Annotated in this window: 104 protein-coding genes and 3 tRNA genes (2 of these 107 cut by a window edge); 39 read left to right on the plus strand and 68 right to left on the minus strand. The window is 54.5% G+C overall.

Annotated elements, in window-relative coordinates; translation table 11 throughout:
* From M2418_RS16035 to M2418_RS16085, 11 genes are all read right to left on the minus strand, one after another.
* Positions 1-189: the 5' portion of a PLP-dependent transferase gene (locus M2418_RS16035; protein WP_250983395.1), read on the minus strand. The gene continues 978 nt to the left of window position 1, outside the view; only the first 189 of its 1,167 coding nucleotides appear in the window; it begins with the start codon at positions 187-189; the stop codon falls past the left edge of the window.
* Positions 186-905, minus strand: coding sequence for a FadR/GntR family transcriptional regulator (locus M2418_RS16040; protein WP_250983394.1), 720 nt, complete (start codon positions 903-905; stop codon positions 186-188). The genes M2418_RS16035 and M2418_RS16040 overlap by 4 nt, the downstream gene beginning before the upstream one ends.
* Positions 906-1,163: 258 nt before the next feature.
* The gene (locus M2418_RS16045; protein ID WP_192486767.1) at positions 1,164-2,147 is read right to left on the minus strand and encodes a type II secretion system F family protein; all 984 of its coding nucleotides are present in this window, start codon (positions 2,145-2,147) and stop codon (positions 1,164-1,166) included.
* Positions 2,148-2,159: 12 nt separating this feature from the next.
* A complete protein-coding gene (locus tag M2418_RS16050; protein ID WP_192486766.1) occupies positions 2,160-3,173 on the minus strand; it encodes a type II secretion system F family protein in 1,014 nt (337 codons plus the stop codon).
* 14 nt (positions 3,174-3,187) lie between these two features.
* On the minus strand, positions 3,188-4,672 hold the full coding sequence (locus M2418_RS16055) for a CpaF family protein (RefSeq protein WP_259147787.1): 1,485 nt from the start codon (positions 4,670-4,672) through the stop codon (positions 3,188-3,190).
* 30 nt (positions 4,673-4,702) lie between these two features.
* The gene (locus M2418_RS16060) at positions 4,703-5,992 is read right to left on the minus strand and encodes a CpaE family protein (protein WP_259147789.1); all 1,290 of its coding nucleotides are present in this window, start codon (positions 5,990-5,992) and stop codon (positions 4,703-4,705) included.
* Between the two features lie 35 nt (positions 5,993-6,027).
* On the minus strand, positions 6,028-6,762 hold the full coding sequence (locus tag M2418_RS16065; RefSeq protein ID WP_259147790.1) for a CpaD family pilus assembly protein: 735 nt from the start codon (positions 6,760-6,762) through the stop codon (positions 6,028-6,030).
* Positions 6,763-6,776: 14 nt separating this feature from the next.
* Positions 6,777-8,372, minus strand: a complete 1,596-nt coding sequence (locus tag M2418_RS16070; protein WP_259147791.1) for a type II and III secretion system protein family protein — start codon at positions 8,370-8,372, stop codon at positions 6,777-6,779.
* Complete coding sequence (cpaB, locus tag M2418_RS16075; RefSeq protein ID WP_259147792.1) at positions 8,369-9,181, minus strand: Flp pilus assembly protein CpaB; 813 nt, start codon at positions 9,179-9,181, stop codon at positions 8,369-8,371. Before cpaB ends, M2418_RS16070 begins: the two co-directional genes overlap by 4 nt.
* A gap of 142 nt (positions 9,182-9,323) precedes the next feature.
* Positions 9,324-9,836, minus strand: a complete 513-nt coding sequence (locus M2418_RS16080; RefSeq protein ID WP_259147793.1) for a prepilin peptidase — start codon at positions 9,834-9,836, stop codon at positions 9,324-9,326.
* Positions 9,837-9,949: 113 nt separating this feature from the next.
* Positions 9,950-10,132, minus strand: coding sequence for a Flp family type IVb pilin (locus tag M2418_RS16085; protein WP_192486760.1), 183 nt, complete (start codon positions 10,130-10,132; stop codon positions 9,950-9,952).
* Positions 10,133-10,599: 467 nt separating this feature from the next.
* On the opposite strand from M2418_RS16085, the gene M2418_RS16090 reads away from it, so the two are divergent.
* Positions 10,600-10,956 (plus strand): pilus assembly protein N-terminal domain-containing protein, encoded by a 357-nt coding sequence (locus M2418_RS16090; protein WP_405049446.1) that lies wholly within the window; start codon positions 10,600-10,602, stop codon positions 10,954-10,956.
* Between the two features lie 70 nt (positions 10,957-11,026).
* Here the strand turns inward: M2418_RS16090 and dnaA are convergent, their stop codons facing one another.
* From dnaA to mutM, 4 genes are all read right to left on the minus strand, one after another.
* Entirely contained in the window at positions 11,027-12,595 is a 1,569-nt protein-coding gene (gene dnaA / locus M2418_RS16095; protein WP_192486759.1) for a chromosomal replication initiator protein DnaA, read from the minus strand.
* Positions 12,596-13,367: 772 nt separating this feature from the next.
* On the minus strand, positions 13,368-13,634 hold the full coding sequence (rpsT, locus tag M2418_RS16100; RefSeq protein ID WP_259147795.1) for a 30S ribosomal protein S20: 267 nt from the start codon (positions 13,632-13,634) through the stop codon (positions 13,368-13,370).
* A 204-nt stretch (positions 13,635-13,838) separates the two neighbouring features.
* Positions 13,839-14,612 carry an enoyl-CoA hydratase gene (locus M2418_RS16105; protein ID WP_192486757.1) on the minus strand — a complete coding sequence of 258 codons (774 nt, stop codon included), beginning with the start codon at positions 14,610-14,612 and terminating at the stop codon, positions 13,839-13,841.
* Positions 14,613-14,635: 23 nt separating this feature from the next.
* Complete coding sequence (gene mutM / locus M2418_RS16110; RefSeq protein WP_259147798.1) at positions 14,636-15,544, minus strand: bifunctional DNA-formamidopyrimidine glycosylase/DNA-(apurinic or apyrimidinic site) lyase; 909 nt, start codon at positions 15,542-15,544, stop codon at positions 14,636-14,638.
* 143 nt (positions 15,545-15,687) lie between these two features.
* On the opposite strand from mutM, the gene ubiE reads away from it, so the two are divergent.
* Positions 15,688-16,464 carry a bifunctional demethylmenaquinone methyltransferase/2-methoxy-6-polyprenyl-1,4-benzoquinol methylase UbiE gene (ubiE, locus tag M2418_RS16115; protein ID WP_192486755.1) on the plus strand — a complete coding sequence of 259 codons (777 nt, stop codon included), beginning with the start codon at positions 15,688-15,690 and terminating at the stop codon, positions 16,462-16,464.
* A 36-nt stretch (positions 16,465-16,500) separates the two neighbouring features.
* Positions 16,501-18,075, plus strand: coding sequence for a 2-polyprenylphenol 6-hydroxylase (ubiB, locus tag M2418_RS16120; protein WP_259147799.1), 1,575 nt, complete (start codon positions 16,501-16,503; stop codon positions 18,073-18,075).
* Here ubiB and M2418_RS16125 read toward each other — a convergent pair.
* From M2418_RS16125 to M2418_RS16135, 3 genes are all read right to left on the minus strand, one after another.
* Entirely contained in the window at positions 18,068-18,427 is a 360-nt protein-coding gene (locus M2418_RS16125) for an MmcQ/YjbR family DNA-binding protein (protein ID WP_250983386.1), read from the minus strand. The two genes, ubiB and M2418_RS16125, sit on opposite strands and share 8 nt — an antisense overlap.
* Positions 18,424-19,629: a bifunctional phosphopantothenoylcysteine decarboxylase/phosphopantothenate--cysteine ligase CoaBC gene (gene coaBC / locus M2418_RS16130; RefSeq protein ID WP_250983385.1), complete on the minus strand. Its 1,206-nt coding sequence runs from the start codon at positions 19,627-19,629 to the stop codon at positions 18,424-18,426. Before coaBC ends, M2418_RS16125 begins: the two co-directional genes overlap by 4 nt.
* 165 nt (positions 19,630-19,794) lie before the next feature.
* On the minus strand, positions 19,795-21,378 hold the full coding sequence (locus tag M2418_RS16135; protein ID WP_250983384.1) for a peptide chain release factor 3: 1,584 nt from the start codon (positions 21,376-21,378) through the stop codon (positions 19,795-19,797).
* A 90-nt stretch (positions 21,379-21,468) separates the two neighbouring features.
* Between M2418_RS16135 and dut the strand changes: the two genes are divergently transcribed.
* The 3 genes from dut to cysK all read left to right on the plus strand — a co-directional run bounded on the left by dut (position 21,469) and on the right by cysK (position 23,786).
* A complete protein-coding gene (gene dut / locus M2418_RS16140) occupies positions 21,469-21,942 on the plus strand; it encodes a dUTP diphosphatase (protein ID WP_250983383.1) in 474 nt (157 codons plus the stop codon).
* A 113-nt stretch (positions 21,943-22,055) separates the two neighbouring features.
* Positions 22,056-22,673, plus strand: a complete 618-nt coding sequence (locus tag M2418_RS16145) for a LysE family translocator (protein WP_250983382.1) — start codon at positions 22,056-22,058, stop codon at positions 22,671-22,673.
* Positions 22,674-22,817: 144 nt separating this feature from the next.
* Positions 22,818-23,786 (plus strand): cysteine synthase A, encoded by a 969-nt coding sequence (gene cysK / locus M2418_RS16150; protein ID WP_250983381.1) that lies wholly within the window; start codon positions 22,818-22,820, stop codon positions 23,784-23,786.
* 65 nt (positions 23,787-23,851) lie between these two features.
* Here cysK and M2418_RS16155 read toward each other — a convergent pair whose 3' ends face one another.
* The 9 genes from M2418_RS16155 to rsmI form a co-directional block, all read right to left on the minus strand.
* The gene (locus tag M2418_RS16155; RefSeq protein ID WP_259147802.1) at positions 23,852-25,384 is read right to left on the minus strand and encodes a YifB family Mg chelatase-like AAA ATPase; all 1,533 of its coding nucleotides are present in this window, start codon (positions 25,382-25,384) and stop codon (positions 23,852-23,854) included.
* 244 nt (positions 25,385-25,628) lie between these two features.
* Complete coding sequence (gene gshB / locus M2418_RS16160) at positions 25,629-26,585, minus strand: glutathione synthase (RefSeq protein WP_259147804.1); 957 nt, start codon at positions 26,583-26,585, stop codon at positions 25,629-25,631.
* 96 nt (positions 26,586-26,681) lie between these two features.
* Complete coding sequence (locus M2418_RS16165; protein WP_259147806.1) at positions 26,682-27,194, minus strand: cupin domain-containing protein; 513 nt, start codon at positions 27,192-27,194, stop codon at positions 26,682-26,684.
* A 107-nt stretch (positions 27,195-27,301) separates the two neighbouring features.
* The gene (locus M2418_RS16170) at positions 27,302-28,414 is read right to left on the minus strand and encodes a sn-glycerol-3-phosphate import ATP-binding protein UgpC (RefSeq protein ID WP_259147808.1); all 1,113 of its coding nucleotides are present in this window, start codon (positions 28,412-28,414) and stop codon (positions 27,302-27,304) included.
* A 12-nt stretch (positions 28,415-28,426) separates the two neighbouring features.
* Positions 28,427-29,269, minus strand: a complete 843-nt coding sequence (gene ugpE / locus M2418_RS16175) for a sn-glycerol-3-phosphate ABC transporter permease UgpE (protein WP_259147810.1) — start codon at positions 29,267-29,269, stop codon at positions 28,427-28,429.
* Positions 29,270-29,282: 13 nt separating this feature from the next.
* Positions 29,283-30,260, minus strand: a complete 978-nt coding sequence (locus tag M2418_RS16180) for an ABC transporter permease subunit (RefSeq protein WP_250983375.1) — start codon at positions 30,258-30,260, stop codon at positions 29,283-29,285.
* A 143-nt stretch (positions 30,261-30,403) separates the two neighbouring features.
* On the minus strand, positions 30,404-31,702 hold the full coding sequence (locus M2418_RS16185) for an extracellular solute-binding protein (protein WP_259147812.1): 1,299 nt from the start codon (positions 31,700-31,702) through the stop codon (positions 30,404-30,406).
* Between the two features lie 281 nt (positions 31,703-31,983).
* Positions 31,984-32,352: a YraN family protein gene (locus M2418_RS16190; protein WP_250983373.1), complete on the minus strand. Its 369-nt coding sequence runs from the start codon at positions 32,350-32,352 to the stop codon at positions 31,984-31,986.
* A complete protein-coding gene (gene rsmI, locus M2418_RS16195) occupies positions 32,342-33,229 on the minus strand; it encodes a 16S rRNA (cytidine(1402)-2'-O)-methyltransferase (RefSeq protein WP_259148032.1) in 888 nt (295 codons plus the stop codon). Before rsmI ends, M2418_RS16190 begins: the two co-directional genes overlap by 11 nt.
* Before the next feature lie 295 nt (positions 33,230-33,524).
* Between rsmI and dnaN the strand changes: the two genes are divergently transcribed.
* The 5 genes from dnaN (at position 33,525) to M2418_RS16220 (ending at position 37,834) form a co-directional block, all read left to right on the plus strand.
* On the plus strand, positions 33,525-34,643 hold the full coding sequence (gene dnaN / locus M2418_RS16200; protein WP_192486741.1) for a DNA polymerase III subunit beta: 1,119 nt from the start codon (positions 33,525-33,527) through the stop codon (positions 34,641-34,643).
* 297 nt (positions 34,644-34,940) lie between these two features.
* A complete protein-coding gene (gene pmtA, locus M2418_RS16205; RefSeq protein WP_259147815.1) occupies positions 34,941-35,534 on the plus strand; it encodes a phospholipid N-methyltransferase PmtA in 594 nt (197 codons plus the stop codon).
* A 195-nt stretch (positions 35,535-35,729) separates the two neighbouring features.
* Positions 35,730-36,422, plus strand: a complete 693-nt coding sequence (pyrF, locus tag M2418_RS16210; protein ID WP_259147817.1) for an orotidine-5'-phosphate decarboxylase — start codon at positions 35,730-35,732, stop codon at positions 36,420-36,422.
* Positions 36,423-36,435: 13 nt separating this feature from the next.
* Positions 36,436-36,723, plus strand: coding sequence for a DUF1330 domain-containing protein (locus M2418_RS16215; RefSeq protein WP_250983370.1), 288 nt, complete (start codon positions 36,436-36,438; stop codon positions 36,721-36,723).
* A 130-nt stretch (positions 36,724-36,853) separates the two neighbouring features.
* The gene (locus tag M2418_RS16220; RefSeq protein ID WP_250983369.1) at positions 36,854-37,834 is read left to right on the plus strand and encodes a complex I NDUFA9 subunit family protein; all 981 of its coding nucleotides are present in this window, start codon (positions 36,854-36,856) and stop codon (positions 37,832-37,834) included.
* A 562-nt stretch (positions 37,835-38,396) separates the two neighbouring features.
* Here M2418_RS16220 and M2418_RS16225 read toward each other — a convergent pair.
* Positions 38,397-39,203 (minus strand): undecaprenyl-diphosphate phosphatase, encoded by an 807-nt coding sequence (locus M2418_RS16225; RefSeq protein WP_259147819.1) that lies wholly within the window; start codon positions 39,201-39,203, stop codon positions 38,397-38,399.
* Between the two features lie 161 nt (positions 39,204-39,364).
* Between M2418_RS16225 and M2418_RS16230 the strand changes: the two genes are divergently transcribed.
* The 9 genes from M2418_RS16230 (at position 39,365) to M2418_RS16270 (ending at position 49,486) form a co-directional block, all read left to right on the plus strand.
* Positions 39,365-40,057: a glutathione S-transferase family protein gene (locus tag M2418_RS16230; RefSeq protein ID WP_259147821.1), complete on the plus strand. Its 693-nt coding sequence runs from the start codon at positions 39,365-39,367 to the stop codon at positions 40,055-40,057.
* Positions 40,038-41,219: a tRNA epoxyqueuosine(34) reductase QueG gene (gene queG / locus M2418_RS16235; RefSeq protein WP_259148033.1), complete on the plus strand. Its 1,182-nt coding sequence runs from the start codon at positions 40,038-40,040 to the stop codon at positions 41,217-41,219. Before M2418_RS16230 ends, queG begins: the two co-directional genes overlap by 20 nt.
* A gap of 7 nt (positions 41,220-41,226) precedes the next feature.
* Complete coding sequence (locus M2418_RS16240) at positions 41,227-42,114, plus strand: SDR family oxidoreductase (RefSeq protein ID WP_259147823.1); 888 nt, start codon at positions 41,227-41,229, stop codon at positions 42,112-42,114.
* Positions 42,115-42,499: 385 nt separating this feature from the next.
* Entirely contained in the window at positions 42,500-42,859 is a 360-nt protein-coding gene (locus M2418_RS16245; RefSeq protein ID WP_192487804.1) for a septal ring lytic transglycosylase RlpA family protein, read from the plus strand.
* 107 nt (positions 42,860-42,966) lie between these two features.
* A complete protein-coding gene (locus M2418_RS16250) occupies positions 42,967-44,256 on the plus strand; it encodes an RsmB/NOP family class I SAM-dependent RNA methyltransferase (RefSeq protein WP_259147826.1) in 1,290 nt (429 codons plus the stop codon).
* 154 nt (positions 44,257-44,410) lie between these two features.
* Positions 44,411-45,688: an imelysin family protein gene (locus M2418_RS16255; RefSeq protein WP_259147827.1), complete on the plus strand. Its 1,278-nt coding sequence runs from the start codon at positions 44,411-44,413 to the stop codon at positions 45,686-45,688.
* Positions 45,689-45,731: 43 nt separating this feature from the next.
* The gene (locus tag M2418_RS16260) at positions 45,732-47,261 is read left to right on the plus strand and encodes a di-heme oxidoredictase family protein (protein WP_259147829.1); all 1,530 of its coding nucleotides are present in this window, start codon (positions 45,732-45,734) and stop codon (positions 47,259-47,261) included.
* The gene (locus tag M2418_RS16265; protein WP_259147831.1) at positions 47,261-48,382 is read left to right on the plus strand and encodes an imelysin family protein; all 1,122 of its coding nucleotides are present in this window, start codon (positions 47,261-47,263) and stop codon (positions 48,380-48,382) included. The genes M2418_RS16260 and M2418_RS16265 overlap by 1 nt, the downstream gene beginning before the upstream one ends.
* A 9-nt stretch (positions 48,383-48,391) precedes the next feature.
* The gene (locus tag M2418_RS16270) at positions 48,392-49,486 is read left to right on the plus strand and encodes a DUF1513 domain-containing protein (RefSeq protein ID WP_259147833.1); all 1,095 of its coding nucleotides are present in this window, start codon (positions 48,392-48,394) and stop codon (positions 49,484-49,486) included.
* 11 nt (positions 49,487-49,497) lie between these two features.
* Here M2418_RS16270 and M2418_RS16275 read toward each other — a convergent pair whose 3' ends face one another.
* The 8 genes from M2418_RS16275 to M2418_RS16310 form a co-directional block, all read right to left on the minus strand.
* A complete protein-coding gene (locus M2418_RS16275; RefSeq protein ID WP_259147835.1) occupies positions 49,498-50,280 on the minus strand; it encodes an aspartate/glutamate racemase family protein in 783 nt (260 codons plus the stop codon).
* Between the two features lie 2 nt (positions 50,281-50,282).
* Positions 50,283-50,984: a class I SAM-dependent methyltransferase gene (locus M2418_RS16280; RefSeq protein ID WP_259147837.1), complete on the minus strand. Its 702-nt coding sequence runs from the start codon at positions 50,982-50,984 to the stop codon at positions 50,283-50,285.
* A 12-nt stretch (positions 50,985-50,996) separates the two neighbouring features.
* Positions 50,997-52,250, minus strand: coding sequence for a DUF711 family protein (locus M2418_RS16285; RefSeq protein ID WP_250983359.1), 1,254 nt, complete (start codon positions 52,248-52,250; stop codon positions 50,997-50,999).
* On the minus strand, positions 52,247-52,918 hold the full coding sequence (locus M2418_RS16290) for an NTP transferase domain-containing protein (protein ID WP_250983358.1): 672 nt from the start codon (positions 52,916-52,918) through the stop codon (positions 52,247-52,249). The genes M2418_RS16285 and M2418_RS16290 overlap by 4 nt, the downstream gene beginning before the upstream one ends.
* Complete coding sequence (locus M2418_RS16295) at positions 52,915-53,298, minus strand: hypothetical protein (protein WP_192486724.1); 384 nt, start codon at positions 53,296-53,298, stop codon at positions 52,915-52,917. The genes M2418_RS16290 and M2418_RS16295 overlap by 4 nt, the downstream gene beginning before the upstream one ends.
* Before the next feature lies 1 nt (position 53,299).
* Positions 53,300-54,052, minus strand: coding sequence for an NTP transferase domain-containing protein (locus tag M2418_RS16300; protein WP_259147839.1), 753 nt, complete (start codon positions 54,050-54,052; stop codon positions 53,300-53,302).
* Between the two features lie 103 nt (positions 54,053-54,155).
* Positions 54,156-55,736, minus strand: coding sequence for a hypothetical protein (locus M2418_RS16305; RefSeq protein WP_259147840.1), 1,581 nt, complete (start codon positions 55,734-55,736; stop codon positions 54,156-54,158).
* Positions 55,737-55,868: 132 nt separating this feature from the next.
* Positions 55,869-55,945 (minus strand) — tRNA-Arg (locus M2418_RS16310).
* A gap of 409 nt (positions 55,946-56,354) precedes the next feature.
* Here M2418_RS16310 and kdpF point away from each other — a divergent pair.
* From kdpF to M2418_RS16335, 6 genes are read left to right on the plus strand one after another with little or no spacing between them, the layout of a single operon-like run.
* On the plus strand, positions 56,355-56,441 hold the full coding sequence (kdpF, locus tag M2418_RS25800) for a K(+)-transporting ATPase subunit F (protein ID WP_352230564.1): 87 nt from the start codon (positions 56,355-56,357) through the stop codon (positions 56,439-56,441).
* A gap of 17 nt (positions 56,442-56,458) precedes the next feature.
* Positions 56,459-58,168, plus strand: a complete 1,710-nt coding sequence (gene kdpA / locus M2418_RS16315) for a potassium-transporting ATPase subunit KdpA (RefSeq protein WP_259147841.1) — start codon at positions 56,459-56,461, stop codon at positions 58,166-58,168.
* 11 nt (positions 58,169-58,179) lie between these two features.
* Positions 58,180-60,216 carry a potassium-transporting ATPase subunit KdpB gene (gene kdpB, locus M2418_RS16320; protein ID WP_259147842.1) on the plus strand — a complete coding sequence of 679 codons (2,037 nt, stop codon included), beginning with the start codon at positions 58,180-58,182 and terminating at the stop codon, positions 60,214-60,216.
* 2 nt (positions 60,217-60,218) lie between these two features.
* A complete protein-coding gene (kdpC, locus tag M2418_RS16325; RefSeq protein WP_259147843.1) occupies positions 60,219-60,788 on the plus strand; it encodes a potassium-transporting ATPase subunit KdpC in 570 nt (189 codons plus the stop codon).
* An 8-nt stretch (positions 60,789-60,796) separates the two neighbouring features.
* The gene (locus M2418_RS16330) at positions 60,797-63,481 is read left to right on the plus strand and encodes a sensor histidine kinase KdpD (protein ID WP_259147844.1); all 2,685 of its coding nucleotides are present in this window, start codon (positions 60,797-60,799) and stop codon (positions 63,479-63,481) included.
* An 11-nt stretch (positions 63,482-63,492) separates the two neighbouring features.
* Positions 63,493-64,188, plus strand: coding sequence for a response regulator (locus M2418_RS16335; RefSeq protein WP_259147845.1), 696 nt, complete (start codon positions 63,493-63,495; stop codon positions 64,186-64,188).
* 117 nt (positions 64,189-64,305) lie between these two features.
* Here M2418_RS16335 and M2418_RS16340 read toward each other — a convergent pair whose 3' ends face one another.
* The 3 genes from M2418_RS16340 to M2418_RS16350 all read right to left on the minus strand — a co-directional run bounded on the left by M2418_RS16340 (position 64,306) and on the right by M2418_RS16350 (position 67,095).
* Positions 64,306-64,791: a heme-binding protein gene (locus tag M2418_RS16340; protein ID WP_259147847.1), complete on the minus strand. Its 486-nt coding sequence runs from the start codon at positions 64,789-64,791 to the stop codon at positions 64,306-64,308.
* A 112-nt stretch (positions 64,792-64,903) separates the two neighbouring features.
* Positions 64,904-65,500 carry a response regulator transcription factor gene (locus M2418_RS16345; protein WP_259147849.1) on the minus strand — a complete coding sequence of 199 codons (597 nt, stop codon included), beginning with the start codon at positions 65,498-65,500 and terminating at the stop codon, positions 64,904-64,906.
* A complete protein-coding gene (locus M2418_RS16350) occupies positions 65,497-67,095 on the minus strand; it encodes a sensor histidine kinase (protein WP_259147850.1) in 1,599 nt (532 codons plus the stop codon). Before M2418_RS16350 ends, M2418_RS16345 begins: the two co-directional genes overlap by 4 nt.
* A gap of 225 nt (positions 67,096-67,320) precedes the next feature.
* Between M2418_RS16350 and M2418_RS16355 the strand changes: the two genes are divergently transcribed.
* Entirely contained in the window at positions 67,321-67,956 is a 636-nt protein-coding gene (locus tag M2418_RS16355) for an ankyrin repeat domain-containing protein (protein WP_405049438.1), read from the plus strand.
* 76 nt (positions 67,957-68,032) lie between these two features.
* Here M2418_RS16355 and prfH read toward each other — a convergent pair whose 3' ends face one another.
* The 3 genes from prfH to fdhA form a co-directional block, all read right to left on the minus strand.
* Entirely contained in the window at positions 68,033-68,644 is a 612-nt protein-coding gene (gene prfH, locus M2418_RS16360; protein ID WP_250983347.1) for a peptide chain release factor H, read from the minus strand.
* Positions 68,631-69,869: an RNA ligase RtcB family protein gene (locus M2418_RS16365; protein ID WP_259147855.1), complete on the minus strand. Its 1,239-nt coding sequence runs from the start codon at positions 69,867-69,869 to the stop codon at positions 68,631-68,633. The genes prfH and M2418_RS16365 overlap by 14 nt, the downstream gene beginning before the upstream one ends.
* 420 nt (positions 69,870-70,289) lie before the next feature.
* A complete protein-coding gene (gene fdhA / locus M2418_RS16370) occupies positions 70,290-71,480 on the minus strand; it encodes a formaldehyde dehydrogenase, glutathione-independent (RefSeq protein WP_259147856.1) in 1,191 nt (396 codons plus the stop codon).
* 910 nt (positions 71,481-72,390) lie between these two features.
* On the opposite strand from fdhA, the gene M2418_RS16375 reads away from it, so the two are divergent.
* Together M2418_RS16375 and M2418_RS16380 are read left to right on the plus strand one after the other, a co-directional pair.
* Positions 72,391-73,890, plus strand: a complete 1,500-nt coding sequence (locus tag M2418_RS16375; protein ID WP_259147860.1) for a reverse transcriptase domain-containing protein — start codon at positions 72,391-72,393, stop codon at positions 73,888-73,890.
* The gene (locus M2418_RS16380) at positions 73,887-74,507 is read left to right on the plus strand and encodes an SLATT domain-containing protein (protein ID WP_259147862.1); all 621 of its coding nucleotides are present in this window, start codon (positions 73,887-73,889) and stop codon (positions 74,505-74,507) included. Before M2418_RS16375 ends, M2418_RS16380 begins: the two co-directional genes overlap by 4 nt.
* Here M2418_RS16380 and M2418_RS16385 read toward each other — a convergent pair.
* The 3 genes from M2418_RS16385 to M2418_RS16395 all read right to left on the minus strand — a co-directional run bounded on the left by M2418_RS16385 (position 74,502) and on the right by M2418_RS16395 (position 76,256).
* Positions 74,502-75,389: a 3'-5' exonuclease gene (locus tag M2418_RS16385; RefSeq protein ID WP_259147864.1), complete on the minus strand. Its 888-nt coding sequence runs from the start codon at positions 75,387-75,389 to the stop codon at positions 74,502-74,504. The two genes, M2418_RS16380 and M2418_RS16385, sit on opposite strands and share 6 nt — an antisense overlap.
* A gap of 109 nt (positions 75,390-75,498) precedes the next feature.
* Entirely contained in the window at positions 75,499-75,975 is a 477-nt protein-coding gene (locus M2418_RS16390) for a hypothetical protein (protein ID WP_259147866.1), read from the minus strand.
* 98 nt (positions 75,976-76,073) lie between these two features.
* Positions 76,074-76,256, minus strand: coding sequence for a hypothetical protein (locus tag M2418_RS16395; protein WP_259147867.1), 183 nt, complete (start codon positions 76,254-76,256; stop codon positions 76,074-76,076).
* Between the two features lie 479 nt (positions 76,257-76,735).
* Between M2418_RS16395 and M2418_RS16400 the strand changes: the two genes are divergently transcribed.
* The 3 genes from M2418_RS16400 (at position 76,736) to M2418_RS16410 (ending at position 79,418) form a co-directional block, all read left to right on the plus strand.
* Positions 76,736-77,488 (plus strand): hypothetical protein, encoded by a 753-nt coding sequence (locus M2418_RS16400; RefSeq protein WP_259147868.1) that lies wholly within the window; start codon positions 76,736-76,738, stop codon positions 77,486-77,488.
* Between the two features lie 96 nt (positions 77,489-77,584).
* A complete protein-coding gene (locus M2418_RS16405; protein ID WP_259147870.1) occupies positions 77,585-78,238 on the plus strand; it encodes a hypothetical protein in 654 nt (217 codons plus the stop codon).
* A complete protein-coding gene (locus tag M2418_RS16410; RefSeq protein ID WP_259147872.1) occupies positions 78,228-79,418 on the plus strand; it encodes an XRE family transcriptional regulator in 1,191 nt (396 codons plus the stop codon). Before M2418_RS16405 ends, M2418_RS16410 begins: the two co-directional genes overlap by 11 nt.
* A 40-nt stretch (positions 79,419-79,458) precedes the next feature.
* Here the strand turns inward: M2418_RS16410 and M2418_RS16415 are convergent, their stop codons facing one another.
* From M2418_RS16415 to M2418_RS16470, 12 genes are all read right to left on the minus strand, one after another.
* Positions 79,459-84,330, minus strand: coding sequence for a type ISP restriction/modification enzyme (locus M2418_RS16415; protein ID WP_259147874.1), 4,872 nt, complete (start codon positions 84,328-84,330; stop codon positions 79,459-79,461).
* An 86-nt stretch (positions 84,331-84,416) separates the two neighbouring features.
* Positions 84,417-85,682 (minus strand): plasmid recombination protein, encoded by a 1,266-nt coding sequence (locus M2418_RS16420; RefSeq protein ID WP_259147875.1) that lies wholly within the window; start codon positions 85,680-85,682, stop codon positions 84,417-84,419.
* Between the two features lie 414 nt (positions 85,683-86,096).
* The gene (locus M2418_RS16425) at positions 86,097-87,740 is read right to left on the minus strand and encodes a hypothetical protein (RefSeq protein ID WP_259147877.1); all 1,644 of its coding nucleotides are present in this window, start codon (positions 87,738-87,740) and stop codon (positions 86,097-86,099) included.
* Between the two features lie 364 nt (positions 87,741-88,104).
* A tRNA-Ser gene (locus M2418_RS16430) sits at positions 88,105-88,194 on the minus strand.
* Positions 88,195-88,449: 255 nt separating this feature from the next.
* Positions 88,450-89,619, minus strand: coding sequence for an amidohydrolase (locus M2418_RS16435; protein WP_259147878.1), 1,170 nt, complete (start codon positions 89,617-89,619; stop codon positions 88,450-88,452).
* A gap of 30 nt (positions 89,620-89,649) precedes the next feature.
* On the minus strand, positions 89,650-90,291 hold the full coding sequence (locus tag M2418_RS16440) for a class I SAM-dependent methyltransferase (RefSeq protein ID WP_259147880.1): 642 nt from the start codon (positions 90,289-90,291) through the stop codon (positions 89,650-89,652).
* 9 nt (positions 90,292-90,300) lie between these two features.
* Positions 90,301-90,969, minus strand: coding sequence for a pseudouridine synthase (locus M2418_RS16445; protein ID WP_259147881.1), 669 nt, complete (start codon positions 90,967-90,969; stop codon positions 90,301-90,303).
* A 90-nt stretch (positions 90,970-91,059) separates the two neighbouring features.
* Positions 91,060-91,920 (minus strand): dipeptide ABC transporter ATP-binding protein, encoded by an 861-nt coding sequence (locus M2418_RS16450; RefSeq protein WP_250983341.1) that lies wholly within the window; start codon positions 91,918-91,920, stop codon positions 91,060-91,062.
* Positions 91,917-92,771: an ABC transporter ATP-binding protein gene (locus M2418_RS16455; RefSeq protein ID WP_192486696.1), complete on the minus strand. Its 855-nt coding sequence runs from the start codon at positions 92,769-92,771 to the stop codon at positions 91,917-91,919. The genes M2418_RS16450 and M2418_RS16455 overlap by 4 nt, the downstream gene beginning before the upstream one ends.
* A gap of 1 nt (position 92,772) precedes the next feature.
* Positions 92,773-93,690, minus strand: a complete 918-nt coding sequence (locus M2418_RS16460; protein WP_192486695.1) for an ABC transporter permease subunit — start codon at positions 93,688-93,690, stop codon at positions 92,773-92,775.
* A gap of 15 nt (positions 93,691-93,705) precedes the next feature.
* Entirely contained in the window at positions 93,706-94,710 is a 1,005-nt protein-coding gene (locus tag M2418_RS16465; protein ID WP_250983340.1) for an ABC transporter permease subunit, read from the minus strand.
* A gap of 143 nt (positions 94,711-94,853) precedes the next feature.
* Positions 94,854-96,452, minus strand: coding sequence for an ABC transporter substrate-binding protein (locus M2418_RS16470; RefSeq protein WP_259147885.1), 1,599 nt, complete (start codon positions 96,450-96,452; stop codon positions 94,854-94,856).
* A gap of 545 nt (positions 96,453-96,997) precedes the next feature.
* Here M2418_RS16470 and M2418_RS16475 point away from each other — a divergent pair.
* A tRNA-Leu gene (locus tag M2418_RS16475) sits at positions 96,998-97,084 on the plus strand.
* Between the two features lie 331 nt (positions 97,085-97,415).
* Here M2418_RS16475 and phoB read toward each other — a convergent pair.
* The 7 genes from phoB to phoR all read right to left on the minus strand — a co-directional run bounded on the left by phoB (position 97,416) and on the right by phoR (position 105,270).
* Positions 97,416-98,099 (minus strand): phosphate regulon transcriptional regulator PhoB, encoded by a 684-nt coding sequence (phoB, locus tag M2418_RS16480; RefSeq protein WP_192486692.1) that lies wholly within the window; start codon positions 98,097-98,099, stop codon positions 97,416-97,418.
* A gap of 30 nt (positions 98,100-98,129) precedes the next feature.
* A complete protein-coding gene (gene phoU, locus M2418_RS16485; RefSeq protein ID WP_192486691.1) occupies positions 98,130-98,849 on the minus strand; it encodes a phosphate signaling complex protein PhoU in 720 nt (239 codons plus the stop codon).
* Positions 98,850-98,951: 102 nt separating this feature from the next.
* The gene (pstB, locus tag M2418_RS16490; RefSeq protein WP_192486690.1) at positions 98,952-99,767 is read right to left on the minus strand and encodes a phosphate ABC transporter ATP-binding protein PstB; all 816 of its coding nucleotides are present in this window, start codon (positions 99,765-99,767) and stop codon (positions 98,952-98,954) included.
* 16 nt (positions 99,768-99,783) lie between these two features.
* Positions 99,784-101,109, minus strand: a complete 1,326-nt coding sequence (gene pstA, locus M2418_RS16495; RefSeq protein WP_250983339.1) for a phosphate ABC transporter permease PstA — start codon at positions 101,107-101,109, stop codon at positions 99,784-99,786.
* The gene (gene pstC, locus M2418_RS16500; protein ID WP_250983338.1) at positions 101,106-102,590 is read right to left on the minus strand and encodes a phosphate ABC transporter permease subunit PstC; all 1,485 of its coding nucleotides are present in this window, start codon (positions 102,588-102,590) and stop codon (positions 101,106-101,108) included. Before pstC ends, pstA begins: the two co-directional genes overlap by 4 nt.
* A gap of 182 nt (positions 102,591-102,772) precedes the next feature.
* Entirely contained in the window at positions 102,773-103,807 is a 1,035-nt protein-coding gene (locus M2418_RS16505; protein WP_259147888.1) for a substrate-binding domain-containing protein, read from the minus strand.
* Positions 103,808-103,998: 191 nt separating this feature from the next.
* Positions 103,999-105,270: a phosphate regulon sensor histidine kinase PhoR gene (gene phoR, locus M2418_RS16510; protein WP_405049439.1), complete on the minus strand. Its 1,272-nt coding sequence runs from the start codon at positions 105,268-105,270 to the stop codon at positions 103,999-104,001.
* 276 nt (positions 105,271-105,546) lie between these two features.
* On the opposite strand from phoR, the gene ppk2 reads away from it, so the two are divergent.
* Positions 105,547-106,428, plus strand: a complete 882-nt coding sequence (gene ppk2 / locus M2418_RS16515) for a polyphosphate kinase 2 (RefSeq protein WP_259147890.1) — start codon at positions 105,547-105,549, stop codon at positions 106,426-106,428.
* Between the two features lie 25 nt (positions 106,429-106,453).
* Here the strand turns inward: ppk2 and M2418_RS16520 are convergent, their stop codons facing one another.
* Together M2418_RS16520 and M2418_RS16525 are read right to left on the minus strand one after the other, a co-directional pair.
* Positions 106,454-107,881 carry a HAMP domain-containing sensor histidine kinase gene (locus M2418_RS16520; RefSeq protein ID WP_259148035.1) on the minus strand — a complete coding sequence of 476 codons (1,428 nt, stop codon included), beginning with the start codon at positions 107,879-107,881 and terminating at the stop codon, positions 106,454-106,456.
* Between the two features lie 245 nt (positions 107,882-108,126).
* Positions 108,127-110,145: a methyl-accepting chemotaxis protein gene (locus M2418_RS16525; protein ID WP_259147892.1), complete on the minus strand. Its 2,019-nt coding sequence runs from the start codon at positions 110,143-110,145 to the stop codon at positions 108,127-108,129.
* 373 nt (positions 110,146-110,518) lie between these two features.
* On the opposite strand from M2418_RS16525, the gene rpmH reads away from it, so the two are divergent.
* From rpmH to yihA, 4 genes are read left to right on the plus strand one after another with little or no spacing between them, the layout of a single operon-like run.
* Complete coding sequence (rpmH, locus tag M2418_RS16530) at positions 110,519-110,656, plus strand: 50S ribosomal protein L34 (RefSeq protein WP_111839965.1); 138 nt, start codon at positions 110,519-110,521, stop codon at positions 110,654-110,656.
* A 33-nt stretch (positions 110,657-110,689) separates the two neighbouring features.
* Positions 110,690-111,073, plus strand: a complete 384-nt coding sequence (gene rnpA, locus M2418_RS16535) for a ribonuclease P protein component (protein ID WP_259147894.1) — start codon at positions 110,690-110,692, stop codon at positions 111,071-111,073.
* Entirely contained in the window at positions 111,073-112,875 is a 1,803-nt protein-coding gene (gene yidC, locus M2418_RS16540; RefSeq protein ID WP_192486683.1) for a membrane protein insertase YidC, read from the plus strand. Before rnpA ends, yidC begins: the two co-directional genes overlap by 1 nt.
* A complete protein-coding gene (gene yihA / locus M2418_RS16545) occupies positions 112,872-113,525 on the plus strand; it encodes a ribosome biogenesis GTP-binding protein YihA/YsxC (RefSeq protein ID WP_259147895.1) in 654 nt (217 codons plus the stop codon). The genes yidC and yihA overlap by 4 nt, the downstream gene beginning before the upstream one ends.
* Positions 113,526-113,542: 17 nt before the next feature.
* Here yihA and M2418_RS16550 read toward each other — a convergent pair whose 3' ends face one another.
* Positions 113,543-113,914 carry a hypothetical protein gene (locus M2418_RS16550; protein ID WP_259147896.1) on the minus strand — a complete coding sequence of 124 codons (372 nt, stop codon included), beginning with the start codon at positions 113,912-113,914 and terminating at the stop codon, positions 113,543-113,545.
* A gap of 231 nt (positions 113,915-114,145) precedes the next feature.
* Between M2418_RS16550 and argB the strand changes: the two genes are divergently transcribed.
* Positions 114,146-115,030, plus strand: coding sequence for an acetylglutamate kinase (gene argB, locus M2418_RS16555; RefSeq protein ID WP_192486680.1), 885 nt, complete (start codon positions 114,146-114,148; stop codon positions 115,028-115,030).
* Between the two features lie 69 nt (positions 115,031-115,099).
* On the opposite strand, the gene M2418_RS16560 is transcribed toward argB, so the two are convergent.
* Positions 115,100-115,343 carry the 3' end of a DMT family transporter gene (locus M2418_RS16560; RefSeq protein WP_259148037.1) on the minus strand. The gene runs 659 nt beyond the window's last position, so 244 of the gene's 903 nt are visible here — the last part of the coding sequence; its start codon lies beyond the right edge, outside the window; it ends in the stop codon at positions 115,100-115,102.

Genomic DNA, 115,343 nt, shown 5'->3' on the forward strand with positions numbered 1-115,343 from the left:
CGGGTTCAGACCACGGGTATAGACCGGACGGGATTTTTCGCCGCGATAGGTCGAAACCATCTCGTCATAGCTGGAGAAGGTGAACAGCGACGTCTGCACGATCGGCGGCACAACGGCTTCAAAAGCATTTGTTTCGTCATGGGCCACGATCTGTGATGCAAGATCGAACGTGCCGGCTACATCATTCATTTGGACATTTCCTTGATATCTTCCTCGACGATGTCGAGAATCTTGAGTGTTTCGCGCCGTGCCGCCTCGGTATCCTGGGCGGCGATGGCGTTAAATAGCGTGCGATGGAATGGGAATGAGCGCCTTGCGAAGTCTGGGCGATCGAACGGCTGATCCCAAAACTGCTCGAAAGCCTCCCGCATCTGTTCCAGCAACTGGCGGAAAAGCGGGTTGTGGGTGGCATCATAGATGGCCAGATGAAACTCGAGATCCTGGCGACCGGAGGTGCCTTTTTCGATATGCACCCGCTCCATTTCATTAAGTTTTTGTTCGATGTTGGCGACATCTTCAGCGGTACGACGGCGGGCTGCTACCATGCTGGCCTCGACCTCTATGCCGCGCCGCACTTCGAGCGTCTGCAGCAGGATGTCGCGCAGATTTACCGTCTCAAGGGATAGCGGCATATGAATCGTTGCGGTGGTGACGGGCTTTAACAGATAGGTACCGCTGCCTTTACGGGTTTCCATCACGCCGAGCGCCTGAAAATGCCGGATCATTTCGCGGATCGTCGAGCGGCCAACCGCGAGAGCTGCCATCAGCTCGCGTTCGGCAGGTAAACGGTCACCTGTCTTGAGGCTGGCTCTATCGATATAGTCCGACAATGCACTGGTAACCTGTGCCACACGATCGATCGGTGGCAGTGGCGCGATTGGCGGCCTCTCCTGTTTCAGCTTCACTCTTTCTTCCCCGACGACCTATTAATTGGTCTGACATCTTAGCATTATGCCGCATTGGCAATCTGTCAAGGCCGAGGTTGAGCGACTTTGTTCTGTTTTTAAGGTTTTGGAAAATGGCTGGAAGGCGCCGACAGCTGTATAAGACGACGCAAAAAATCAAACAATAACAATGAAAAAATACTATAGCGCACTATGGAACACGCGAACCAACCGCCACTCTCACGCAATTGAATTGCAGTGCTTGATCGGTAAAACCAATTAGAAGCGATCGGCGACCTGAATGCCTGCAGGCCCGAGAATAACCGCGATAAGCACTGGCAGAAAAAACAAGATCATCGGCACGGTGAGCTTTGGCGGCAAAGCGGCAGCCTTTTTTTCTGCCTCGTTCATACGCTCGTCTCGACCTTCCTGTGCCAAGACACGCAGTGCCTGCGCCAGCGGCGTACCATAGCGTTCTGCCTGAATTAGGGCTTGCGTAACGCTCTTGACGATATCGAGCTGTGTACGGATGCCAAGGTTTTCAAGCGCAGTGCGGCGATCCTGAAGAAACGACAATTCAGCCGTTGTCAGCACCATTTCTTCCGCAAGTTCCGGTGACTGGTCTGCCATTTCTTCCGCCACACGCCGCATGGCTGCTTCCATCGAAATACCAGATTCAACGCAGATCAACATCAGATCGAGTGCGTCTGGCCAAGCACGTTTGATGGAATGCTGACGCTTTTTCATTTGGTTGGAGATGTAGATGTTTGGCGCGTAGAAACCGATATACGCCACAACGATCACCACCAGAATACGTATCGGCATCGCTTTTTCTGCCAGGTTCCCAAGTCCAAAAACCCAGAGGATAGCAAGGACCAGAAATACGAATGGCAGAATAAAACGGGCAGCAAGGAACGTGTTGAGCGCATTCTGTGAGCGATAACCTGCCGCCCGCAGCTTGTTCATGGTGTTTTCATCAACAAGGGCTTCGCGAAGGTTGAAGCGTTCCACGATCTTGCGCGCTGACTTGTTGTTGGAGGTGCGTAGTGAGCCCTTGTTGCTTAGCTCCGCTTGCATGCGCTCACGTTCACGGCTGCGAATCTGATCGCGTTCCGTGGACACAGCCTTCATGCGCTTGTTGAGATCACCCTTTTCAAAATAGGGAATGACAAGCGTGTAGAAAGTTGCAAATACGGCCAGCGCAACAAGCAGCGCGATGATCATCGTCGGATTGGTCAGGCTTTTTGCGAGTTCCTCAGACATGCGCTGCCACCCTCAAATATCGAAATTGATCATGTTGCGCATCACAAGGATGCCAATTGACATCCAAACACCAGACACGCCGAGGATGATGTGACCTCGAGGATCGGTAAACAAGTGCATGATGTAGTCGGGCGAGGTCATGTAGACGAGAAAGGCCACAATGAACGGCAAAGCGCCAATGATGACAGCGGAGGCTTTTGCTTCCATCGACAACGCACTGACCTTAGCCTTCATTTTTTTACGCTCACGCAGCACCTTTGCAAGGTTGGACAGCGCCTCTGAAAGGTTACCACCGGCCTGCGCCTGAATGGTGATGACCGTGGCAAAAAAGTTCACTTCGGAAAGTGGCATGGTCAGCGTCATGCGGGTCGCCGCTTCGGGAATACTCAGCCCAACTTGCTGCGCATCAAGAATGCGCTGGAACTCGGTTTTCACCGGTTCCTGTCCATCGGCAGCAATCAAACGAACAGCGTCATTCAGCGGCAGACCGGATTTGATGGATCGGCACATCACATCAAGCGAGTTTGGAAATTCATCCAGAAACTTGCGTTGCCGGCGTCCGACAAGAAAACCCAATATCCAGCGCGGCAACCCTAGGCCGCCGACGAAAGAAATGGCCAGAACGATCAAAAACGGCAAGCCCGAGATAAGAGTGAGCAAAAAGATAACCAAACCGAGCACAGCGCTCAGCATGTAAAATTTGCCAATGGTAATGGTTAAGCCGGCCTGCGTGATCTTGCCCTTCAGGGTGACATCACGGTTCTTTTTGGTTTTTTCCTGCTGTCGCTTTTCGAGGTCCTTCAGGTTGTCCTGAACGGATTTTCTCCGTTTGCTCAGTTCCTGAACCCTATCACGGGCAGCCTTGATTTTAACGCGGTCCGTTTCAGCCGATTTGACGCGGTTAACACGGGTTGCGGTCTTGTTTTCAACCTCGATGCGCTGGAAAAGAAACGCATAGGCAAGGGCGGCGGCAGAGATGCCGACCAGCGCAACAAGCATAAATATCGTTAGCCCATTTCCAGCCATTTATCGCTCAAATCCTATTGCGATTTCTTTTCCATCTCATCAAGGGCCGCCGCCAAACGGCGTTCCTCGTTATAGTAGCGCGCACGGTCCCAGAAATGCGGCTTGCCGATGCCGGTCGAGACATGGCGACCAATCAGCCTACCTTGCGCATCTTCGCCTTCGATTTCGTATCGCACGAGATCCTGGGTGATGATCACATCGCCTTCCATGCCGATCACTTCGGTGATGTGGGTGATACGGCGCGAACCATCCCGGAGGCGGGTCGCCTGAATGACAATATCAACGGAGCCAGCGATGATTTCACGCACCGTTTTGGCAGGTAAAGTAAATCCGCCCATGGCAATCATTGATTCCATACGGCTCAGGCACTCGCGTGGTGAGTTGGAGTGGATCGTTCCCATGGAACCGTCGTGACCGGTGTTCATGGCCTGCAACAGGTCGAAAACCTCTGGACCGCGCACTTCGCCGACGATGATACGTTCTGGACGCATACGAAGGCAGTTCTTGACCAGATCGCGCATGGTGATCTCGCCTTCGCCTTCAATGTTTGGTGGACGAGTTTCCAATCTCACCACATGCGGCTGCTGCAATTGCAGTTCCGCGGTATCCTCGCAAGTAATCACCCGCTCATGTTTGTCGATGTAGCTGGTCAGGCAGTTGAGCAGTGTCGTTTTACCCGAACCCGTACCACCTGATATAACCACGTTACAGCGCACCCGACCGATGATCTGCAAAACTGCGGCACCTTCTGGGGTGATCGCACCAAACCGCACCAGTTGGTCAAGCGTAAGCTTGTCCTTCTTGAACTTACGGATGGTGAGCGCGGGTCCATCAATCGCCAGAGGCGGAGCAATAACGTTGACACGCGAACCGTCAGGCAGACGGGCATCGCATATCGGGCTTGCTTCATCGACACGACGGCCAACCTGGCTCACGATACGCTGGCAAATGGAGAGAAGCTGCGTGTTATCGCGGAAGCGCACTTCCGATTCAATGGTTTTACCATCCACTTCGATAAATGTCTGACCGGAACCGTTGACCATGATATCGGCGATATCATCACGTGCCAGAAGGGGCTCCAGTGGACCATAACCGAGAACGTCGTTGCAGATATCCTCAAGCAGTTCTTCCTGCTCGGAAATCGACATGGCGAAATTTTTGATGGTGATGATATCGTTGACGATATCGCGAATTTCGTCGCGGGCGCTTTCATTATCCAGCTTAGAAAGCTGCGAAAGATCGATCGTGTCGATAAGGGCGGAGAACACCTGCCCTTTGGTCTTATAGTACTCTTCGGTGCGCGCCATTTTTTTGCGCTGAGGCGGTTGAGAGTTCGCCTGGAGTGGTGGCGTCGGAACCTGCTGACGGGAGATTACCGGCTCGAGCGTTTCGATTTTTTCGGGTTTCGGCATGACAGGCGCAAGAATTGGCGCAGGCGCACTCACCTGCCCGATGCCACTACCCCTTCCAGCGTCTTCGTTTCCGCGTTTTCCAAACATGCCAGTTTTCCAGTTTCATCGAGCAGCGGTTTATTTCCGCTTTAGCAATTCCATAATCTTACCTAGCCCCGGTTTCTTTGCCTTCTTGGCGCTCGCACGCCCGGTCACGAGGTGGGCAATCTGCGAAAATGTCTCCGCAATAGGTGATTTCGCATCAATCTCGCTGATCATACGACCGCTATTGGCCGCATTGCCAAACAACTGGACATCAAATGGAATGATGGCAATCGGAGAGATTTCCAGCGGCTCGAAGAAATCGGCGGGCGCAATCTCCGGGCGTTTCGCCATGCCGACTTGGTTGAGGACCAGATGTGGCGGCTTGTCGTTCGGGCGCATTTTTTTCAGGGAATCCAGCATATTCTTGGTGTTGCGCAGGTTGGCGAGGTCAGGAACGGCGGTGATCACCACCTCGTCTGCCTCTGCTAGAACGCTGCGTGTCCACTCACACCAGCCATGTGGAATATCCAGTACCGCGACAGGCGCGGTTCGCTGCAACAGTTCCATCACCGGCTGGAATGCGGCGCGATCAAAATCATAGGCACGATCAAGCATGGACGGCGCTGCCAGCAGCGAAAGATGTTCGGAACATTTCGTCAAAAGGCGATCGAGAAACATCTCATCCAAACGTTCCGGCGAAAACACGGCTTCGGCAATGCCCTGCGCCGGATCCTGATCGAAGTCGATATTGGCAGTCCCGAATGGAAGGTCAAAATCAGCAAGAATGGTTTCTGTCGAAAAAAGGTTTGAGATGCCAAAGGCGCAGTTATGCGCAATAGTCGACGATCCAACCCCACCCTTCGCTCCGATGAAGGCGATATTGCGTCCCAAAGGTTCAGCCTCTGGATCGACAAAGATGGCCGAAATAGACGAGAGGAGATCCGACATCTTGACCGGAGCAACGAGATATTCGGATATGCCGTTGCGGATAAGGTCCCGGTAGAGTGAGATGTCATTGTAATGACCAACAATGACGACACGCGTGGAGGGATCACAGACTTCGGCCAGCGGGGACAACTCATCCATCAGCTTTGATGGATCACATTTCGTTTCGAGAATGATCAGGTTGGGTGTCGGTGACGATGAAAACATGCCTGCAGCGGCTGCAATATCACCATTGGTAATACGCAGGCTGACTTTACCCATACGCCGGTCACTGCCCAGACGCTCCATGACGCGCAGCATAACTTCGCTTTCGCAAAAGCTATGAATGGAAATCCGCGGCAAGGGCCGCAGATTATCCATGTCGGAAGGCTTGTGCAGGTCCTCGAAGTTCACTTCGTCGTCACCACTGCCTTTAATCTCGTATTCTATCGCGCTCATGTTTCACCTGTCAGGAAATGGAGTACCGGCCTGCATTAGTCAGCGGAGGCGGTATTATCTCCGTTGCGGTACCCATCAATGACAACAGACCGGCGTTCAGCATCAATTGGCGTCATGCCACGGGGGGCTACAAGGTCCATCGGATTGGCGATCTGGGCCGCGAGGTTATTTTGCGTCGCGCAACCGAAATTATGCCAGTTGCGATTTTTGGACGTGTTACTGGTTAGATCTTCCGGCCACTCGCCGCACTGCCCTGTCATGGCCGTCACCGCGACATAGCTGAGACGGATTGGCGCAGCATCACCCTGTGGGCCAGCAGCGTAAACTGTTTCAACGATCTTGCCGGCAGGGACACCCGAGCCCGTCAAGATCGTGCGGATCTGCTTGCCCATGCGTGACGCGGCTGCTGAATTGGGCGAGCCAGATGGCAATTGTATCTGCACGATACCGGTCGACGTTCCCTTGTAGCTGGAAACGAACCCCCTGATATTATCGGCCGCCGGCGTGGTCAAACGGCTGTCCCCTGAAGAGACCGGAATATCGATCGTGTGTTCTGCTTCATTCAGCGTGATTGGGTGGCGCGTACGGTAATCATCCGGGATAGCGCCAGTATTCATGCCATCCCGCGTGCCGCAGGCCTGCAGCAAGCCGGCCATCGCAGTCACGGCAAGCGCAAAGGATACCCTGCGAAGCGGCGAAGCGTAAACTGTTGTCTGTGTTGCCAGCATGGTGGCCCCCCTCGTGCCGGGAGCAGCGGCATACGGTTTCATCTGAAGCTCCATCGTCATTTGTAGATAAACCCAACAGTGCCCTGGTACGGTGCGGCTGGAGCCTTCTCCTTGCGGCCGTACACCTTGTTGACGCGGTTCATGAAATACATGGCGGCATCGTTTTCCGGGTTAAAGTTGTCATCCGGGCGAGCAATCTGATTACGCGCCACCGGGCGAACGAGATACGGCGTGGCAATGATGACCAGTTCCGTTTCGTTGCGGATGAAGTCCTTGCTGCGGAAAAGCGTGCCGAAAATCGGCACCTTGGAGATACCAGGCAGACCGGACATGGCCTGGCGAATGTTATCCTGCACCAGACCGGCAATCACAATCGAACCACCTGACGGCAGCTCTACAGTGGTTGACGCCTCACGTTTGCGAATGGACATATAGGTCGCGCCTGGCGTGCTGCGCATAGTGCTGCCGGTGACGACGCTACCTTCATAGGTCGGTTCGGACACGTTGGTTTCAATTTTCAAGCTGATGCGGCCAGGAGAGAGCACAACAGGGCGGAAGTTGAGCTCGATACCGTAATCAACAGTATTCGTCTGGCGTGTCAGAACCGAGCGTTCCCCGCCGGTCACTGGATTTTCCTCAGTGGAAATTTCCTGCGTGCCTTGCATGCGGAATTCACCACCAACATAGAACTTGGCCTGCTCACCGGAAATAGCGGTCAGGCTCGGTTCTGCCAATGTCCGCATGACACCAGCCTGTTCCATGGCGTTGATATATGACGAAAAGCGCATCGACCCCGACCCGATCGAGCCGGTAATCGCGCCCGAGGACGGATTGACGGCAGCGCCCAGATTGGCCGGGTTTGCAAATGAGAAGCCATTGCCACTGCTCGTGCTGCCAATGGAACCACTGAAACCAAGTTGCTTCAGCACCTGCCTGCTGACCTCGGCCACCGTAACCTTCAGCGTGACCTGATCCTCACCTTCAATCGTCAGCATATTAACGATCTGTGATGTCTGGCGCTGTTCGGCGAAAATTGCCGCGTCGCCACCATTATCGCCGCCTGTCAATGTTACATTGCGGGTGGTAGCTTCACCGCCTTTGAGGAAGGCTTCAGCGAGTTGGACCGCACGTGCTGAATCCTGTGGTGTCCGCACTGTGCCCGTCAGAACAATGTTGTCCGAAACGATCTCAACCTTGATATCGGAATCGGTGATGAAGCGGCGCAGATTGGCTTCAAGACCATTGATGTCACGCTCGACCTCGAGATCGAGGCTGACGATTTCCTCACCATGGGCACCGAAAATGAAGATGTTTGTCTGGCCGACAGATTTGCCAAACAGGTAGATGCGCCGGGATGTGCGTGTGACAGCGTCTGCCATGCTTGGATCTGCAACGAGAATATCATGCGCATCCTGTGGCAGGTCGACAACCAGCGCCTTGTTCAAGCCAAGCTTGAGACGCTTACGTGTGCCCTTGCCACTTTCGGTAATACGAATGATGCTTTCAGACGCGGCTTGCGCTTCAGCTTGCTGGAAGCCGCGAGGTGTAAAGTCACCCGGAATACCGGAAAAAGCCAGGCAGAATGCCAGGCTTGCCGTGACGGAGGAACGGAGTGTCCGTTTGATGTTTCTCACGTTACCTCTCCCGCTCATTGTGATGCACCTTGCTGTTGGCCGTTCTTGACGATCGAGCCGGATTTAATGACCTGAATTTCAGGTTGGCCAGTGCCGCCGCTCAGCAGGTAATCCGCCGAAACAGTGTCACTTTCCTGGGCGTCTGATACGGAACGCAGCGACAGGGTCAGCCGATCAGCCATCTGCTGCGCAACAGTAATGATGCGGGCCTGATCCGGTGTCAGTTCCAGCGTCGCGGTTGCACCGACAACGGATGACACACCATCTTCGCCCTCACGGATTTGCTGGTCGATTGCCAGAACCCGCACGTTGTTGAGAACATTTTCCGTCTGGAAAGAGCCTTCATCGCCCTTGCGAACCATGATGACATCCACCCGGTCGTTGGGCAGGACAAAACCACCCGCGCCGGTGGCGACCGATATTTCCGTTGCAACAGCGCGTTTGCCGGCTGGCAACAGGGCAGACATGATGCGGCTGCTGGAATCGACAACTTTTTCGGGACGTACGGGTTCGCCTTCAAACATTGGCAAACGCACGATAGCACCAGTCAACTCTGTCAGAGCTTCTGGGCGATTGTCCTGCGTGACATATCCTTCAACGACGCTGCCTTGCGGCCATGGCACCCAACGGACTGAATCAGGATTCAATCGGCTGCCAACCGGCAGGTTGACCGACGATACAAGCACGTTGACCGTTGGCTCTTTCTGTATGATTGCTTCTGCCTTCTCCACGACCTGTGGAGTGCTGGCAAGGTTCATTGCAATCATCCCGGCGAGACCGGCAGCAACGACTGCGACGGACAGAATGATGATGCGTGCGGGTTTCATGACCAATCCTGAGGCTTTGAATTCGCCTTTTAGGATGGCCCGCAATTCGTGTAATTATGGTTAACGCACCACTTACATTCGTGGTTAACAAGAGATTTCCGGAAAATATTGTTGTAAACGGTCTATTTACTGACTGATAATCTCAGGAAAGGCTGGCAATCGCCGCTTTGACGATAGGCGCTTCGGCGTAGGTAATCAGGCCGGCGGCACCAATAGCGATGCCATATGGCACCTTATTCGCTGTCAGAAGCGAATTGGGAATTGGTAACCCAGTTGCAAGCAATGTCACCGCCTGCGAACGCATCAGCAGGATCAGCAGTGTCAAAACACCACCTGCATAACCGACAGCTGTCAGAAACAGAAAAAGTGATTGATCAAATCCAAACCACACTGCAGCAGCCGTCAGGAGTTTTGCGTCACCGCCGCCCATAACATTCATGGCAAATAGGCAGAAACAGATTGCAAATACGGCAAATCCAGCCAGCAGGCTCATGCCAATTGCCGACCATTCCATGCCCGTAAAGGGTGCTACCACAAGGAATGCACCGAACAGGATCAACGAAACCCTATTGGGTATGGTCATAGTGAAAAGATCAGTGAATGCCGCTAGCGTGAGGCATAAAGGCAGGATCAGAAAAATCGCAGCAATAACCATGATTATCTCTCCTTTATGTCTTTGGATACGCGAGTTCAAAAGTTCATCTGAACAATGTGAATAAAACAGTACTGCCCCGAATAAACGGGGCAGCGTTCAACATATATATTGAATTATGGAGCCTTCGCGCCAACTGTCAGGTATGTGGACAAATTGTTGAACTGAGTGTTCAGCTTGTTGCCCAGGGCAGTGGCACCGGTGATGAGCGCGACGGAAATCAGCGCTGCAATCAGGCCGTATTCGATAGCGGTTGCGCCGGATTCGTCCTTGACGAAACGTGCGAAAATCTTGGTCATGGAAACTCTCCTGGTCTGTTGTTTGTTGTTCAGCACACCGACAACTGTTTCCGTTGTTCGGTTGGACAAAACCTACACAGAAGCGATTGCCATCCCCTTAAGAAATCGCCTTAACAAAGTGTGAACGCATTTCTAATTTTGGGATGGTAAATAACTTACTCAATACGTTGAAAAACCGCCTCTATTCTGAAAATTACACAATTTCATAAGTATTCGGACTGGCAATCAACCTCGGATATGCTTCATTTCGAGATTCACCCGCGCACCAAAATGAAACGCAGGCGTCCAGAATGCCGACAGCAGTGTTTAATGTGACCCATATTAAAATGGTTAAACCGACTTTCGCCTTAACGCTTCATTAACCAAACCTGAGCATTATCTCTCGAATAGGAAATATTGTTCCGGCGTAAAAAAGGCATTTGATGGCAATGGCACTCCGTTCGCTGGCAAAAATCACAATTGCTGCCATGGCAATCCTGTTGCCAATGGCTGGCATTGCCACGTCTGACGACGACATGCTGCGGGTGTCAATGAACCATGCGCGGGTTCTGCGGCTGGATCGTCCCGTCAGCAAAGTGATTGTCGGAAACGCCAAGGTGGCGGACGCGACGGTTTCAGACGCGCATACAATTGTGCTGACTGGCCGCAGCTATGGGACAACCAATCTTGTGCTGCTGGATGCCGACGGCAACGCCATTGTCGATGAACGCATTCTGGTGTCGATTGACGAAGGCAACACGGTGCGCGTGTTCCGTCAAACTGAACGGACGGTGTTGTCCTGTACACCGAACTGTGAGCAGCACTCACAAAATGAAGGGCCTTAACACATCCCTTCATCAGAAAAAAGAAAAGCGGCCCGAAGACCGCTTCTCTTGAAAATATGGACTGGAAAAATCAGGCGTTATTCTCGTTGATCAAACGCTTTAGAAGTTCAACCTCATGGCCGAGCTTGGTATCTGCGCCAATCAGTTCCTCGATCTTGCGCACGGCATGCAGAACAGTGGTGTGATCGCGGCCACCAAAACGACGTCCGATTTCCGGAAAGGAACGCGGGGTCAGCATTTTTGACAGGTACATGGCGACCTGACGTGGTTTGACGATAACGCGTGTGCGACGGTTCGAGACAAGCTCCTGTCGAGACACGTTATAATGACGGGCCACAATACGCTGGATGTCTTCGATACGAACCCGCTTTGCTTCCCCGGCCCCTACCAGATGCGACAGAAGCTCGTCGACGCGTTCAACCGACAATAATGGCTCGAATGAACGACGGAAAATGAGCTGGTTGAAAGCACCTTCCAGTTCACGACCACTTGCCGTTACGCTGCGCGCAACATGGGTGAGAATTTCCTCGGGAATTTCCAGAGCCGGATCATCCTGTCTGGCAGTGCCGAGACGACGGTTCAGCATTTCATAACGCATGTCGTAGTCGGGGCCTTCGATTTCGACGGCCATACCGCCCTGAAGACGCGAACGAACACGCGGATCGAGCGATTCCAGTTCCCATGGAGCACGGTCAGCGGCCACAACAACCTGCTTTGCACTATCAAGCAACATATTCAGCAGATGGCAGAACTCGTGTTGGATCATCTTGCCCTGCAGGAACTGCATGTCATCAATGACCAGAAGGTCGATGTTACGCAATGTATCCTTGAGGGTCAGGGCATCGTTGTCGCGGATCGCGGTCGCGAAACGCCACATGAAATATTCAGCTGTCAGGTAGACCACGCGCGAATTGCGCGGGCTGTCGATTGCAGCATTGGCAATGGCCTGAAGAAGGTGGGTTTTACCCAAACCAACACCTGCATGGATAAACAGCGGGTTGAAGCGCACAGCACCTGCACCAGCTTCAGCAATCGTCTTGGCCGCCGCCAGCGCAACACGGTTGGAAGAACCTTCAACGAAGGTATCAAAGGTAAAACGGCTGTCGAGCGGCGAACCGAACAGCGGTCCACCCGATGTCTGGCGTGCAGGCTGAGCCTGGCTTGCGGCTGCTGGTACAGACATACCAATCGGCTGGGCTGCTGCAGTTTTGCTGCGGGCAGCGACCGGTGCCATGGTCTCGGTTGCCGGTTCGGCGCGTTCAGCAGTCTGCGGAACGCGAACATTTGTACGGGTTGCCGAACGGACGAGAATCTCGACCTTCAGAACCTCAGGATCCTCACTCTGCACAAGGCTGGTGATCAGATCAATATAACGGTTGTTGATCCAGGACTTCAAAAACGTCGTTGGAACTGTGAAACGAACGACACTCTTGGAAACCGAATGAAGTTTAAGCCGCGCAAACCAGCTTGCGTAAACTTCAGGACCGACCTGCGCCTTCAAGCGTGCACTGAAGCGTTCAAACAGTGCATCTTGAGTCATCTTCGATTTGTCCCCTACCGGTTCAGAGCAAACGTCATCACATGCCTGCGATGCGCGGTCCCCGTTTACCGCCGCACCCATCACCAAATTCATTTGCATATTGCCGCCTTTCAAATTGCCAATCATAGCCTGACGAAAATACCCCGCCAGGGAAAACCTTCTCGTTATTGCCTTGAGCTACCCCCTCGTTAAGAATCGCTCAAAGTTCGTTTATTGCTCGCGAGCCGGTTGTCCCATTTCCCTCTTCATCATGGAGAGGCCTGCGATGCACTTGTCGGTGCTCCTTTCGTTTCAACTTCAGATCACTTTTTTCAAGACAAAGAAATTCCGCTCTACAACCATCACAGTTGCAGCCTGCATCGTGTCGATATCTGAAAAAACGGGATGAAAAACATCCCGCCGCAAGGAACTATCGAACCTTCGAATTCAATACTCGAAACAGTTGATGGATTGTAATCCGTGCCCCCTGACGAGGTGCATTTAGGCAGGATCGTAGGTTGAGATCAATGGTCATTTTTCTGCAAAGCCGAAGATCAGCCATTGACTCTGACTAACCATTTTGCATCACGCCGGGCCTATTTTGGAGAATCGCTTATGAATCAATGAGATTCAAATTTCTAGGCTTTCGCGAGGCTATCCAAATAAAAAAATTAAAAAAAAACTTGACTCGAAACCTCTGCCACCTTTCGCAGAGAAAGATAGGCTACTTGATAAAGACCTCTCGCAAGCATTTGATTTTAAATGATTTTTTGTGTCATCAGCTTGACTTGGGATTGTCATGTTAAATGCCGAGACGTTAATAAACGGTTACAAGCACAAAAAGCCCGGTCCGAAGACCAGGCTTTTAAAATTATATTCCAAAAGGATTATATTAGGCTGCGAGAGCCTTAACGCGCTGTGCCAAACGGGACACCTTGCGGGATGCGGTGTTGCCGTGAAGAACACCCTTGGTGACTGCGCGCTGGATTTCCGGCTGAGCGGCCTTCAGAGCTTCGGTTGCAACAGCGAGATCGCCAGTTGCAATCGCTTCTTCAACCTTACGGATGAAGCCACGAACGCGCGAACGACGAGCCTTGTTGACTGCAGTGCGGCGAGCGATCTTGCGGGTCGCCTTTTTCGCCGAAGTTGTATTGGCCATGTATGCCTCTCTTCGAATTCGATTTAATTTCCACAACCACAGGACAGAGTCTTTCAAAGACCTCACGTTCCAGAATTGCGGGAGTTATTTGGACAAGCCTGACGGGCTATCCTTTACCGTGGGCGGGCATATAGCTCGAATGCGCGCGCCCGTCAACGCGCATTTTCAACGAAACCAGAGATTCCGACTCCATTGCGCGAAATATCAGCGATTGCGAAACGCCGGTTTCCGCTTCTCCACGAATGCAGCCATACCTTCCTTCTGGTCCTGTGTTGCAAAGAGCGAGTGGAACATACGCCGCTCAAACCGCAGACCTTCTGCAAGCGGCAGTTCAAAGGCGCGGTTGACGCTTTCCTTGGCCATAAGAACGGAGGCACGCGACAGGGAGGCTATACGTGTGGCGGCTTCCACAGCCTCGTCCAGCAGCTTCTCTGGCGCGACAATGCGGGACACAAGGCCAGCACGCTCAGCCTCGACAGCGTCCATCATACGGCCCGTCAAAATGAGATCCATAGCCTTGGCCTTGCCTACGGCGCGGGTTAACCGCTGCGAGCCACCCATGCCGGGTATAATGCCCAGTGTAATTTCGGGCTGGCCAAACTTTGCCGTATCCGATGCGATGATGAAATCGCAGATCATTGCAAGCTCGCAACCACCACCCAGTGCGAAACCGGATACGGCGGCAATGACCGGCTTACGGGTAGCCGCAACATCGTCCCAGCCACCGATAAAGTCGCCCAGATAGGCGTCGACAAAATCGAGCGTCTGCATTTCCTTGATGTCGGCACCAGCCGCAAATGCCTTTTCCGATCCGGTGATGACAATGGCGCCGATGGAATCGTCTGTCGTGAACGACTGCATAATGTGGCGCATCTCTTTCATGACCGTCGAGTTCAGCGCGTTCAGAGCCTTGGGACGATTGAGGGTGATGACACCAACCTCATCGCGCTTTTCCACCAGCAACGTTTCATAATCCATGGCCGTTCTCCCTAGGGCTCGTGTCAGGTCTGGCAAACCGCGCAATAGAAAGTAGAGCGACCTGCCTGCGTGATGCGTGTCACCGTACCCGCGCAACCGGGTGTGCGGCAAGCGTACCCTTCCCGGTCGTAGACGGAAAAGGAGTGCTGGAAATAACCGAGCGTACCATCCGTCTGGATATGGTCTTTCAGTGACGATCCTCCTGCGGCGATGGCATCGGCAATCACGTCACGAATTTTCTGGGTCAGCAGAACCAGTCGGTCACTCGCCTCACCCGCTTTGGTCACCAGCGTACCGGCTGCCCGCTGCGGCGACAGGCCCGACCGCCACAGGGCCTCACAGACGTAGATATTGCCGAGACCTGCGATGATCTTCTGGTCAAGCAACACTGTCTTCAAGGGCTGCTTACGGCCCGCAAAACGGCTGGCAAGATAATCGGCACTCAAGCTGTTACCTGTGGGTTCCGGGCCAAGGCTTTCAAATGCCGGATAGCGATCGATATGGCGCCGATTGATCAGATGCATGAAACCAAACCGGCGCGGGTCATTATAGATCACGCGCTGCGGCCCACTTTCCGTTTGTAAATGAAAGATCACATGATCGTGCTTTTCATCCTTTGAACGTGGGTGATGGAACTCACCCGGCGTCTCAGGTTCACCCTTGCCACTGCTAACGCCCCCCGCCTCGATACGGAACGATCCGGACATACCAAGATGGGCAACGACCGTGCGGTCTTCCTCCAGATCAATCAGCAGATATTTGGCGCGGCGGCCAAGCGACAGAATCTTGCGACCGGCAAGATCAGGACCAAAACCTTCCGAGAACGGAAACCGAAGATCAGCCCGACGCAATTCCACCGCATCAACCAGCGCGCCTTCCATGGTGGGCGCCAGACCGCGCCTGACTGTTTCTACCTCTGGCAATTCGGGCATGGCATTCATCCAGTTGTTTATCGATGCGACTTTATGCTCTATAGACCACCTGCACATATCGCGGCCATTTGATACCGTCACAGATAGCGTCGCGAAAGCGTTTCCGCTATGGTCCGCCGCGCAATAAAGAATGGAGACAGACAATGACCGAGGCCCGCACCACCGCAGATGGCGGCATGGAAACGTCTTACGGCTTTCACAAGGTCGAAGAAGGCCAGAAGCAGGGCATGGTCAACGAGGTCTTCCATAAGGTCGCCAAGAAATATGACATCATGAATGATGTGATGTCTGCCGGTCTGCACCGCCTATGGAAAGATGCGATGGTATCCTCGCTCAATCCGCGCAAGGATCCGACCTACAAGGTGCTGGATGTTGCGGGCGGCACGGGCGACGTTGCGTTTCGTATCGTCGAGGCGTCGAACCGGCTGGCGCATGCCACGGTTCTCGACATTAATGGCTCCATGCTGGGTGTCGGTCAGGAACGGGCTGCCAAGAAAGGTCTTTCCGAAAATTTGACGTTTGTTGAGGCCAATGCCGAAGAGCTGCCACTGGAAAGCAACAGCTTTGATGCATACACGATTGCATTTGGCATTCGTAACGTACCGCGTATCGATTTCGCCCTGAAAGAAGCCCACCGCGTTCTGAAACGTGGCGGCCGTCTGCTGGTGTTGGAATTTTCCGAAGTGGAAATGCCGCTGCTCGACCGGGTCTATGATCTGTGGTCGTTCAATGCCATTCCGCAGTTCGGCAAGATGATTACCGGTGATGCCGAGCCCTATCAGTATCTGGTCGAATCCATCCGCAAATTTCCCAAGCAGGAAGATTTCGCGACGATGATCCGCACCGCCGGTTTCTCGCGCGTCAGCTACACAAATTATACCGGCGGCATCGCTGCACTGCATTCCGGCTGGAAACTGTAATCCAATGACTTTCTACCGTCAGAACAGAGCATTTGCATGAGCTTACCGGGTGCATATTTCCGGCTGGCACGGGTCGGCTGGGTTCTCGTGCGTGAGGGCGTGTTTCTGGCACTGCCGTCCGATGATCTGCCCGCATCGGCAAAATTTGCCAAAGCGCTGCTGAAACCCTTTGCGCGCAACCGTGCCAAAAGTCGCGAGCGTAGCGACAGGCTGGCGCGTGCGGTGGAACGGCTCGGGCCGTCCTATGTCAAGATGGGCCAGTTTCTGGCGACCCGCCCTGATGTGGTGGGTGCCGAATTTGCCGATGACCTGGCTGGTCTTCAGGACCGTATGGCATTTTTCCCGATCAGCGCGGCAAAGGCCAATATCGAGGGATCGCTCGGCCGTCCGGTGACCGAGCTTTACCGCGAGTTTGGCGATCCGATTGCCGCCGCTTCAATTGCGCAGGTGCATCCGGCCATCGTGGATACGCCACAGGGACCGCGCAAGGTTGCCGTCAAGGTCATCCGCCCCGGTGTGCGACAGCGCTTCCAGAACGATCTGGAAGCAATGTATCTGATTGCCGACCTGCAGCAGCGTTTCGTTCGTTCTGCCCGGCGCCTGCGTCCGGTTGAAGTTACCCGCGCGCTGGAGCAGACGACCAAGATCGAGATGGACCTGCGCCTTGAGGCTGCAGCCCTTTCAGAGATTGCCGAAAACACCAAAAACGACCCCGGTTTCCGCGTGCCTGACGTGGACTGGGAACGGACCGGCCGTGATGTCGTGACCATGGAGTGGATCGACGGCATCAAGATGTCTGACGTGGAGGCGCTGAAAGTGGCGGGCCACGATCTCGACAAGCTGGCCGATACGCTGATCCAGTCATTCCTGCGCCACACCCTGCGTGATGGCTTTTTCCACGCCGATATGCATCCCGGCAATCTGTTTGTCGATGCCAAGGGCATGATCGTTGCCGTCGACATGGGCATTGCCGGCCGTTTGGGGAAAAAGGAACGCCGATTCCTCGCCGAAATTCTCTATGGCTTCATTACCCGCGATTACATGCGCGTCGCCGAGGTGCATTTTGAGGCGGGTTATGTGCCCGGCCATCATGATATTGCGAGCTTTGCGCAGGCCATCCGCGCCATTGGCGAGCCGATCCACGGTCAACCAGCCGAAACCATTTCAATGGGCAAGTTGCTGACGCTGCTGTTTGAGGTTACCGAGCTTTTCGACATGGAAACCCGGCCTGAGCTGGTGATGCTGCAAAAAACGATGGTGGTAGTGGAAGGCGTTTCGCGCATTCTCAACCCACGCTTCAACATGTGGAAGGCTGCCGATCCGGTGGTTGGCAGCTGGATACGCGACAATCTCGGTCCCAAGCGCATCGTCACTGACTTGAAGGACGGCATGAAGGCGGCTGTAAAGCTGGCCGAGGCCATTCCGGAAATTGCCGCCAAGACCGAAAAACTGCATGGCGAACTGGTCTATATGAGCGAAAACGGCGTGCGTTTCGATCCGCAGACCGCAAAAGCCATCGGCAAGGCAGAAGCGCGTCACACCCGATGGGGCCGTATCGCGCTTTGGATCATTGCTTTGGTGCTGGTTTACATCGCAATACGGATCAGCTGATAGCGATCCCCAGCTCCGTGCGCAGCTTCTTGGTTAGCCCAGATGCTACCATGTCATAGGAGCGGCGCACATAATGCTCGAGTTCCTCGCGCTTCAGCGGGGAATGTTCTGCGATCGATATCCATTTGCGTTTGGCGAAATAGGGCGCCTGACCTATGCCTTCGAGCGAGGTGAGGATTTCAAAACTTTCCTCGGAGCACTTCACGACAAGACGCCAGTTATCGCTGTTGCCGAGAACGGCAAAAACCTTACCCCCGACTTTGGCAACGTGCGAATCCCACTGGTCGACAAAGGTTACACCCGGCCACTTCGACAACAGGTCATCAAAACCATTGCGGTCAAAAATGCTCATGCCAGTTTCTCCGCAATCATCGCTGCGAGACGGTCGGCAACTTCATCCTTGCCCATATCCGGCCAAGCCTCGACGCCATCTTTCGAAATCAGCTTTACCTGATTGCGCAGTCCGCCCATCACACCGGTTTCTGGGGATACGTCATTGGCGATGATCATGTCGGCGCCCTTGCGTTCCAGCTTGGCGCGGCCATTATTTTCGACGTCCTGTGTTTCCGCAGCAAAACCGATGACCAAAGTCGGACGTTTTTCATGATGACCGACGGTTTTCAGGATATCGGGGTTCTCTGTCAGCATGAGTGCCGGTGGTGCATCACCCGGCTGTTTCTTGATCTTCTGATCGGACGCAGTGGCCACCCGCCAGTCCGCAACCGCTGCCACAAAGACGGCAATGTCGGCTGGCAGACGCTCAATCACCGCATCACGCATTTCCTCGGCCCGCTCGACATGCACGGTGCTGACACCAGCGGGATCGGCAATGGTGACAGGGCCAGAGACCAGGGTCACTTTGGCACCCAGGCGTGCAAGGGCGGCAGCTATGGCGTGGCCCTGCCGGCCAGAGGACCGGTTGGCGATATAACGTACGGGATCAATCGGTTCATGGGTCGGACCTGAGGTCACAATCGCCGTTTTACCGGCCAGTGGTTTGGGCGCAGTATCAAAAAGTCCCGCGACGGCCTCAACGATCTGCAGCGGCTCGGCCATACGGCCCGTGCCGCCCTCGCCTTTCTCGGCCATTTCACCAGCCATCGGGCCAATGAAATGAATACCGTCGTTTTTCAATGTCACGATGTTGCGCTGTGTTGCACTGGCCGACCACATTTTCGGGTTCATGGCCGGAGCGATCAAAATTGGCTTGTCGGTGGCCAACAGCACGGTTGAAGCCAAATCATCGGCCAGACCATGTGTCATCTTGGCCATCAGATTTGCAGTAGCTGGGGCAACCAGAACAAGATCGCAATCGCGCGCCAGCCGGATATGGCCGACATCCTGCTCATCCTGCCGTGAAAAAAGCTCGGTAAAGACGTGGGTGGCTGACAGTGCACCAACCGCGAGCGGCGTGACAAATTCCTGCGCACCTGCGGTCATCACGGGCGTTACCTTTGCGCCACGCTCTTTCAGGCGGCGAATAAGATCAAGGCTCTTATAAGCCGCGATCCCGCCAGAAATGACCAGAAGAATGTGTTTGCCTGAAAGTGTCATGCGCGAAGTAACCGATTGATGTTTCAACCGACCCTAGCGCATCGCCACAAAAATCGGAATCGATTTTCGCAAGGTGCAAAACATCCCTCAAAAGCATGAAAGCGCCGTTCATCTTTGACACACGGCGCTCTCGGCATTGATCCCGGGGATGCTTTTGATCGGCTATCACGCCGCCTTGGCAGCGTGATATTCCTTGATGGCAACCATCTTGATAGCCGGATAACGCTCAGATTCGTAGCGCAGCGAAAATGCATCCTGTGCTAGGAATACCGGATCGCCGTCCAGATCGCGGGCGATGTCGCCACGCTTGACGTTGAGGAACTTGTCCATTTCCGCAGGCTGGTCCGAGGAAATCCAGCGGCAAACCGAAAAGCGCGACATTTCAAACGACACCGGCAGGCCATATTCGCCCATCAGACGCTCTTTCAAAACGTCCAACTGCAGCGCACCGACCACACCGACGATCGCAGGGGAGCCGTCCTCTGGCGAGAACAGCTGCACAACGCCCTCTTCCGCCATCTGTTGTAGTGCTTCTTTCAGCTTCTTGGCCTTCATCGCATCTTCCAGTCGCACGCGACGCAGAATTTCTGGCGAGAAGTTCGGAACGCCTTGGAACACAAGGTTTTCACCCTCGGTCAGCGTATCGCCGATACGAAGTGTGCCGTGGTTGGGAATGCCCACCACGTCACCGGCAAAGGCCGTATCAGCCAATTGGCGCTGCGAGGCAAAGAAGAACTGCGGCGCCGTTAGACCCATCTGCTTGCCGGTACGTGCCAGACGCGCCTTCATGCCGCGCTCCAGCTTGCCGGAGCAGATGCGGGCAAACGCGATACGGTCGCGGTGGTTCGGGTCCATATTGGCCTGAATCTTGAACACGAAAGCCGTCATCTTGTCTTCCGCCGCATGAACGGTGCGAGTGTCTGCCACCTGGTCACGCGGTGGTGGCGCAAAATCGCCCAGCGCGTTGATGAGATCACGAACACCAAAGTTGCGCAGTGCCGAACCAAAGAACACGGGGGTCATGTGGCCTTCGAGAAAAGCCTGACGATCAAATGGGCGGCAAGCTTCTCTCGCCAGTTCCGTTTCTTCGATAAAGGCTTCACGCTCATTTTCTGGCAGACGGTCAGCAACTGCTCTTGGGCCATCAACCGGCAAAGATTCAACCTGCGTATCGACACCACGGAACGTGTTGTTGGCCAGATTATATGCACCGGAGAATGTCTTGGCGCGGCCAACTGGCCAGGTTACAGGCGCGGTGTCCAGCGCCAGTTTTTCTTCCACCTCATCCAGAATTTCAAATGGGTCGCGGCTTTCACGGTCCATCTTGTTGATGAAGGTGATAATCGGGATGTCGCGCATACGGCAGACTTCAAACAGCTTCAGCGTCCGCGGCTCGATACCCTTGGCGGCATCGATAACCATGATCGCGGCATCCACTGCCGTCAGCGTGCGATAGGTATCGTCCGCAAAGTCTTCGTGGCCCGGTGTATCGAGAATGTTGAACACCCGGTCATTATATTCAAAGGTCATAACAGAGGTGACGACCGAGATGCCGCGCTCGCGCTCTATCTTCATCCAGTCCGAACGGGTCTGGATACGGTCCTTCTTCGCCTTCACTTCACCGGCCAGCTGGATAGCTCCGCCGAACAGCAGCAGTTTTTCGGTCAGCGTCGTCTTACCGGCATCCGGGTGCGCAATAATCGCGAATGTGCGACGGCGGGATACCGCCTCGGCGAGTGTTTCAGCCATTGAGAAATTCCTGTTGATTGGCGCCGTCTTTACAGTTTCAAGCCGCGATATGCAATTGACCTGCGCCACCGTGACAAAGCAAATGGCACCATGCCTTATGATATGTCCTCATCTCCGCAGCTTAAACTAATCCGTCTTGCCAATGGCAAGGGGGTGGAACTGCCATCTTACGAAACCAGCGGCGCTGCTGGCATGGACCTGCGCGCTGCCGTGGATGCCGATTCTCCGGTTATCCTGAAGTCCGGTCAGCGCATGCTTGTGCCGACAGGTTTCATCTTCGAAGTGCCCGTTGGCTTTGAAGCGCAAATTCGCCCTCGTTCCGGTCTTGCGATCAAGAACGGTATCACCTGCCTCAATTCACCAGGCACTGTGGACAGCGATTATCGCGGTGAAGTCAAAGTCATTCTCGCCAATCTCGGGCAGGAAGACTTCGTCATCGAACGCGGCATGCGCATCGCACAGATGGTGATTGCACCTGTGACGCAGGTTGTTGTGACCGAGGTCAGTGAGACCTCCGAGACCAGCCGTGGAACGGGCGGCTTCGGTTCAACTGGGACTGCCTGAGGGGTCTTAAAACGCATCGGTTTGCGCGCGTCTGCATCGCCCGAATTGTCATGATTGAAAAGTTCATGCCAGTTGGATACACCGCACAGCAGAATGTGTTTTCGGAGCCTTCCATGACAATCGGCACCCTGCTTGCCTACGCCACAGCCCTGTTCATTGCCGCTGCCATTCCCGGCCCCGGCATGACTGCCATTGTGGCGCGTGCTTTGGGCTCCGGTTTTCGCGAAACCTTCTTCATGGGGCTTGGGCTTGTTCTGGGAGATATGGTCTATCTGACAGCCGTTATTCTTGGACTGGCCTTTGTCGCGCAGACCTTCCACGAAGCGTTTCTGGTGCTGAAATTCGCGGGCGCTGCCTACCTCATCTATATTGCATGGAAGCTTTGGACGGCGGGGCTTTTGTCGACCGACCTGAAAGCGCGTAAATCCACCAGCATCGGCATGTCATTCATGTCAGGTCTTCTGATCACGCTCGGCAACCCCAAAACTATGCTGTTTTACGTGGCACTTGTTCCAACGTTAATTGATATTCGTGTTATCGGTATCACGGAATATCTGACGCTGATTGCCGTTACATTCGTGGTTTTGTTGGCAGTGCTTCTGCCCTACATCCTGCTTGCCACCAAGGCGCGCACTCTGCTGAAGAAACCCCTCGCATTGCAAATTCTCAACCGCACAGCCGCCGGTATTCTGGCGGGAACAGCGGCAATGATTGCCACCCGCGCCAGTTGAAATATTTGTTCGACTAAAGTGGAGATTTCACGAGAATTTTCCAAGTAACGGCTCGCATAAGAACAAACGTTCGCTAGCCTGAAACCGTGATTGCTCCTATTCTGCGCGGTAATTTCTGCCGGTTGCATGTTAAAGGAGACTATCATGTCAGAAGCCCGAAAGCCCGGACGCGGACGTATCTATTCGTCGATCACCGAGACGATTGGTGATACGCCGATCGTACGCCTCGACAAGCTGGCCAAGGAAAAAGGCGTCAAGGCCAACCTTCTGGCAAAGCTCGAATTCTTTAACCCGATCTCCTCGGTCAAGGACCGTATTGGCGTAGCGCTGATCGAAAGCCTTGAAGCACAGGGCAAGATCACCCCCGGCAAGACAACGCTTGTTGAGCCGACATCCGGCAATACCGGCATCGCGCTCGCCTTCGCGGCCGCTTCCAAGGGTTACAAGCTTATTCTGACCATGCCGGAAACCATGTCGGTCGAGCGTCGCAAGATGCTGGTGCTGTTGGGTGCCGAGCTTGTGTTGACCGAAGGCCCGAAGGGTATGAAGGGCGCCATTGCAAAGGCGCAGGAACTGGCAGAAACACTGCCTGACGCCGTTATTCCGCAACAGTTTGAAAACCCAGCCAACCCTGAGATTCATCGCAAGACAACTGCCGAAGAAATCTGGAACGATACCAACGGTTCTGCCGACATTCTCGTGTCCGGTATTGGCACCGGCGGCACCATTACCGGTGTTGGCCAAGTATTGAAGGCACGTAAACCAGGCTTTAAGGTGGTTGCGGTTGAGCCTGCTGACAGCCCCGTTCTGTCCGGAGGCAACCCCGGCCCACACAAGATCCAGGGCATCGGCGCAGGTTTTGCTCCCGCCGTTCTCGACACAACCATCTATGATGAAATCGTCACCGTCACCAATGACGAGGCGTTTGAAACGGCACGCCTCGTTGCGCGCCTTGAAGGTGTTCCGGTTGGCATTTCCTCCGGCGCTGCGCTTGCAGCCGCCATCAAGGTGGGCAGCCGCGAAGAAAACGCTGGCAAGAACATCGTCGTGATCATTCCGTCCTTTGCGGAACGTTATCTTTCGACAGCATTGTTTGAAGGTCTCGGTCTCTAACACAAAAAAAGGCCCGCCATGCTGTCGCGCACGGCGGGCCAATTCTACACCCAAGTTTTTAAGCCTCACGCCGCAGCGGTGAGCCTTTCTCCAGCAATACGATAGGAAATGGCTTCAGCCAGATGGATGCGGCTGACGATGTCGTGCCCCTCAAGGTCGGCAAGTGTCCGCGCCACCTTGAGAATACGGTGATAACCGCGCGCTGAGAATTTCAGGCGTTCTGCGGCATCACGCAGAAGCTGCAAGCCACCGGCGTCCGGTTCTGCAAAACGTTCAATAAGGGCGGTGGAGCAACGGGCATTGGTCCTGATCTCGGCAAAACCGGCACTGGCATACCGTTCCTGCTGACGTTCACGGGCACGCGCTACACGCCTTGCAACATCCACGCTGCTTTCAGCCGCCATTGGGCGGATGAGGTCTGCCGCCGAAACAGCGGGAACATCGACGCGGATATCGATACGGTCCATCAGTGGACCGGAAATCCGGGCCTGATAATCGGAAACGCAGCGTGGTCCTCTGGCGCAGGTGAAGCCAGGTTCGCCTGCCATACCGCATTTGCAGGGGTTCATCGCTGCAACCAGCTGAATTTGCGCCGGATAGCTCACGCGATGATTGGCACGCGCTATGATACATTCGCCGGTTTCCAACGGCTGGCGCAAAGCATCCAGCACCTGCGGTGAAAACTCCGGGAACTCATCCAAAAACAATACGCCATTATGGGCCAGCGATGCCTCACCCGGCTTGGCACGCAAACCGCCGCCGACAAGGGCTGCCATGGTGGCAGAGTGATGCGGCGTCCGAAACGGCCTGCTATCGGACAGTTTTCCGCCAGAAAGCTGGCCTGCAATGGAATGCACCATCGAGACCTCCAGCAATTCTGCTGCCGACAGGGGCGGCAAGATAGACGGCAGTCGGGAAGCCAGCATCGACTTACCAGATCCCGGAGGTCCAACCATCAGCATGTTATGACCGCCGGCGGCAACAACTTCGAGCGCCCGTTTGGCGCTCTCCTGCCCCTTTATGTCGGCAAGGTCAGGCATGTTGGCGGGTGTCGCACGGATGGCGGGTTGCGGGCGCGACAAAAGCTGCGTACCGCGAAAATGATTGGCCAGCGCAATCAGGCTGCGCGGTGCCAGAATATCAATATCCGCGCCGGCCCATGCGGCTTCCGGGCCGCTGTCCGCCGGGCAGATGAGGCCTCTACCCATCGAATTGGCACCGATGGCAGCCGGCAGTGCGCCAGCCACGGCACCAATCGTTCCATCAAGGTTTAGTTCTCCCAAAACAACGTAACCGGCCAGCGCTTCCGCAGGTATTGCCCCGAGCGCCGCCATGAGGGCAAGCGCAATGGGCAAGTCAAAATGACTGCCCTCTTTTGGCAAATCTGCCGGGGCAAGATTGACGGTGACCTTCTTTGGGGGGAGAGCAAGTCCGGACGCATGCAAGGCGGCCTGGACGCGTTCACGGCTTTCAGCAACGGCTTTATCCGGCAGTCCGACGATCTGTATGCCGACGCGGCCCGGCGCAACCATGACCTGAACTTCAACGGGCACACCTTCGATGCCCTGAAATGCAACCGTATTGACCCGAGCCACCATGGCCTGCTCCTGTAAACCGCATCCGCTGGTCCGGCGCCTCATGGCAAGAGACCGGCGGAAGACCTGATTATAGCGGCCATCACCAGACATGATCTGCCCGTTGTCCGGCCGCCTCAAACAGCCTGACACAAGAGACGGTGCAAAACAAGAACGTTACGTGAACAATTTCACGTATATGATGTGTTGGAGTTGTAATGGACGCAAAGGAATGGCTATTCCTTCACATCCGGGCAGGCAGGACCAATCAGCCCTGCGCTTCGCGCTTGCGCTCAATGGCGTCCCACAACAGGCTTGCCACGTCGGCACCACCGAACTTTTTCACTTCGCGAATGCCGGTCGGCGACGTCACGTTGATCTCGGTCATGTAGTCACCGATCACATCGATCCCAACGAACAGGAAACCGCGCTCACGCAGTGCAGGACCAATCCGCTCGCAGATTTCCTTTTCACGCGCGGTCAGTTCTGTCGGCTCGGGGCGACCACCCGCATGCATGTTGGAGCGGGCATCATTTTCAGCCGGCACACGATTGATGGCACCAACCGGCTCGCCATCCACCAGCAGGATACGCTTGTCGCCCTTGCGGACGTCAGGTAGGTACTGCTGGGCGATATAGGGCTCGCGGAACATCTGGCCGAACATTTCCAGAAGCGACGAAAAGTTGCGGTCGTCACGGGTCGAATGGAATACGCCAGCGCCACCATTGCCGTAGAGCGGCTTCAGGATAATATCGCCCATTTCCTGACGGAAGCGGGCAATCTCGGTTACGTCCTTGGTGATCAGCGTTGCCGGCATCAGGTCTGCAAATTCGGTGACGAAGATCTTCTCAGGCGAGTTGCGTACCCAGGCCGGATCATTGACGACCAATGTCTTGGGGTGAATGCGCTCCAGCAGATGCGTGGAGGTAATATAGGCCATGTCGAAGGGCGGATCCTGGCGCAGATGAATGACATCCATCGTCGACAGATCAACGCGCTCCGGTTCTGACAGGGAATAGTGATCGCCATTGATGTCGCGCAGTTCCATCTGCTCGACAGTGGCGTAAATCTTGCCGTCACGCATGCTGAGACGGTCCGGTGTGTAATGAAACAGCCGGTAGCCTCTGGCCTGCGCTTCAAGGCTCATGGCAAAGGTCGAATCCCCGGCAATATTGATGCCGGCTACATGATCCATCTGGATCGCAACGTTCTTGATTTTTGCCATGCGCAGTCCCTTTTCTCAAAGCCCGACAGATTTAGGATAGAGGGGCTTTAAAGGCAACTGCTGCAACATGCGGCATCTATGAGTTTTATTGATACTCTACCTGGCAAGGTTGTAGGAGCGAGCCGAGAAAATCTTGTTCCAAACACGATAGGCCAGAGCCAGCATTGTCGGAAATGGACGGCGCATAAAAGCCACTTTGCGCACGTAGTTGTCCACGCGCCATGTCGCCCATGTTCCGGCGCGGAAATAAGCGACGTCACCGCTGCGCAACACACTCACCACACCGTTTTCAGCCGTGACATGCACTTCACCTTCCAGGATATAAACGGTCTCATCCCAACCGAAAAACCAGCGAAATTCACCGGCTGTGCAGTCCCACATTGCAGTGCTGGAGGCGCGATCACGACTTCTGGAATGGTCTGCGGCACGCGCATGTGGCGTGCCTGACAAAATCCAGTCCGGATTGATTGGCGCGTCCTTCATATCCATGCCATGGCTTGAAGCGGCAACGACGGCGTCCAGATTGCCGCGACGAGACGTCAAGGGAATAAGCGGCACGCTACGAATTGCCATAGCCAACGAACTTGCCAACATGATCTTGATCGACATACGCTTTCCCCAACCGGTTTTGTCGATTGGGGTTTAGCGCAAACAAATAACGATACCGTTCATTCAGTCCGTTCAATTTTATCGATCTGGCCTCAAATGCAGAGGTTTCAGCCCGCAAATGAAGGGATAGCAGCGGCCTGTTGTTCCGAATTGAAACGCGCATGTTGCTGCTCAATCCGCTTTCCTGTTTCAACAGAGAAGAAGTGCAGCTTCTCCGGCGCGATGGTGAGCGAGAACTCCAGCGGTACTGGCAGATCCGGCGGGAAGGCAGCCGTCATTGCCTGATCGCCGACAAAACCATGTACGAGGCGCTGCGAACCCAGCTCTTCCACATAATCGACGCGGAATGCCAGACCCTTTTCCTCTGGTCCGGCGATGCGGAAATCTTCGGCTCGCATGCCAACCGTGACGGCACCGGATGCCGGCGCAAAGCTCTTCAGTGTCATGATTTCAGGGCCGATGGCGAGACGATCGCCATGTAATTCACCGGCAACGAGGTTCATGGCCGGCGAGCCGATGAAGCTTGCGACAAATGTCGAGGCTGGCGTGTGATAAACATCCAGAGGTGCGCCAATCTGCTCGATACGGCCACCGTTCAGTACAACCAGACGGTCGGCCAGTGTCATCGCTTCCAGCTGGTCATGGGTGACGTAAAGCGATGTCGTGCCAAGACGCTTTTGCAGACGCTTGATTTCACCGCGCATCGAAACACGCAGCTTGGCATCCAGGTTGGACAGAGGTTCATCGAACAGGAAGGCAGCCGGTTTGCGCACGATGGCGCGACCCATGGCAACGCGCTGACGCTGACCACCGGACAGGGCCCGCGGCTTGCGCTCCAGATAGGGCTGCAGTTCCAGCATGCGCGCTGCTTCCTGCACGCGTGCGTCAATCTCAGCCTTTGGTGTCTTGCGGTTTTTCAGACCGTAGGCGAGGTTTTCATACACCGTCATATGCGGGTAAAGCGCATAGTTCTGGAATACCATGGCAATGTCGCGGTCAGCAGGGTCAACGTTATTGACCACACGCCCACCGATTTTCACCGTGCCTTCGGAGATTTCTTCGAGACCCGCGACCATGCGCAAAAGTGTGGACTTGCCGCAGCCGGATGGGCCAACGAGCACGATGAATTCGCCGTCATTGATGGAGATATCGACCCCGTGAACGGCGCGTACGCCACCATGGTAATCCTTGCAGACCTGACTGATTTCGATCTCGGCCATGTTACCTATCCTTTATTTATCGCTTTCGGTGAGGCCCTTGATGAACCACCGCTGGAAAATCACCACGATGAGAACCGGCGGCAGCATGGCGAGCACCGCAAGCGCAAAAGCTTCGTTGTAATCGGGGATCTGGGAACCGATCCAGACCTGGAGAATGGACTTGATGCCACGCATCAAGGTGAAGAAACTCTCATCCGTGGTCATCAGCATGGGCCAGAGATACTGGTTCCAACCATAGACGAACATGATGATGAAGATGGCGGCCATCATGGTGCGCGACAGCGGCACCAGAACATCAATGAAAAACTTGAGCGGACCGGCGCCGTCGATGCGGGCCGCTTCCAGCAACTCGTCTGGCACAGACTTAAAGAATTGCCGGAAGTAGAAGGTTCCGGTGGCAGAAGCCAGCAACGGCACGATCAGACCACTATAGGTATTAAGCAGACCAAGCTGGCTCATCACCTGATAGGACGGCATGATGCGCACTTCGAGCGGCAAAAGCAGCGTCGTGAAGATGATCCAGAATGCGAGCGTTGCGAAACGGAAACGGAAGTAGACGATGGCGTAGGCCGCCATCATCGACAGCACGATTTTGCCGACGGCAAAACCGACACCGAGGATCAACGAATTGACGACCATATTGAAGCCGGTGATCTGGCCGGTAAAACCGCCCTTCTGCGTCAGGACCTTCTGGTAGGTGGCCACCATGTTGTCACCTGGCAGAATGGTAATGCCGTTGCTGTGAATTTCTGCCGCCGTATGGGTGGACGTCATGAAAGCGACCACGACCGGTAACATCAAAAACAGCGAACCGAGGATCAGCACCAGATGGTCGAGAGGTTTTGTCTTGTACATGTCTGTTCCCCGCTCAGCTGTAGTGAATGCGCTTCTCGAGGAAGCGGAACTGGATGATTGTGAGAGCAAACACCACGAGCATCAAAATGACGGACTGGGCGGACGAACCACCGATATCGTTACCACGGAAACCATCCATGAAGACCTTGTAGACAAGGGTAATGGGGTTATTGGCGGCCTTGTCCTTCACCATCACGTCAATGATCGCGAACGTGTCGAACAGCGCATAGGTGATGTTGATGATCAAAAGGAAGAAGGCGGTTGGGGTCAGCAATGGCAGGATAACTGTCCAGAACCGGCGGAAACCTGAACGGCAATCTATGGCTGCTGCTTCACGAACAGATACGGGTACGCCCTGCAGGCCCGACAGGAAGAAGATGAAGTTGTAGGGGATCTGCTTCCACACAGCGACGGTAATCATCGCAAATGCCGTATCGAAGTAGTTCAACCCAACTTTCATGTCCCAGCCAAACCACGAGGCAAGCTTTACGAACGGACCGATGTGCTGGTCAAAGAACATCATGCCGATCAGGCCCGCCACTGGCGGTGCGATCGCATAAACAGAGATCAGCAAGGTCTTGTAGGCAGAACTGCCACGGATGATCTTGTCGGCCTTGATCGCCAGAAGAAGGCCCAGCGATAACGAAAACAGTGTGACAAGTGCCGTGAAGATTACGGTAAACCTGGCAATATTGCCGTATTCCGAACTGGAAACTGCGTCGGTGTAATTGTCGAAACCGACAAAGGTCGAACCGAAACCGAACGGGTCTTCAATATAGAATGAAGACTGAACCGCCTGCACGGACGGCCAATAAAAGAAGATAAAAATAACCGCCAGCTGCGGCGCAAGAAACAGATAGGGAAGAAACGACGAGGAAAACTGCACCCGTTTCATGCCAGCCGGTTCGGCCAAAACAGCCGGCTTATTCGCCTTTGTGATAAATCCGGGAAGAAACCGGATGCGGCGAGGTTGAGAGGATGTGTAAGCCACGCTCGTTGCTCCTGAAGCAATCCCGGCAAACCGCATGGCGGACAACCTCTAGAATTGCGCAATAGGGGTAATCGCTGAATGGACCTCCCTTCCACAAGGGAAAGGAGGCCCAGTTTACATTCGACTATCGGGGATCGCTGATATCAGCCAGCCGTCTTGGCGAAACGTGCGAGAAGCTCGTTGCCTTCCTTTTCGATGGTTTCAAACGCCTGCTTCACAGTCGTTTCGCCAGCGAAAATACGGTTGTATTCGCGTTCCATGATCGAACGGATCTGTGGGTAGAAACCGAGACGGTAACCCTTGGACCAGTCGCCACCCTTGAGCATCAGCTGCTTGATACCAACTTCAGCAACAGGCTGCTTTTCGTAGTAGCCTTCAGACTTCGTCAGCTCGTAAGCAGCATTGGTGATGGCAACATAACCGGTTGCTTCATGGTAGAACTTCTGGATTTCCGGCGATGTCAGGAACTGGAAGAAGTCAGCAGAGCACTTGTTTTCTGCTTCAGGCTTGCCAGCCATCGCAAACAGGGCTGCACCGCCGATGAAGGTGTTGGTGCCAGCGCCTTCAACCGACTTCCAGTAAGGCAGGAAATCAGCCGAGAAAGGCATGGTTGCAGTCTTCTGCAGACCACCGAACGAACCGGAAGAACCGATCCACATAGCAACCTTGCCCTCTTCGAAAGGCTTCTGGTTGTCGGCCCAGCCAGCGCCGTAATAGGCGTAGTAACCGTTGTCAGCCCAGGACTTCAGCTTCTCGAACATGTTGATCAGGTTCGGGTCGGTGAGGTTCATCTTGGTGTCAACAACGCTGTCGTAACCATTGTTGTTGGTTGCGAACTGCAGGTTATGACGCGAGAAGAAGTTTTCGGTGAACTGCCAGGTCAGCTGCGAGGCGGTCAGCGCGGTGTAACCGGCTTCTTTCAGCTTCGGTGCAACAGTTTCGAATTCTTCCCAGGTCTTTGGCACTTCAACGCCAGCCTTTTTGAAGGCTTCGGTGTTGATGTACATGATCGGAGCGGAAGAGTTGAACGGCATGCCGACAAACTTGCCTTCGGAATCCGCGTAGAAATAACGTACGCCCTGGATGAAGGCTTCGCGGTCGAACTTGTAACCGGCGTTGTTGATCAGGTCTTCAGCAGGAATAACTGCGCCCTTGGCGTTGATGATGGTGGCGGCGCCAGCATCAAAAACCTGAAGGATGTTTGGCTGTTCGCCCGAACGGAATGCTGCGATACCGCTGGCGAGAGCTTCTTCATACGTGCCCTTGGAAACCGGGGTCAGCGCACATTCGGCCTGCGATGCGTTGAACTTCTGCGAAATCTCGTTGATGACTTCGCCGTTACGACCACCCATGCCGTGCCACCAAGTGATGTTGGTTGCCGCCATGGAAGACGTTGCCGAAACGCTGATCGCCAGTGCGGCCATGGAAAACTTTTTGAGCATTACTCGATCCTCTCCACCAGTTGATTGGGGTGAGCATGCGAATAGTGACGTTCCATGACGCCACTTTAACAGTTACATGTCAGATTTGTTACAGTTGTGCATGATGCTGATTGCACGTCTTTATTAGAGCGCGCCGTTATGCCGATAAATCACTCCGCCGACGCAAATATTGCTGAACCGCTGTCAATTGATGCACGCCGAACAAAAAGCAGAAGCTGAGTTCGCCACTCCCGCCCCAGCCATAGGCGCGACGCCAACCCTTCCCGATGGCTGAAACGCTTTTAGAAAGCGTCGCGGAAATGCCGGGGCCATGACCATGGCAGGATGGCGACAATATCAAACCGCAGCGACAGGTGGCCTGTGCCGCGCATGCGGGCGAGCCAGACATCGGCGGCCGCGCGGATACGTCGTTGCGATTCAAAACTGACCGCATCCACAGCCGTCGTTTCGGCTCTACGCGCCTTGACCTCAACCATCGCCACCAGTTCACCCTTGCGGGCGATGATATCGATTTCACCGAGCGGCGTGCGATAACGCAGCGCCAGAATGCGGTACCCCTTGAGGACAAGGTAAAGGGCGGCGAGATATTCCGCGAGATGGCCGCGCCGGTGCGCCCTTTTTCGTTTCTTTAGCCGGCCTTCAACCGCCATTGGCATTCTTCATGTCGAGCAGTCGCTGATAAAGCTCCTTGCGTGGCAGGCCGGTAAGCCTTGACGCTTCGGCCGCTGCCTTTGCGGTCGGCATGGTGGAGGCCAGATCCTTCAACAGATCCTCTACGTCCTCAATGTCAGGTACTTCGTCAAAGGACGGAGGCTCAATCAACAGCACGATCTCGCCCTTGACCACACGGTCCTCATTGTACCACTCGGTCAATTCGCCAAGGGTGCCGCGACGAAACTCCTCAAAGGTCTTGGTCAGTTCACGGCACACAACGGCGCGACGGTTTACACCGAGAACTTCTGACGCAACCTTAATGGTCGCGCAAATACGATGGGGCGATTCAAAAAAGATCAATGTTGCCGGCGTTTTGGCCAGTTCCGACAAACGATCGCGTTTGCCGCGGTCCTTGACCGGCAGAAAGCCTGCAAACATAAATGCGTCGCTTGGCATGCCCGAACCAACAAGTGCGGCAAGTGGCGCGGACGCACCGGGGATGGGAACCACGCGGTAACCGGCTTCGAGCGCCAATTGACCGAGACGATAACCGGGGTCGGAGACCAACGGTGTGCCTGCATCGGAAACCAGAGCGACGGATTTTCCGGCTTCGAGCGCTGCCAGCAATTTTGGCCCCGCTTCATTGGCATTGTGCTCATGATAAGAAAACGGCCGGTTGCGAATGCCGTAACGGTCCAGCAGGACGCGGGTGACGCGGGTATCCTCGCAGGCTAGAACATCAACCGAGGCCAGGGTCTCGAGAGCACGCAGGGTGATATCGCCGAGATTGCCGATCGGGGTGGCAACAAGATACAGCGCCACATCCAGCGGGCGGGCCGGCACTGTCACGCCACCAACCAGATATCCCTTCACGCCACCTGATGGCGTGCCGCTCGTTTCATTATCCGTCACTCTTATTTCCGATCATTAGCCGCATCTTTCCTGCCTTTATGGTAAAGAGACGATGCCTGAACAAGGGCACCAAGGTGTTTTTGGCTGTGGATCATGTTGTATAGCACCAAAATGGCGCGCGCCGTGCGCATTCGCCTCTTGCATTTTTCGGTATATCTCTGCCATTTTGCCCGTCCCACAGTTTCTGGTTCAGCCAGACATGCATACAATTGTCGATCCGGGTTTCCGGTTCGCGCGGTCGAAAGCGGTAGTGTCCATGCGTATTACTCTTGAGCGTTCCAACCTTCTGAAATCGCTAAACCACGTCCATAGGGTCGTGGAGCGCCGGAATACGATCCCGATCCTGTCGAACGTATTGCTGCGCGCCTCCGGTGCGAGCCTCGACATGAAGGCAACTGACCTTGACCTCGAGATAACAGAAGCAACACCGGCCATGGTCGAGCAGGCCGGCGCAACAACCGTACCAGCGCACCTGCTGTACGAAATCGTGCGCAAGCTGCCTGACGGTTCCGAGGTCCTGTTGGCAACCAATCCGGACGGTTCCTCGATGACGGTTACTTCCGGTCGTTCGAAGTTTTCCCTGCAGTGCCTGCCGGAGACAGACTTCCCTGACCTGACAGCCGGCACGTTCAGCCATACATTCAAGCTGAAGGCGTCCGATCTGAAAATGCTGATCGACCGCACCCAGTTCGCCATCTCGACGGAAGAAACCCGTTATTACCTGAACGGAATTTTCTTCCACACGATTGAAAGCGACAACGACCTCAAGCTGCGCGCTGTCGCAACCGATGGCCACCGTTTGGCACGCGCCGATGTCGAGGCACCATCCGGCTCCGAAGGCATGCCGGGCATCATCATTCCACGCAAGACCGTGGGTGAGTTGCAAAAGCTGGTCGATAACCCTGAACTGATCGTGACGGTGGAAGTTTCCGACGCCAAGATCCGTCTGACCATCGGTTCGATTGTCATGACATCGAAGCTGATCGACGGCACTTTCCCGGATTACCAGCGCGTCATCCCGACCGGTAACGACAAGGAAATGCGCGTTGCCTGCCAGAGCTTTGCCCAGGCAGTTGACCGCGTATCGACCATTTCTTCCGAGCGTGGTCGTGCGGTGAAGCTGGCAATCACCAGTGGTCAGTTGACGCTTACCGTCAATAACCCCGATTCCGGCAGCGCGACTGAAGAAGTCGCGATCGACTACGACAACGACTCGATGGAAATCGGCTTCAACGCAAAGTACCTGCTTGATATCACCTCGCAGCTTTCAGGCGACGACGCTATTTTCCTGCTGGCCGACGCGGGATCGCCGACGCTAGTACGCGACACTGCCGCCGATGATGCTCTTTACGTCCTGATGCCGATGCGCGTGTAACACAGCCGGCTCAACATATAGTCATATCTGTTGAAACGCCGGAGGTTCACCCCTTCGGCGTTTTTCATTCAATGTGATTTAAAGCGTCCAGACGCATTGCAATAGAAGCCTTGAGCGTCAGGCCATCAGGTTATCGCCTGTCGTTATCAAAACACCGTGGCGTTCTTCGGCACGATAAGCTGCAGAAAGAAAATATCTGCAAAGAACCCAATTGCGACATTTTGCCTTGTTTTTGCGGCAAACGAGCGCAACATAACCGCAGACAATGACTGTCGCCGTCAAACGGAGAGGGAACAGATGGGTTTAAGCCTAAAGGAACGTTTTGGGAGAAAATTTGAAGAGGAAATTCGCTTCTTCAAGGGAATGGTCAGCCAGCCAAAGGCTGTTGGCGCAATCGTTCCAACCTCCTCCGTCACCGCACGCAAGATGGCAAGCGTCATCACTCCGCAGTCAGGCCTTCCCGTTCTTGAGCTTGGCCCAGGCACCGGCGTTATCACCAAGGCCATTCTGGCCCGTGGCATCAAACCGGAAAACCTGACAGCAATCGAGTTTTCGACCGATTTCTATAACCAGCTTCTGCGTCATTACCCCGGCGTTAATTTTATCAATGGCGACGCGTTTGATCTGGAAAAGACGCTTGGCGAACAGAAAGACCAGATTTTTGACAGCGTCATTTCCGCTGTGCCACTGCTGAACTTCCCGATGTCGGCCCGCACCAACCTTCTGGAACAGCTGATGGACCGCGTTCCGGTTGGCCGTCCTGTCATCCAGATTTCCTATGGCCCGGTTTCGCCGATCATTGCGCAGCCATCGCGCTACCATATTCGGCATTTCGACTTCATTGTCCGCAACATTCCGCCGGCACAGTTGTGGTGTTACACCCGCAGCTGAACCAGCAGACTTCGCCAAGAGCCTTTTCAGTGAACATGAAAAGGCTCTCACCATTTGTGGGGTCCGTTTTTTCTTGCGGAACAGCCCATCTCATGCGACTTGGACGCGACCAAAGCATATTGTGTTTCATCACACCGGTGCAACGCAGCGCCGCGCGTCTTTGCGCGGAATGCTTTCAACGAACGGGGAGCCGAGATGACCGCACGCGATCGCCTGATCGTCGGACTTGATATTCCGACAGTAAAAGAAGCCGAAACAATCGTCAGCCAGCTTGGTGATGACGTTCTGTTCTACAAGGTAGGTTATCAGCTGGCCTTTGCTGGTGGGCTTGAATTTGCCCGTGATCTCGTCCAGAGCGGCAAGAAGATTTTCCTCGATATGAAGTTGCTGGATATCGACAACACGGTTGCATCAGGCGTCGAGAACATTGCCAAGATGGGCGTTTCCATGCTGACGCTTCACGCCTACCCCAAGGCCATGCGGGCTGCCGTCAAGGCTGCACAGGGCTCCGACCTCTGCCTGCTGGGTGTTACCGTGTTGACCTCCATGGACAATGACGACCTCATCGAAGCCGGCTACAGTGGCGACGCCCGCTCACTTGTCCTGCTGCGCGCCAAACAGGCCCGCGAAGCTGGCATGGGCGGCATTGTCTGCTCTGCTGAAGAATCAAGTGCCGTTCGCGAGGTTCTTGGACCAGATATGGCCGTCGTTACCCCGGGCATTCGCCCGGCAGGTGCCGATCACGGAGATCAGAAACGTGTGATGACACCTCTTGATGCCATCCGCGCCGGTTCCAGCCATCTTGTGGTTGCCCGCCCGATCGTCAAAGCTGCTGATCCGAAAGCCGCTGCACGCGCTATTCTCGCTGAAATGCAGACTGCACTTTAAAGGAGTTGAACTGATGGCCAAGGCTTATTGGATTGCCCGCATCGATGTACACGACACCGACCGTTACAAGGACTATGTTTCGACCGCCAAACCTGCCTTTGAGCGGTTCGGCGCAGTGTTTCTGGCCCGTGGAGGTGAGTTTAGCGAACTTGAAGGCAAAGCACGCCAGCGTAACGTGGTAATCGAATTCCCTTCGAGACAGGCGGCCGTCGATTGTTTCAACTCCCCTGAGTACCAGGAAGCCCTGAAAATTCGCCAGGCAGTTTCCGATGCAGAGCTGGTTGTTGTCGAGGGAATTTGACGCAAAACAAGTGTGAATGGAGAACCGTTCATCAAAGGGTAATCCTTGATGCTGTTCTCTCTTCACCTGCTGCCCGCTTTCAGCTAAGAGACCATTAAAACCTCAGTAATTCCGTTCGCAGGAGCCTGTCATGACCTTGGCAAACCTTCCCCCTCTCGTCACCGTGTTCGGCGGTTCGGGCTTTATCGGGCGTCATGTAGTCCGGACGCTGGCAAAGCGCGGTTACCGCATTCGCGTTGCTGTCCGCCGTCCTGATCTTGCCGGCTTCTTGCAACCACTCGGCAATGTTGGCCAGATTTCCTTCGCCCAAGCCAATCTTCGTTACCGCCAATCGATCGACAAGGCTGTCGAGGATGCCGATTACGTGGTCAACTGTGTTGGCCTGCTGCTTGAAAGCGGCCGCAACACATTTGACGCTGTGCAGGAATTTGGTGCTCGCGCAATTGCCGAAGCCAGCCGCGCCGCCGGTGCGAAGCTGACCCATCTCTCGGCAATTGGTGCCGACGCCAACTCTGCATCGTCCTATGCCCGCACCAAGGGTCGTGCGGAAGCTGCCGTACAGAGCATTCTGCCAGACGCGGTTATCCTGCGTCCTTCCGTCGTATTCGGCAATGAAGATGAATTCTTCAACAAGTTTGCCCGCATGGCGCAGACCATGCCGTTCCTGCCGTTGATTGGCGGCGGCAAGACGAAGTTCCAGCCTGTGTATGTTGAAGATGTTGCGGAGGCTGTTGCAAAGTCCGTTGATGGCGCCTTGAAGCCTGGCGCAATCTACGAACTCGGCGGTCAGGAAGTCATGACATTCCGTGACTGTCTTGAGGCAGTTCTGGCTGCCACCTATCGTGAGCGTCCGTTCGTATCACTGCCATTCCCGATCGCTTCGCTGATCGGCAAGATTTCCTCGATGGTTCCACTGATCAAGCCGGCTCTTACTGCTGATCAGGTTACGCTGTTGAAGAAGGACAATGTTGTTTCCGAAAGCGCGGAGAAGAATGGCCTGACACTTGCTGCCATGGGCATTACCCCTGTTCGCGTCTCGTCCGTTTTGCCGACATACATGGTGCATTACCGCGCCCACGGCCAGTTCGCCAAGACTGGAAAAGCCGCCTGAGAGCAAGGCTCAAAATTTTAAAACATCGACAATCGCCCGGGAACCATTTCCGGGCGATTTTCGTTTGGGCCAACAATCGTCAGATACGAAAGCGTGGCACAAGCGCAACGCTGAATAAGACTTTGCATTAACCGAGCATTCAGCAAGCTGTACTATTGATAATGGGCGGTGGGACACATATACCCCAGCCTCGCATCCCCAAGATGGACGACCCGTCATGTGGGCAATATCATTTGAAAGGCATATATAATGGGCAGGTCTATCGCACTGTTTTTTGCGTGTGCGGCATTGGTAGTTCTGGCAGGTTCTTTCATGGCGCCGGGTACTGTGGCCGCCGGAAAGAGTGAATGCGCCCCGGCTTACGGTGTGGATCCCTGCGCAACCGGTGCAATCCACTAAACCACATCTGATTTTCAGGTTTGACGAACGGCGCACGGTATTTTCATCGTTGACGCCATTTTGAGCCTTTCCCGTTTTAATGAAACAGGAAAGGCTTTTGCATTTCTGGTATCCACCGGGCCAGACATGATCTTCACATCCAGCTTGGTTTTGTTCTCAAAATTTAGCCTACCGTCAGAAGAGCTATCAGACCTATGGTGCCGATCAGTATGCGCCACCAGGCGAAGACGGCGAAACCACGCTTCGACACGAAATCAAGCAGCGAACGCACCACAAAAAGACCGGACACGAAGGCCGCGATAAAGCCAACGGCGATAAGCGCACCATCATCGAAGCTCAGTGCGTCGCGGTTCTTGTAGAGATCAAGTGTGAAGGCGCCGAGCATGGTCGGCATGGCCAGGAAGAATGAAAACTCTGCCGCAGAGCGCTTGTCAGTCCCCATCAACAACGAACCAACGATGGTGGCACCGGAACGCGACGTTCCGGGAATCATCGCCAGGCACTGGAAGAAACCGATCTTGAGGGCCAGTGACGGCGGGTAGTCCATGACGTCGGTATATTTCGGCGTCAGCGTCATGCGATCAACGGCCAGCAGGATAACGCCGCCGATGATCAGCACGACACAGATCAGCATCGGCGTTTCAAATAGCACTTGCTTGATGAAATCATGGGCAAAGGCACCGATGATGGCAGCTGGCAGAAAAGCCAGCAGGACCGCCAGAACAAAGCGGCGAGCCTTGGCACTTGTCGGCAGAGCCATGGCAATCGACAGCAGTTTTTGGAAATAAACCAGCAGGATGGCCAGGATCGCACCAAGCTGGATCAAAACTGCGAATGTATTGCCAGGAGACTTGAAACCGAGGAAATGTCCGGCAAGCAGCACATGTGCGGTAGACGAAACCGGAATAAACTCCGTCAAGCCTTCTATGATACCAAGCAGCAACGCGCTGATGATCGATTGGTCCGCCATGTGCAATCCTTTTATATGCCGGGGAGAATGTGGATGATGGTCTCTTGGGTTTAAACTTGTTTTGAAATAGCTAAGCTCTTATAGCTTTTGCCACAGGCGCATATTTGCAGCACTGCAGCACGAGCTTTTCACAAATCACCAATCTCTAAATTCGAGCATCAATGCCTACTCTTTATCATTCACCGATGTCTACTGCATCCCGGTTTGTACGTCTTATTCTGTCAGAATACGGCTTTCAGTGCGATTTGGTGGAGGAGCAGCCGTGGGAGAAGCGTAGGGAATTTCTGGCGCTCAACCCGGCCGGCACGCTGCCGGTGTATGTTGATGATAATATGAGAGTACTTTGCGGCCCGAATGTGCTTGCCGAGTTTCTGGACGAAACCCACGGTGTGCTGAAAAGAGATCGTCGTCTGCTGGCCGAAGACCCGTTCCAGCGCGCCGAAATTCGCCGCTTGACCGAATGGTTCCTTCAAAAGATGGAAAATGACGTCACCCGCCCCTTGGTACGGGAACGTGTCTATAAACTGCAGATGACCGCCGCACAGGGCGGTGGGGCCCCGGATTCCAAACTGCTGCGCACCGCACGCGCCAACATTCGCCAGCATATGCGTTATCTCGAGTGGCTGTCCGGCTCACGGACCTGGCTTGCCGGAGACCGTCTGAGTTATGCCGACCTTGCGGCGGCAGCTGGTGTTTCCGTGCTGGATTATCTGGGAGAGATCGACTGGCTCGAATCCCCCATTACCAAGGAATGGTATCAAAGGCTGAAGTCCCGACCGTCCTTCCGCCCGATGCTCGGGGAACGGATCCGTGGCCTTGCACCTTCTTCACACTATGCGGACCTCGATTTCTGACCCGGTGACACAAACAGCGCCCTTAAATGACCGCGACAGCCAACGCCGCGCGAAGCTGACGGCTTTTGTGCGCTCGGAGGCAGCGGCAGTCGGGTTCGATCTCTGTCGCATCACCGCCCCTGACAGTATTCCGCAGGCGCCAGCGCGGCTTAGAGATTTTCTGGAGGCCGATTACCACGGCACCATGAGCTGGATGGCTGAGACGGAAGAACGACGCGCCAACCCGCGTGTCCTCTGGGAAAGCGTGCGCTCCATCGTCATGTTCGGCATGAATTATGGTCCGGATAAAGACCCGCGTTATCTGCTGGACAAGCCGGACAAGGCTGCAATTTCTGTTTACGCCCGCAACCGCGACTATCACGACCTTATCAAGGGCCGGCTAAAGGAGGTCGCAACACGCTTTGCTGCCCGTGCCGGTGAGGATGTGAAGGTGTTTGTCGATACCGCACCTGTCATGGAAAAGCCGCTGGCGATGGCGGCCGGTATCGGCTGGCAGGGCAAACACACCAATATCGTCAGCCGCACGCATGGTTCCTGGCTATTTCTCGGCAGCCTGTTCACCACGGCCGAACTGGATTTTGACGGGCCTGAGCGTGATCACTGCGGGTCTTGCAGTTCCTGCGTAGATGCCTGCCCGACCGACGCCTTTCCAGCGCCCTACAAGCTGGATGCCCGCCGCTGCATCTCCTACCTGACGATTGAACACAAGGGCATCATCGACCCTCACTTCCGTCCACTGATCGGCAACCGTATCTATGGCTGCGATGACTGTCTTGCGGCCTGTCCGTGGAACAAGTTTGCGCAAAGTGCATCAGAAATGAAGCTGAAGGCACGTGACGACCTCAGCGAACCATCCATCGCCTTCCTGCTAACGCTTGATGATCCGACCTTTCGCACCTTCTTTAGCGGCTCTCCGGTCAAACGTATCGGTCGCAACCGTTTCATTCGCAATGTGTTGATTGCAGCAGGCAATTCCGGTGACCCGACATTTGTCGACCAATGTCTTGATCTCGTGAAAGATCCCTCGCCTGATGTGCGTGGCATGGCCGTTTGGGCCTTGTCGCGACTGATGGACAAACAGGCGTTCCACTCTTACGCTGCAACACGCGGTCCGGAAGATGATCCGGACGTGCTTGAAGAATGGCGACTGGCAGGAGCATAAGACTATAATGCATGCGATGATTTTGGGAGCCGGATATTCCGGCAAGGTGATAGCGACCAACCTTCAAGCCCATGTCTCGCAAATTTCAGGCACAACGCGCACAGCCGACAAGGCCGATCAGCTTGCAAAAATCGGCATAAAGCCCTTTATTTTTAACGGAGAAGAGCTGAGTGACGCATTGCGTGACACATTTTCAAGTGTAACTCACCTCATACAATCCATCGGACCGAACGACGCTGGTGATCCGCTGTTATCCCTTATCGGCAACACACCGATGCAAAGCCTGATGCCGAAACTGGAATGGGTAAGCTACCTGTCAACAGTTGGCGTTTATGGCGACCACGGCGGAGAATGGGTGGACGAAGACACAGCTTGCCGTCCGGTCTCGGTTCGCTCAGTTCAAAGAGTGGCGGCAGAGGACGCATGGATGGCGCAGGCCAAAACCTCATGCCTGCCACTCTCGATCTTGCGGCTTTCCGGCATTTACGGTCCGGGTCGAAATGCATTTCGAAACCTGGAAAACGGAACAGCACGCCGGCTGGTCAAAAAGGATCAGGTCTTCAATCGCATTCGGGTGGAGGACATCGGTGCGGCATGTGCATTGCTTTTTGCCCGGAAGGCTGACGGTATCTTCAATGTGACCGATAGCGAGCCCTGCCCGCCACAGGATGTTGTGACCTACGCTGCTCAACTGATGGGGCTTGAGCCACCTCCAGAGCAGGATTTCGAAACCGCTGAACTCTCCGCGATGGCCCGCTCCTTCTACGGCGAAAACAAACGCGTCTCCAATCGTCGTATCCAACAGATGGGCTTTGAATTTCGCTACCCGGATTACCGGATGTCGTTACTGCAAATGTGGGACGACAAGGTCTGGCAAGGGTCAGCGGATGGCTGAATCCAGTGGCTGTTTTGGCATGAAAAATTCATCCAAAGCCAGTTTAGCGGATGAATTTATCAAGAATTTGCCACATTAAGATTTGGTTAAACCGGATTTAGGGCGCCAGATTCACAGTCTTGGAAAATTTTTTCATAACAGTTTTGTGAACGGTCAGGCCTTAAAATTTGTTAGCAATTGCTTTTCAATTTGCTGTTGATTCTAAAGAAATTTTTCACCCTTTCTCAAAAAGCTCAACATTTTCAATCATCACGATAAAATCATGATTATTACAGTCATTTATATTTCGTGATTAGAAAAAGGCTCTTTTTTGCCATTTTTCGCCCTTTCTAAGCGCCGCACAGATCAACCGGCGCCCGCTGATGATAAAGGGAAGCACAATTTGATGAAGATCGGCCACAAGACTATCGCCGTTGCGACTATAGTTTGCTGTTCGTTTATTGCTCCACTTCAAGCCAATGCAGCAAACGGCTGCGGCGGGGCATCCTGGTACGCACTAACCTCGAAGACTGCTTCCGGTGAACGCATGAACCCATCCAACCTGACGGCTGCCCATCGCTCGCTTCGGTTCGGCACCAAGGTCAAGGTTACCAACAACCGCAACGGCAAGGCTGTGATCGTTCGCATCAACGACCGTGGACCGTTCATCAAGGGTCGTGTTCTCGATCTTTCCAAGGCTGCCGCCCAGCATATCGGCATGGTCAGCTCCGGCACTGCAAAAGTTTGCTACCAGATCATCAGCTAAGCCCTGATAATACGGCTTTACCCGTAAATCGGGTAAACAACTCGAAAGCCTTGCTCTCGCCGCCATTCACCGCTACCAACCAGACGATCATAGTTGAGAGGTAGCATATGCGTTTGGGCGGGCGTTTAGCCGGGGCAATCGAGGTACTGGCCGATATCGAGACGCGCAAGCGCCCTGTGGCCGACGCCTTGAAGGATTGGGGACTTGCACATCGTTTTGCAGGTTCCGGTGACAGGGCAGCCATTGGCAACATCGTTTACGATGCCCTGCGCATGAAACTCTCCCACGCCTGGCTGATGGACGACGATAGCGCAACCGCGCTGGGTTACGGTGTGATGCTACGCCAATGGAACATGACCGCAGACGCATTGCGGGCCGAGTTCGATGGCGACAAGTTTGCACCTGAGGCGCTGTCCGACAGTGCACTCAATGCATTTCAATCGCGGAACCTTTCCGATGCTCCCCTACATATTCAAGGTGATATTCCTGACTGGGTGCAGGCTTCGTTTGAGGAAGCGTTTGGTGAAAGCTGGCTGCAGCAGGCACAATCGCTGAATGAGCGTCCAACGCTCGATCTGCGTGCCAACACCTTGAAAGCTACCCGTGAAAAGGTTCTGAAGGCCCTGGACGACGCCGGGGCGGAAAAGACGCTGATTGCACGGCAGGGCATCCGAATTCCCGCAGGCACAGGCCCATCGCGTCTGCCAAATGTCACGGCCGAACTTTCCTTCCAGAAAGGCTGGTTCGAAGTGCAGGATGAAGGTTCCCAGATCGTTGCCGATCTGGCCGGTGCACAAGAGGGCGAACAGGTTCTCGACTATTGCGCTGGCGGCGGCGGCAAGACATTGGCCATGTCCGCATCCATGAACAACAAGGGCCAGGTTCACGCCTTTGACACTGATCGGAAACGGCTTGCGCCGATTATCGAGCGTCTCAAGCGCGCCGGAACCCGCAACGTGCAGGTCCATGATCGCGCCGCGGGCCTTAATTCATTCCTTGGCAAATTTGATCGTGTGCTTGTCGATGCGCCCTGCACAGGCACCGGTACCTGGCGCAGACGCCCGGACACCAAATGGCGCATTACCACCCGTAATCTTGACGAGCGTGTCGAACAGCAGAACGATGCACTGAAACAGGCCAAGGCGTTCGTGCGTCCCGGCGGTTTCCTGCTTTATGTAACCTGCTCGGTTCTGCCGCAGGAAAACGAACGCCAGGTCCGGCATTTCTGCGCAGAGAACCCAGAGTTCAGCATTCAGTCGGCACTTACACAGTGGGACAGCCTGTTTGGAAAGGCTGGCAAACGCCCGCATTCGTCCGATGGCGACACCATTACACTGACACCTGCTTCAACAGATACTGACGGCTTCTTTTTCTGCGCGATGCAGAAATCCGCCTGATCTCGAGCATTTGACGCCCGTCAAAATGACGGGTGTCAAATTCGACCCTTCTGTTTGAAAAGGTTCTAAACTAGATAATTTGACACAGGTTTGTGATTGGTTCAGAACTCGGCTGCCCGCGGCGCAGGATATTAGCGTCGCAAAAGGAGGGACCATGATCCGCAAATCCATTCTCGGCGCCACCCTGGCGCTTCTGGCCGCCTCGGCCACATTTACCGCTATTCCTGCCCGTGCAGCGACCGACCCGGCTGCTGTCGTCAAGCATTATGCGGAGCTCGCACATGCCAAATTCGAAGACTCGTTGAACACGGCGAAGGAACTTGAAAAGGCTGTAGACGCGCTGATCGCGACACCAAGCGAAGATACGCTGAAAGCCGCCCGCGTCGCTTGGATCAAGGCGCGTGTTCCTTACCAGCAGTCAGAAGTCTATCGTTTTGGCAACCCGATCGTTGACGAGTGGGAAGGCAAGGTCAATGCCTGGCCGCTGGACGAAGGCCTGATCGATTACGTCGACGCATCCTACGGCACTGAAAGCGATGAAAACGAGCTTTATGTTGCCAATGTGATCGCCAACAAGACGCTGAAAATCAGCGGCGAAGATGTTGATGCCACCAACATCACACCAGAGCTTCTGCAGAGCCTGCATGAAGCCGGTGAAGTTGAAGCCAACGTCGCCACTGGTTACCATGCCATTGAGTTTCTGCTGTGGGGACAGGATCTGAACGGCACCGGCTCTGGTGCAGGCAACCGCCCTTACACCGACTACGACACCAAGAATTGCACCAACGGCAATTGCGACCGCCGCGCTGCCTACCTCAAGGCTGCAACCACGCTGCTGGTTGCTGACCTGCAGGATATGGTCACCGCCTGGGCACCGGAAGGTGAAGCCACCAAGAATGTCACAGCCGATCCCAAGGCGGGCATCACTGCCATCCTGACCGGTATGGGTTCGCTCTCCTATGGTGAGTTGGCAGGTGAGCGCATGAAACTTGGTCTTTTGCTGCACGATCCCGAAGAAGAGCATGATTGCTTCTCCGACAACACCCATGCCTCGCATCTGAACGATGCTATCGGCATCGCTTCGGCCTACACCGGTGAATACACCCGCGTGGACGGCACCAAGCTGACCGGTCCTTCCGTTTCCGAATTGGTCGCGGAAAAGGACAAGGCGCTGGACGAAGAGGTCAAGGGCAAGCTGAACAAGACGCTGGACGCCATGCATGCCATGGAAAAGCGCGCTGAAGCCGGCGAAGCCTATGACCAGATGATTGGTGAAGGCAACGCTGAAGGCAATGCCGTTGTTCAGGCAGCAATCGACGGTCTCGTTGATCAGACCAAGAGCATCGAGCGCGTGATCACTGCCCTCGACCTCGGCAAGATCGAGTTGGAAGGCTCTGACAGCCTCGACAACCCGAACGCTGTTTTCCAGTAAGAATGAGGAGGGCCGCACATATCCTGTGCGGCCCCGTCCCCCCATGTCCCATTTCCGGCCCTCCCGGTTGCTTCTTTGTGCGTTGGCGGCAACAAGCCTGCTGCGCCCTTCCTTAGCCGATGACAAAACCTCCGCGTTGCGCAGCGATCTTTCAGACGAAGACCGCAACCGCGTGAGTGTGGTCACGGCACCGACGGTGGACTTTTCAAAGCCGGAACCTTTTGAAGCGATGTCTGCCGGAGCAACCACCAGCCGGGCAAAACCAAATAGCGGCGCCTTTTCGCATTTTTCCGCCAATATGCCGTTCGAGCGGCGGCAGGACTTCAAGCTCGGCAACGCATTATTTCAGAAATTATGGGTGTCCTCACCCTCCTCCACACAGGCGTCAGACGGTCTGGGGCCGCTTTATAATGCTCGCTCGTGCCAGAGTTGCCACGTCAATGACGGGCGCGGCCGCCCACCCCGCGAGGGAGAGGACGCCGTTTCGATGTTTCTGCGGCTGGCCCGCACAGCATCAAGCCAGTCCGAACGGGACGCCATCGCTCGCCATGATGTCCTGAATTTTCCCGATCCAATTTATGGCGGGCAATTACAGAACCTCGCCATTCCCGGATTGAAATCCGAAGGACGGCTGACCGTTACCTATCAGGATATGCCGGTTGTACTTGGTGACGGTGAAATCATAACACTGCGCAAGCCGACCTATGGCATTGACGGGCCGAACTATGGTCCACTAGATCCCGCCACCACCCTATCGGCACGCATTGCGCAGCCAACACTTGGTCTGGGGCTGATCGAAGCCATCCACGACGACGATATTCTGGCCAAGGCCGACCCTGAAGACCGGGATGGCAACGGCATTTCCGGCCAACCTGCCTGGGTGCGAGACCAAAGAACGGGCGATCTTAAACTCGGCCGTTTTGGCTGGAAAGCGCAAAGCGCCAATGTGCGTGACCAGAGCGCAGCGGCATTCTCCCATGACATCGGCATTTCCACGCCGGACAGACCAAATGCCTATGGTGACTGCGCACCCGCACAGACCGACTGTCTTGCCTTGCCGACCGGTGTTCAACCCCGGTTGGGCACCACCGAAGCGCCGGACCCTGTTATGGATCTTGTGACCTTTTATACCGAAAATCTTGCCGTCCCTGCCCGGCGCAAGGTGAGTGACGCTGAGGTTCTGCGCGGCAAGGAAATGTTTTACACATCCGGCTGCACGGACTGCCACACGCCGAAATATGTCACGCGCCGTGACGCCACCGACACGTTGCAAGCCTTCCAGCTTATCTGGCCCTATTCCGACTTCTTGCTGCACGATATGGGAGATGGTTTGGCCGATGGGCAGCAGGTGGGCGAGGCAAACGGCCGGGAATGGCGCACACAGCCTTTGTGGGGCATAGGTCTCACGAAGACCGTCAATGGAAATACGTTTTATCTGCATGACGGGCGCGCGCGCGACCTGACCGAAGCCATTCTGTGGCACGGCGGAGAAGCGCAGACCGCACGGGATGCATTTGCAGCCTTGCAAAAATCTGACCGGCAGGCTTTGCTGGCGTTTCTGGAGTCCCTTTGATGCGACCTGTCATGCGAAAAACCTTGTCCCTTCTGCCAATGATGCTGGTTCTGACGGCGTTTAACGCCAAAGCGCAGGATGTGGAACTCTCTCCACCGCCGCCGCTTGATCCTGCCAAGGTGCGGGTCATCATGAAGAAGGCTGTCGATGGTTTTATCAGGCCGGGTTATGCAGCGCTTGCGGTGTCTGCGACGTCGTTGGAAGGCAACATGAAAGCGTTGTGTGCGGCACCGTCACAGGAAACGCTGGACGCTGCTACCGCTGCATTTGCCGACACAGTCAAGAAGTGGTCGACGATCGAAATCGTCCGTGTAGGCCCGGTCATCGAGCAGAACCGATTTGAGCGTATTCTGTATTACCCTGATCGCAAGGGCCTCGGTCTCAAGCAGGTTCAGCGTTATCTGACCGAAAAAGACGAGGCCGTCACAAATGCGGAGACGCTGAAGGGCAAAAGCGTTGCCGCGCAGGGTCTGGGCGCACTGGAATTTGTTCTTTACGGCACCGGTTCCGAAGCGTTGCAACAGGAAAAAGACGGCTTTCGTTGCAGATACGGTGCTGCGGTTGCTGGCAACATTGCCAATGTTGCCAAGGACCTTCAGGCCGTGTGGGACGAGCCGGAGGGTGCTGCAAAGAACTGGACAGAGCCGGGCCAGGACAATCCGGTATTCCGTGATGAGCGGGAAGCGATCGTCGCTCTGCTCGGCATTCTGGTGCACGGCTCGGAAACCATTCGTGACCAGCGCATCGAGACTTTCTACAAGGGTCCGGAAAAGGTGAAATTTCCGCGCACTGCGATCTACTGGCGCTCAGGGCAGACATGGAAAAGCATCGCCGATAACCTCACGGCCGTGCAAAGCCTGATGAAAACAGCCGGCATGGCTGACCTTTTGCCATCCGACCAACGCTCGATCAGCGGTTCCATCGACTTTCTCGCCAAATCCATGGTGCGGGTTGCTGGCACGATCGATCCCGATGTCGAAAAGGCCCTGGCCAATGACGAGCAACGCGCCAAGGTTGATTACCTTCTGCTGAATGGCCGGGATTTCATCTACCGACTGAACGACCAGTATGGCGGAGCTATCGGTCTGAGTTCCGGTTTCTCTTTTTCTGATGGCGACTGAGGCTCAAAGATGACAGGCGCGAAAAGCACTCTGTTGATCGACCGGCGCCATTTCATCAAAGCCGCCGGTGCGTCCTTCCTTGCAGCCCTTGGCCCGCGCTCACTTTATGCGCTCGAGCGGGCTGATGCGGTATTTGCCTCAGGCTTTCGGGCACGCGATGGCTCCTACGGCATTGCGACATTGAGCGAGAGCGGTGAGATCATCGACCGGCTGAAATTGCCAGCACGTGCCCATGGCATGACCACCTGCCACAGGTCAGGCATGACAGTGGCGTTTGCCCGCCGGCCCGGTACTTTTGCCATGGCCTTCGACCCCGGCGGTGGTGTCGAGCCCATTGTCATGCACACCCCGGAAAATCGACACTTTTACGGGCATGGGCAATTTTCGCCCGATGGTTCCATTCTTTACGCCAGCGAAAACGATTTTGAGGGCAATCGTGGTGTCATTGGCCTTTATGATGCGCGGGACGGTTTCAGGCGCATTGCCGAGTTTGATGCACATGGCATCGGCACCCATGACATGACCGTCAGCGATGACGGACACCTGCTTGTTATAGCCAATGGCGGTATTGAAACCCATCCAGACTTCGGGCGCACCAAACTCAATATTGACCGCATGCAGCCATCTCTGGTGCTGCTTGATGCCAAAAGCGGGAATCTGGTGCAGAAACACACTATGCCGGAGAAGTTGAGCCAGCTTTCCACGCGTCACGTCGATCTTGGTGAGGATGGGCGCATCTGGTTTGCCTGCCAATACGAAGGACCGCGCAACGACCTGCCGCCGCTGGCCGGATATTTCTCCAAGGGCGAGGACATCACCTTCATTGATCTGCCGGAGGAGACGACCGAACAACTGGCCAATTATGTCGGAGCCATCGCGGTGAACCGCCGTGACGGGATTGTGGGACTGACCTCGCCGAATGGCAATGCTGCAGTTGTGCTTGATGAGGCGACGGGCCGCGTTCTGTCGGCAACGACAGTACGAGAGGCGGCAGGCGTTGCCGCTGCGGCCAAGGGCATCATCGTGTCATCTTATGATGGTCATTTTGGCGACAGGCTAACTGATGTGGCTTTCGACCAGCATATTGTCAGGCTGGTCGAATAATCGCTGTCGCATCAGGCGGAAAGCGCTGAAGGTGTCGTGTCGGAATTGGTCTGGTTTTGTTTCCCCATGACAAGCCTGAACGCACTGCCAGCCAGTGCCTGATTGGAATCGAAAACCTTAAGTCCATGCTTTGCAAAACGTGGCATGAGGCTGGTCAGTTCGGTGCAACCGAGCAGAATGGTATCCACCCCTGACAGGCGCAGTTTGGAACACAGGCGGTCGAGCCGCTCCAGATTGGCATCCCCAACCGCACTGTGAACTTTCACCTCTTCCAGCAGTTGCGAAACAAGCGACTGGTCCTCAGGCGACAGACGGTGGCATGCCATGCCCTGCTTTTCGATTACTGCACCGTATAGATCGAAATCGGCAAGCGACGTCGAGGTGAAAGGCGTTACCAGCTTTGCCTGCTCATGGCGGGCAAGGGCAACGGTTTCCTCAACGATATTAGGAACTGGAACAGCTGCGTTTACCGCCCAGCGGTCATAGAGCAGATGCGCGGTATTGCAGGGCAGGACGATGACCGTCGCACCCAAATCCGCCAATTCCCTAATATTCTCAGCTATGTAAGGCGAAGGGTCACGCTCTCCGAGCTGGAAGTAACGGCCCCGGCTTGGCAACTTGGTGTTGGTATCCGTGATGACTCGCGGAAAATGCCAGTCCTTGGTGGCTGGAACAAGAGCGTAGAAGGCGCGCAAGAACTCGATGGTCGCCCACGGCGCAACCCCGACAACACCCAGTACGCCTTCGTCTTCCGGCCAGTCTACGTCGCCACCAAGCGGCAGGATCTTCGCCATTTTCAGAAATCCGGCTTGAACTGATAGATGCGCAAACGGGTTTCGGGATATTTATTGAGCGGCGAACCTTCCTCGAACATGTTCTCGTCGCGAACGATGCTGAAACCGGCAGCGGCAAACATGTCGACATATTGCTGGCGTGTACGGTAGGTAGCCGAATAGTTGGACTGAAGATGTTCCGAAAGCCGGTCATTTATCTCATGACGGTTTTCAAGGCCAGTGCCATCGCGCAACAATATCAACGTATTGGAGTTGCACGCCTTGACGAGATTTTTCATCAACTCGTCGGACTGATCATCGTTGAGATAAACGAAAAGACCGGAAATGAAGACAATATCATATGCATCGTCTGCCAGAAATTTCTCGGCTGGCGACACCACGAAGTCAATATTGTCGACGCCCTGACGGACGGCTTCATTGCGACCGATTTCAGCCAGCGGGGCGGAATATTCCACCGCCGTGACGTGCTTGGCGCCACGGGCCGTAAAGCGGAACGTCCACTGGCCGACGCCTGCGCCGAGATCAACGATGGTCTTGTTTTTTACATCGCCCAGCCAGTCGAACACTTTTTGTGTTTCGCGGTCGATCTTGAGTTCAAGATTATTCTTGTCTTGCTCAAGATTGGCGATGCTTTCGAAAGCAACCGACTCGAAAGTCGAGGCTCGATCATCCCAGAAGCGTTTGACTTTGTCCTTGTCGAGCATGTTCAGAGCGCCTTAACTATTCAGTGAATCAGAGAAACGGGGCGAAAGAAGGCCCAGTGAAGGGGTGGAGGTCGCCAGACTGCGATCATGCGCCTGCAAGCCGACAACGCGACTGTCGCACAGAAAGTCCAGGTTAAACTCCGTGAATTCGTTTGGTGATTTGTTCGGAATCGGCAGAACACGCACACCGAGCGGCTTGTGCAGCGACAATGCCATCTGCGCGATATCCAGTGTCAGGCCGGCAATTTCCTCGGGGAAGCTGTTGCCACTGACCGGTACCATATCCACACCGCAACCACATACCGCCGATAGGGATACCAGCGCATCCATGTTGATGTTGCGGCGGCTATTGGCGGCAGCAAGCGTATTGTCTTCCATCAGGGAATACATGACGCCGTTGAAACCGACGCTCAGGGCACCGCTGGCGCGCAACGATGCTCTGATGGCATCGGTGAGCACACCGGTGATGAAAACGCTCCCGTGGCTGCCGACAGGCGCGCCCAGCAGATGTTCGATCAGGGCGGCCACAGACATTTCACCATCCGGGAACGGTGCGAAGGACGCATCCAGCCCTTTGTAAACGGTACCGGTTCTTTCGGCGATCTGCAGACCAAGCTGGTTGATCTCACCCAAAGCTTCACTCAGTCGTTCGACCAAACGATCACGGAACACGTTGATCGGTGGCGCAACGCCCAGTTCTTGCACGACAGAAAGAGCGATACCTGTTGTTTCCAGCGCAAAGCTGAAAGCGATTTCATCACCTTCGTGGCGCGAGAACGGGAAGAATGGCGAGTTGGCCGGCACGCCGCAGGATGCGCCGACCCGGAAATTGTCGAAACCGTTATTGCTCTTGCGGGCAATACGCGTCACCAGAGAGGCGACGTCATTTACCGCCGAGACCGACATCTTGTACTCATCGGCGACGATGAGGTTCATGAACAGACGTGGGAAACGGGTAATGATATCCAGTGCCGTAGACAGACGCTGGCGTCTTGGACCTTCCTCAACAAAATCGAACGGCAGGCAAAACCAGCGCACATCGGTTTCGGCCGCCAGATTGTCGATCCAACGAAGGGTGGAGAGAACCGTTCCCTCATTTTCACCTTCGAGACCGACAGCCGGAAGCGTGTAACGTATCGTACGTGGCACCATGTTGGCATCGCCAAGAATTTCTCTGGCCGTTGCAATCAGCGCCTTGGCGCCTTCTTCCAGTTCGGCTGGAGACTTGGCGCCAACCGGTATGCCAACCGTTACAGATCTGATCATTGGTTTCGGCACCGTTCCATGAAGTTAAGATAATCGCCGGGCGTGTTGATCTCGACGAAGGGATGATCCTCGACCGCGACAGATGCGACAGGCGCGCCATCACACGGCAGGGTCTGGCCAACGAAGAGGTTGCCGTGGCGTATGCAGAGTTTTTTCCAGCGCTCGAGAAGATCGGAATTGCTGATCTTGAACAGGCCGATTGCCTCGGGGTGGCGCACATTGCGCACCGCGCCCTGATAGGTTTCCTCAACCGTGCCATTGTCGCGCAACATGCAATGGATGGCGGTCAGCGTGCGGTTTTCACGCGCTTCGGTCAGCACCAGATCGGCCGGTGCGGCATCCAGCTTTTCAATCAGCGGACGATCAAAGAACACATCGCCCGACACCACGTAAGTGGGGCGCTCATCCAGTGCCAGACCAAGGCTCATGGCATTGTTGGTCAAGGCCCAGTCGTAGTTCACGACATAGTCGAGCTGCGGATACTGTTCCATGATCTGAACGGCACGGAAGCCGACAACAACTGTGATCTGCTTGCCAGCGAAGGCTTCAATTGCATGGTCAAGGATCGTCTTGCCAGTCTTTGGATGACGGATCAGAATCTTGGTGTAACCATCAAGCTGATGACCACGACCTGCGGCAAGAATGATTGCACGTTCAACACCACTCATCGCAGATCTTCCAGGCTGTAGCTGATGACAGGAAGATCAATCGGGAAACGATGCTTCACAGTCTTGTAAGGATAGATGTCGCCGCTGAGCGCACGCTCGGTGACCATCTTCCAGTCGAATTCGTATTTACCTGGGCGCAGACTCCAGATTTCAACTTCGGCATAGCTGAACTTGACGGCGGGAACGCGCTTGAGACCCAAGGCACGAGCAACCTCCATGCGGTGCTGCCCATCCATGACGAGCGCGTGCTGGTCATCCAGCGCAAGGGGTTTGTTCCAAATCTTTTCGTTCAGAACCTTTTCCTTGAGCCACTCCACGCGGCGCTTGCTGTAGCCTTCGATGTGCTTGAGGCTTTCGACCTCGACGAGTTCGACCTTCACCTTATGCTCCGTGTCCTGCTGTCATTGCTTCAAATTGATGGCTGGCGTTACGGTATGCGGTAACGTCGTTGTAAGAGGCTGCAAAAAATGCGCTGAGGTTAAGCTCGCGACATGGCAGCAGCTCCAGATTTTCCACCCATGGTGTCATGTAATATTGCGCGATGGTGCGCTGCATTGCCTGCTTGCGGATGTACCTGTCTGCTTGAACCTCGTTCCTGCCGACATAGAGCGTTCCCAGAAGCTTCGACCAGCCCTCGTATTTTGCGTCATATTTGGGGGCATAGACGATATCAGTAACATTGCCGCCGGCACCGGTTTTCAGCGTGCCACCGGTCAGTTGCTCGCTGTAGAGGCCGCGCGTCGACCATTCGGATGCCGTGCGAGCACCGCGGAAAATGCGCTGCCAACCGGCCTCCTGCATCACGATATCGGTCTCGACAATCTGGTAGCCATGCTGCGGCTGGCGCAAGGCATCGACGCCAATATCCGCCGAGAGGATATTGGTATCCTCGGCATAACGTTCATTGAATACTGGGCGAACGGCATCGCCATAGGTGGCACGCACGAAGTCTTCAATATCCGTGTTGCGGTATCCGGTCACGATGGTGATATCGCGCGGCTTTGCAGCCACCGCGACATCCAGAATATGCTGCAGGGCAGGTTTGCCTGCCACCGGCAACAGCGATTTATGCGTATCGCCCGTCAGTTCCGATAACCGGCTACCCCGTCCCGCCGCCAGAAAAACGATATTCATACCAAGCTCCAAATTACCGCGTCTGCCCCGTGTTTCCGGAGATCATGAAGCCTGCCATTGCTAGTGCCTCAATCTTTTCCCAGGCTGATCTGCAATTGCCAGTTCAAGCCGCAGCAGATGCCCGTTCTTTTCCAAGCCCTTCGGCAATCGCGTCGACAATAACCAGTGCCGACGGACGCTCATTGGGCAGCATGATGTTTTGCAGGCGAGCGCGCGTCTCATTGCGTTCAAGCGGCTTGCCCGCGGCATAAGCGAGAACGGCGGCTTCAGCTTCTGCAAGTGTGTTGACGCTCTCGGCGCAATCCACGGCCAGCTGTCCCAAGGCGTTGAGCTGCACGTGACGGCGCGAGTCGATAAATACCAGCGGTTTGTTGAACAGCTGATATTCGGTCAGGAACGACAGGCCATCGGTCAACATCAGATCAGAGGCGGCGAACAGTTCGCCATACTGACCCTCGAAGATCGTGCAGTTTGGCAGGGCCTGCCACTGACGCTTGAATTCGTCGAGGTTGGCCTGCGACACCAGTCCCATGCGCACAACCAGCGCGAACAATGCCGGGTGCGGTTTTAGAACGAACTGAATATGTGGCGCGCGCTGTGCCCAACGCAACATGTCCATATACATGTTATGGAACACGCCAAATGCCAGCCAGTCATTACCGACCGAGTGATGCGGTGCCCAGATAACGCGGTAGGGGTTTTCCTGTGTATCCGGCAGGGGCCATTGACCGTGCCCTATCGATCTCAGCAAACGCTCATGCTTCGGATAGCCCGAAAGGACGAACTTGCTTGGATCCGAATGCTGGAAACTGAGGAAATAAGACTTTGTCTGTTCCGTTTCACAGAAAACGCGCCACGCAGAGCGGTGATAGGGCTGGTCAAATGCCATCGGCGAAATTGTCGTTGGCAGCGCTTCGGAGTGGCTGAACTTCTGCACGATGGACATGCCGTAAGGCACGATGCAAAGGCGGGTAAAGGCAAGTTCTGCCGTGCTGAATGCCGGCGGATAATCACGATCCCAATGCGACTGGCGGAAAATGACATCCGGCGCCAGAAAGCGCAGTGTTTCCTGTGCTTCGGTAAAGTTCTGCGTGCCAAGGCGAACATGCTCAATACCGAGATTGGTCAGGGCACGGCTGACGACGTCCTCACCATTATAGCTGTTATCGCCGGGGAAGGCGCGATTGATACTAACGACAACCGGCTCAAAACGGTCGTCGGCACGCATGGCACGATAAATGTCGACCTGCGCATCCCAGGACTCAATCATGTGAACAAGAAACACGCTGCGGATTCTGCCGGACGCGACAGGAAGCTTGCGAAGACTTGTCTGCGCCAACTGGCGCAGCACCCGGTAGTGTTCTGCCGCAGCCTGCTCGCTTTTCGTACCGATGTCCTTCAGGCCACCGGCAACGGCTTCCGTCAGCTTGACGCTCGACTGCATCAGATCATTGGTCTTGTAGATGATTGCTTCCGCCGCACTACGCAACTCCTGAACGTTGACCTGCTGACCTTCCAGAGTTTCCTCACGAAACCGCTGAAAAAACTTGATCAGTTCGACCATAATCTCATCATTGACCTGCTGGCGCTCGGAGAGAGACGCAACACTGGTCAGAAGCTCATCGAGCTTATGATTGATTGAATTCAGGGGATCGGAAGAGAGATGGGAAACAGTATTGTCCATTGTGAACTTTCGCCTAGGTGTCGGCGAAATATTTCATCAATGGCTTGTGCCAAACTGACGTGACAATACCAAGCTACAACAGCAGGCGCTGATGAAATGTCATTTTTAACATATTGAAATTGAAGGAAGAAATGGCGCACCCGAAGAGATTCGAACTCCTGACCCTCAGATTCGTAGTCTGATGCTCTATCCAGCTGAGCTACGGGTGCGTAACGCGAAGACTTGTTTTGCTTGCGTGGCGATCCTCTAAAACGTCCTCTGACTGAATGCAAGCGCTTTTCGTCATAAATTTGCATTTTAAGCCATTATGCGGTGCAAAAACTTTGAAAACTCGGCAGAAAAATTCCTAAAATATATTTAATTACAAAGTCTTATAGATTTTACCGCCCAGACAAAGATTTAATTGAGCCATAAGAGAGGTCTTTAGTCTTTATCTTTTCCTTATGTCGTGGCGACAAATTCCCAATCGAAACCTGACCTGATGCGGCTCTACCCTTTAGCCATATCAACAGGAGAACCTGACATGTCCGACCTCATCTTTGTGGGAGTGGGCTTTGGCACCCTACTGGCTCTGGCGCTTTATGCCCGCGCCCTCGACAGGCTTTGAAGGGGCACACCATGATTGAAGCCCTTTTCGGCCTTCTCGTCGCTCTCGCCCTCGGCGTTTATCTCGTGGTCACGCTTTTGCGGCCCGAACGCTTCTGATTCTACAGGAGATTCTCATGACTATTATCGGGTGGCTGCAAATCAGCCTCCTTTTCCTCGCCGTGCTTATCACCATCAAACCCCTTGGCCTGTACATGGCTCGGGTCTTTTCAGGTGAGCGCACCGTTCTGTCATCGATATTCGGCCCGCTGGAACGCGGTCTCTACACCACCGCCGGGGTTAACCCCAGCAGGGAACAGGGATGGCTTGGCTATACGCTGTCCATGCTTGTGTTCTCGATCGCAGGTTTTGTGGTGCTTTATGCAATCTTGAGAGGCCAGGCCTATCTGCCGTTCAACAGCCAGGGTTTTGCCGGCATGGCCCCTGATCTTGCGTTTAACACCGCCGTTTCCTTTGTTACCAATACCAACTGGCAGAACTATGCTGGTGAAACCACGCTCAGCCATTTCAGCCAGATGGCCGGTTTGACGGTCCAGAACTTTCTTTCTGCCGCCACCGGCATGGCGCTTGCTATGGCGCTAACACGTGCCTTCATCCGGTCCAAGGTATCGACGCTTGGCAACTTCTGGGTCGATATGACCCGGGCCACTCTCTACATATTGTTGCCTATCGCCGTGCTGGTTGCGATTGCTTTTGTTGCCATGGGTCTGCCGCAAACGCTTCAGGCCGCTGTCAATGCCACGACGCTCGAAGGTACCCAGCAGGTTATCTCGCTGGGTCCGGTCGCATCGCAGGAAGCGATCAAGCAACTTGGCACCAATGGCGGCGGGTTCTTTAATGCCAATGCCGCGCATCCATTTGAAAACCCGACCACCTACGCCAACTACCTGAACATGTTCGCGATGCTGTCGATTTCTGCAGCGCTGGTTTACACCTTCGGGCAGATGGTCGGGAACCGCCGTCAAGGCTGGGCGCTGATATCAGCCATGGCGATGCTGCTGATTGCAGGGGTTACCGTCACCTACTGGGCGGAAGCGCAGGGCAACCCGATCCTGACGGCCCTTGGTGTCGACCCTTCTCTCGGTAATATGGAAGGCAAGGAAGTCCGTTTCGGACAGGCCATGACGGCGCTTTATGCTGCCGTGACAACCGGCCTGTCGGATGGTGGCGTCAATGGCATGCACGGGTCGTTCACCGGACTTGGCGGATTGGTGCCAATGTTCCTGATCCAGCTTGGTGAAGTGCTGCCTGGCGGTGTTGGCTCCGGTCTTTACGGAATGCTGGTTTTTGCCATTCTCTCGGTTTTTGTGGCCGGTCTGATGGTGGGTCGCACACCGGAGTTTCTGGGCAAGAAAATTGAAAGCCGGGAAATGAAATTTGCCATGCTGGCAGTGCTGATACTGCCCCTGGTCATTCTTGGCTTCACCGCCGTGTCCGCCATGTTGCCCTTTGCGGTGGCAAGTGTCGGAACCGCAGGTCCGCACGGACTTTCGGAAATTCTCTACGCCTACACGTCGGCAACCGGCAATAATGGCTCGGCCTTCGGTGGCCTCAGCGGCAATACCGTCTGGTACAATACAACATTGGGAATCGCCATGTTGCTTGGTCGTTTTGCCTATGTCGTGCCGGTCATGGCCATTGCCGGATCATTGGTCAGCAAAGTCAGAGTGCCAGCATCGTCAGGCACATTTCCGACCAATGGCCCGCTGTTTGTGTGTCTGCTGGTCGGCATCATCCTCATTCTCGGTGGTCTGCAGTTTTTCCCTGCGCTCGCACTCGGCCCTGTTGTCGAGCACCTTGCGATGCTTGCCAACCAGAGCTTCTAAAGGAATACATCATGTCAAAGGACCATAAAGCTCCTGGACTTTTCGACCCTGCCATTGTGCTGCCAGCGATGCGCGACGCTTTTATCAAGCTCGACCCACGTCAGTTGGTGCGCAATCCGGTGATCTTTGTAACCGAGGTGGTTGCGCTGGTGGTGACCCTGCTGTTCCTGCGTGACGTTGGCTACAACCCCTCCCAGGCAACTTTCTCCGGCCAGATCGCCGCATGGCTGTGGTTTACGGTACTGTTTGCCACCTTTGCAGAATCGGTTGCTGAAGGCCGAGGTCGGGCCCAGGCCGACAGTCTCAAAAAGACCAAATCCGAACTGGTTGCCCGCAGATTGTTGTCGTCAGGCAAAACGGAAACCGTGCCTGCCACGAACCTCAAAGTTGGTGATATCGTCGTCGTTTCTGCCGGGGAGCTTATTCCCGGCGACGGCGATGTGATTGAAGGTGTGGCTTCTGTCAATGAAAGCGCAATAACGGGTGAATCTGCGCCGGTCATCCGTGAGTCCGGTGGTGATCGCTCTGCTGTCACCGGTGGCACACAGGTACTGTCGGATGAAATCCGCATCCGGATTGGCGTTGCTCCCGGCTCCAGTTTCGTCGATCGCATGATTGCGTTGATCGAAGGCGCCAAACGCCAGAAAACACCAAACGAGATTGCGCTTTCCATTCTGCTTTCCGGCCTGACGCTGATCTTCCTGTTTGTGTGTGTTGCCATCTGGGGCCTGGCGGGTTACTCCGGCACCGTGCTGTCGGTTACCGTACTTGCCGCACTGCTTGTGACGCTGATCCCGACCACCATTGGCGGCCTTCTGTCAGCTATTGGCATTGCTGGCATGGACCGATTGGTGCGCTTTAATGTCATTGCCACCTCCGGCCGTGCGGTGGAAGCCGCAGGAGATGTCGACACGCTGCTGTTGGACAAGACCGGCACCATCACCTTCGGCAACCGTATGGCCAGCGATTTTCTTGCCGCTCCCGGTGTCAGCGAGACCGAGCTCGCAGAGGCTGCGCTTATGGCCAGCCTTTCTGATGAAACACCGGAAGGCCGCTCCATCGTGGCGCTTGCGAAGGGTGAATTTGGTATCGCTGCGCCAAACAGCACATTTGACAATATCATTCACTTCTCTGCGGAAACGCGCCTGTCCGGTGTCGATATCGGCCAGCGCCGGTTGCGCAAGGGAGCTGTTGATTCCGTCCTCAAATTTGCAGGCGTGAGCGAGGACGCAGCCCCCGCAGCATTTCGCCAGTCCGTGGATGCCATTGCGCGCAGCGGTGGAACGCCACTGGCCGTGACGGACGGGCAACGTTTGCTTGGTGCCATCCACCTCAAGGATGTCGTCAAACCCGGGATCAAAGAACGGTTTGCCGCCTTGCGAGCCATGGGCATCCGCACCGTTATGGTCACTGGCGACAACCCGGTGACTGCGGCGGCCATTGCCTCCGAGGCCGGTGTCGATGACTATCTTGCGCAAGCAACGCCGGAAGATAAACTTTCCTATATCCGCCGCGAGCAGGAAGGTGGTCGTCTGATCGCTATGTGTGGCGACGGTACCAATGATGCGCCAGCACTGGCGCAGGCCGATGTCGGCGTGGCCATGCAGACCGGCACCCAGGCGGCGCGTGAGGCAGCCAACATGGTTGATCTCGATTCCAGCCCGACCAAGCTGATTGAAATCGTAGAAATCGGCAAACAGCTGCTGATGACCCGTGGGTCGCTGACCACCTTTTCCATTGCCAATGACGTGGCGAAATATTTCGCCATTATTCCGGCCTTGTTTGTCGTGACCTATCCAGCACTCGGTGCGTTGAACATCATGCAGCTGGCGTCGCCACAGTCGGCCATTCTGTCGGCGGTGATCTTCAACGCACTGATTATCATTGCGCTTATTCCGCTTGCGTTGCGGGGCATCAGCTATCGTCCGGCAAGTGCCGCCGTGTTGCTGCGCCGCAATCTGCTGATCTACGGCTTTGGCGGTCTTCTCCTGCCCTTTGCCGGCATCAAGATCATCGATCTCACCATTACAGCTCTCCATCTGGTGTAACCATGTTGAACCATATTCGCCCTGCCCTGACATTGCTGTTTGCCTTGACGGCACTTACCGGTCTTGCCTACCCGCTTGCCATTACCGGCATTGCGCAAGCCATTTTCCCTGGTGAGGCCAATGGCAGTCTTGTCGAACACAACGGAACCATTGTCGGCTCAAAGCTGATCGGTCAGAATTTTTCCTCTGACAAATATTTCTGGCCACGTCCGTCTGCGACTGGACCGGACGCCTACAATGCGGCAGCCTCTTCCGGCTCCAATCTCGGCACCACGTCCATCAAACTGCGTGACCGCGTTGCTGCAGATGTTGAAAAACTCAAAATTGCCGACATAGGCACGCCAGTACCGGCAGATGCTGTCACGACCTCCGGGTCGGGCCTCGACCCCCACATCTCGGTGGACTATGCCCGCGCACAGATCGAGCGTGTTGCCAAGGCACGTGGTTTACCGCCACAAACCGTGGCGGATCTCGTCACCACACATCTGAAAGGTCGTGATCTTGGTTTCATCGGCGAACCGCGTGTAACTGTGCTAGACATCAATATGGCGCTCGATTCCCTGAAACCGTGAGGCACCGCATGGCGGATACTGACCGCAACCCTGTGCGCAGACCAGATCCGGATGCCTTGCTTGCCCTTGCGGAGAAAGAACGCAGGGGCAAGCTGACCGTTTTTCTGGGTGCCGCACCCGGCGTCGGCAAGACCTACGCCATGTTGTCGCGAGCACGGCGGCTGAAGGCCGACGGTTGTGATATCATGGTGGGGCTGGTGGAAACCCATGGCCGGAGTGAAACAGCCGCCCTGATCGATGGGCTCGAGATCCTGCCGCGTATCCGGGTTGCTCATCGTGGCCGCATGCTGGAAGAGTTTGACCTGGACGCAGCTCTTTCGCGTCGGCCACGCATTGTTATTGTCGATGAGCTGGCCCACTCCAACCCGGATGGCAGCCGGCACCCCAAACGCTACCAGGATATTGAAGAGCTGATTGCTGCCGGCATCGATGTCTGGACGGCAATGAACATCCAGCATCTGGAAAGCCTTGCCGATCTGGTGGCGCAGATTACAGGCGTGACCGTGCGGGAGCGTGTACCTGACACAGTGCTGAAACGGGCCGACGATGTTCTGCTGGTCGACTTGCCACCAACAGAACTGATTGAGCGTTTAAAGGAGGGCAAAGTCTATCTGCCCGATAGCGCAAGCCGGGCGGTGGATCGCTTTTTCCGCTTGGGAAACCTGACTGCACTGCGTGAACTGGCACTGCGCCGAACCGCCGACCGCGTTGACGACCAGATGGTCGACTACCTCAGGCAAAATGCCATTGAGGGACCTTGGGCCACTGGCGAAAGGTTGATTGTCTGCATCGGCCCCGATGATCTCTCGGAAAAGGTCATTCGCGTCGCCAGCCGTCTGGCATCCGGTCTCAATGCGCCATGGATCGTGGTGTCTGTCGAACGCGCCGACCGAGAGGTCAGCAGTGCCGAACATTTCCAGCGCATGGAGGCACTGTTCAGACTGGCTGAACAGCTGGGCGCTGAGACACAACACATTATCGGTAGCGACTTTGTAGAAGAAATCCTCAAATGCGCTCGTAGGGAACATGCAACGCAAATCGTCATCGGCACCGGGCAACTTCGCGGTTGGGTCAAATTTGGGGCGCAATCACTGCATGAAGCATTATCACGGCGCGCCGCAGGGCTTGGCATCCATCTGGTGACACCGGAACGCAGCGAAAAACGCGATCGAAAATTGCGTTTCCGGTTACCAAATCTGGTGGCGCTGCGGCAATCAGCACTGTTTGCCATTGGCTTTACGCTGATAACGACGGCAAGCGCGCTGATTATTGACCGTTTTATCGACCTGCCCAACATATCTTTGTTATTTCTGCTCGCGGTGCTTGGCGCGTCGGTGACGGGCGGCTACATGGCGGCATTTCTCGCCGCGCTGATGTGCACGCTGGCTTACAATTTTTTCTTCATCGACCCGTTCCGGACCTTCACCATTTCCACACCGCATGAAGTGTTTGCGCTGTTCATATTTCTGGCGGTGGCGATGATTGCCGGAGGTTTTGCCTCTCGTATCAAAGAGCAGGCCTCCGTGGCGCGCGTGCGGGCCACGGCCTTGCAGTCGCTCTACGATTTTTCACGCAAACTTTCGACGACCGCCAAGGCCGATGACGCCATCTGGCTGGCGGTGTCGCAGTTGCAGGCCAGCCTCAAGCGCAATGTCGTTTTGTTGCTGCCCGACAACAGCGACGTCAAGGTTGCTGCCGCATGGCCCCCGGACACGGAACTGGACATCACCGATCTGACCGCAGCCCGCTGGAGCCACGACAAACAGGAAACCGCAGGCCACGGCACCGGCACGCTGCCCAACAGTCGTTTCGAGTTTCGTCCCTTGCGAGGACCACATGGCGTGGTTGGCGTGTGCGGTGTCGAGCAAATTAGCGAGCGGCTCCATATCAATGAAGAACGTGCGCTCTCGGCCATTCTCGACCAGACAGCAATCGCCCTGGATCGCGCCCGGCTTGCAGAAGAAAGCGTGACGCAGGCGGCCAAGCTGGAGGGTGAGAAATACCGTGAAGCGCTGTTGTCTTCGATATCGCATGACCTGAAAACGCCGCTTGCCACCATCACCGGTGCGGTGACCAGCCTGAGGGAACTGGGCGACAAAATGCCGCCGGAAAGTCGCGACGATCTTCTGCAATCCATTGAGGAGGAAGGCAGCAGAATGAGCCGTTTTGTGGCCAACCTTCTCGACATGACCCGTATTGAGGCCGGGAATCTCAAACCGCGTCATGACTGGATTGATGTTTCCGACGTGGTGCATGCCTCCGCCGAACGTATCCGCAAATATTTCCCCGATCGCGTGATCGAAACCGGCATTGCCGCAGACCTTCCTCTGATCGAAGGCGACAGCGTTTTGCTGGGGCAGGTTCTATTCAACCTTTTGGACAATGCGGTAAAATATGGCGGCAAGGAACCGGTCTACATTTATGCCCGGCGTGATGGAGACGACGTTCTGGTGTCGGTAACTGACCATGGCAAGGGTATTCCACCAGAGGATCTGGACCGGGTGTTTGAGAAATTCTACCGTCGTGGAAAACCAGATGGACGCGCCGCTGGTACTGGCTTGGGACTATCCATTGCGCGCGGTTTCGTGGAAGCTATGGGCGGCCATATCCATGCCGAAAGCCCGGCCGTGAAGAAAAAAGGAACGCGCATTGTCATGCGTTTTCCGGCGGCCAAACACAAGAAAGCCTACTGACCGAGATGACCGTGACGATTGCCAATATACTTGTTGTCGATGACGAACCGCAAATACAGCGTTTCCTGAAACCGGCACTGATGGCGGCAGGCTACACTGTCATTGAAGCCGGGACCGGAGCGGACGCCCTAAAGGCGGCGGCAACGGCCGCCCCTGACCTAATCATTCTCGATCTTGGATTGCCAGATATGGATGGCAAAGAAGTGATTGCCAGTCTGCGTGGCTGGTCGGATATTCCGATCATCATTCTTTCTGCCCGCGACCGCGAAAATGAGAAGATTGCAGCACTTGATCTCGGTGCTGACGACTATGTCGAAAAGCCCTTTGGTATCGGTGAATTAACGGCCCGCATTCGCAATGCACTGCGCCACCGTGGCCAGAAAGCCGACGCCATGCCTTCGGTTTTCGAGGCGGATGGTCTGCTACTGGATGTGGTAAAACGGACCGTGTCACGCGGTGATCAGCCCATAAGGCTGACGCCAAAGGAATATGATTTGCTGACCCTGCTCGCCCGCCATGCCGGGCGGGTGGTGACCCACAAGACCCTGCTGACCTCCGTCTGGGGACCGGCCCATAGCGACGACCTGCATTACCTGCGGGTGTTCATTGGCCAACTGCGCCAAAAAATTGAACAGAACCCGGTCAATCCGGCGATTATCAGGACCGAACCCGGTGTGGGTTATCGGTTGGTTGCAGATCAGGAATAATTCCTGGCCGCGACTTGGGAGTGACAGATTGCCAACGACATTTGGCGCTTCAAACCCAAGTTCGAAGCGCCATGCGAGCGCCGCCGGGGACGAGGCAGCATTGCTGTTCAGACCTGATTACTTCAGCTGAGCCTGGACCTTGCTGATGGCGGCAACGGCGCAGGCTTCATCGAACTGGCCGCCTGGAGCACCACCAACACCAATTGCGCCAATGGTTGCGTTGCCAACCTTGATCGGCATGCCGCCGGCCAGAACCAGAAAACCGTCGATCGAGGCAAGTTCAGCAGCGGTTGGGTTCTTGGCAATGTTTTCTGCCATTGCGCTGGTTGGCATGCGGGATGACGACGAAGTGTAGGCCTTCTGGCGCGCCGCTTCCGGGGTGTGGGAACCAGCATTGTCAGCCCGCAGAAGCGCACGAAGTACACCGGCGCGATCAACAACAGCAGCAGAAACATTATAACCCTCAGCCGAACAGGCTGCGACAGCTTCGCGTGCAATGGTGCTGGCCAGTTCCATCGAGATATTCTTTTCTTCGAGAACTTGGGCGGAAGCAGCCGAGGTCATAACGGCGGCAGCGGTAGCGGCGAGAAGAATGCGCTTCATAGTCGGGTCTCCTTAAAACCATGTCTCGAAAGCTGCTTGCTTTCTGACGCCGGTTTTAACGGCATCCCGGGTTTGATTGAATCCGCGGTTCCACAGGTCCGCCTAGGTAATTCTACCGAGAGGCAGCGGCAACAGTCAGTCGCACGAACTCCGCCACCGAACTGGTTCCGAGTTTTTCAGCAATATTGGCCCGGTGTGCATCTATGGTGCGGGCGGAAATATCAAGGGCGCTGGCGATATCCTTGCTGGCAAAACCCTGGCAGACAAGATCAAGCACCTCTCGCTCCCGGCTGGTCAGACTGGCCAGAAGACCTATGGCTTCCTGTCTTTCTAATGTCGTCTGCAAAAGACCCTGTGCTGACTGGATCGCATCAAGCAACACATCCTCGTCAATCGGCTTGCTCAGGAAGTCGCTGACACCGGCCTTGAACGCACGGCGGCAGGCGTTCACATCACCATGACCTGTTATCATGATAATTGGCCAGTCGATGTTCCGTTCAGTCAATTTCTGCTGCACCTGTAAGCCGCTGATCAATGGCATGCGCAGATCAAGCACCAATATGCCGGGCTGCCTTGTTTCTACATGCGCCAGAAAGGTGGTGGGGTCGGCAAAGGTCTCCACCTGCATGGCGTAGGTTGAAAGCAGCAATGACAGCGCGTTACGCACAGCTTCGTCGTCATCCACCAGATAGATGCGTGTTGCAGTCAAGCGCCTGTCTCCCGTGTTTGAACCGGCAGCCGAACAATGAAACAGGCTCCGCCAGCGGCATTATTTTGCGCTTCGATCTGCCCACCGATACGCTCAACCAATGTCGAACACAGCGCCAGACCCAACCCCATGCCATCCTTTTTGGTGGTAAAAAACGGCTCGAAAAGATGCGGCAACACCTTCTCGTCAATGCCGGTGCCATTATCGCGGATATCTATTCTTAACCAGTCACCGTCACGCATCGTTTCAATCGTGATCTGCGGCCCAGCACCATTCAGTTGTTCAATGCTGTCGGCAGCGTTACGGATGAGGTTATTAAAGACCTGCTCAAGTTCGACCGGATCAGCCATCAGCAGCGGTAAATCGGCACCGAGCTCCCATTGCAGCGCGATATGGCGTTTGTCGAGCTCGGCGCGCATCAGCTCAACCGTATCGGCGACAACCCGGTTGACCTCAACCGCGACCGGTCTCGGTGGCCGATTGCTGATATAGTCCCGCATACGCTTGAGCATATCGCCGGCCCGTCTTGCCTCACGCACATTGGACGCCAATGCCATCTTCAAGAGGGTATTATCGATGCCTGCCTGCTCCAGCAAACGCTCGGCAGCGCGGCTCTGGCTCATCAATGCCGTCAAGGGCTGCGCGAGCTCGTGGGCAATGCCGGATGCCAGTTCGCCAAGCGAATTGACCCTGGCGGCGTGGGCAAGACGCGTTTCACGCGCCAGCAGTGCATTACGCTGTTCTGCCACAAGCGCTGCTGCCTGCAGGTGTTGAGCTTCCCGCCTCTGCCTTATGATGTAGGCGAGCAGTAAAAGCCCGGCAAGACTGATGGCGGCCACTACCGCAAGCGAAACGAAATCGACGAGATCAAACGCCGAAACCGGACGTTCCATCGTCAGCAACAGAGGCTGCGATCGGCTGTCGATCATGCGGCTGAACGATGGCATAGACAGCCAATTGGATCTCTGATGTTCGCTGACACGTTCCATGACCACAGTGCCGTTCAGTTGCAGCCGCATGGTTAGCCAGCTCGGTACTTCTTCCAGATCCACCAGCCTTTGCGTATCGATCTGCAGCACAATGGACAATGCAGGATTGGTGTCTCGTACCTTCTTGGTCAGCAGGTAATTGTCGCCAAGCGACGGAGACACATAACTTTTCCCCTCACCGGCCTTTTGCGCAAATATCGCGCTGGCAATTGGTGCGTAATCCGCAACCCTGGCATTTTCCGGAACCGACAGTACCTGTCGCACATCCGTGGCAGCAGACGGTTGCTGCCATACCAGTTCAATTTCCTGAATAGCGGTGATGCGAGGATAAAAGTGAATAATGCTCTCGCTGACCTGTGACAGCGGCTGTATTTGCCCACCGTCACCTGCGAGGATGAGCGATACCAGTGTCGTCAGATGTGCATCATGTTGTGCCACGCGCTGCGAGATCAGACGATGCAGAAGAAATCCCGCATCATTCAGCTCGTCAGTGGCCCGTTTGAGGGAGATATTGACGGAAACAGCCCCATAAAGGCCGACGCAAACGAGCCAGACAGCAAGAATGCTGATTATCCATTTCAAACGGGAATACGTGCCTTTTACCACCTATGCACAAACCCCTCATGCGCGACATTGGTGACAGCATAGGGCATAAAGTGAACGGTTCATCAAGTGTCTGCCACCGGCAATCATGCTCACGGCAGATTGATCCGACACGTCAAGCCGAGACATATCTCTGCCTTTTTAAAGGCTGTAAGACGGTGGAGTGAAAACAAGGGAGTGCTTAGATTGTTGAGGACACGGCCGTTCATACAGAGATCACTGAGGCTGATGATCCGGGCAATCGCTCTCTATAGCGTAATGGTGGGAGCGGCAATGGCGGAGACAAAACCAGATCTGTTGGAACTCGTACGGCGCGGTGACGATCCTGCCATCGCATCGACAATCAAGGCCGGTTCTGCATTGGAACTACGCGATGCGCGTGGCCAGACTGCGTTACTGATTGCCACCCACGCCAATGATGTCGAGTCGGCGAAAATGTTGATCGAGGCGGGAGCTGACGTCAACGCAAAGGACGCTATTCAGGACAGCCCCTATCTCTACGCCGGTGCGCGTGGGCACCTGGAAATTCTGCGATTAACGCTTTCGCATGGTGCTGATCTTAAAAGCACCAACCGCTATGGTGGAACGGCGCTGATACCAGCCTCGGAACGCGGTCATGTCGAGACAGTGAAAACGCTGATCGACGCAGGTGTTGATATCGACCACGTCAACAACCTCGGATGGACCGCACTGCTTGAGGCGATCATTCTGAGCGATGGCGGCCCAAAACACGTTGAAATCGTCAAACTGCTTGTCGATGCAGGTGCCGATAAAAATATTGCCGACAATGATGGCATAACACCGCTTGAGCATGCGCAAAGCCGGAGTTATGGACAAATCGTCGATATTCTCGAAAGCAAATAATACTGATGATTGGGCCGTGCACAAAGCCCGTCATCTTGGCGCATCAGTTACCGACCGATGCGCCAAGATATTGCGGCTACAGCCTGAAGGTTTTTACGGCATTGCCACGCTCGATTGAACGATTGGCAATAAAACGCTCCGATTTTGCCGTGACGGTTTTCCTGTCCTGAAGATGCTGAAGCATGGAAGCCAGTCGTTTCACCGCCAGAGCCTTGTTGCGGTGTTGCGACCGCTCATTTCTGGCAATGACGCGTAATCCCGTCGGAGTGTGGATTGCACGCACGGCACTATCGGTGGTGTTCTGGTGCTGACCGCCTGGACCTCCGGCTCTGAGCGTTTCAAAGCGTAGGTCCTTGGCATCAATTTCGACATCTTCGCCGACATCAAGGTCAATTTTTTGCACCGAAACAAACCAGTTCTGGCGTTTATGGCCCGGCCGAACAGGGCTCTTGAACAGGAACTTCACAGTGCCACAATAGTCCGCAGCCAGTTGTGCAGCCGCCTCTCCTTCAAGGTTCAGCAGAGCAGACTTGGGACCATGTGCGTCAGGCATCGGCCCCATGTTCAATTCACACAGGCAGTTGTTTTCGCGCGCCTGCCTCTGAAGAATATCCAGCAACGCTTTGACAGCGATGCGGCATTCCGTCGGTCCATTGCCTGAAGTAATCAACAGATCAATAGCGGTCATGTTTTTGACCTCCCTTTTTGTGGCCTTCCTTGCGACGGTGATCGGGTTTGCCAGTATGTTGGGTAACGCCATCCTCCCCCACTGCCTTTTTGTAGGTAACAAGCGGGCGCATGGCCGCAAGGCTGTCGATCAGCCCCTCGGCCTGCAGGTCCGTTACCACTTGCCCCGCATCCTTGTACGCGGATGAGGCTTCCTCGATGACCAGATCACGATCATCGCAGATCGCCACGCCACCCCAACTGTTGCGCAAGAGGCCGTCCCGTTCCGACCGTGTTTTGCCAACGCGACCGTGCATGGTGGCACGGTCATATTTGCGCCCGGCACCGTGGGAAATACCGCCTAGGGAAACACCAACCTGGTCGGTTGCCTTCACGACATAGCTCAGTGTCGCCCGAGATCCTGCGATGGGAGCAATCTCTCCCGGCGTTACGGCTGCAGCGCCCTTGTAGTGGACGAAACCATCTGATGTTCTGCGAACCAGATTATGCGGCACATCCGCCACAAGACGAAGATCGGCGTTGAGTAGAGAAGCTGCCTTTTCGGCGATCATGCGTCGATTGAGCGACGCCCAGGTTACGCATTGATCGTGCTTTTCCAGCCATGAAACCGCAGCGTCAGTGACGGCGTCAAGACCATGTACCAGGTCTGGTATGTGTGCATAAATGCTTGAAAACACATCTGCACCCAAACCACGGGAACCGGAATGAACAAGCAGATATGAGCTCTGCTTCTCCAACGCAGCCCCCTCTACGTCGCCGAGCAGACTTTCGACCGCCTGCAGCTCACAAAAGTGATTGCCGCCGCCGATCGTCCCCAAGGCGTGCGAGAAGAGGTCATTTGGCAGGTCGATGTCGCCAAGCCTTTGCGATGCATCGTCAGTCTTGACGCTGTCCATGCGACGCAGCCGGTTTGCCGCCTTGTCCAGCTTAAGCTTGCGGACCGGAAGATCCAGCTCGAACAAAGACATGCCGCAGCCGATGTCGTTACCAACCAGCAGCGGATGCAGCCTTTCAGACAGCAGGGCAACACCGGTTGCACCGTACTTGCCAGGATGAAGATCAGGGAACGCCGCGACGGCTTTGACACCCGGCAAACGCGACATTTTTTCAAGCTGGTCGAGAGCTGCACCCTCAATCCAGCTTTTGCTGGAGAAATAATGATGAATATTAGCCGGCAAACGTGCTGGCTCGTGGGAAGCAAAAGCGTCCCCGGAAAAAGTGCCCATGAATGATAACTCTGGATACGTGTTCGCTATCCGCCGTCGATGACGGCGGTTGGAGCGACCTAAGTCAGCTTATACTGAGTTAGACCGAGGCCCCGATGGGGCGTGAGGAGATATTTTGCATCGATCCGCTCCCTTTCCAGAAATCAAGATGCGGTGCTTATACGCGAGTTTTGCGAGATTGCAACTCTTCGGTGACAAAGGGGCGAGCCGGAGTCTATCAATACGACGCCCCCGCGATATTTAGAGCCATGTGCAGATGCCCAATAGAATGCAACGCATCGGCCGTGGGAGCACCTAAAGCACTGATATGATGATCCATTCTCCATCGCGTTAGATGATGGCATAGCTGAACTGCTGTCCTAGTCCGACCTCGTTACTGAGGCGGAGAAGGACAGCGAGCCGCAAGACTGCTTGAGAAGATCAGGCGGCCTTCGTCAGGTCACCATGAGGGTCCAGCACATATTTTACTGCCGCGCCCTGATCAAAGTTTTCATAGCCCTGCGCGGCGTCATCAAGCGAAATGATTTTTGCATTGACGATGTCGGCGATTGGCAGCCGGTCGTGAAGGATGGCTTGCATGAGCTGACGATTGTATTTCAGCACGGGCGTCTGGCCAGTGTGGAAAGACTGCGCCTTTGCCCAACCAAGGCCCAACCGAAGGGACAAGCTACCCTTTTTGGCAGCATCATCGACCGCACCAGGATCTTCCGTGACATAGAGGCCCGGAATACCGATGGAGCCTGCCGCACGGGTGATCTCCATCATCTGGTTCAGAACGATGGCCGGCTGTTCGCCGCCCGAATGGCCGCGGGCCTCGAAACCGACGGCATCAATGGCACTATCGACCTCATCCGTTCCTGTAACCTGTGCGATCATCTCGCCGAGACGATCGCTTTTCGACAGATCGATGGCTTCGAAGCCAACCTTGGCGGCATGAGCAAGGCGTTCCTTGTTAAAGTCGCCGATCATTACGACCGCTGCACCGAGAATGCGCGCTGAAGCCGCTGCTGCAAGCCCCACCGGACCGGCGCCTGCTACATAGACGGTCGATCCGACACCAACCTCCGCTTTCACCGCACCGTGAAAACCAGTCGGTAGAATATCGGACAGCATTGTGAGATCGCGGATTTTCGATAGAGCTCTGTCGCGATCGGGAAATTTCAGTAGATTGAAATCGGCATAGGGAACGGTGACGTAACGGGCCTGGCCACCGATCCAGCCGCCCATGTCAACATAGCCATAGGCGCCGCCCGCGCGTGATGGGTTAACGGTCAGGCAGACGCCAGTGTCCTGCGACTTGCAGCAGCGGCAACGGCCACATGCGACGTTGAACGGCACCGAGACGATATCGCCGATGTCCAGCATCTCGACATCGACACCCTTCTCGATGACCTCACCCGTAATTTCATGGCCAAGGACGAGACCTGGCAAGGCCGTCGTGCGGCCGCGCACCATGTGCTGGTCGGACCCGCAAATATTGGTAGAGATGACTTTCAGGATGACTCCATGCTCGATCCGACGCCCGTCCGGTGCCTCGAGCTTGGGATCGTCAATATCTCTCACCTCGACCTGGCCCGGCCGCAAATACACGACACCTCTGTTTCTGCTCATTCCCATTCCTCCTCTGGGTTTAGATTCGAAACTGTTGCTGCTCGGCTGGCAATTTTTTGAACACGACAATTCAGCCGGGTTCGAAACCTTTTCCTCCACGAAAAGATTATGCCAGATCGGCAGTACAACTCAGCCCTGCCAGCAGAACATCAACCTCTCTCATCGACTGCCGTGAGAACGACATGGAGAGACGAAATGGCGACGAAGGTCGATTAACGACGGGATCGAACTTATGTATCGGCTGTCACAACCATTTCGTACGTCAAATTTGCCGACGACGCTCGCGTGACGCGATCTTAAGAAATAGCGCGTGACGATAGATACAGATCAGTTTTGGCTATTATTTGATAATGAGGGAAATGCCTTATATTGAAGGCTGTTATGGCGGAGAGGGTGGGACTCTCACCCAACTCCTTGATATTTCTCAGCTTCCTCGATGCCGCAGCGTGTTCGCCGTCTAGCGATTACATCGGCTGTTACACTCTCTCCACCACAATAGCAAGATTGAACTAATTTGAGATTGAAGACTGGCTTGGCTTGCGATGCAAAGACCTCCCGTTAGGTCTGCTGTAGCAGCAGGCTTTCCGGCACGGCTTCTGAAATAGAGATCACTTTCGGCTCGACTGGTGGTTCCAGGTCAGAACATGGCGTCAAGCATTTAAACAAGTGACAGGCCTATCGTGGAGGAGGACCTCGCCAACGTGCTCCAAGCTGAATTTACCGAAAGAAAATCCTACTTTCCGAAACCGGAGGTTGATCACTGCGAACGGAATCTCTATCGTGGCGTCATGTGCGCGAAGCACTAGCCAGCGGGCAGCAGCTTCACCTTGCGGGATAATGGTGCCAACCGTTGTTCAACTTCGCAACGACCTACTGACTACGGCTGCCCGCTGGCGATAATGAGGATTACATGCTGCTTGTAATTGAGAAAGCCATAGAGGATGAGGCAAAGAAGCGTCTCGCTCGATATTCACAATCACAATATTACAAACATAAGTATGCTCACACATTCACCAAGAGAACTGGTATTGCCGCAAAAATGAAGCCGCACACGCTTCCTGATGCTTGGGGCTTTCATAAACATTTTGATCCACGTTATTGCCTTAACCACGCCAAGTTCTTGGCGCGAGGCCTATGGAACAGCCTGTCCACCGAAAGCTATGCACCGGTAGCAGCATTGCGAAGGACCTTTCCCAAACCGTCAGGGGGAGAACGAATTATAGATGCCTTCAGCATTCCGGATGCAGTTGTGGCAACCATCTTTGCCAAAAATCTGATAAGACGGAACGGCAAGACCTTTTCCGATGCTAGCTATGCCTACCAAGAAGGCAAAACCAACCTTGATGCCGTGCTGAGACTTAGCGGCATGATCGAAGGCGAAACGATCTTTGTATCGCAATATGACTTCACGAAGTTCTTTGACAGCATCGAACATGAATATTTAAGGGAATGTCTCTCAAAGGACGGCGTATTTCTGACAACCAAGATGGAAAGGGCGGTGTTATTGGCTGTCATGCGCCATTCTTGGCGAAACCTTCACGGAACGACCGGCACCCGTACTGTCGGCATTCCCCAGGGCAATAGCATCTCACTTTTCCTTGCTAACGCGGCCGCGCATTCCTTAGATCGAGACTTAGGAAGACTAAGCGGATCGTTTGCCCGATTTGCGGACGATAGTGTTGTCATCAATTTGAGCTACGAAGATGCCCTGAAAACTTCCCAAGCCTACGCGCGCTTCTCAGAACGGAGCGGGGTAAAAATCAACAATATTAAATCTACTGGAATTAGAATATTTTCGTCACTCCCTTGCGAGATGGCCCACATATCCAGCTTTACGTTTCTCAGCTATAAATTCACTCCAGATGGCCTGCGTATCAGTGATCGAAGCGTCATGAATATCAAACGCAGGTGCACGAAAATCATCTACAACAATCTTCTACTTCATCTGCGCCAGACAGGGAAAATCGCGAAATACCGTAGGGGAAAGGGGTTTTTAGATTGGGACCTCGTTACATGTGTGAACGAGCTGCGCCGATATATCTATGGGGCCAAGAGGCAGTCTTCAATTGACAATTTTCTCAATGCAGGGGGTAAAATAGGGCGGTCAACCGGCGCGGTCGGATACTTTGGCCTACTGGAAAACGGCGAGATATTCCGCGAGTTGGATGGGTGGCTGCTCTACGTGCTTCGGTCCATGTATTCACGTCGCGTTGGTCTGTTACCTGGAAAAAAAGGTAAAGCATTGGACGACGCTGAAATCCTTTCGGGCGACTGGTACAATTTCCCTAAGGTACCCATGGAAACCTCGCTTCCCAGCTTTTACACAGCTTGGCGAGCAGCCAGGAAGAACTTTGCAAAACATGGCTTGGGTGGCGTGGACGCCACTGGTGACGGATACGGGTACGAATGAGCGATGAATTAAAATACTACCGCCAACTGGCGACCGCAATGTGGAAGACACGAGGCGCGCGTTTTGGCGCAGCCGCTTCGTTGTCGTTTAAGGATCGCTTCGGCATAGGAACTGCGGCGTTTTTAATCATATACATGATCGCTTGGTCAGTAACTTCATTGGCCTTTCCTGAGTTCTTCACTTCCACGAGAGGCCGCGTATTTAACGTTGTGTCAATCGTCTCATCCGTTGCGCTTCTCGCAATTACACTGATGGAGTTCGCATTCGGCCGGTCCATCAAGGCACAAATTCTCAATCAGAACGCCTTGTCAATTTCCGGCATAATGAGAGAGTTTGAGATGGAGTTGGAGGCACCCACGCCGAGTATAGACAAGTTAAAAAAGCTAGCATCCGACTATGAGCGGCTGAATTTTGAAACTCAAATCAACCACACCACACAAGACTTCAAGCGGTGGCAATACAGCGTCGCATCCACGGAAAATTTAGCGATCAGACCACTGCTTTTTCTACGTTATCATGGATATCGGCTGTGGCTGTTTTGCTCATCCATGTGCGTCTATATTACTCTGTGTGCGCTCGTGCTCGGCGTGACAGCTTGGTGTGCTTTCGGATTATGACGCCGACCTGAACCTGTCGAATGCGGTTTGGCGACGCGTGACCGCGCGGACTTCGGGCTGTTTAAGCAGACCAATTTGTTCCAATTCGCGGTCCAGGTCGCCTTCGGCTACATGTTTGTACCAGTGACGGGCTGGGTAACTTTTCCACCGATATCCGCGCTTCCTAAAGAAGTCCCGCAGCTCAAATGGAGATGACACTTCGATTTCGACGCGCGGCTCTCGGGCAGAAGCGAGAAGAAGCTGCAATCCGCACATCGTCGTGGTCTTTTGTTCAACGGACAAAACATTCAACAGCGCATAGCAATCTTCCAAGGCTCGGTGCCCTTTATGAAAAAGTCCACTTTGGTATAGCAAGTAGCCGAGCTTGGCTCCTTCATAACCTAAACTTTTCCAGGGTATTTCCGTTGCGGAGCAAGCCCAGGCTTTGTCTTTGAAAACAGGGGAAAGCTTTTCACACATGGGCCGGTCAAAAGCAGCGTTATGAGCAATGATCAGGCTTGCTCGGTCAACCATTTCCTCCAAAGCCGCAATGTCTAACTTCTTTCCTTTCAGCATCTCAGTTGTAATGCCAGTGATGATAGCTGCATCCTCCGACATTTGGGCCTCGGGTTCTCTCATGCCCTCGAATAAGCCGACTACACGGGTGAACCGGTCTTCATCATCATAGGCGAAGAGAACCATCGCAACTTCAACGATTTCGTCTTCCTTGATATCGAGGCCGGTCGTCTCCGTATCGAGCGCGATGGCTAACCGTTCGCCAGATCGAAGTGCTCCGGGTTGGATACCGGGCATTTCAATGGCGCGTAAAACCCGAAATGTTCCGGTCTCCTCAAGCTCCTGAATAAGTTCCAGCTGCCGTGAGGTGACATTGCCTGACTGCATCAATCAATCCGCCTTTCCTCGACATGTAATATCTATCGTCAGACAAACAACGACGCAATGAATTACCATGAGAACTGAAATGAAACCGCTGGACCGATATCCGACGGTCCTAAATGGAAAGCCATCCAAACTTACACAAGATGGCCCAGACGACTAATGACGTTACAGACTCGCATTCCTTAACGACCTTGGGCTCAAGGTTATAGAAGCCCTCATGGTGCATTGTCGCGAGCCAAGGAGTTGTGCGCGGCATTGGAATATGACTGAGGTTGACGAGCATAGCCACCTTCCAGAAGTCATGCGCTAATTCGTCATCGGCGCAAAGCAGGCACGAACATAGCGGATGACCCTCGTTATCATCGCCCGGAATACCTCGATACAAAATATCAAACTGCCAGACACCATCGGCAGAGCAAAAAGGCATCCTGATGTGCCACTCCGTACTGCCGATTCTACGGGTACTGGAGGCCGCAAACACATCATCAGCAAAGTTGCTGAACGGCGAATTGTGAAAATCTGATAGGCGCAAGACGTGTTCCACGCCCCCAGGGAGGCTGACGGAAGAGATTGCATCTATGTCGTTCAAATTTCCTTCGACTTTCCCCGGCGCGACTGTGCCTCCCGTTTCCACGGCGTCACGACGCTCGGATTGGTTGGCTGAGGGAACTGGCGGCAAGCACGCGTTCATCGGGGAGCCCACCCAGTTCTGGCCAGAGAACGGCGTACCGCGCAAAGTGCAGACCACATTTCCTGGGCTTCTTCTTCAGAGGCGGCAAAATTTCGTACCCACTCGATAATCATGCGCTTCGTCATTTGGGCGAGTGCAGCTGTTTCAGCGTCATTCAATTCGACGGAAATTTTGGTCATTTCCCCATCTCCGGTTGGGGATGGCGAACCGCAGTCCGCGAGATCGCAGCAAAGCCGCGTTGAAAATGCTCGAATGCAGGCATTATAATTCCTGGAAGTGTGAGGCACCACGTCCCGTGGGAATGACAGCGCCGTCGAATGCGATAACAAAAGGATGGGAGATAAAATCAGACGCTGCAAGAGAAAAAAGTCATGCAGTCTAAAGTAAGGCCATGAAATGTTGACATTTTCGACGGCTGGTAGACCGGCCGTGTGTCCGATTTTGTAATACATCCCATCAACCGCTCGCTACGGCCCTACAGCGCAATTGAAAGCGCGGGCCTTTGCTTGCTGCCCGCATTAATATCTGGACCGTAACAGCTGCGACCGTGACAGAGTGATTGGCCACGAGCGAGAACCACCAAGCCAATGGGGGCAAAATATCGCCTAGTTCATTGCAACCTCTCCTGGAACACTGTGATTTTCAGGAGGAACACATCGTGAATCAAACAAAAAAGCTTCACAAGAAATCGGGAATTCGAGATCAGCTGTATCGGATCAGGGAGGCGGAAAAACGCCGAATAGAAAATCTGAAGCGCCGGATTGACGAGGCACGTAAAAAGAGGGAACGCCTTCTACTGCTGCTGCTTCTCATCCTTTTGCACTGTCGGATGCTCTGGATTTGGCAACCGATCTATTGGACGGGATATAGCATGGAGCCTGCGCAAACTCCCCAGGGTCCCCGAGATGATAAACTGGAGAGAATTTGGGAACCCGACCCATTCGAAGACTTTGCACCTGAGCCTGGCACCCTAGAATACTGCGATGGATATTCTCGCGAGGCGTGGCAGCAACTGGCTGAGAAAAACGGCCTTCACCGATCAAAAAAAGAGTTTCTAACCAGGCAGTGGGAAGATGACCCGATGCGCCAGGAGTATCCCCAGCGATATCGGGATTGGCTCGTTCGTCCGAATCTCCCGCAGCTAATGGTGGAAATGCGTGAGCCATATTGGAGAGTGGACGCTTTGACTGCGATCAAACTGCAGTCGCCGTCCGAGGTCCATTCGTATCTGGACGAGGCGTTCGCGTTGGACCCAGCCGACATCCGCCAATGCTACAGCGAGCACACAGCAGACATTATCGCGAATTTCAAATTGGCAGCTATCAGTTGGGAAATCCGGAAAGAAAGGGAACCAAAGGAGAGACGCCTCGCCCTGGACCTCGATAATCAAATCCAGCCGCCACTGCGGTAATGCATTTAGCGTCCGCAAAATTTACATTCAGTTGACAAAATACCAAAATTATCGGATTTAGTTGCATCAATTGGCGTCGATGATTCGGAGCACACGGTGACAACCATCAACCCGCAGCAGTTTTTGGAAGACCAGTTTCCTCGGTCGCTTTGGCATCTGATCCCCACCACGCTTCGCACTGCGTATAAAGCTGCCGCAGACTTGATGAAGTCGGAGCCGATCCTCCAAATTGAGAGTGCCGTGGACAACCACGGTCGACTGATTGCTTGGGCTACCGACTTCGGGTTCAAGCGGCTGATGGATACAGGGCAGCTGCCTTTCGATTACCGCTGGCAGCCATATTCCAAGCCAACTGGCCGCTATCTGGAGATGCGGTTGTCGCACTCCGTAGTAACGATCAGCCAGGTTGCCGATCCTGCGAAACAGCCGCGTTCCGTGGGTTTCCGCGAAAATGGCCGGATGAATAACGAGCCATTTTTCGACTTGCCAGAATTTGCGGATGAACAGGCCGTTAAAGGTCTCCCTCACTTTTTGCTTGTTCACGGACATCAGTCATTGACTTTTGCTCATCTCGCTGTACCCCACCCGCTACATCACCGCGACTTTCGGTATCGGTCGCATAACCTGATGGCAACGCCGCATGCGCTGCCTATGGAGGGACCTGCGGTGGAAGATACGGATATCGATTTTGACGCGACATCCTTGCTGAAAGAAGAAATCGAAAGATGGCGGAAGGATAATGGGCGATAACACTAACATAGTCAGGTTCCCATCCGCCGCTCGTGATACCCATCACGGGCGGCGTCTGATTCCGGCGAGACTTTTGGAAGCTCGTCTAGCTAGCCGATTGAACCAGACAGAGTTGGCAACAAAGATCGGGGTTAGCCGACAGGCAATTTCATTTTATGAGCAGGGCGTCAAAGCGCCGGAGCCGGAAACGATGCAGGCGCTTGCCAGTGCTTTGGAACAGCCAGTCTCATTTTTCACGAAAGCGGATATCCCAACATTTGGGGGCCACAGCGTGAACTTTTTTCGAAAGACTGGTGCAGACACCAAGCGTCGGAACATGGCTTGCGAGGTTTATGCACGTTGGCTAGCGCAAGCAGCATACACGTTCGATGACGTAGTGAACTTTCCGAATGTTGACCTCCCTAGCTTCGAACCAAGTGGTGCGGCCACTAGCTACAGTGATGAAGAAATCGAAGAGATCGCCGAAAAAATTCGCCAACATTTTGGCTTAGGCCTCGGTCCCATCTCGAATGTCGTTCGCCTCCTGGAAACAAAAGGCGTCCTGATTGCCCGCGTTCAGATACCAAAGGAGAATGTGGAGGCGTTCTCGTTCTGGAGTGGTGGAAGACCCTTCATCTTCCTTGCTTCGGAAAAGGAAAGTGGTGCCAGGGCGCGCTTCGATGCAGCACACGAACTTGGGCACCTCATTCTACATCGCTGGATTGGCGCTGACGAGATTGAAGACAAGGACCGGCTGAAGGAGATAGAGAGCGAGGCCGACCGCTTTGCCGGTGCTTTTCTTCTTCCGCGAAAATCATTCCCGAATGAAGTCTACTCATCAAGATTGATGGCCTTTGTCGATCTCAAACGACGCTGGAAGGTTTCGGTTCAGGCTATGATTTACCGGTGTAAAAATCTCGGTATTTTCGATGACCAGCAAGTCACCAATCTCTATAAACAGCTCTCTTTCAAGAAGTGGAGGAAGACCGAACCATTGGACGGCCCAAATGGCCTTCCTTTGGAGGAGCCAATGCTTCTTCGAAAGATATCGGAAGTTGTCCTAGATGGCGGGCGGATGGCGAAGGACGAGGTAAAAATGGCGCTCGGATTTTCTCCACGGATTATCGAACAGTTGTTGGGACTGCCGCCATTTCAGCTCTCGTCGGGAGACATTCGCGACTTCGAGCCTACGCTGAAGTGAGGCCAGGATATATTCTATCCCGATCTCACTTGGTAAACCTTTAGATGTCCAACTTCGGCAATGATTTAACGATTTTCATCGTCTCCAAGCTGACGGTGATCACCCGCTGGAAGAGTTTCAAGGGATAGGCGGGGTCGCCGACCGTTTCAATGGCATAGCGGTTGGCGTCATTGACGATGCCACTGTCTTTGTCGGTTTTGATACATTGGCGTTCCATGACCCATTCCAAGGCGGGTTTTCCATTGACGACATAATCATAGGCTTCCAGCGGAATTCCGGTCATGGTGATGTTGTTATTGTAGATGACGGTCGTTTTGTCGGTGTTCGGGCGCTTGCCGCCGAATTTCATTTTCAAGACGCTATAAAAACTTCCAGGGTCATTGATCGTCGCCAGTGATAGGCTACCCTCCTTAAAAGTGACAGGATAGGGCTCTACGTCTTCATAGTTAACGTGAAGCTCACCCAGCGCACGGCCTGCGCGGGTGAACGCCCAAAAGTCCTCTGGTTTCCTCACGCATGGGATGCGCGGAAGCTCCTTCGATAGATTGTCGGCGTAGATGGCACGGTAATCTTCGGAATGTAGCAACCCATAAATATAATAAAATATATCTGTCTTACTAAAATTCTCGCCAGGATATGATGATTGAAAGTGCTTTAAACCGCTGTCAGTGATCGCCTCCGTTTTGCAGGCGGAGGCTTCAACCTGCTCAAAAAGACATGCATTGTCACCGTCAATTCTTGGTGCTTTATAAAGCCACAACGGAAAGCATTGACTATCTCCGTTGCAGTGAAGGTCTGCCGGAACATTGCTCATAAGTGCGAAATTTCCGTTGTCCCGAAACGACGAATTGACCTGAATAACTAGGTTGTCACTCCGATTATCAGGAAAAATGCTTGGCATCTGATAGCGACGTTCGTTGAGGTGCCGACTATAGTATAACCATTGCTTAGAAAATGGCCTGTAAATCGCACGAACAGAAGAGTCAGATTCAAAATCAATCTTTAGTTTCTTTTCTATGGAGTTGAATAGAGCCGTACTCCAACTAATTCTCAGAGGGTCGCGGTTGACGAATTCCTGAACGTCCACGCCATTGGCGGCAGAAGCAATTAATCTGTCAGCTTCACCGTTGTAGAATTCAATCATATTCGAAATATTTTCATTTAGTTTCGAGATTGAGCTGTTGTAGCACCATGCATCGCGTTGCGTTTTCACCCCCGCAGAGTATGCGCTGAAAAGAACATCCGAAGCGTTCTTTTCTTTGGAACCCAGCTTTACAAAGCGCGCAAAACTTGTATCCCTCTGCTTTACCCAATCGTTATATTCATCTGGTTTAATATTGTTCCAGCCATCAGCTTCCGAAATCCCCGCAAGGCTTCGGTAAGCTTGAACCTTTGCTAGTTTTTCCTCACGGGTGAGGTAATCACCGATATCGTGGAAGTAGATTTTGCCGTGTTCATGTGCCGTGGGATTTTTCACAAACAGAGTAATGGCAATCGGTGAACGGCTTCCGGAGCCAAAAATCTTACCTCCCTCCCTCCTGGACAGTTCGCCAGAGGTGCGCTGATTTCCGCGCAAGTGGAAGACATAAAGGCTAGAAAACTCTTCGGCCAAACATTTGCGAAGACCATCAGTGGCGTTGCCATCAATCCAGCCTGCGTTGCTGACATAGGCCATGACACCCGCGTCACCCAATCGGTCGCTGCCCCACCGAATGGCGCGGATGTAACTATCATAGAGGGCGTTCTTGTTTGTCGCTGTAGAATGTGCCGCGTAGGTCTGTCGAATACGGTTATCGAGACCGGGGTAGGCAATGTTGGCATTATTGTCGTTGGCGCTGCTTTGGCCAGCCGAATAGGGTGGATTGCCGACGATTACACGGATATCGAGAGCCTTTTGCCGTTGCCGTCTTGACGAGTTGTCAACCATGAGATGACTGATCAGGTCTTCTTTTTCATAGAGCTGGAAAGTGTCGGTCAGGCAGATACCCTCAAAGGGCTTGTATTCAGACCCTACCAGAGAATGATAGACAGCCTCAATGTTGATGGCCGCGATGTAATAGGCCAGCAGGACGATCTCGTTTGCATGGATTTCATGGGCGTATTTGTGCGCCAGCTCTTCCGGCCTGATCAGGCCGGATTGAAGCAACCGCGTAATAAAAGTTCCGGTGCCTGTAAAGGGATCAAGAATATGGACGCCTTGGCTTCCCAGCGTCTGACCAAATTCCTGTTGCAAGACGTCATTGACCGAATGGATGATGAAATCGACCACCTCAACTGGCGTGTAAACGATGCCGAGCTTTTCGGTCATTTTCGGGAAAGCGTTGCGGAAAAACTTGTCGTAAAGCTCGACGACGATCTTCTGTTTGCCCTCGGCATTGTCGATTCCGGATGCGCGTATTTTCACGTCGGCATAAAACTTCTGGAGGCTTTCAGATTCCTTTTCTAGGTTGTGCTCATCCAGGGCATTCAGAACACCTTGCATGGCACTGGAAACAGGGTTCTCCTTTGTGAAATTGTACCCTTCAAAAAGCGCTTCAAAAACTGGCTTAGTTATGATGTGCTGCGCCAGCATTTCGATGGCCTCGTCTGCCGAAATGCTATTGTTGAGATCATCACGAATTTCCTTCAGGAACTCCTCGAAGGCTTGACGTTCCGAACTATCCGGCTGCTCTACCAGCGCTTTGATGCGGGTGATATGGGTTTGCGCCACCTTTCCGATATCGCCAGCCCAATCTTCCCAATAGGTGCGACGCCCGCACTTCTTGACGATCTTCGCCATAATAGCGGATGAAATTTCATCGAAAAGGAATGAGGTCTGAACCGGCTCAGAAACGTTCGTGCTGTTCAGGCCATCCTCATCCTTGGCATCCCCTCCCTGACCAATTCCAAGACCGGTGGCTTCCGGCTTGTTGCGGTTGGGCATGTCATTCGTAACAGCGATGATTTCAATCTGACCTGAAACGTCAACGCCGAGGTCCATCTTGTTGATGGTGGCGTCAAAGCGGTCATCATGCGCACGAAGGGCGTTCAGGATTTGCCAGACGACTTTATATTTTTCGTTATTGTTCAGTGCCTCTTCCGGGGGCACGCCTGCCGGGATGCCCACAGGCAAGATGACGTAGCCCATTTTCTTCTCTGGAGCTTTACGCATTACACGACCAACGGACTGCACTACGTCGATCTGTGACTTCCTTGGATGAAGAAACATAATGGCATCTAGGGCGGGAACATCCACGCCTTCGGAAAGGCAACGCGCATTGCTTAGAATGCGGCAATTGTCGTCGCCCGCATCCTCCTTCAGCCAGTTCAGCAACTGTCCTCTGGCCTTAGCATTGAACGAACCATCCACGTGCTCCAGTACGCAATGCAGCTTGCTTTCTTCGGCGATATCCCCGTCCATAATGCTTCGAGACTCGAAATATTCCTCGATCACATTTCCGAATTCGTTGGTGATCATTTTCGAGCTTTTGATATCGCGGCAGAAGGCGATAGCGCGCCTCATGGAATGCGGGTCGGTGGCGACATCGTGCTTCAGATTAGTTTTCGAGAGTGCCTTGTAGCAACCGATAATCTTGGTGGCGTCATCAAGTTTCAACTCGCTGTTAGCATCTGCCAAACGATTTTGAACGCCTGCCGAAACGATGGCCTCATCGACCGCCAAGACAATGACCTTGTAGTCGGTCAGGAGGTTATTCTGCACCGCCCACGAGAAGCCGCGCTGGAAGAAAGTTTCGCCATAAAGCGCGACATCGTCCATGGAGCAAAGTTCCACGGAGACCTCGCTGGCCTTGGTCTTGACACCATCGCCATAGATACGCGGCGTGGCGGTCATGTAGAGGCGTTTCTTGCCCTCGATGTAATCCTGGCTATGGACCTTGATAAAATTGGAATCGTCCTCATCTTCGAATTTTGCGCCCGTTGTACGGTGGGCTTCATCGCAGATAATCAGATCGAATTCCGGCAGGCCGTATTTCTTCTGAGCGTTTGAAATCGTCTGAATGGATTGGTAGGTCGAGAATATTACGGTCATTCGCAGGTCGGGATGTGCATTGACCTTCTCGGCGAGCGTCTTGGCGTCCGTCGTTGCCGGATAGGCAAGATCATGAATTTCGATATCGCCGATATCGTCATTGTTGTTGCGACGCTTGCCGACCTGGACGTCAGAGCATACGGCAAAGCAGCGAAGTGGGGTATCGGTATCGATAGACCATTCACGGACCGACTGTGACATGAGAGCCAAAGAGGGGACAAGATAGAGTACCATCTTGCCTATGCCCGCATAGTCCTCAGCAATCTTCAATCCCGTGAAGGTCTTGCCTGTGCCGCAGGCCATGATGAGCTTGCCGCGATCTGCCCCTGCGAAGCCGTTCCTGACCGCCTCCAGGGCGTCCGTCTGGTGCGGCCTCAACTCTTTCTTGGGTGCTAGGACAACTTTCTCATCTCGGATGTACACGCCCCAATCAATCGGGCTTTGTTCGATGTCGGAAATACCTATGCGCTGCGTATCGATGGACTGGTCACGCAACGCACCTTCGGCATGCTCACTCCAATCAGCGTTGGTCGTGTCGATGATCAAACGTTCGGTGAAAGGCCGCTTGCCGGAAGCCGTGAAGAAGGAGTCGATATCGGCCTTCTGGATGCGATGGCCTTCTTTGTAAAATTTGCATTGGATCGCGCAGAAGCCCCCGTCGTCTCTGATGCGGGCGACCAGGTCGATGCCTGTGTCTTGACCGCTTATGCCTCGTTCCTTGGCAAAATCGGAATAGGCCCAGACATTGTCGAAGCGCTGCGCATACTGGGGGTCGTTCTCGAAGAATACCCTGGCCAGTTCTTCGAAGTAGGTGCCTTTCTCCCGTTCGGTGGCCGCGCCTGCTCTATATTTTCCAAGAAGTGTACGAAGGGAGCTGGACATGGATTTCTCGACATATGGGAATCAGGAAACTCCTGTATCGCATTCGAAAAGAACCGTGTCTATTATTCGACCTATGCAACCGAAAGTTAACGGGGCCGCTTCCGGACAAATTCCGGCGTCCCTGGGAAACTGCAGTTATTCGGGATGAGTTTTGGCGTAGGATATCTCTCGGGTAAAGTTGCTCGGCGTTCATCGCGCAGCATCGATTGGACGCGATCCCGTTCAATCTTTATTCGGAGTGTCTCACTTCGAGCCTCTCTTAGTTTGTTCTGAGCGTCGTTGTATCGCCGATCTGCTTCAATCCTCCGATACTCGGCCTGATTTGCCAGTGTTCGCCAATGAGCCATCTCATATCCCAAATCACTGCTAATTTTTGAGGCGAGTTGAGATTTTCTCAGATTGTCCCAGATGCCTCGCACCCAACCAGCCCAGCCCGTATATCTTTTGGCCCGTAGTAGCGTCACCTGCACTGCGTCTTCGACACTCAGCGCCCGCCTTTGGGCCTCCTGAGCGATTTTTGTCGCTTGTTTTGCATCCGCCATTATTCTTTGCGCAGCGGCAGTCGCCGTGGCGGCTTCCATTTTGACCCTGGCGATGTATTCCTGCCCTTTTTCACGGACCGTTCGGGCCTGTTCCAACGTCGTCTTTAACGCTTGAGCCTGAGCTTTCTCCCGTTGCCATTCGGCTCGGGTGAGCCGACGTTTCCCGGGTCCTAGACGGGTCAAACCGCATGGTGTTGCTACTTTCAAATGAAAATCATCGAGCCATTCACGCATGGCCTCGACGTAGGCGCGATCTGCGCGCTTTGCTAACGTCTTCTCATCTTCACCTGCGGCTGAACCGGCAGCCTTCACGGCATTCTTCGCTGTATGACCCGGATGGAATTTGGTGGCCCGCATCTGATCATCCGTCGGGATTAGGTACGCATGGAGGTGCGGATGACTTTCGTCCATATGAAGCACGACCGATATAAGTTCGTCACCGTAGCGCGACTTTAGCCATGCCACTGAATGACGTTCCCAGGACGTCACGTCCGCCTGAAGGGCTGGGTCACTCTTACATTCCTCAACCGTCAGGGGATGGCTTATAACGATAGTGGCAAGCGTGTTTTGGTCCTTGCGGATGGCCTTAGCCTTTCCGTTCACCGTCGTACGCGCAGAAGCAGCATTTTCATCATGGATTGTTCGCAAGCGGTCAATACTTTCTCCATGAACGACCGTTGGCGTAAGGGGATGTGAAACGTGCAGCGAGGCATCAGGGCAACGGGCCACTTCATCGAAGATAAAGTCTGTTCCCCGTCCTTCTTTGCCTTTGCGGCTGTAGAGTTCGATCCGTGCAAATTGATAGGCCATGGAATGATTGTTTTTGTCGGCGTAACCAATTGCAAAAGGAAAGTTGTATAGACCGAATACAGCTTACTTCATAAGCATCGGCCTGCCGGGAGCCTCTTCCGAGGGACCGCTTCGCGGCGAGCTTCCGGCGGCCCCCTTCATCGCCGGGGAGACGAGCTATGCATCAGTCTTAATTCTATAGATTCCGGAAGTTCTAAACGCCCTTAACATCATGATTTTTAACGGTAAATCTCCGAGCCTATTTGAGAAGTTCACTAACTTCTCACAGAAGTCCACTATCTTCTGACATCCAATTCGTTGACGCCATGAAAGCCACCGCCGGAAAATTCGTTTCGAATTTCGAAACATTTTCCTGACGCGGCTCGGAGTCAGGAGTCTCTCAACCGATCAGAAACATGACGGGACACGAGCCATTCATTCATCCCCGCGACGCCGCTTAGAAAGCACGTCAAAGTCCAAACCCTGGAACATGGAATAGTCAATTTCCGGATTCAGCGGCATCGTCGAAAGCAGGCGTGCCTTTCTTTCAGTGATGGCTCGCGTTCCATAAAGCTCGTGGATGTCGTAGCTCAAACCATGACCCGCTTGCAGTCGCGATGTTCGCTGATCTACGTCCTGCTCTCTTAACTCGTCGATAAGCCCAGCTCTCAGGGAGTGGAAGACTTCCTTCCGACCCTTCTCGACCTTGGCCTTCGTGAATAGCCGTTGCATGTAGCTCGAAGCCGATTTGGCAGGATCAGCGAGCTTCATCAACGTCGGGAAAATGAACTGTTCCCCCTGGTTTATCGCCCATTCTACAAAGCCGATTTGGCGCAAAAGGTCGTGAAGGATAAAATACTGGAGGCTTGCATCTGTCTTGTAGGGAACCCTCTTCCAGATGCCATTGTCGCTGACGATTCCGTTAGTGTTCACAACGTAAACACCTGGAAATTTTTCTTGAAAGTCAGACCCTTGCAGATAAGTAAGGAGACCAATTCGTCGACCTGTGAGGTGTCCAAGAAGCGGAAGCATCGCGGTATCCATATACCCGATTTTTACACCCACTCTAAAGATATCGCCGATTTTTTGCGCACTTAGCGGGCTGACCGATTTCGTGGGCATGGCGGTATCAGGAATATCCACACGGACACCCGCGAGTGGACTAACGTAATCGTACGCTTTCGTGGCTGATCCGATAATGGTTTTGACGATAGTCACATATCCGTCGAGGATCGTTTTATAGGCCAACGGCTTCAGATGCAGGTCCACATTGTCGATAAGAACTTGCTCAGATGAGAGAATCTTGTCGCGATCCTTGGGTTTCGCTGGCCAGTATTTCATTGCGTTCACATACGCCTGAAGATCACTGGCGGTATACGTGTCTACCTTATGATCGCCGATCAACTCGATAAAGAACTCTACCCTTGAACGTTCCGTCTTGACCTGGCTCTTATTGCCACTTGTCTTTCGTTCCCGAGCCGTAAAATAATCGCCTGCAACGTGACTGAACAAGGGCTTGGTGGATGGCCGACGTACCACCAATCGTCGGTCCAGGTCATATGCGGGGTACCGTTCAGGTTGAGGTATCTCTTCAGCCTTGATGGCGGCTACAATCCAGGGGGCTGGAGGAGCGTCAGCAGCCTCGCTGATGGGATCATCTACCTTATAGGCTATATCGTTGAACTTGATCTGCACATCCTCAGCATCGACCATGATCGGATCGACGGCAGTTCGATTTGCCGAATTCAGGCTTTGCGCTTGAGAGTCGAGAGCTGGGTCAAAGGCTACTGCTACTTGAAGCTGCCTAACATAGCGTTCCTTAAGCAAATCGGCGTTTTCAACCACGATAGCGTTATATGGGTTTCCATCCGCCGATGCTTTAAGTTCGCGCGTGACGCCTATCATCCCTTTAAGACCGGCCAACGCATGTGCGGTTTGCGGTTCGTCGGGTACTGGTTCCCGAATGCGATGGTGCATCATCCGCAGATAGGTTTTCAGCACTGCTGCACTTTCCCCGGGCGTCTCGTCACCATCCAGCAAGTCTTGGGGATTAATCGCGGAAGATTCTTGATCGTTCACTTGCTCACCATATCGCCTCATGAACAGACGTGCCTCTGCCGCGAGAAGGTCGCATAAGTAGCGAGCCTGACCATATGAACACGGCCCTAAGCTCAATCTCACTACGACGCTCTTGCCTCGGCAAAAATGCTTCGGCAACCGCATTTGAAAAACGTAGGCTGTCCCGGAACGGGTTATATAGAGCGAACCTTTTCGCTTTTTAAGTGCGCGAGAGCGTTGCGACGCATCCGCGTCCTCGGTTACATTTCCGGTTACACTGCGTGTTACATTCATGCCCAGGCTCTTTCTACAACGAGCTATCGGCTGAACAATCTGCTGGAATGCCAGTTAGTTAACTGGATGTGGCGGAAAGGGCTTGAAATAATGGCGGAGAGGGTGGGATTCGAACCCACGATACGGTTGCCCGTATGCCGCATTTCGAGTGCGGTGCATTCGACCACTCTGCCACCTCTCCGCGGACACAGGAAGCCATAAAGCTTCAAGTGCGGCGTTCTCATAACGGGCAAAACGGGAGCGTGCAAGGGGTAATGTGCAGTTCGTGACGAGTTTATGTCGAAGCGGTCAAGAAAACAGCGCCCATCCCGCTCATGTTGGTGCAATCACCTCGACATCAGCCATCAGAACATCATCACTCTCTCGTTTCTGTAACCACTGATGAGATGGTCGCTAACACAGATTCTGGTCATTTTGGCCGTGGCAATATCCGCCCTTATCCATTGATGTTGCGGATGATCCGCATAAAAATTCGGGCGCCAATATCAATCAACTCATCAGGAAAGTCATAGTCCGGATTGTGGAGATTTGCGTGGCTCTGCCCAGCCCCCAGAAAAAACATAGCAGACTGTGAAACAGCGCCAAAACGTCCAAAATCTTCTGATCCGCGCATCGGTAGAAAATCCTCGGTATAGGGAATGTTCTCGGCCTTTAGTGCGGTTATGATATGCGCGGTCGCCTCGGGCGAATTTTCGCAATGCAGGAAAATATCATCGTAGGCTATGGAAAATTTCAGACTGTTTTTATTGGCAATATCTGTGACGAGCTCTTCCGCCTGAGCGCACAGGGTATCCATATTGTCATCCGACAATGTGCGCAATGTCGCCCAAAGCTCGGCATCGGCAGGGGAAATGCCAAAGGCAGCTTCGCCCATACTGGCGTGAGTGATGGTGACCATGCGAAAGTCGGCACCTGGCAAAAATCGCTCGTCGGCTTTTGGTAGCCCTACACCCAGTTTAACCAGCGCAGGCATCAACTCTGACAGTGCCAGCATCGGTGAGATGCCTTGCTCCGGTGACGATGCATGGGCGGTTTTGCCGCTGAGGCTGATCTTGATGCCACGCGAGGCACAGTTGACCACGCCTTCCATGATGCTGACATGGCCAAGTGGCAAGCCGGGCAGATTGTGCAGTGAAACGGAAACGTCAGGCATAATCTCGGCGAAACGCGGATCAGCCAATACAGCGGCGGCACCAGCGCCGGTTTCTTCTGCCGGCTGAAACATCAGGATAACGCGGCCCTTTTGCGGCCTCTGCCGTGAAAGTCCAAGGCCCAGCGACACAAGAATGGTGGAGTGCCCGTCATGGCCACACAAATGGCCCTTGCCTTCACTTTGTGAGCTATAGGCAAGACCGGTTTTTTCAAAGATCGGCAAGGCATCCAGCTCGGAGCGAATGAGCAATGAGGGACCGGGCTCACGGCCTTCAAAGATCACAGCCAGACCGTGGCCGCCCAGACCTTCGATGATCCTGTCCGGTTTCATCTGCTCAATGTAAGTGCGGACGCGCTGCGCGGTCTCTTTCTCTTCTCCGGAGATTTCCGGAAACCGGTGCAGCTCCCGGCGAAATGCGGTCAATTCAACAAGGTCGTCATTGCTTAAAAACATCCGAATACCTTACTTTATTGCGGGCAAGCGCTACCCCTGCCCTGCTGCCGTTTCATCCGTCTTTCCAAAGATCATGAACACGTCATAACGTGTATTTTTACCGTCAATCTGATGATTGGGCTTCTTCAGACCGGGCATCGGGTCCGCCTTTTGGGGCCATTTGAGAACCACCCGCTTTTTGGCAACCTCAAGCGCCACACGCATCAATTCGGCCTGATCATCGTCTGCGCCGACAATGTCGCGGAGATCGCGCATTTCCTTTTTGACAAGTGCGCTGTTGTGACGAGGAGGATGCATAGGGTCAACCAACACGACGTCGGTTTCCATCCCGTGCAGCAGCAGCCTGGAATCGCCGTGCAGCAGCGTCATCCGCGCTACGGTTTCAGCGTAGCGCCCACCTTCGGCCATTGCGGCCTCAAGTCCTGCCGCCAGTAGCGCATGCATCTGCGGCGACCGCTCGATCATCGTGACATTGGCGCCCAGTGAAGCAAGCAGAAAGGAATCGCGGCCAAGACCTGCCGTTGCATCAACGATAGTCGGCAAGCGCCCCTTTGTCAGCCCGACAGCCTTTGCCAGGGCCTGTCCCCGCCCCTCGCCGGCGCGAAAGCGATGACCGACAGCGCCACCGACAAAATCCACGACCAGATCTGTGTTGTTGGTTTCCTTGCTCACGCAGCCACCTCAAAACGGACACGGAACGAGAAACGACACATCACGTCCGTCCGGGTGACGAAAACCGATTTCCTCGGCGTGCAGCAACAAGCGATCCGCTGCATCGAGTGCTTCACCACTGGCGTAGAAAGCATCCCCTAGAATTGGGTGGCCGATCGCCTGCATATGAACGCGCAGCTGGTGGGTGCGGCCCGTCAACGGGTGCAGCTTGACCCGGGTAGCCGGTAATGGCAGGCGGTCCAGCACATGCCACTCGCTCTGCGCCGAACGGCCATTTTCATGGTCGACGCGGTGGCGCGGTTTGTTGTCCTGATCAATTGCCAACGGAAGATCAACTAGGCCGCTTTCTTGCGCAAGATGCCCCCAGACAACGGCTATGTAGGATTTGCGTGTCGTGCGGTTTTCGAACTGGGCAGCAATGGCAGCGTGCGCCTTGCGGTTCAACGACATCAGGACAAGACCGGATGTGTCCTTGTCCAGCCGGTTGATCATCAATGCCTTGGGAAACTGCTTTTGAACGCGGGTCTGCAGACTGTCGTAAAGAGCAGGGTCACGCCCAGGCACGGACAAAAGGCCACTTGGCTTGTCTAGGACAAGAATGTCGTCATCCCGGTGGACGATGGACAGGTATGGCTCCAGCGGCGGCGTATAAACAGGGTTTGAAAGAGTTGTGGGCATGCCACCCTTTACCACGGTTTGTGCCTGTTTTGCCTTGGATAATTGAATACCGGGTGCCGCTTTCGCAAAGCACCCGGCATTTCTTTTCGATTATGCGCGCTGTTCGCGGGCGGCAGCCTTGGCTGCCATGCGCTTGCGGATGCTTTCGATATCCGCCTGCGGCGTGGCCGCAAACAAGGTGCGGGTGTATTCGTGCTTCGGATCCGAGAAGACCTCTTCACGCGTGCCGTACTCCACCGCTTCACCAAAATACATCACCATGACTTCGTCAGCGATGTACTTCACCACAGAAAGGTCGTGGCTGATGAACACGTATGTCAGGCCAAACTCGTCCTGCAGGTCAGCCAGCAGGTTGAGAACCTGAGCCTGAACAGAAAGGTCCAGCGCCGATACCGGTTCGTCCAGCACCAGCAGCTTCGGGTTCAGCATCAAGGCACGCGCAATGGCGATACGCTGGCGCTGGCCGCCGGAGAACATGTGCGGATAGCGATTGTAGTGTTCCGGACCCAAACCGACCTTGATCAGCATTTCCGTTGCACGTTCACGACGCTCGGCAGATGACATTTTTGTATTGATGAGCAGAGGCTCACACAAAACATCGCCGATCTTCTGACGCGGGTTCAATGAACCGTATGGGTTCTGGAACACGATCTGAACCTTCTGGCGCATTTCCGCCGTCAGATGGCCTGGGCGGGTATCAACCGTCTTGCCATCGATCAGCAGTTCACCAGAGGTCGGCTCGTCGATGAAGGTCAGCATGCGGGCAAGCGTAGACTTGCCGCAACCGGATTCACCGACGATTGCCAGTGTCTTGCCGGCTTCCAGCTTGAAGGACACACCTTTCACGGCATGGATTGTTCTGCCTTTTTTGAGCATGCCGCCCGGCAGTTCATAATCCCGCTTCAGGTTGCGAATTTCCAGCATGGTCTTGTTGGACTGGTTCGCTGTCATGCTGTTTCTCCCGCAGGCGTTGGTGCGCCATCGAAAAATGCGGAAACGGTCGTTAAACGGTCACCTGTTGCATTTTCCGGCAATGCGGCAAGCAAAGCCTTGGTATAGTTGCTTTTCGGGTTTTCGAAGAGGGTCAGCACGTCGGCCTCCTCCATCTTGCGCCCCTTGTACTGCACGACCACGCGGTCAGCCGTTTCCGCCACGACACCCATGTCATGGGTGATCATGATCAGACCCATGCCGTTCTGCGCCTGCAGCGACATCAGCAGATCGAGAATCTGCTTCTGGATGGTCACGTCAAGCGCCGTTGTTGGTTCGTCAGCAATCAGAAGTTTGGGGTTGCAGGCAATGGCGATGGCAATCATCACACGCTGGCACTGACCACCGGACATCTGGTGCGGATAATGCTTGAGCCGTTCAGCCGGATCAGGCAGGCCAACCAGCCGGAACAGTTCGAGAGCACGTTCACGACGCTCCTTGCGGCCAAGGCCAAGGTGAATGCGCAGAACTTCCTCGATCTGGAAACCGACGGTGAAGCAAGGGTTCAAGCTTGCAACCGGCTCCTGAAAGATCATGGCAATATCCTTGCCGATCAGCTTGCGGCGTTCCGCAGCAGACAGCTTCTGGATATCCTTGCCCTGAAACAGCATACGGTCAGCGGTGATGCGCGCAGTCCACGGTAGCAGGCCCATGACAGCCAGCATGGACACCGACTTACCGGAGCCCGACTCACCAACGATGGCGAGAACTTCACCCGGATCGACCGAAATCGAAACACCATCAACGGCCTTGAACCAGCCATTGGCCGTCTCAAACTCAACGGTGAGATTATCAATTTGCAGAAGTGCCATATCAGGACCTCTTCAGTTTCGGGTCAAGCGCATCACGCAAACCGTCGCCCATCAGGTTGATGGCAAGTACGGTGATGAGAATGGCAAGACCAGGGAATGTAACAACCCACCATGCGCGCAGAATAAATTCGCGTGCTTCGGCGAGCATCGTGCCCCACTCCGGTGCAGGAGGCTGAGCGCCCATGCCGAGGAAGCCGAGAGCGGCCGCATCGAGAATGGCGTTGGAGAAGGACAAGGTTGCCTGAACGATCAGTGGTGCGGTGCAGTTCGGCAAAATGGTGCGGAACATCAGGCGGAACGGACCAGCACCGGCCAGACGTGACGCGGTGACGTAGTCACGGGTCTTTTCCGCCATCACGGCAGCACGGGTCAAGCGCACGAAGTGTGGCTGCAGAACCAGCGCGATCGCGATCATGCCGTTGGTCAGGCTTGGTCCGAGAATGGCAACCAGAACCAGAGCCAGCAGCAACGATGGAAACGCCAGGATGATATCCATCAGGCGCATGATCATCGTGTCGACCCAACCACGGTAATAACCGGCGATGACACCGATCACGATACCGCTGGTGAGCGACAACGTGGTGACGAATACACCAATGAACAGCGAATACTGCGCACCGTAGATCAGGCGGGACAGAATATCGCGGCCAACCGGATCTGTGCCGAGAAGATATGTGAGGCGTCCGCCTTCCATCCATGACGGTGGAACAAGAATAGCATCACGATACTGCTGAAACGGCGAATGTGGTGCGATGATCGGTGCGAAAACAGCAACGATAACCAGAGCAATGAAAACATAGAGACCAATGACGGCACCCTTGTTTTCAGAAAAATAGAACCAGAACTCCTTGAGCATCTGGCGACGCATCGCAGAGGCGGAAACCGGCTCTGCGGATTTGGAAATGGCGGTATCGGCCATGGGAATTTCTCCTTCTTAGTGCCGGATACGTGGATTGATAAGGCCATACAGAACATCAACGATAAGGTTGACGATCATAATGATGCCCGCAATCAACAACAAACCACCCTGAATGACAGGGTAGTCACGGCGGAAGACCGAATCGACCATCCATTTGCCGATGCCCGGCCAGGAGAAGATCGTCTCGGTGAGGATAGCGCCAGCCAACATCACGCCGACCTGAAGGCCGATGGTGGTGATGACAGGGATCATGGCGTTACGAAGCGAGTGAATGCCGATAACGCGGAAGGGCGACAGGCCCTTGGCGCGTGCGGTACGGACGTAATCCTCCGACAGCACTTCCAGCATGGCCGAACGTGTCTGGCGGGCGATAACAGCCAGCGGAATGGTGGCCAAAACGATGGATGGCAGCGCTAGGTGGCTGAGAGCCGACGCAAATGCGCCCTTCTGGCCCGACAGCAGCGAGTCGATCAGCATGAAGCCGGTGACTGGCGGGAAGAAGAACATCAGCGAGATGCGTCCTGACACCGGTGTCCATTGCAGGATACCAGAGAACAGGATGATCAGCAGAAGACCCCACCAGAAAATCGGCATGGAGTAACCAACAAGTGCAACGCCCATCAGGCCCTGATCGAAGATCGAACCACGTTTGATGGCGGCAATGATGCCGGCCGGAATACCGATAGCGATAGCCAGCACGATCGCACAGAAGGAAAGTTCAACCGTCGCCGGGAACAGTGCGAGAAACTGGCCGAGAATAGGCGACTTGGACACAATGGATGTGCCGAAATCGCCCGTGAGAACGCCGCCAAGGTAATCCAGATACTGGATGACCAGCGGGCGATCCATGCCGAGCGCAGCACTGATCTGTGCGTGGCGCTCTGGCGACATGACGCGTTCACCCGACAGCAGGGCAACCGGGTCACCCGGAAGCAAGCGAATGAACAAAAATGCAACAATAGAAACCCCGATGAATGTCGGGATGAGCACAGCTATGCGCCGTACAAGGAAGCCAATCATAGTAGACCTTCGATCTGTTCCTTCAGGAACCTGTTCGTTGGTAGGTGTGGCGATTTTGCCTACATCTTAATTTGTCGGAACTGCACAAAGCAAATGCCGCGCGCCTTTATTAAAAGGCACGCGGCACGCTTAACGATGACAGCTTACTCAGCGATGTCCACATTTTCGAATGTGAAGTCACCCAGCGGGCTCTGAACGAAGCCGCTGACTTCCTTACGCATAGGAACGATGGACAGGGAGTGGTCGATGGTTGCCCAAGGAGCTTCCTTCTTGAAGATAACCTGAGCTTCTTCATAGAGCTTGGTGCGCTCAGCCTGATCGGTCGTAACCTTGGCCTTCTTCACCAGATCGTTGAACTCCTTGTTGCACCACTGCGCACGGTTGTTACCGCCAACAGCTTCGCAGCCGAGAAGTGTGTCGAGGAAGTTGTCCGGATCGCCATTGTCGCCGGTCCAGCCGAGGAATACAGCGCCGTCACGGTCCTTAGCCTTCGAACGGTCGAGGTATTCGGCCCATTCGTAGGATACGATCTCAACCTTTACGCCGATCTTTGCGAAGTCATCCTGGATAACTTCAGCAGCGCGACGTGCGTTGAGCATGTAAGGACGCGAAACCGGCATTGCCCAGACCTTCATGGAGAGGTCCTTCACGCCTGCTTCTTCAAGCATCTTCTTGGCAGCGTCGAGATCGTAAGAATCATCTTCGATCTTGTCGTTGTAAGACCACATTGTCGGTGGGATCGGGTTCTTGGCAGGCGTTGCCATGCCCTGGAACACTGCGTCAACGATAGCTGGCTTGTTGATAGCCTTGTTGAGCGCCTTGCGGACTTCGACCTTGTCGAACGGAGCCTGCGTTGTGTTGTAGGCGAGATAAGCAACGTTCAGGCCTTCCTGTTCCATAACCTGCAGGTTTGGATCAGCCTTCATGGACTGTACGTCAGCAGCGTTCGGGAACGGCATCAGGTGGCATTCGCCAGCCTTGAGCTTCTGGTAACGAACAGCAGCGTCGGTGGTGATCGCGAATACGAGATCGTCTACCTTAGGCGCGCCGCCCCAGTATTCCTTGTTAGCCTTGTAACGGATAACGGCATCCTGCTGGTAACCGACGAATGCGAACGGACCGGTGCCAACAGGCTTCTGGTTCAGCTGTTCCTTGGTGCCGTCAGCAGCGAGCTTGTCGGTGTATTCCTTCGAAACGATCGAAGCGAATGGCATCGCAAGGTTTGCCAGGAAAGGTGCTTCAGGACGGTTGAGGGTGATCTTGACCGTCATGTCGTCGACTTTTTCAACGGACTTGATCAACTCCGGGAAGCCCATGCCGGCAGCATATTCCCAGGACGTACCAGGTACATACTGGTGCCATGGGTTGTCGGTCTTGATCTGGCGCTCGATGGAGAAAACAACGTCATCGGCGTTCAGTTCACGGCTTGGCGTGAAGAAGTCTGTGGTCTGGAACTTTACGCCCGGACGCAGCTTGAAGGTGTAAACCGTGCCGTCTTCCGAAACTTCCCAGCTTTCAGCGAGACCAGCAACTGGCTTGGTTGTGCCGGGCTCGAATTCGAGCAGGCGGCTGTAAACAGTGTGCGCAGCGGCGTCAAAGGTGGTGCCGGCGGTGTAGAGGCCCGGGTCAAAACCTTCTGGAGAACCTTCGGAGCAATAAACGAAGGTTTTCGCGCTTGCTACATTGGCGAAGCATGTTGCAGACAGCAATGCTGCCGCAATGAGGCCAATTTTGGAATTCATGTATAGCTCCCACTTTTATGTTCCCGCTTGTGCCAACAGGCGGGAATGGTTGAGTCATTATCGTAATTTCAGTCTGTTCCGATGCCGGAGCCACAACACGGGAAGAGCTTCACAAGGCAGTTTCCGTTTTGCTGTTCCAGCCTCGCTGCCCCCATTGCCAAAATAACGGGCGCTTTAACCGAAAAGCTGTCTTAGCATCACGAGAGGCAAAGGCGGAAGCCCCCTTATTACGTAAAGATATGATTTATTCTGTCACAACCAGAGATTCCTGTATCGATACAGGCCAGCCTGATTTTAAGGCTCTGATATGTGACGGAATTGGTGCCACGCAAAACCAGCACCTTGGCAAATCAGACAAAACGCAGAATCCGCATAAAACAAGGGCTTAGAGGCTGTGCAAAACCATGCGCGGAAAATTTCACGTAAAAATACTATTTATTTTCAATTAGTTGAATCGCCAATCTGTATGACTGAAAACAATTTGTCATAAAAAATAAAAAAGTCCGTTGACATAGAGCGCTGCTCGCCGTACATCGCTCTCCGTCGCCCAGATGGCGGAATTGGTAGACGCGCCAGCTTCAGGTGCTGGTACTCGCAAGGGTGTGGAGGTTCGAGTCCTCTTCTGGGCACCAATTTCTTGATTTAGTTATCTAAATCAGCCTGCAAAAAAGCTCCGGTCTCCGGAGCTTTTTTGCGTTTAGGGCCTTAATTACTCCTCACAGCCTGTCCGAAAATGATAGATTTCGACCAGTTCGAGCACGCAGTTTTACTCGTCGGATTGGGCGTGTCTGAAACCGCAAGTTTTCAGGCCAATTTTGCCCCAAAGCGGGGATGCCAAGTCCTCATATCGAAGGACGGTAGCAGCGATGAGTTGCAAGCTCATGGGTAGTGAAAGCTCTCCCAAAAACAAAAAGCGCGACTATGAGCCGCGCCTTTGATGTTTTTATATGATGAAAAGCCGGATCAGGCTTCCATCGAATAACCCGCACCACGAACTGTGCGAATGACATCCTGCATATTGGAGAAGTTTAGCGCCTTGCGCAGACGTCCGACATGCACGTCGACAGTACGCTCGTCGACGTAGATATCATGCCCCCAGACACCGTCGAGCAGCTGCGAACGTGAGAACACGCGTCCCGGTGAGGACATCAGGAACTCCAGCAGGCGGAACTCGGTTGGCCCAAGGCGCACTTCACGGCTTTTACGGTGAACGCGGTGCGTTTCACGATCAAGCTCGATATCACCGCATTTCAGCACCGAAGACAGCACCTCGGGCTTCGCACGGCGCAGCATGGCTTTCACACGTGCCATCAATTCTGGCGTGGAGAACGGCTTGACGACATAGTCATCCGCTCCGGTGGCGAGACCGCGAACGCGTTCACTTTCTTCACCACGCGCCGTCAGCATGATAATCGGCAGGCGTTCTGTTTCAGGCCGCATTCTGAGGCGCCGGCACAGTTCGATGCCGGAAACACCCGGCAGCATCCAGTCCAGCAACAGAAGGTCAGGAACCCGTTCCTGCAAACGAATTTCTGCTTCGTCTCCACGGGTGATCGTGTCGACTTCGTAGCCTTCGGCTTCTAGATTGTAACGCAGCAGAACGCTCAGGGCTTCTTCATCTTCTACGACTGCGATCTTCGGCAACATGGCTGTACTCCGCTCAAGTCCGTCTATCTATTATTCGGTTACAGCACCGAGCGTGTTGGAGCTGTCGTCCTTCGGACGATCACCTTCAAGCTGGCTGCCTGTTGCCATGTAATAGATGGTTTCGGCGATATTGGTTGCGTGGTCACCGATACGTTCGATGTTCTTGGCGCAGAACAGCAAATGCGTGCAGGTGGTGATGTTGCGCGGATCTTCCATCATGTATGTCAGCAGTTCGCGGAACAGCGAGGTATACATAGCGTCGATTTCTTCATCACGCTCACGGATGGCATTGGCCTTCTCGGCAGAACGCGTTGCGTAAACATCAAGCACTTCCTTGAGCTGAACCAGTGCCAGCTCGGACAGGTGCTCCAAGCCGCGTGCCAGCTTGCGTGGTACGCCCGTGCCCTGAACAGCGATTACGCGCTTGGCAGTGTTCTTGCCAAGGTCGCCAACGCGCTCCAGGTCGCTTGCAATACGCAGGGAACCGATGATTTCGCGCAGGTCGGCCGCCATTGGCTGACGCTTGGCAATGGTCACAATTGCCTTGTCACCAATTTCGCGTTCCGCGTGGTCAAGTACGACGTCTTCTGAAATGACCTTCTGGGCCAAAGCCGCATCGGAGTTGACCAATGCGCGAACTGCATCCGCGCACATTTGTTCTGCAAGACCACCCATCTCAGAGATGCGGCGTGTCAGGAATTTCAGCTCATCGTCATAAGCAGACAAGATATGCGAATGTGTCGATGTCATTTCAAAGTCTCCGGCTTCTGCAAGGACGCGAGACGAAGCTAAATGGCTCCAAGTCGCTCCGGCACAATTCTTTCACGTTAACAGCGGGCGATTACTCCAAGATTAGCCGAAGCGTCCCATGATGTAATCCTGCGTGCGCTGGTCGTCTGGATTGGTGAACATCTTGTCAGTGTCGTTTTCTTCGACAAGATGGCCGAGGTGGAACATCGCCGTGCGCTGCGAAACGCGAGCTGCCTGCTGCATCGAGTGCGTCACGATGACGATCGTGTAGTTGGTGCGCAGTTCGTGGATCAGTTCTTCCACACGTGCCGTTGCAATCGGATCCAGAGCCGAGCAAGGCTCATCCATCAGGATGACTTCCGGGCTAACGGCAACCGCACGGGCGATGCAGAGGCGCTGCTGCTGACCACCGGAAAGACCGGTACCAGATTCATGCAGGCGATCCTTTACTTCGTTCCAGAGACCGGCTTTGTGAAGGCTGGATTCAACAATCTGGTCCATGTCCGCACGCGACTTTGCCAGGCCGTGAATACGTGGGCCGTAAGAGATGTTCTCATAGATCGTCTTCGGGAACGGGTTTGGCTTCTGGAACACCATGCCGACGCGGGCACGCAGTTCCACCACGTCGATGGCCGGATCGTAGATATCATCCGTATCGAGGGTGATCTTGCCGGTAACGCGGCAACCATCAATGGTGTCATTCATGCGGTTCAATGTGCGCAGGAATGTGGACTTACCACAACCCGATGGGCCGATCAGCGCCGTTACGGTGTTTTCGCGAACGTTGAGGTTCACGTCGAAAAGCGCACGCTTTTCACCGTAATAAACCGAAACGTCCTTGCCGATCATCTTAAGCGAAACATCATTCATTTTCTTGTCCAGCGCCTTTTCAACTGCTGCTTCCGACATCATGTTCATCTGCTTCAAGCTCCTTTTACCAGCGCCGTTCGAAACGTCGACGCAGAAGGATTGCGCCTACATTCATAACAATCAGGAACAGAAGCAATATGATGATTGCTCCCGATGTACGCTCTACGAAAGCGCGTTCTGCTTCATTTGCCCACATGTAGATCTGGACTGGCAAGGCAGTAGCAGGGTCCATTGGTGTGGTCGGGTAGTTGGCAACGAAGGCCACCATGCCGATGAGAAGCAGCGGTGCGGTTTCACCCAGAGCATGTGCAAGACCAATGATCGTGCCGGTCAGAATACCGGGCATGGCCAGAGGCAATACGTGATGGAAGATCGTCTGCATTTTCGATGCACCAAGGCCTAGGGCCGCAGCGCGGATAGATGGCGGCACTGCCTTGAGCGCCGCACGGGTAGCAATGATGATGGTTGGCAGGGTCATCAGGGTCAGCACCAGACCACCAACAATCGATGCCGAACGTGGGAAGCCCATGAAGTTGATGAACACCGACAGACCAAGCAGACCGTACACAATGGACGGAACGGCCGCGAGATTGTTGATGTTAACTTCGATGAGGTCCGTGAAGCGGTTCTTCGGAGCAAACTCTTCCAGATAGATGGAAGCGGCAACACCGATTGGCAGCGACAGCACCAGAACGATCAGCATCATGTAGAAGGAGCCGATCAGCGCAACGCCCACGCCAGAGGCTTCCGGACGGCTGGATGCGCCATTGAAGAAGATGCCGGTGTTGAAGTGCTTGGCCAACTGGCCAGCCTCAGCAAGCTGGTTCATCCAGCCAACCTGGTTGTCTTTTACCTTGCGGCTGGCTTCGGCCACCGACAGGTCGATCTGACCCTTGTAAGCAGAGTCGATGTCACCCGCCGCCAACAGCGACACGTTGCGGGTCGTACCGATAACCGACGGATCCTTGGTCACGATATCGCGAAGCTGAGTGCGCACGCTATCGGAGATCATGGCATTGACAGCGCGCAGGTCTGCACGGTTGTCAGGTGCAATACCCAGAACCTTGGCAACGGCGTCGCGTGCCAGGATCGGGTAGTTGGCGGTCATCAACTTTGCAGGATCCTGAGCGCGCTCATTTTTCGGGTCGATAACCTGTTCGGAGAACTCGACAGGCACCGTGATCATCGTCTGCTGGAAGGCGGTATAGCCCTTGCCAATAACCGACCACAGCAACAGCGCGAGAAAAATCAAGCCAAACGAGATCGCAGCGACACCATAGGCACGGAACCGGCGTTCAGCAGCGTAACGACGCTTGATACCGATATCGCGACGGTTTGTGGACGCCTTGGCAGACGGAGTGGAGGCCGGCGAGGAAACTGCGTCGGTCATTCATACTGCTCCCGGTATTTGCGCACGATGTAAAGCGCGTAGATATTGAGGCAAAGCGTGATGGTGAAAAGCGTAATGCCGAGGGCAAAAGCAACCAGCGTCTGGGGCGAGGTAAATTCAAGGTCGCCCGTCAACTGGCTGACGATTTTCACGGTCACGGTCGTCATCGGTTCAAATGGGTTGAACTGGATGCGCGCGGCAACACCGGCGGCCAGAACAACGATCATGGTTTCACCGATAGCGCGCGATGCCGTCATGAGGATAGCACCAACAATACCCGGCAAGGCAGCTGGCAGAACAACGCGCTTGATGGTTTCCGAACGGGTTGCACCAAGGCCGAGCGAACCGTCACGCAGTGCCCGCGGCACGGCGGTGATGATATCGTCCGACAGCGACGACACATAAGGAATGAGCATGATGCCCATAACGAAACCAGCGGTCAGAACACTCTGTGCCTGGATGAAGGTGGTGTAGTTACCCGTTGCCAGACCGTTGATCTGGGTGGAGATGTCACGCAGGAACGGACCAACAGTCGTCAGGGCGAAAAAGCCGTAAACGATGGTTGGGATACCGGCGAGCACTTCGAGAAGTGGCTTGGCCATCGAGCGAACACGCGGCGAAGCGTATTCCGCCATGTAGATAGCCGAGAACAGGCCAACCGGTACGGCCACGAGCATGGCAACCAGACCGATGTACAGCGTACCCATCAACAGTGGGATGAGACCAAACTGACCGGAACTGTCCGTTGCACCAGCAGCCGCAAAACGTGGGTCCCACACGGTTCCGAAGAAGAACTCATGTGCCGGCACCATATTGAAGAACTGGATCGCTTCCGTCAGCATCGACAGGATAATGCCGACCGTGGTCAGGATCGCGATCGAGGAGGCAAGTATCAGACCGGTCAGAATGAATTTTTCCACTCTGTTACGGGCGCGGAAGCGCGGCGCAATCGAACGGAAAGACACGGCTGCACCGCCAAGGGCCAGACCAAGCACCACAACGATCATCGCAATGCGGCTCATCGAGGTCAGGTCGTTCAGTTCCTTGGCAGAAACGATCATGTAGGGCTGAGGGTCGCCGGCCAAGGCAATACCACGGGTGGACAGAAGCGGACGGATATCTGTCGTGCCAGCCTCAACCGCGGCGAGTTCTTCAGCCGAAAGGGCGTTCATGCCGCGCGCAATTGCGCCGACCATGCCGTAAGCCAGTCCCTGCTGGGCTTGCGACTGGGCGCGAACGTCTTCCGGGAAACCGCCACGCACGGTGGAGGTGATGACCATTGGGCTGACAATCAGCCAGATACCCAGAATGATGGCGGCTGGAATGACGGCCCACAAAAGAACATAAGAACCGTGATAACCCGAGCGGGAATGCATGACGGCGGAACGGCCGCCGGCAAGCGCCGCAGCACGGCGGCTACCAAGCAGGTAGCTGGCAATGCCGATCAATGCCAGTATGAGCAAAAGGATCGATGTGTTCATAAAATTTCCTCGGCATGCCGGGGCGGCAGGGTGCAGCAAAACAACGTAACGGTGGCAAATAACACGCCTCTGTGGGCAGCCTGACCGTTTTCACAATCCCAATACGCCAAGGGTGAAACCGGAACAAGCCAGACACCCAAGGGAATAAACGGCGCGGGGGAAAACCCCGCGCCGTCAAGATATTAGAGAGTCTTACCGGATTCGAAGTTAGAGCGGATTTCGTCGCGCTCTGCATCAGGCGCAGCAACCAGACCGTAAGCGGCCAGCGGAGAGTCTGGGCCGATCATTTCTTCAGACGTGAAGAACTCAACGTATTCCTTCAGGCCTGGGATAACGCCCAGGTGAGCCTTCTTCACGTAGAAGAACAGCGGACGGGATACTGGGTACTTGCCAGAAGCAATGGTTTCCGTGGATGGAACAACGCCGCTGATGGTAGCAACCTTCAGACGGTCAGCATTGTTTTCGTAGAAAGCCAGGCCGAATACGCCCAGACCGGTCTTGTTGGCGTCGATACGAGCCAGGGTCTCTGTGTAGTCGCCGTCAATATCAACCGAAGCGCCGTCCTTACGAACAGCTACGCACTTAGCAGCAGCCTGCTTCGCATCAGCAACCAGACCCTTGATGGCATCAGTTGCACCAGCTTCCTTGCAGCCTTCAGCCATAATCTTCTCTTCGAAGACTTCGCGTGTGCCGTGCTTGGAACCAGGGATGTAAGCAGCGATTGCTACATCAGGCAGTTCCTTGTTGATTTCGGACCACTTCTTGTAAGGGTTGGCAACGAGCTTGCCGTCCTGAACGATTTCAGCTGCGAGAGCGAGGTAGATGTCCTTCGGCTCAAACTTGACGTCTGGGTTGGACGAGTCCATCGCGAAAACGATGCCGTCATAACCGATCTTGACTTCCTGAACTTCAGTGACGCCAGCAGCCTTGCAAGCTTCGAGCTCTTCGCCCTTGATTGCGCGCGACGCATTGGCAACGTCGATGGTGCCTTCACCAACGCCGGAGCAGAATGCCTTGAGACCGCCACCGGTGCCGCCGGATTCAACAACTGGCGCCTTGAAGGCAGGGAAGGTTTCGGAGAACGTCTCGGAAACGATCTTCGCGTATGGAAGAACGGTCGAAGAACCTGCGATCTGTACCTGGTCGCGAGCAGCGGCGGCGCCTGCAAATGCAACGGAAGCCACCAAAGCTGCTGCGGTCAATTTAACGATGTTCATTTGTCTCTCCCATGATGGGTTTGTAAGGACGCAGCCTATGCGGCACTCGCACTTTCCTGCGTTCGGCGCGTCCTTATTAGCCGCGCTTGGCTTATGCTTTTATGTCATTTCAATGAAACATTTGTGACACACCAAGCCATTGATATAAAAAGTTATTTTATATCAATTGAAAAACTTGATGACTGAGTATGTCAGAATCTGACGGTAAACTCGGTTCCTTCGCCCAATTCGGATTTCACGATCAACCGTGCCCGATGGCGTGTCAGGATATGCTTGACGATCGCAAGACCGAGACCTGTGCCCTTTTTGGAGCGACTGTCAGTGACGCTCACGCGATAAAACCGCTCCGTCAAACGCGGCAAATGTTCCTTGGGAATGCCCGGCCCCTTATCAATAACGCTGACTTCTACTGGCTTTCCGGGCGGTGTCTTCAGCCAGATATCGACGACCTTGCCTTCCTGGCCGTATTTACAGGCGTTCTCGACCAGGTTCTGGAATACCTGCACCAATTCGTCGCGCTCGCCCTGCACTTCGACGGCCCCTTCGGGCACATGCAGATTGATCGAGACATCAAGTTCATTGGCCAACGGCACCAGAGCATCCCGCACATGTCCGAGAAGCGGCACAAGATCGACCTTCTGATCCGGAGCAATATGAGCGCGTAGCTCCAGCCGCGACAATGACATGAGATCATCGACCAGACGGCTCATGCGGGTTGCCTGATCGAGCATGATGCCCAGAAAGCGCGTCTGCGCCGCAGGATCATTCTTGGCTGGTCCCAACATGGTTTCAATAAATCCACGCAAAGAGGCGAGCGGTGTACGCAGTTCATGGCTGGCATTGGCAACGAAGTCGCTGCGCATGCGGTCGATACGACGAAGTTCGGAAATGTCGCGGAATGAAAGGATGTAATAACGTTTGTCTTGCGATTTCGGTAGGTCGGCCGGTGCAATACGGACAATAAAGACCTGTTGGGACGGCAGTCTTTCGGAATGCTCGATCTGGTTCGGCTCTCCAGTCATGATGGTTTCGCGGATCATGTCCAGTATGCTGGGCGAACGCAGGCGGGCGGAAATATGCGTGCCGGTGGTAAGCTGACCGAAGATTTTTTCAGCAGCCTCGTTTTCGAACAGAATGGCCGCCGACTTGTCCAGAATGAATATTGGGCTGTCCAGCACGGCGAGACCGGCCTTGAAGCTGGCGAAGCTTTCCGGCACCGCATCATCGGCTTCGACGACAACAGGTGGCAGCATGCGGGGGATTTCTGGACGGGCTGATTTATCGCGCAGCAACAATGCGACCAGCGCCAATATCCAAGCGCCGCCCACCAGCCAGGGCGAACCTTTTTCCAGAACAGCCAGAAGCGCCAGCAAGGTCAAGGACAAGATAACGAGCCAGTTCCGTCCCATCTTAGCGATGACACTGTTGCCAGCATTGTTGTTGTCATCCGTCGCCATTGCCATGTCCGCTTCCAAACGTCGCCAGTTATAATGCATTGCACATCATGTCCGCAGAATCGCGAAACGTTTGGCGCATCGATCCGTCATATCGTGACTTCATGACAGATATTCATCAAGCCAGCGGTTATTAAACCGCTCATTATCCCCGAGAATAAAAAAGGGCCATTTTCCTTAGCCGGCGACAAAAATCTGTTCTTGAAATTGCTTGAATTTCAACATGCAATATGTGCTGATTGTTTGATAATTACACGTCCTGTGCGCGTGGAAAAGGGAGATACCATGGCTGATACCAGCAAGAACCGGGCAGTTGAGCTTGATATCAATGGCAAGACACGGACATTCGATATTGATGACCCAACGTTGCCCTCCTGGGTGGAAGACGCCAAGCTTTCCGCCGGAGGTTATCCCTACGACAAGAAAATGAAGCGTGAAGATTATGACAATACGCTGGAAGCGTTGCAGATTGAGCTGGTAAAAGTGCAGTTCTGGCTGCAGTCAACAGGCAAGAAGGTTATGGCGGTCTTCGAAGGCCGTGACGCTGCCGGTAAGGGCGGCACGATTTTCGCTACCAAGGCCTACCTCAATCCTCGCTCCGCACGGGTTGTTGCGCTGACCAAGCCGACGGAAACCGAACGCGGTCAATGGTATTTCCAGCGCTATATCTCCCACTTTCCGACAGCGGGCGAACTCGTGCTGTTTGACCGCTCATGGTACAACCGCGCCGGCGTTGAACCGATCATGGGTTTTTGTACGCCGGAAGAGCACAAGCGCTTCCTGAAGGAAACGCCACGGCTGGAAAAGATGATCGTCCATGACGATGTGCATTTCTTCAAGTTCTGGCTGGATATTGGTCGTGAAACGCAGATCGAGCGTTTCCACGATCGCCGTCACAGCCCGCTGAAATGCTGGAAACTGTCGGATATGGACATCGCTGCGCTGACAAAGTGGGATGATTACACTGCAATGCGCGACCAGATGCTGGATAAGACCCATACGGATGACGCACCATGGACAGTTGTCCGTGCCAACGACAAAAGGCGCGCACGCATCAATGTCATCCAGCACATTCTCAAATCGATCGATTACGAGGGTAAGGATAAAAAGGCCATCGGCGATATCGATGACAAAATCCTTGGTTTCGGCCCTGACTTTTTGAAGTAAAACACCTCTGACGTCTTTATAAAGATCAGGCCGTTTTCATTCCGGTTTCGGTTGTGACGGCCCGATCCGATATTTCGATGCGAAAACGGGTTCCCGGTTCCGGCTTTTCCACCAGCGCAATCGTACCACCATGGGCGAGCACAAGTTCACGGGCAATGACGAGGCCAAGGCCCGTGCCGCCGGAGCGGGCAGAGCCACGAAACGCGGAAAACAGGTTTTCACGTGCCTTTAGCGGCATGCCCGGGCCATTATCATCAATGGTGATGCTGACAGAATTGCCATTGCGCTGGCCGGAGACAATCAGCGTACGCGGCGGCATGCTTTCGTCCCACTCCATATTCAGCAATGCTTCCACCGCGTTGCGACAGATATTGTGAATAATGCGGAACAGCTGCTCTGCATCGGCATCGACAACCAGCTCCGACTGCAGCTGCGACACAAATTCAATGCCACTTTGCGGGCCAATGGCCAGAATATCGCGCACTTCTTGCAGCGTTGTGCTCAATCTCAATGGACGACGTCTTGGCGCGGCTTCGGTGGCCTGACCGTAGGTCAGCACTTCATTTGTGTAACCAACGGCCCGGTCGATGGTTCTCAGAAGCTTGGGCGCAAAACTGCGGACCATTGGATCGTTTACGTCCACCAGTCTGTCCGACATCAGTTGCGCCGATGACAGAATATTGCGCATGTCATGATTGATCTTGGATACGGCAAGACCGAGGTCAGCGAGGTTTTTCTGCTGCTTCAACGTCCGGTGAAGCTGTGTCTGCATATCTGCGAGATGCCGTCCGGCCACCGAGAGCTCATCAGGACCATTATCGGGCGTGAAAATTCGTGACGGATTATCCGGCTGCTCTGAAAAGTCCTGAATGCCACGGGTGATACGGCGGATTGGCCGGATCATGATGCGGTTGATCGAAACGAAAATCAGAAATGAGGTAATCATCGAAAGGACGATCGACAGCAGGAAGACATTGCCAGCATAGGCCAGCATTGCCTTGCGCAGATGTTTGTCCGGCATGACAAGTTCAATGATGGTGTCGGTCTCACCGACCACGCCGAACACCCGCATCATGCGATCACCACCAAAAAGCAGAGTGGAGAAGGCATCCCTGACGGCGCCGAGTTGCGACACGTGGGAGAGATCAAACTGCTGATCGACACTTGGTGGCATTTCGGTCGCCGCCAGAAGACGCGAGGTTCCGTCTTTACGAAGGGCAATCAGCTTTGCGCCTATTGCCGACAATGTGTCATCCTGCACGGAGCGAGGAAGCTCTGCTTGTAAACCATCGATCACGGCACCGGCCGCAGCAGCCGTGTTGAGACGGTCATTCAGCCAGGACAGGCGCATGTTGGCGACAGATGGTGGAAAAATCAGCACTTCCGCCACCATGATAAAAATCACGGTCAAGAGCAGCAGACGTCCGGACAGGCCTTTGGTCAGCCCCGGCATGTCATTGGGAGCTTTCTCCAATGCTGGACCTGCCCTGTCTGCTCCTTCTGAAAACACCGGCTCATTCCTGTCTGCGATGCCCCATTTAAGGTGTCGGGCATCCGTTGGGTATTATCTGACAGACATAATAAGAGGTCATCCGTGTTTTTCCAATGCCTGCCAACACGTTCCCAGCCATAACACAGAAACGCCACCTCAAAAGGTGGCGTTTGCTATTTCAATAAGGATGTTAATCTCTCACGATATCAGAAATCTTCCCATTCGCGGGTATTCTGGGCAACAGCAGCCGATCCGTTAAACGCGCGGGCAACATCACCCATCATGCGACGGGCTGGAGAGGCAACCGCCGTCGCGCCATTCTGACCGGGACGGGCAAGTGTCGGACGGGATTGTGCAACCGGGCTGGCCTCGCCAACTCTGAACTGGCTGACCAAACGCATCAGATTGCCAGCTTCTTCCGTCAACTTATGGGTTGAGGCAGAGGTTTCCTCGACCATGGCCGCATTACGTTGTGTGACCTGGTCCATCTGGTTGATGGCAGTGTTAACTTCCTGCAGGCCGGTCGACTGTTCCTTGGCAGCTGTTGCAATCGAGTGAATGTGCTCATTGATGCTGAGAACACGGCTTTCGATTTCATCCAGCGCTTCACCGGTTTTCTGAACCAGTGTTACGCCCTGCGACACTTCAGAACCGGACTTGGTAATCAGCGCCTTGATATCCTTGGCAGCGTTTGCAGAGCGCTGCGCCAGTTCACGCACTTCCTGCGCAACCACCGCAAAGCCCTTGCCAGCTTCGCCTGCACGGGCGGCTTCAACACCGGCATTCAGCGCCAAGAGATTGGTCTGGAAAGCGATCTCATCAATGACGTTGATGATCTGGCTGATTTCACGCGATGCCTGCTCGATACGCCCCATGGCCGAAACGGCTTCACGAACCACCTTGCCAGACTTCTCGGTTGTTTCCTTGGCCTCGGAAACCATGGTGCTGGCTTCCTGGGCTCGCGAGGTCGAGTTACGTACGACGGCGGTAATCTCGTCCAGAGCGGCAGAGGTTTCTTCCAGTGCCGCAGCCTGCTGTTCGGTACGCTTGGAAAGATCGTCGGCAGCCGAGCGGAGTTCGAGACCGCTGTCATTAATACTATGCGTGCCCAAACGAACGTCGCTCATAGTGACGCGCAGCTTGGCGAGGGTATTGTTGACGTTGCCCTGAAGTTCACTGAACACACCGTGGAATTCACCACGCATGCTCTGCGTCAGATCACCATCAGCAAGGCTTGCAATAACGCGGCCGGTTTCGGATACGCCATTATCAACGCTGACCAGCAGCGTGTTGATGTTTTGCGCGAAGCGATTGAGGTTGTCGTCACCGTAATCCTTGTTGATACGGCGGCTGAAGTCACCTTCTGCGGCAGCGCCGACAACTTCGGCCATACCGGCCTGAAGATCATCGCTCTTTGCTCGCATGGCAGCTTCCTGCGCATTCATCTGGCGCACTTGAAGACCATTGCGCTTGAAGACTTCAACGGCGGCGGCCATTTCACCAATCTCATCCTTGCGGTCAAGATAAGGGACATCCGCCTCCAGATCACCTTCAGCGACAGCATTCATCACACCGGAGACTTTAAGGATAGGGCCGCTCAGTTGCTTGGAGCCAATGTAAAGGCCAAAAGCCGAACCAACGATAACGCCGGCAGCCGTCACCAGAGACACGATCCAGAACATCGCCTGACCGAAATTCTCGATACCGGCTTTTAGCCCGTTCAACTCGTCGACGTCAGCCTTGACGATTGCGTCAATATCAACCTGATAAGCTTTACGGTTTTCTCGGTTGGCGTCATTATTACCCTGTTCATTGGCCGCTTGCGGGCTGACATCGCGACCAAGACGGACTGTTTCGGTACGGAACTTCCTGAATTCGGCAAAACGGCTTTCAAGATTTGAGAAGGCGGCGGACTGTGCAGCAGGAACCATTGGCTTCCACGCGGCAATCAGGCTTTCCATGGAATCGAGGTTCTTCAATAGGCCATCGCCAAACTTCGATGCGGTTGCTGTGTCCTTTGCCGCATAGATACCGCGTGCTTCCATAACAACGGCGGTTACCAGACGATTGAGCGATTCCCCCTTATGTGCACGATCGGCAGCCGCATCAAAAGCAACAACCCGGCTGTGGTACTCATTGACGGCATAGATAGACAAGCCCCCGATTGTACACGCGACAAGGCTTAAAAGCCCCACGAGAAGATTAATCTTGCCCCGTATTTTCACTGCAATCCCTCCAAAGTGCTGCTCCCTCACGCAATAGTGAAAAAAGGAAGCCGCCATGACCTTTCGTCACAACAACATTTATCTACGCACCATTAAGAAAGAATTTCCGATTTTAATTACTTGCCGTTGCTGGAACAAAATTTATACATTCTGAAGTGATGCAATTGTTCCTAATACGCGGCAAAGTCGTTCCGGCTGTCTATCTTGCAGACAAAACAGGCTGCGGTTCAGCAATTGACTTTAGAGGTCTTAAGCCCTTATAAGCCCGCACGTCTGGCTATTATGCGCTTAATGCGCGTGCCGGGCATCAATCGAAACGCTCCTGCCCATAAGGGCAAAGCCAAGAAGGGCCGCACACCGCGGTATTAAATAAATGTCGAAGCGTACATTCCAACCATCCAAGCTTGTTCGCAAGCGCCGTCATGGTTTCCGTGCCCGTATGGCTACCGCTGGTGGTCGTAAGGTTCTGGCTGCTCGCCGCACACGCGGCCGCGCCCGTCTGTCGGCTTAATTGCCGATTGCCCGATTGAAAAGTCGCGGGCAGATGACTGAGACGAAGAAATCCCCCGGGCGGTTGAAAAACCGGCCGGATTTTCTTGCCGTGCAAAAGGGAGAGAGACGCAAGGGGGCAAATTTCCTTCTTGAGGTTCTTGACCGCCAAGAACCTGAGAGCGACGCTCGTGTCGGTTTTACGGTCACCAAAAAGCAAGGCAATGCGGTCGAGCGCAATCGAATGCGCCGTCGCCTCAAGGAAGCCGTCAGGCTGTCAGCCGGGTTTGCAATGAAACCCGGACATGACTATGTGATTGTCGCACGGCGTGACGTGTTGAAAACACCTTTCGCCCAACTGTCCTCCCAGCTTGCCGATCGTATCGAAGGCCGTGGGAAACCGAAACGGTCCCAGGAGACCCGCTCCAGGAAAGAATGATGGAAAAGAACCGCAATTACTTCATCGCGATAGCCCTTTCGGTTGTCATCGTCCTTGCCTGGCAATTCTTTTACATGAACCCGCGCATAGAACAGCAACGTCTGGCTGAAGAAGCACGCAAGGCACAGGTTGAACAGACGCAGGCAGCCAATGGCGCCGCGTCGACAACGTCGGGTGCAACGGTAGACGGCACGCTTCCAGGTGCTGCAGGCCAGCCAGCGGCAACCGCGACCCGCGAAGAATCCCTGGCCAAGTCACAGCGTATCACAATCGATACCAGCGCAGTTGCCGGTTCGATCAATCTGACAGGCGCACGCCTCGATGACATCCGTCTCAAGGACTACCATGAGACCGTTGATGACTCGAGCCCGATCATCACGCTGTTTTCTCCATCGGACAGCAAGGACGGTTACTTTACTGAGCTTGGTTACATTGCCGGCGAAGGCGCAGGCTCCGTACCAGGCCCGTCGACTGTCTGGACTGTCGCTTCTGGCGACAAGCTGACCGAAACGACACCGGTTACGCTTTCCTTCACCAACGAAAAGGGCGTGGTTTTCACCCGTACCATTTCGATTGATGAACACTACATGATTACCGTTGCCGACAAGGTCGAGAACCCAGGACAGGAAGCAGTGTCCTTCTCCACTTACGGCCGCGTGACACGTAACAACAAGCCGACCACCCCGTCTGTTTTCGTTATTCATGAAGGCTTCATCGGTGTGACAGGTCCTGATGCCAGCCTGACGGAAGAGACTTACAAGAAGGCTGAAGAAGGCGCGCTTACCCTGCCTAAGGGCACTGGCGGCTGGATCGGTATCACCGACAAGTACTGGGCAGCGGCGATTGTTCCGCCGCAGACCGTACCTTTCGAAGGCCGTTATTCGCACTTCACCGATGGTCAGCCCCGTTACCAGGCCGATTATCGTACCGACGCCATTACGGTCGCCCCTGGCCAGTCCACGGAACTGAAGAGCCTGGTATTTGCCGGCGCCAAGGAAGTTCCGCTGGTCGACCGCTATGAAACATCGCTGTCCATCCCGCGCTTCGATCTGATGATCGACTGGGGCTGGTTCTACTTCATCACCAAGCCAATGTTCAAAATGATGGACTTCTTCTTCCGTTATTTTGGCAACTTCGGTGTTGCGATCCTGATGACGACCATCGTCGTGAAGGCGCTGTTCTTCCCGCTTGCAAGCAAGCAGTACGCTTCCATGGCCAACATGAAGCGCATGCAGCCGAAAATGGAAGAGCTGAAAGCCAAGCATGGCGATGACCGCATGGCATTGCAGCAGGCGATGATGGCTCTTTACAAGGAAGAGAAGATCAACCCGGTGGCCGGTTGCTGGCCGATGCTGCTGCAGATCCCGGTATTCTTCGCGCTCTACAAGGTTATCTACGTCACGATTGAAATGCGCCATGCGCCGTTCTTTGGCTGGATCCACGACCTTTCAGCGCCAGATCCGACCTCGCTGTTCAACCTGTTCGGTCTGCTGCCTTACGACGTACCACACTTCCTGATGATTGGTGTATGGCCGCTCATCATGGGTATCACGATGTTCCTGCAGATGCGCATGAACCCGACCCCGCCAGATCCAACACAGGCCATGATCTTCACCTGGATGCCGCTGATCTTCACGTTCATGCTCGCTTCCTTCCCGGCTGGTCTGGTTATTTACTGGGCATGGAACAACACCCTGTCGATCAGCCAGCAGGCGCTTATCATGAAGCGTCATGGCGCAAAGATTGAGCTGTTCGACAATCTCAAGGGCTTGTTCAAACGCAAAACGGCCGAACCGAAATGACGACGGATTCGCCTCAGGAAAAACCGCTGTTCGGACGGCCCTGGATCTTCATTCGCGGTGTACCCGCCATGAAGTTCCTGCCGCCTGAGGGACCGCCGGAAATCGCATTTGCCGGGCGCTCCAACGTGGGCAAGTCCTCGCTTATCAATGCGCTGGTCGGCCATAAGGGACTGGCCCGCACATCGAACACGCCGGGCCGTACGCAGGAACTCAACTACTTCGTGCCCGACGGTTATTCAGGCCAGGAAAACGACCTTCCGCCGATGGCGCTGGTCGATATGCCCGGTTACGGATACGCACAGGCTCCGAAAGAGCAGGTCGATGCATGGACCAAGCTAGTCTTTGACTACCTACGTGGCCGTGCGACGTTGAAGCGCGTTTATGTGCTGATCGATTCCCGCCACGGCGTGAAGAAAAACGACGACGAAGTGTTTACGCTTCTGGACAAGGCGGCCATTTCCTATCAGCTGGTTCTCACGAAGACCGACAAGATCAAGGAAGCTGGTGTTCCGCGTCTGATTGGCGAAACGCTTGAGAAAATCCGCAAGCACCCGGCCGCTTATCCGGAAGTACTTGCCACATCGTCGGAAAAATCTTCCGGCCTTGATGAATTGCGGGCTGAAATAGTGCGGACTGTCGGCCACGTCTGAGATACAGCTCCTGTCATTCAGTGCATGAATGACAGGAGTACCGCAAAAAATATCGCCCCGAAGGCGATGGCGCGCCAGAAGCGCACAGAATTCCAAAGATATGCCAGAGTCAGTCTTTTTGTCGCGTGTTGCCGCGCCTGCATCATCGCAATGGCTGCAGTCTGTGTCTGTAATTTTCCGGCATAGGCTGTGTGAGTAGCCTGTTCTTCAAACGCGACCTGCTGCAAATTGGCCTGCCAGCGGCTGACCATTAGCGCAAATGACCGGTCTTGCCGGATACGCCGCGTCAATTGCTCGTGAACCTCAGGCGGTAATGCACCCAGCACATATTCACCGGCCAGGATCTCGTCTTTCATACCGCTTTGTTTGTTGCTGTCCGGCATGGTCATCTGCCGTCCACTCCCTGTCATCACTTTTGTTGTTTTGACACATGCGCCTCCCGCACAATGTGCCCTATCCGACCAAGCTCTGCCTATTCCCCGCGCCTGTCAATCGCCGGAAAATCACACCCTCGCGGAATTTATGGTTTTACCATTTGTCGGGCACATTAAGCGATTGAGATTATTCCCTCCGTCAAAAACTTGCGCTAAAAGGCCGCAACCAACGACGAGGGTTTTTACATGGCAAGTTCTGAAAGCGAAATGCAAGCACGGCTTCTGGCGCAAGCCCTGCCCTTCATGCAGAAATACGAAAATAAAACCATCGTCGTGAAATATGGCGGCCATGCCATGGGCGATCCTGCACTGGGCAAGGCCTTCGCCGAAGACATCGCACTTCTCAAGCAGTCCGGTATCAACCCGATCGTCGTGCATGGCGGCGGTCCGCAGATCGGCGCGATGCTGGCCAAGATGGGCATTGAATCGAAGTTTGAAAATGGTCTGCGCGTTACCGACGCCAAGACCGTTGAAATCGTTGAAATGGTTCTGGCCGGTTCGATCAACAAGGAAATCGTTGCCCTGATCAACCAAACCGGCGAATGGGCTATCGGTCTGTGCGGCAAGGACGGCAACATGGTGTTTGCTGAAAAGGCCAAAAAGACGGTTATCGACCCGGACAGCAACATAGAGCGCGTTCTCGATCTCGGCTTTGTCGGTGAAGTTGTTGAAGTCGACCGCACGCTTCTCGACCTGCTTGCCAAGTCCGAGATGATCCCGGTTATAGCACCTGTTGCACCAGGTCGTGATGGCGCGACCTACAACATCAACGCCGACACCTTTGCCGGTGCTATCGCTGGTGCGCTGCACGCCACACGCCTGCTTTTCCTCACCGACGTTGAAGGCGTTCTGGACAAGAACAAGGAACTCATCAAGGAACTGACCGTGTCGCAGGCCCGCGCGCTGATCAAGGACGGCACGATTTCCGGCGGCATGATCCCCAAGGTTGAAACCTGCATTGATGCGATTAAGGCAGGTGTTCAGGGCGTCGTCATTCTCAATGGCAAGACTGCCCATTCGGTTCTGCTGGAAATCTTCACCGAAGGTGCCGGCACGCTGATCGTTCCCTGATCACTGCACCATGCCCGTTTCATGTGCGTCCGGCCGGAAAGTGGCTTGTACTTTCCGGCCGGACGTTTTTTACCAGAACAGCAGGCCTAAGATGCCGCTGACGATCAGCAGGCATCCCGCAAGCTCCATGGCATTTATCCGTTCGCGAAACAGGAACCATGATGCCATGAAGGTGAAGATTAGTTCGATCTGGCCGAGCGCCCGCACATAGGCCACCTGCTGCAAGGTCATCGCCGTAAACCAGCACGCCGATCCGACCACACCAGCTATTCCGACAAGCGCCGACGAGCGCCATGTGACAAGAACCTGCACG

Source organism: Rhizobium sp. BIGb0125 (genome assembly GCF_024810055.1).
Lineage (GTDB): Bacteria > Pseudomonadota > Alphaproteobacteria > Rhizobiales > Rhizobiaceae > Agrobacterium.

Coding starts and splice junctions, on each gene's coding strand:
- M2418_RS16465 (WP_250983340.1), bottom strand. CDS start 94,710: ATGATTGGCTTCCTTGTACGGCGCATAGCTGTGCTCATCCCGACATTC.
- M2418_RS16260 (WP_259147829.1), top strand. CDS start 45,732: ATGTCCCATTTCCGGCCCTCCCGGTTGCTTCTTTGTGCGTTGGCGGCA.
- ugpE (WP_259147810.1), bottom strand. CDS start 29,269: ATGTACAAGACAAAACCTCTCGACCATCTGGTGCTGATCCTCGGTTCG.
- M2418_RS16330 (WP_259147844.1), top strand. CDS start 60,797: ATGGCGGATACTGACCGCAACCCTGTGCGCAGACCAGATCCGGATGCC.
- fdhA (WP_259147856.1), bottom strand. CDS start 71,480: ATGAGCAGAAACAGAGGTGTCGTGTATTTGCGGCCGGGCCAGGTCGAG.
- dnaA (WP_192486759.1), bottom strand. CDS start 12,595: ATGCAAATGAATTTGGTGATGGGTGCGGCGGTAAACGGGGACCGCGCA.
- M2418_RS16240 (WP_259147823.1), top strand. CDS start 41,227: ATGCATGCGATGATTTTGGGAGCCGGATATTCCGGCAAGGTGATAGCG.
- phoR (WP_405049439.1), bottom strand. CDS start 105,270: ATGGCAATGGCGACGGATGACAACAACAATGCTGGCAACAGTGTCATC.
- pstA (WP_250983339.1), bottom strand. CDS start 101,109: ATGACCGACGCAGTTTCCTCGCCGGCCTCCACTCCGTCTGCCAAGGCG.
- M2418_RS16450 (WP_250983341.1), bottom strand. CDS start 91,920: ATGACAGCGAACCAGTCCAACAAGACCATGCTGGAAATTCGCAACCTG.
- kdpB (WP_259147842.1), top strand. CDS start 58,180: ATGTCAAAGGACCATAAAGCTCCTGGACTTTTCGACCCTGCCATTGTG.
- M2418_RS16375 (WP_259147860.1), top strand. CDS start 72,391: ATGCTGCTTGTAATTGAGAAAGCCATAGAGGATGAGGCAAAGAAGCGT.
- pmtA (WP_259147815.1), top strand. CDS start 34,941: ATGGGTTTAAGCCTAAAGGAACGTTTTGGGAGAAAATTTGAAGAGGAA.
- prfH (WP_250983347.1), bottom strand. CDS start 68,644: ATGACCGCTATTGATCTGTTGATTACTTCAGGCAATGGACCGACGGAA.
- dnaN (WP_192486741.1), top strand. CDS start 33,525: ATGCGTATTACTCTTGAGCGTTCCAACCTTCTGAAATCGCTAAACCAC.
- queG (WP_259148033.1), top strand. CDS start 40,038: ATGCGGACCTCGATTTCTGACCCGGTGACACAAACAGCGCCCTTAAAT.
- M2418_RS16050 (WP_192486766.1), bottom strand. CDS start 3,173: ATGGCTGGAAATGGGCTAACGATATTTATGCTTGTTGCGCTGGTCGGC.
- M2418_RS16470 (WP_259147885.1), bottom strand. CDS start 96,452: ATGAATTCCAAAATTGGCCTCATTGCGGCAGCATTGCTGTCTGCAACA.
- M2418_RS16245 (WP_192487804.1), top strand. CDS start 42,500: ATGAAGATCGGCCACAAGACTATCGCCGTTGCGACTATAGTTTGCTGT.
- M2418_RS16060 (WP_259147789.1), bottom strand. CDS start 5,992: ATGAGCGCGATAGAATACGAGATTAAAGGCAGTGGTGACGACGAAGTG.
- rpsT (WP_259147795.1), bottom strand. CDS start 13,634: ATGGCCAATACAACTTCGGCGAAAAAGGCGACCCGCAAGATCGCTCGC.
- phoB (WP_192486692.1), bottom strand. CDS start 98,099: ATGTTGCCGAAGATCGCAGTCGTAGAAGATGAAGAAGCCCTGAGCGTT.
- M2418_RS16220 (WP_250983369.1), top strand. CDS start 36,854: ATGACCTTGGCAAACCTTCCCCCTCTCGTCACCGTGTTCGGCGGTTCG.
- M2418_RS16190 (WP_250983373.1), bottom strand. CDS start 32,352: ATGGCGGTTGAAGGCCGGCTAAAGAAACGAAAAAGGGCGCACCGGCGC.
- M2418_RS16085 (WP_192486760.1), bottom strand. CDS start 10,132: ATGACCAAGATTTTCGCACGTTTCGTCAAGGACGAATCCGGCGCAACC.
- M2418_RS16290 (WP_250983358.1), bottom strand. CDS start 52,918: ATGAGTGGTGTTGAACGTGCAATCATTCTTGCCGCAGGTCGTGGTCAT.
- M2418_RS16145 (WP_250983382.1), top strand. CDS start 22,056: ATGACAATCGGCACCCTGCTTGCCTACGCCACAGCCCTGTTCATTGCC.
- M2418_RS16165 (WP_259147806.1), bottom strand. CDS start 27,194: ATGTCGATCAAGATCATGTTGGCAAGTTCGTTGGCTATGGCAATTCGT.
- M2418_RS16285 (WP_250983359.1), bottom strand. CDS start 52,250: ATGATCAGATCTGTAACGGTTGGCATACCGGTTGGCGCCAAGTCTCCA.
- M2418_RS16255 (WP_259147827.1), top strand. CDS start 44,411: ATGATCCGCAAATCCATTCTCGGCGCCACCCTGGCGCTTCTGGCCGCC.
- M2418_RS16105 (WP_192486757.1), bottom strand. CDS start 14,612: ATGGATTATGAAACGTTGCTGGTGGAAAAGCGCGATGAGGTTGGTGTC.
- M2418_RS16070 (WP_259147791.1), bottom strand. CDS start 8,372: ATGAGCGGGAGAGGTAACGTGAGAAACATCAAACGGACACTCCGTTCC.
- dut (WP_250983383.1), top strand. CDS start 21,469: ATGCCTTATGATATGTCCTCATCTCCGCAGCTTAAACTAATCCGTCTT.
- rnpA (WP_259147894.1), top strand. CDS start 110,690: ATGACTGAGACGAAGAAATCCCCCGGGCGGTTGAAAAACCGGCCGGAT.
- M2418_RS16305 (WP_259147840.1), bottom strand. CDS start 55,736: ATGGACAATACTGTTTCCCATCTCTCTTCCGATCCCCTGAATTCAATC.
- M2418_RS16090 (WP_405049446.1), top strand. CDS start 10,600: ATGGCAATCCTGTTGCCAATGGCTGGCATTGCCACGTCTGACGACGAC.
- M2418_RS16445 (WP_259147881.1), bottom strand. CDS start 90,969: ATGCCCACAACTCTTTCAAACCCTGTTTATACGCCGCCGCTGGAGCCA.
- cysK (WP_250983381.1), top strand. CDS start 22,818: ATGTCAGAAGCCCGAAAGCCCGGACGCGGACGTATCTATTCGTCGATC.
- M2418_RS16270 (WP_259147833.1), top strand. CDS start 48,392: ATGACAGGCGCGAAAAGCACTCTGTTGATCGACCGGCGCCATTTCATC.
- pstB (WP_192486690.1), bottom strand. CDS start 99,767: ATGAACATGATGTCGGAAGCAGCAGTTGAAAAGGCGCTGGACAAGAAA.
- M2418_RS16520 (WP_259148035.1), bottom strand. CDS start 107,881: ATGCCGGGGCTGACCAAAGGCCTGTCCGGACGTCTGCTGCTCTTGACC.
- M2418_RS16420 (WP_259147875.1), bottom strand. CDS start 85,682: ATGGCCTATCAATTTGCACGGATCGAACTCTACAGCCGCAAAGGCAAA.
- ubiE (WP_192486755.1), top strand. CDS start 15,688: ATGACCGAGGCCCGCACCACCGCAGATGGCGGCATGGAAACGTCTTAC.
- rpmH (WP_111839965.1), top strand. CDS start 110,519: ATGTCGAAGCGTACATTCCAACCATCCAAGCTTGTTCGCAAGCGCCGT.
- M2418_RS16385 (WP_259147864.1), bottom strand. CDS start 75,389: ATGCAGTCAGGCAATGTCACCTCACGGCAGCTGGAACTTATTCAGGAG.
- mutM (WP_259147798.1), bottom strand. CDS start 15,544: ATGCCCGAATTGCCAGAGGTAGAAACAGTCAGGCGCGGTCTGGCGCCC.
- yidC (WP_192486683.1), top strand. CDS start 111,073: ATGGAAAAGAACCGCAATTACTTCATCGCGATAGCCCTTTCGGTTGTC.
- phoU (WP_192486691.1), bottom strand. CDS start 98,849: ATGACATCGACACATTCGCATATCTTGTCTGCTTATGACGATGAGCTG.
- M2418_RS16395 (WP_259147867.1), bottom strand. CDS start 76,256: ATGACCAAAATTTCCGTCGAATTGAATGACGCTGAAACAGCTGCACTC.
- M2418_RS16435 (WP_259147878.1), bottom strand. CDS start 89,619: ATGTTTTTAAGCAATGACGACCTTGTTGAATTGACCGCATTTCGCCGG.
- M2418_RS16065 (WP_259147790.1), bottom strand. CDS start 6,762: ATGAAACCGTATGCCGCTGCTCCCGGCACGAGGGGGGCCACCATGCTG.
- M2418_RS16550 (WP_259147896.1), bottom strand. CDS start 113,914: ATGACCATGCCGGACAGCAACAAACAAAGCGGTATGAAAGACGAGATC.
- M2418_RS16280 (WP_259147837.1), bottom strand. CDS start 50,984: ATGCTCGACAAGGACAAAGTCAAACGCTTCTGGGATGATCGAGCCTCG.
- pstC (WP_250983338.1), bottom strand. CDS start 102,590: ATGAACACATCGATCCTTTTGCTCATACTGGCATTGATCGGCATTGCC.
- ubiB (WP_259147799.1), top strand. CDS start 16,501: ATGAGCTTACCGGGTGCATATTTCCGGCTGGCACGGGTCGGCTGGGTT.
- pyrF (WP_259147817.1), top strand. CDS start 35,730: ATGACCGCACGCGATCGCCTGATCGTCGGACTTGATATTCCGACAGTA.
- M2418_RS16380 (WP_259147862.1), top strand. CDS start 73,887: ATGAGCGATGAATTAAAATACTACCGCCAACTGGCGACCGCAATGTGG.
- argB (WP_192486680.1), top strand. CDS start 114,146: ATGGCAAGTTCTGAAAGCGAAATGCAAGCACGGCTTCTGGCGCAAGCC.
- M2418_RS16230 (WP_259147821.1), top strand. CDS start 39,365: ATGCCTACTCTTTATCATTCACCGATGTCTACTGCATCCCGGTTTGTA.
- M2418_RS16225 (WP_259147819.1), bottom strand. CDS start 39,203: ATGGCGGACCAATCGATCATCAGCGCGTTGCTGCTTGGTATCATAGAA.
- kdpF (WP_352230564.1), top strand. CDS start 56,355: ATGATTGAAGCCCTTTTCGGCCTTCTCGTCGCTCTCGCCCTCGGCGTT.
- M2418_RS16300 (WP_259147839.1), bottom strand. CDS start 54,052: ATGAATATCGTTTTTCTGGCGGCGGGACGGGGTAGCCGGTTATCGGAA.
- gshB (WP_259147804.1), bottom strand. CDS start 26,585: ATGGCAAAAATCAAGAACGTTGCGATCCAGATGGATCATGTAGCCGGC.
- kdpA (WP_259147841.1), top strand. CDS start 56,459: ATGACTATTATCGGGTGGCTGCAAATCAGCCTCCTTTTCCTCGCCGTG.
- yihA (WP_259147895.1), top strand. CDS start 112,872: ATGACGACGGATTCGCCTCAGGAAAAACCGCTGTTCGGACGGCCCTGG.
- M2418_RS16460 (WP_192486695.1), bottom strand. CDS start 93,690: ATGGCCGATACCGCCATTTCCAAATCCGCAGAGCCGGTTTCCGCCTCT.
- M2418_RS16355 (WP_405049438.1), top strand. CDS start 67,321: ATGATCCGGGCAATCGCTCTCTATAGCGTAATGGTGGGAGCGGCAATG.
- M2418_RS16155 (WP_259147802.1), bottom strand. CDS start 25,384: ATGGTGGCTCGGGTCAATACGGTTGCATTTCAGGGCATCGAAGGTGTG.
- M2418_RS16275 (WP_259147835.1), bottom strand. CDS start 50,280: ATGGCGAAGATCCTGCCGCTTGGTGGCGACGTAGACTGGCCGGAAGAC.
- ppk2 (WP_259147890.1), top strand. CDS start 105,547: ATGGCTGATACCAGCAAGAACCGGGCAGTTGAGCTTGATATCAATGGC.
- M2418_RS16080 (WP_259147793.1), bottom strand. CDS start 9,836: ATGGTTATTGCTGCGATTTTTCTGATCCTGCCTTTATGCCTCACGCTA.
- coaBC (WP_250983385.1), bottom strand. CDS start 19,629: ATGACACTTTCAGGCAAACACATTCTTCTGGTCATTTCTGGCGGGATC.
- M2418_RS16135 (WP_250983384.1), bottom strand. CDS start 21,378: ATGGCTGAAACACTCGCCGAGGCGGTATCCCGCCGTCGCACATTCGCG.
- M2418_RS16505 (WP_259147888.1), bottom strand. CDS start 103,807: ATGAACATCGTTAAATTGACCGCAGCAGCTTTGGTGGCTTCCGTTGCA.
- M2418_RS16125 (WP_250983386.1), bottom strand. CDS start 18,427: ATGAGCATTTTTGACCGCAATGGTTTTGATGACCTGTTGTCGAAGTGG.
- M2418_RS16215 (WP_250983370.1), top strand. CDS start 36,436: ATGGCCAAGGCTTATTGGATTGCCCGCATCGATGTACACGACACCGAC.
- M2418_RS16170 (WP_259147808.1), bottom strand. CDS start 28,414: ATGGCCGAGATCGAAATCAGTCAGGTCTGCAAGGATTACCATGGTGGC.
- M2418_RS16250 (WP_259147826.1), top strand. CDS start 42,967: ATGCGTTTGGGCGGGCGTTTAGCCGGGGCAATCGAGGTACTGGCCGAT.
- M2418_RS16045 (WP_192486767.1), bottom strand. CDS start 2,147: ATGTCTGAGGAACTCGCAAAAAGCCTGACCAATCCGACGATGATCATC.
- M2418_RS16410 (WP_259147872.1), top strand. CDS start 78,228: ATGGGCGATAACACTAACATAGTCAGGTTCCCATCCGCCGCTCGTGAT.
- M2418_RS16055 (WP_259147787.1), bottom strand. CDS start 4,672: ATGTTTGGAAAACGCGGAAACGAAGACGCTGGAAGGGGTAGTGGCATC.
- cpaB (WP_259147792.1), bottom strand. CDS start 9,181: ATGAAACCCGCACGCATCATCATTCTGTCCGTCGCAGTCGTTGCTGCC.
- M2418_RS16455 (WP_192486696.1), bottom strand. CDS start 92,771: ATGGCACTTCTGCAAATTGATAATCTCACCGTTGAGTTTGAGACGGCC.
- M2418_RS16365 (WP_259147855.1), bottom strand. CDS start 69,869: ATGGGCACTTTTTCCGGGGACGCTTTTGCTTCCCACGAGCCAGCACGT.
- kdpC (WP_259147843.1), top strand. CDS start 60,219: ATGTTGAACCATATTCGCCCTGCCCTGACATTGCTGTTTGCCTTGACG.
- M2418_RS16415 (WP_259147874.1), bottom strand. CDS start 84,330: ATGTCCAGCTCCCTTCGTACACTTCTTGGAAAATATAGAGCAGGCGCG.
- M2418_RS16185 (WP_259147812.1), bottom strand. CDS start 31,702: ATGCTCAAAAAGTTTTCCATGGCCGCACTGGCGATCAGCGTTTCGGCA.
- M2418_RS16340 (WP_259147847.1), bottom strand. CDS start 64,791: ATGAAGCGCATTCTTCTCGCCGCTACCGCTGCCGCCGTTATGACCTCG.
- M2418_RS16265 (WP_259147831.1), top strand. CDS start 47,261: ATGCGACCTGTCATGCGAAAAACCTTGTCCCTTCTGCCAATGATGCTG.